Source organism: Amycolatopsis plumensis, from assembly GCF_042652605.1.
Lineage (GTDB): Bacteria > Actinomycetota > Actinomycetes > Mycobacteriales > Pseudonocardiaceae > Amycolatopsis > Amycolatopsis plumensis.
In genome coordinates, this window is record NZ_JBHSJY010000001.1 from 975,699 (window position 1) to 1,085,067 (window position 109,369).

General features: G+C 71.0%; 124 protein-coding genes and 2 tRNA genes (2 of these 126 only partly in view). 49 read left to right on the forward strand and 77 right to left on the reverse strand.

From position 1 onward, the window contains the following. The 3 genes from ACFPLC_RS04670 to ACFPLC_RS04680 form a co-directional block, all read left to right on the forward strand. Positions 1 to 118: the 3' end of a phospholipase A2 gene (locus tag ACFPLC_RS04670; protein WP_378188656.1), read on the forward strand. 2,036 nt of this gene lie to the left of the window's left edge; only the last 118 of its 2,154 coding nucleotides appear in the window; its start codon lies off the left edge, out of view; its stop codon occupies positions 116 to 118. Positions 119 to 262: 144 nt separating this feature from the next. Continuing rightward, the gene (locus tag ACFPLC_RS04675; RefSeq protein ID WP_378188657.1) at positions 263 to 1,927 is read left to right on the forward strand and encodes an LCP family protein; all 1,665 of its coding nucleotides are present in this window, start codon (positions 263 to 265) and stop codon (positions 1,925 to 1,927) included. A gap of 179 nt (positions 1,928 to 2,106) precedes the next feature. Further along, positions 2,107 to 2,577, forward strand: coding sequence for a helix-turn-helix domain-containing protein (locus ACFPLC_RS04680; RefSeq protein ID WP_378188658.1), 471 nt, complete (start codon positions 2,107 to 2,109; stop codon positions 2,575 to 2,577). A 68-nt stretch (positions 2,578 to 2,645) separates the two neighbouring features. On the opposite strand, the gene ACFPLC_RS04685 is transcribed toward ACFPLC_RS04680, so the two are convergent. Further along, positions 2,646 to 4,103, reverse strand: coding sequence for a flavin-containing monooxygenase (locus tag ACFPLC_RS04685; RefSeq protein WP_378188659.1), 1,458 nt, complete (start codon positions 4,101 to 4,103; stop codon positions 2,646 to 2,648). A gap of 113 nt (positions 4,104 to 4,216) precedes the next feature. Here ACFPLC_RS04685 and ACFPLC_RS04690 point away from each other — a divergent pair, with 113 nt between their 5' ends. After that, positions 4,217 to 4,774 carry a TetR/AcrR family transcriptional regulator gene (locus ACFPLC_RS04690; protein ID WP_378189061.1) on the forward strand — a complete coding sequence of 186 codons (558 nt, stop codon included), beginning with the start codon at positions 4,217 to 4,219 and terminating at the stop codon, positions 4,772 to 4,774. 204 nt (positions 4,775 to 4,978) lie between these two features. After that, the gene (locus ACFPLC_RS04695) at positions 4,979 to 5,398 is read left to right on the forward strand and encodes a hypothetical protein (RefSeq protein ID WP_378189062.1); all 420 of its coding nucleotides are present in this window, start codon (positions 4,979 to 4,981) and stop codon (positions 5,396 to 5,398) included. Between the two features lie 3 nt (positions 5,399 to 5,401). On the opposite strand, the gene ACFPLC_RS04700 is transcribed toward ACFPLC_RS04695, so the two are convergent. Beyond that, complete coding sequence (locus tag ACFPLC_RS04700; protein ID WP_004559246.1) at positions 5,402 to 5,623, reverse strand: DUF3618 domain-containing protein; 222 nt, start codon at positions 5,621 to 5,623, stop codon at positions 5,402 to 5,404. A gap of 99 nt (positions 5,624 to 5,722) precedes the next feature. On the opposite strand from ACFPLC_RS04700, the gene ACFPLC_RS04705 reads away from it, so the two are divergent. Beyond that, a tRNA-Leu gene (locus ACFPLC_RS04705) sits at positions 5,723 to 5,796 on the forward strand. A 70-nt stretch (positions 5,797 to 5,866) separates the two neighbouring features. Here ACFPLC_RS04705 and ACFPLC_RS04710 read toward each other — a convergent pair. Continuing rightward, positions 5,867 to 6,808, reverse strand: a complete 942-nt coding sequence (locus ACFPLC_RS04710) for a saccharopine dehydrogenase NADP-binding domain-containing protein (RefSeq protein ID WP_378188660.1) — start codon at positions 6,806 to 6,808, stop codon at positions 5,867 to 5,869. Between the two features lie 70 nt (positions 6,809 to 6,878). Between ACFPLC_RS04710 and ACFPLC_RS04715 the strand changes: the two genes are divergently transcribed. Beyond that, entirely contained in the window at positions 6,879 to 7,796 is a 918-nt protein-coding gene (locus tag ACFPLC_RS04715) for a helix-turn-helix domain-containing protein (protein WP_378188661.1), read from the forward strand. On the opposite strand, the gene ACFPLC_RS04720 is transcribed toward ACFPLC_RS04715, so the two are convergent. Beyond that, a complete protein-coding gene (locus ACFPLC_RS04720; RefSeq protein ID WP_378188663.1) occupies positions 7,793 to 8,752 on the reverse strand; it encodes a hypothetical protein in 960 nt (319 codons plus the stop codon). The two genes, ACFPLC_RS04715 and ACFPLC_RS04720, sit on opposite strands and share 4 nt — an antisense overlap. Positions 8,753 to 8,860: 108 nt before the next feature. On the opposite strand from ACFPLC_RS04720, the gene ACFPLC_RS04725 reads away from it, so the two are divergent. The 4 genes from ACFPLC_RS04725 to bcp all read left to right on the forward strand — a co-directional run bounded on the left by ACFPLC_RS04725 (position 8,861) and on the right by bcp (position 11,287). After that, the gene (locus ACFPLC_RS04725; protein ID WP_378235703.1) at positions 8,861 to 9,748 is read left to right on the forward strand and encodes a hypothetical protein; all 888 of its coding nucleotides are present in this window, start codon (positions 8,861 to 8,863) and stop codon (positions 9,746 to 9,748) included. Between the two features lie 131 nt (positions 9,749 to 9,879). Continuing rightward, the gene (locus tag ACFPLC_RS04730; protein ID WP_191316359.1) at positions 9,880 to 10,062 is read left to right on the forward strand and encodes a hypothetical protein; all 183 of its coding nucleotides are present in this window, start codon (positions 9,880 to 9,882) and stop codon (positions 10,060 to 10,062) included. 190 nt (positions 10,063 to 10,252) lie between these two features. Continuing rightward, on the forward strand, positions 10,253 to 10,798 hold the full coding sequence (locus ACFPLC_RS04735; RefSeq protein ID WP_378188666.1) for a hypothetical protein: 546 nt from the start codon (positions 10,253 to 10,255) through the stop codon (positions 10,796 to 10,798). Positions 10,799 to 10,813: 15 nt separating this feature from the next. Then, entirely contained in the window at positions 10,814 to 11,287 is a 474-nt protein-coding gene (gene bcp, locus ACFPLC_RS04740; RefSeq protein ID WP_378188667.1) for a thioredoxin-dependent thiol peroxidase, read from the forward strand. Positions 11,288 to 11,314: 27 nt separating this feature from the next. On the opposite strand, the gene rdgB is transcribed toward bcp, so the two are convergent. From rdgB to ACFPLC_RS04765, 5 genes are read right to left on the reverse strand one after another with little or no spacing between them, the layout of a single operon-like run. Next, positions 11,315 to 11,917: an RdgB/HAM1 family non-canonical purine NTP pyrophosphatase gene (gene rdgB, locus ACFPLC_RS04745; RefSeq protein ID WP_378188668.1), complete on the reverse strand. Its 603-nt coding sequence runs from the start codon at positions 11,915 to 11,917 to the stop codon at positions 11,315 to 11,317. Further along, positions 11,914 to 12,690: a ribonuclease PH gene (gene rph, locus ACFPLC_RS04750; protein WP_093948149.1), complete on the reverse strand. Its 777-nt coding sequence runs from the start codon at positions 12,688 to 12,690 to the stop codon at positions 11,914 to 11,916. Before rph ends, rdgB begins: the two co-directional genes overlap by 4 nt. Positions 12,691 to 12,713: 23 nt before the next feature. Continuing rightward, positions 12,714 to 13,481 (reverse strand): MBL fold metallo-hydrolase, encoded by a 768-nt coding sequence (locus ACFPLC_RS04755; protein ID WP_191316364.1) that lies wholly within the window; start codon positions 13,479 to 13,481, stop codon positions 12,714 to 12,716. Positions 13,482 to 13,510: 29 nt separating this feature from the next. Continuing rightward, entirely contained in the window at positions 13,511 to 14,317 is an 807-nt protein-coding gene (gene murI, locus ACFPLC_RS04760; RefSeq protein WP_378188670.1) for a glutamate racemase, read from the reverse strand. Beyond that, positions 14,314 to 14,943: a rhomboid family intramembrane serine protease gene (locus ACFPLC_RS04765; RefSeq protein WP_378188671.1), complete on the reverse strand. Its 630-nt coding sequence runs from the start codon at positions 14,941 to 14,943 to the stop codon at positions 14,314 to 14,316. Before ACFPLC_RS04765 ends, murI begins: the two co-directional genes overlap by 4 nt. 84 nt (positions 14,944 to 15,027) lie before the next feature. On the opposite strand from ACFPLC_RS04765, the gene ACFPLC_RS04770 reads away from it, so the two are divergent. Then, entirely contained in the window at positions 15,028 to 15,888 is an 861-nt protein-coding gene (locus tag ACFPLC_RS04770) for an arylamine N-acetyltransferase family protein (RefSeq protein ID WP_378189063.1), read from the forward strand. On the opposite strand, the gene ACFPLC_RS04775 is transcribed toward ACFPLC_RS04770, so the two are convergent. The 4 genes from ACFPLC_RS04775 to ACFPLC_RS04790 form a co-directional block, all read right to left on the reverse strand. Continuing rightward, entirely contained in the window at positions 15,846 to 16,562 is a 717-nt protein-coding gene (locus ACFPLC_RS04775) for an aspartate/glutamate racemase family protein (protein WP_378188672.1), read from the reverse strand. The genes ACFPLC_RS04770 and ACFPLC_RS04775 overlap by 43 nt on opposite strands. A gap of 13 nt (positions 16,563 to 16,575) precedes the next feature. After that, positions 16,576 to 17,526 carry a PLP-dependent cysteine synthase family protein gene (locus tag ACFPLC_RS04780; protein WP_378188673.1) on the reverse strand — a complete coding sequence of 317 codons (951 nt, stop codon included), beginning with the start codon at positions 17,524 to 17,526 and terminating at the stop codon, positions 16,576 to 16,578. Between the two features lie 3 nt (positions 17,527 to 17,529). Beyond that, positions 17,530 to 17,802, reverse strand: a complete 273-nt coding sequence (locus ACFPLC_RS04785) for a MoaD/ThiS family protein (RefSeq protein WP_191316369.1) — start codon at positions 17,800 to 17,802, stop codon at positions 17,530 to 17,532. Between the two features lie 66 nt (positions 17,803 to 17,868). Continuing rightward, positions 17,869 to 18,276 carry a M67 family metallopeptidase gene (locus ACFPLC_RS04790; protein ID WP_191316370.1) on the reverse strand — a complete coding sequence of 136 codons (408 nt, stop codon included), beginning with the start codon at positions 18,274 to 18,276 and terminating at the stop codon, positions 17,869 to 17,871. Positions 18,277 to 18,357: 81 nt separating this feature from the next. Between ACFPLC_RS04790 and ACFPLC_RS04795 the strand changes: the two genes are divergently transcribed. After that, positions 18,358 to 18,738, forward strand: coding sequence for a hypothetical protein (locus ACFPLC_RS04795; protein WP_378188674.1), 381 nt, complete (start codon positions 18,358 to 18,360; stop codon positions 18,736 to 18,738). On the opposite strand, the gene ACFPLC_RS04800 is transcribed toward ACFPLC_RS04795, so the two are convergent. The 3 genes from ACFPLC_RS04800 to clpS are packed head-to-tail and all read right to left on the reverse strand — an operon-like array spanning position 18,723 to position 20,565. Then, on the reverse strand, positions 18,723 to 19,715 hold the full coding sequence (locus ACFPLC_RS04800; protein ID WP_378188675.1) for a P1 family peptidase: 993 nt from the start codon (positions 19,713 to 19,715) through the stop codon (positions 18,723 to 18,725). The two genes, ACFPLC_RS04795 and ACFPLC_RS04800, sit on opposite strands and share 16 nt — an antisense overlap. Further along, complete coding sequence (locus tag ACFPLC_RS04805) at positions 19,712 to 20,269, reverse strand: DUF2017 domain-containing protein (protein WP_378188677.1); 558 nt, start codon at positions 20,267 to 20,269, stop codon at positions 19,712 to 19,714. The genes ACFPLC_RS04800 and ACFPLC_RS04805 overlap by 4 nt, the downstream gene beginning before the upstream one ends. Next, complete coding sequence (clpS, locus tag ACFPLC_RS04810) at positions 20,266 to 20,565, reverse strand: ATP-dependent Clp protease adapter ClpS (protein ID WP_004560461.1); 300 nt, start codon at positions 20,563 to 20,565, stop codon at positions 20,266 to 20,268. The genes ACFPLC_RS04805 and clpS overlap by 4 nt, the downstream gene beginning before the upstream one ends. 74 nt (positions 20,566 to 20,639) lie before the next feature. On the opposite strand from clpS, the gene ACFPLC_RS04815 reads away from it, so the two are divergent. From ACFPLC_RS04815 to ACFPLC_RS04825, 3 genes are read left to right on the forward strand one after another with little or no spacing between them, the layout of a single operon-like run. After that, the gene (locus ACFPLC_RS04815; RefSeq protein WP_378188678.1) at positions 20,640 to 21,941 is read left to right on the forward strand and encodes a nicotinate phosphoribosyltransferase; all 1,302 of its coding nucleotides are present in this window, start codon (positions 20,640 to 20,642) and stop codon (positions 21,939 to 21,941) included. A gap of 15 nt (positions 21,942 to 21,956) precedes the next feature. Further along, complete coding sequence (locus tag ACFPLC_RS04820; RefSeq protein ID WP_378188679.1) at positions 21,957 to 22,526, forward strand: isochorismatase family protein; 570 nt, start codon at positions 21,957 to 21,959, stop codon at positions 22,524 to 22,526. Then, positions 22,523 to 23,167 carry a bifunctional 4-hydroxy-2-oxoglutarate aldolase/2-dehydro-3-deoxy-phosphogluconate aldolase gene (locus ACFPLC_RS04825; RefSeq protein WP_378188680.1) on the forward strand — a complete coding sequence of 215 codons (645 nt, stop codon included), beginning with the start codon at positions 22,523 to 22,525 and terminating at the stop codon, positions 23,165 to 23,167. The genes ACFPLC_RS04820 and ACFPLC_RS04825 overlap by 4 nt, the downstream gene beginning before the upstream one ends. 29 nt (positions 23,168 to 23,196) lie before the next feature. Here ACFPLC_RS04825 and ACFPLC_RS04830 read toward each other — a convergent pair whose 3' ends face one another. Next, on the reverse strand, positions 23,197 to 23,814 hold the full coding sequence (locus ACFPLC_RS04830; RefSeq protein ID WP_378189064.1) for a choice-of-anchor P family protein: 618 nt from the start codon (positions 23,812 to 23,814) through the stop codon (positions 23,197 to 23,199). Between the two features lie 211 nt (positions 23,815 to 24,025). On the opposite strand from ACFPLC_RS04830, the gene ACFPLC_RS04835 reads away from it, so the two are divergent. The 3 genes from ACFPLC_RS04835 to ACFPLC_RS04845 all read left to right on the forward strand — a co-directional run bounded on the left by ACFPLC_RS04835 (position 24,026) and on the right by ACFPLC_RS04845 (position 27,190). Beyond that, on the forward strand, positions 24,026 to 24,613 hold the full coding sequence (locus tag ACFPLC_RS04835; protein ID WP_378188682.1) for a biotin transporter BioY: 588 nt from the start codon (positions 24,026 to 24,028) through the stop codon (positions 24,611 to 24,613). Between the two features lie 128 nt (positions 24,614 to 24,741). Then, entirely contained in the window at positions 24,742 to 26,790 is a 2,049-nt protein-coding gene (locus ACFPLC_RS04840) for an ATP-dependent DNA helicase (protein WP_378188683.1), read from the forward strand. A gap of 58 nt (positions 26,791 to 26,848) precedes the next feature. After that, on the forward strand, positions 26,849 to 27,190 hold the full coding sequence (locus ACFPLC_RS04845) for a hypothetical protein (protein ID WP_013229471.1): 342 nt from the start codon (positions 26,849 to 26,851) through the stop codon (positions 27,188 to 27,190). Between the two features lie 88 nt (positions 27,191 to 27,278). Here the strand turns inward: ACFPLC_RS04845 and ACFPLC_RS04850 are convergent, their stop codons facing one another. From ACFPLC_RS04850 to ctaD, 4 genes are all read right to left on the reverse strand, one after another. Further along, positions 27,279 to 27,680 (reverse strand): OsmC family protein, encoded by a 402-nt coding sequence (locus ACFPLC_RS04850; RefSeq protein ID WP_378188685.1) that lies wholly within the window; start codon positions 27,678 to 27,680, stop codon positions 27,279 to 27,281. Positions 27,681 to 27,696: 16 nt separating this feature from the next. Further along, on the reverse strand, positions 27,697 to 28,476 hold the full coding sequence (locus ACFPLC_RS04855; protein WP_378188686.1) for a peptidyl-tRNA hydrolase: 780 nt from the start codon (positions 28,474 to 28,476) through the stop codon (positions 27,697 to 27,699). Further along, complete coding sequence (gene serB / locus ACFPLC_RS04860) at positions 28,473 to 29,702, reverse strand: phosphoserine phosphatase SerB (protein WP_378188687.1); 1,230 nt, start codon at positions 29,700 to 29,702, stop codon at positions 28,473 to 28,475. The genes ACFPLC_RS04855 and serB overlap by 4 nt, the downstream gene beginning before the upstream one ends. A gap of 118 nt (positions 29,703 to 29,820) precedes the next feature. Continuing rightward, entirely contained in the window at positions 29,821 to 31,608 is a 1,788-nt protein-coding gene (ctaD, locus tag ACFPLC_RS04865; protein WP_378188688.1) for an aa3-type cytochrome oxidase subunit I, read from the reverse strand. A 135-nt stretch (positions 31,609 to 31,743) separates the two neighbouring features. On the opposite strand from ctaD, the gene ACFPLC_RS04870 reads away from it, so the two are divergent. Further along, positions 31,744 to 32,556, forward strand: coding sequence for a phosphotransferase family protein (locus tag ACFPLC_RS04870; RefSeq protein WP_378188690.1), 813 nt, complete (start codon positions 31,744 to 31,746; stop codon positions 32,554 to 32,556). Here ACFPLC_RS04870 and ACFPLC_RS04875 read toward each other — a convergent pair. Continuing rightward, positions 32,544 to 33,305, reverse strand: a complete 762-nt coding sequence (locus ACFPLC_RS04875) for an alpha/beta fold hydrolase (protein WP_378188691.1) — start codon at positions 33,303 to 33,305, stop codon at positions 32,544 to 32,546. The genes ACFPLC_RS04870 and ACFPLC_RS04875 overlap by 13 nt on opposite strands. On the opposite strand from ACFPLC_RS04875, the gene ACFPLC_RS04880 reads away from it, so the two are divergent. Then, entirely contained in the window at positions 33,304 to 33,843 is a 540-nt protein-coding gene (locus ACFPLC_RS04880) for a GNAT family N-acetyltransferase (protein ID WP_378188692.1), read from the forward strand. The genes ACFPLC_RS04875 and ACFPLC_RS04880 overlap by 2 nt on opposite strands. A 114-nt stretch (positions 33,844 to 33,957) precedes the next feature. Here the strand turns inward: ACFPLC_RS04880 and ACFPLC_RS04885 are convergent, their stop codons facing one another. The 3 genes from ACFPLC_RS04885 to ACFPLC_RS04895 all read right to left on the reverse strand — a co-directional run bounded on the left by ACFPLC_RS04885 (position 33,958) and on the right by ACFPLC_RS04895 (position 37,028). Further along, the gene (locus ACFPLC_RS04885; RefSeq protein ID WP_378188693.1) at positions 33,958 to 34,263 is read right to left on the reverse strand and encodes a peptidase associated/transthyretin-like domain-containing protein; all 306 of its coding nucleotides are present in this window, start codon (positions 34,261 to 34,263) and stop codon (positions 33,958 to 33,960) included. A gap of 301 nt (positions 34,264 to 34,564) precedes the next feature. After that, entirely contained in the window at positions 34,565 to 35,665 is a 1,101-nt protein-coding gene (locus ACFPLC_RS04890) for an NAD/NADP octopine/nopaline dehydrogenase family protein (protein WP_378188694.1), read from the reverse strand. A gap of 238 nt (positions 35,666 to 35,903) precedes the next feature. Continuing rightward, complete coding sequence (locus ACFPLC_RS04895) at positions 35,904 to 37,028, reverse strand: alkaline phosphatase family protein (protein WP_378188695.1); 1,125 nt, start codon at positions 37,026 to 37,028, stop codon at positions 35,904 to 35,906. A 45-nt stretch (positions 37,029 to 37,073) separates the two neighbouring features. Here ACFPLC_RS04895 and ACFPLC_RS04900 point away from each other — a divergent pair, with 45 nt between their 5' ends. Beyond that, positions 37,074 to 37,283, forward strand: coding sequence for an FmdB family zinc ribbon protein (locus tag ACFPLC_RS04900; protein ID WP_378188696.1), 210 nt, complete (start codon positions 37,074 to 37,076; stop codon positions 37,281 to 37,283). Between the two features lie 6 nt (positions 37,284 to 37,289). On the opposite strand, the gene ACFPLC_RS04905 is transcribed toward ACFPLC_RS04900, so the two are convergent. Beyond that, positions 37,290 to 38,408: a trans-sulfuration enzyme family protein gene (locus tag ACFPLC_RS04905; RefSeq protein ID WP_378188697.1), complete on the reverse strand. Its 1,119-nt coding sequence runs from the start codon at positions 38,406 to 38,408 to the stop codon at positions 37,290 to 37,292. 58 nt (positions 38,409 to 38,466) lie between these two features. Between ACFPLC_RS04905 and ACFPLC_RS04910 the strand changes: the two genes are divergently transcribed. Then, the gene (locus ACFPLC_RS04910) at positions 38,467 to 38,943 is read left to right on the forward strand and encodes an Lrp/AsnC family transcriptional regulator (protein WP_086840754.1); all 477 of its coding nucleotides are present in this window, start codon (positions 38,467 to 38,469) and stop codon (positions 38,941 to 38,943) included. A gap of 12 nt (positions 38,944 to 38,955) precedes the next feature. Here the strand turns inward: ACFPLC_RS04910 and ACFPLC_RS04915 are convergent, their stop codons facing one another. Together ACFPLC_RS04915 and ACFPLC_RS04920 are read right to left on the reverse strand one after the other, a co-directional pair. Then, a complete protein-coding gene (locus ACFPLC_RS04915; protein WP_378188700.1) occupies positions 38,956 to 39,480 on the reverse strand; it encodes a P-loop NTPase family protein in 525 nt (174 codons plus the stop codon). After that, positions 39,464 to 39,928, reverse strand: a complete 465-nt coding sequence (locus tag ACFPLC_RS04920; RefSeq protein WP_378188702.1) for an Lrp/AsnC family transcriptional regulator — start codon at positions 39,926 to 39,928, stop codon at positions 39,464 to 39,466. Before ACFPLC_RS04920 ends, ACFPLC_RS04915 begins: the two co-directional genes overlap by 17 nt. A gap of 93 nt (positions 39,929 to 40,021) precedes the next feature. On the opposite strand from ACFPLC_RS04920, the gene ACFPLC_RS04925 reads away from it, so the two are divergent. The 3 genes from ACFPLC_RS04925 to tsaA are packed head-to-tail and all read left to right on the forward strand — an operon-like array spanning position 40,022 to position 41,696. Further along, on the forward strand, positions 40,022 to 40,864 hold the full coding sequence (locus tag ACFPLC_RS04925) for an LLM class flavin-dependent oxidoreductase (protein ID WP_378188703.1): 843 nt from the start codon (positions 40,022 to 40,024) through the stop codon (positions 40,862 to 40,864). Beyond that, positions 40,861 to 41,289, forward strand: coding sequence for a nucleoside deaminase (locus tag ACFPLC_RS04930; protein WP_378188704.1), 429 nt, complete (start codon positions 40,861 to 40,863; stop codon positions 41,287 to 41,289). Before ACFPLC_RS04925 ends, ACFPLC_RS04930 begins: the two co-directional genes overlap by 4 nt. A gap of 11 nt (positions 41,290 to 41,300) precedes the next feature. Continuing rightward, positions 41,301 to 41,696 (forward strand): tRNA (N6-threonylcarbamoyladenosine(37)-N6)-methyltransferase TrmO, encoded by a 396-nt coding sequence (tsaA, locus tag ACFPLC_RS04935; protein ID WP_378189065.1) that lies wholly within the window; start codon positions 41,301 to 41,303, stop codon positions 41,694 to 41,696. Here the strand turns inward: tsaA and ACFPLC_RS04940 are convergent, their stop codons facing one another. The 11 genes from ACFPLC_RS04940 to nucS all read right to left on the reverse strand — a co-directional run bounded on the left by ACFPLC_RS04940 (position 41,697) and on the right by nucS (position 51,850). Continuing rightward, entirely contained in the window at positions 41,697 to 43,463 is a 1,767-nt protein-coding gene (locus tag ACFPLC_RS04940) for a 3-hydroxyacyl-CoA dehydrogenase family protein (protein ID WP_378188706.1), read from the reverse strand. Between the two features lie 119 nt (positions 43,464 to 43,582). Further along, positions 43,583 to 44,257, reverse strand: coding sequence for a dihydroxyacetone kinase phosphoryl donor subunit DhaM (dhaM, locus tag ACFPLC_RS04945; protein WP_378188708.1), 675 nt, complete (start codon positions 44,255 to 44,257; stop codon positions 43,583 to 43,585). Further along, a complete protein-coding gene (gene dhaL, locus ACFPLC_RS04950; protein ID WP_378235704.1) occupies positions 44,254 to 44,883 on the reverse strand; it encodes a dihydroxyacetone kinase subunit DhaL in 630 nt (209 codons plus the stop codon). The genes dhaM and dhaL overlap by 4 nt, the downstream gene beginning before the upstream one ends. Next, a complete protein-coding gene (gene dhaK / locus ACFPLC_RS04955; protein ID WP_378188711.1) occupies positions 44,883 to 45,884 on the reverse strand; it encodes a dihydroxyacetone kinase subunit DhaK in 1,002 nt (333 codons plus the stop codon). The genes dhaL and dhaK overlap by 1 nt, the downstream gene beginning before the upstream one ends. 67 nt (positions 45,885 to 45,951) lie before the next feature. Further along, complete coding sequence (locus ACFPLC_RS04960; RefSeq protein WP_378188712.1) at positions 45,952 to 46,938, reverse strand: DUF3558 domain-containing protein; 987 nt, start codon at positions 46,936 to 46,938, stop codon at positions 45,952 to 45,954. Between the two features lie 47 nt (positions 46,939 to 46,985). Then, positions 46,986 to 47,276: a hypothetical protein gene (locus ACFPLC_RS04965; protein WP_378188714.1), complete on the reverse strand. Its 291-nt coding sequence runs from the start codon at positions 47,274 to 47,276 to the stop codon at positions 46,986 to 46,988. Between the two features lie 9 nt (positions 47,277 to 47,285). Then, on the reverse strand, positions 47,286 to 48,983 hold the full coding sequence (locus ACFPLC_RS04970; RefSeq protein WP_378188715.1) for a sodium:solute symporter family protein: 1,698 nt from the start codon (positions 48,981 to 48,983) through the stop codon (positions 47,286 to 47,288). A gap of 213 nt (positions 48,984 to 49,196) precedes the next feature. Further along, positions 49,197 to 49,973: a hypothetical protein gene (locus ACFPLC_RS04975; RefSeq protein ID WP_378188716.1), complete on the reverse strand. Its 777-nt coding sequence runs from the start codon at positions 49,971 to 49,973 to the stop codon at positions 49,197 to 49,199. A gap of 469 nt (positions 49,974 to 50,442) precedes the next feature. Then, entirely contained in the window at positions 50,443 to 50,844 is a 402-nt protein-coding gene (locus ACFPLC_RS04980) for a hypothetical protein (protein WP_378235705.1), read from the reverse strand. Between the two features lie 129 nt (positions 50,845 to 50,973). Next, complete coding sequence (locus tag ACFPLC_RS04985; protein WP_378188717.1) at positions 50,974 to 51,189, reverse strand: DUF1653 domain-containing protein; 216 nt, start codon at positions 51,187 to 51,189, stop codon at positions 50,974 to 50,976. Position 51,190: 1 nt separating this feature from the next. Next, on the reverse strand, positions 51,191 to 51,850 hold the full coding sequence (gene nucS / locus ACFPLC_RS04990) for an endonuclease NucS (RefSeq protein ID WP_378188718.1): 660 nt from the start codon (positions 51,848 to 51,850) through the stop codon (positions 51,191 to 51,193). Between the two features lie 37 nt (positions 51,851 to 51,887). Between nucS and ACFPLC_RS04995 the strand changes: the two genes are divergently transcribed. Beyond that, positions 51,888 to 52,433 (forward strand): NUDIX domain-containing protein, encoded by a 546-nt coding sequence (locus tag ACFPLC_RS04995; RefSeq protein WP_378188720.1) that lies wholly within the window; start codon positions 51,888 to 51,890, stop codon positions 52,431 to 52,433. Here the strand turns inward: ACFPLC_RS04995 and ACFPLC_RS05000 are convergent. The 4 genes from ACFPLC_RS05000 to ACFPLC_RS05015 form a co-directional block, all read right to left on the reverse strand. Beyond that, positions 52,369 to 52,869, reverse strand: a complete 501-nt coding sequence (locus ACFPLC_RS05000) for a DUF2867 domain-containing protein (protein ID WP_378188721.1) — start codon at positions 52,867 to 52,869, stop codon at positions 52,369 to 52,371. The two genes, ACFPLC_RS04995 and ACFPLC_RS05000, sit on opposite strands and share 65 nt — an antisense overlap. Continuing rightward, a complete protein-coding gene (locus ACFPLC_RS05005) occupies positions 52,866 to 53,366 on the reverse strand; it encodes a TetR/AcrR family transcriptional regulator (protein ID WP_378188723.1) in 501 nt (166 codons plus the stop codon). The genes ACFPLC_RS05000 and ACFPLC_RS05005 overlap by 4 nt, the downstream gene beginning before the upstream one ends. An 82-nt stretch (positions 53,367 to 53,448) precedes the next feature. Next, entirely contained in the window at positions 53,449 to 54,222 is a 774-nt protein-coding gene (locus tag ACFPLC_RS05010; protein WP_378188724.1) for an enoyl-CoA hydratase-related protein, read from the reverse strand. Next, positions 54,219 to 55,181, reverse strand: a complete 963-nt coding sequence (locus ACFPLC_RS05015; RefSeq protein ID WP_378188725.1) for a GlxA family transcriptional regulator — start codon at positions 55,179 to 55,181, stop codon at positions 54,219 to 54,221. Before ACFPLC_RS05015 ends, ACFPLC_RS05010 begins: the two co-directional genes overlap by 4 nt. Before the next feature lie 72 nt (positions 55,182 to 55,253). On the opposite strand from ACFPLC_RS05015, the gene ACFPLC_RS05020 reads away from it, so the two are divergent. After that, complete coding sequence (locus ACFPLC_RS05020; RefSeq protein WP_378188726.1) at positions 55,254 to 55,796, forward strand: cysteine hydrolase family protein; 543 nt, start codon at positions 55,254 to 55,256, stop codon at positions 55,794 to 55,796. On the opposite strand, the gene ACFPLC_RS05025 is transcribed toward ACFPLC_RS05020, so the two are convergent. The 3 genes from ACFPLC_RS05025 to ACFPLC_RS05035 all read right to left on the reverse strand — a co-directional run bounded on the left by ACFPLC_RS05025 (position 55,789) and on the right by ACFPLC_RS05035 (position 58,582). Then, positions 55,789 to 57,804: a protein meaA gene (locus ACFPLC_RS05025; protein ID WP_378188727.1), complete on the reverse strand. Its 2,016-nt coding sequence runs from the start codon at positions 57,802 to 57,804 to the stop codon at positions 55,789 to 55,791. The genes ACFPLC_RS05020 and ACFPLC_RS05025 overlap by 8 nt on opposite strands. A gap of 104 nt (positions 57,805 to 57,908) precedes the next feature. Continuing rightward, a complete protein-coding gene (locus tag ACFPLC_RS05030) occupies positions 57,909 to 58,064 on the reverse strand; it encodes a hypothetical protein (protein ID WP_378235706.1) in 156 nt (51 codons plus the stop codon). Further along, positions 58,061 to 58,582: a YdbT family protein gene (locus tag ACFPLC_RS05035; RefSeq protein WP_378188728.1), complete on the reverse strand. Its 522-nt coding sequence runs from the start codon at positions 58,580 to 58,582 to the stop codon at positions 58,061 to 58,063. Before ACFPLC_RS05035 ends, ACFPLC_RS05030 begins: the two co-directional genes overlap by 4 nt. Between ACFPLC_RS05035 and ACFPLC_RS05040 the strand changes: the two genes are divergently transcribed. From ACFPLC_RS05040 to ACFPLC_RS05055, 4 genes are read left to right on the forward strand one after another with little or no spacing between them, the layout of a single operon-like run. Then, complete coding sequence (locus ACFPLC_RS05040) at positions 58,581 to 58,724, forward strand: hypothetical protein (RefSeq protein WP_378235707.1); 144 nt, start codon at positions 58,581 to 58,583, stop codon at positions 58,722 to 58,724. The two genes, ACFPLC_RS05035 and ACFPLC_RS05040, sit on opposite strands and share 2 nt — an antisense overlap. A gap of 11 nt (positions 58,725 to 58,735) precedes the next feature. Continuing rightward, positions 58,736 to 59,362, forward strand: a complete 627-nt coding sequence (locus ACFPLC_RS05045; RefSeq protein WP_378188729.1) for a LysE family translocator — start codon at positions 58,736 to 58,738, stop codon at positions 59,360 to 59,362. Then, entirely contained in the window at positions 59,362 to 59,988 is a 627-nt protein-coding gene (locus tag ACFPLC_RS05050; RefSeq protein WP_378188731.1) for a LysE family translocator, read from the forward strand. The genes ACFPLC_RS05045 and ACFPLC_RS05050 overlap by 1 nt, the downstream gene beginning before the upstream one ends. Before the next feature lie 9 nt (positions 59,989 to 59,997). Beyond that, a complete protein-coding gene (locus tag ACFPLC_RS05055; RefSeq protein ID WP_378188732.1) occupies positions 59,998 to 60,612 on the forward strand; it encodes a LysE family translocator in 615 nt (204 codons plus the stop codon). Here the strand turns inward: ACFPLC_RS05055 and ACFPLC_RS05060 are convergent. Genes ACFPLC_RS05060 through ACFPLC_RS05070 form a run of 3 tightly spaced genes read right to left on the reverse strand, consistent with a single transcriptional unit; the run spans position 60,609 to position 63,026 of the window. Further along, positions 60,609 to 61,799: an alpha/beta hydrolase family protein gene (locus ACFPLC_RS05060; protein ID WP_378188733.1), complete on the reverse strand. Its 1,191-nt coding sequence runs from the start codon at positions 61,797 to 61,799 to the stop codon at positions 60,609 to 60,611. The two genes, ACFPLC_RS05055 and ACFPLC_RS05060, sit on opposite strands and share 4 nt — an antisense overlap. After that, complete coding sequence (locus ACFPLC_RS05065) at positions 61,796 to 62,614, reverse strand: NmrA family NAD(P)-binding protein (RefSeq protein ID WP_378188734.1); 819 nt, start codon at positions 62,612 to 62,614, stop codon at positions 61,796 to 61,798. The genes ACFPLC_RS05060 and ACFPLC_RS05065 overlap by 4 nt, the downstream gene beginning before the upstream one ends. Then, on the reverse strand, positions 62,607 to 63,026 hold the full coding sequence (locus ACFPLC_RS05070; RefSeq protein WP_378188735.1) for a nuclear transport factor 2 family protein: 420 nt from the start codon (positions 63,024 to 63,026) through the stop codon (positions 62,607 to 62,609). Before ACFPLC_RS05070 ends, ACFPLC_RS05065 begins: the two co-directional genes overlap by 8 nt. Positions 63,027 to 63,124: 98 nt before the next feature. Here ACFPLC_RS05070 and ACFPLC_RS05075 point away from each other — a divergent pair, with 98 nt between their 5' ends. Further along, positions 63,125 to 63,718 (forward strand): TetR/AcrR family transcriptional regulator, encoded by a 594-nt coding sequence (locus ACFPLC_RS05075; RefSeq protein ID WP_378188736.1) that lies wholly within the window; start codon positions 63,125 to 63,127, stop codon positions 63,716 to 63,718. A gap of 1 nt (position 63,719) precedes the next feature. Here the strand turns inward: ACFPLC_RS05075 and murA are convergent, their stop codons facing one another. Continuing rightward, positions 63,720 to 64,994, reverse strand: a complete 1,275-nt coding sequence (gene murA / locus ACFPLC_RS05080) for a UDP-N-acetylglucosamine 1-carboxyvinyltransferase (RefSeq protein ID WP_378188738.1) — start codon at positions 64,992 to 64,994, stop codon at positions 63,720 to 63,722. Between the two features lie 61 nt (positions 64,995 to 65,055). Between murA and ACFPLC_RS05085 the strand changes: the two genes are divergently transcribed. After that, positions 65,056 to 65,631 (forward strand): cob(I)yrinic acid a,c-diamide adenosyltransferase, encoded by a 576-nt coding sequence (locus ACFPLC_RS05085; RefSeq protein ID WP_378188739.1) that lies wholly within the window; start codon positions 65,056 to 65,058, stop codon positions 65,629 to 65,631. Between the two features lie 54 nt (positions 65,632 to 65,685). Here the strand turns inward: ACFPLC_RS05085 and aroA are convergent, their stop codons facing one another. The 13 genes from aroA to ACFPLC_RS05150 form a co-directional block, all read right to left on the reverse strand. Then, positions 65,686 to 66,924, reverse strand: a complete 1,239-nt coding sequence (gene aroA, locus ACFPLC_RS05090; RefSeq protein ID WP_378188741.1) for a 3-phosphoshikimate 1-carboxyvinyltransferase — start codon at positions 66,922 to 66,924, stop codon at positions 65,686 to 65,688. 54 nt (positions 66,925 to 66,978) lie between these two features. Continuing rightward, on the reverse strand, positions 66,979 to 67,413 hold the full coding sequence (locus ACFPLC_RS05095) for a DUF2550 domain-containing protein (RefSeq protein ID WP_378188743.1): 435 nt from the start codon (positions 67,411 to 67,413) through the stop codon (positions 66,979 to 66,981). Positions 67,414 to 67,438: 25 nt separating this feature from the next. Beyond that, positions 67,439 to 67,804, reverse strand: coding sequence for a F0F1 ATP synthase subunit epsilon (locus tag ACFPLC_RS05100; RefSeq protein ID WP_003102658.1), 366 nt, complete (start codon positions 67,802 to 67,804; stop codon positions 67,439 to 67,441). A gap of 113 nt (positions 67,805 to 67,917) precedes the next feature. Next, positions 67,918 to 69,345 (reverse strand): F0F1 ATP synthase subunit beta, encoded by a 1,428-nt coding sequence (atpD, locus tag ACFPLC_RS05105; RefSeq protein WP_361089755.1) that lies wholly within the window; start codon positions 69,343 to 69,345, stop codon positions 67,918 to 67,920. Next, positions 69,345 to 70,283 (reverse strand): F0F1 ATP synthase subunit gamma, encoded by a 939-nt coding sequence (locus ACFPLC_RS05110; protein WP_378188744.1) that lies wholly within the window; start codon positions 70,281 to 70,283, stop codon positions 69,345 to 69,347. The genes atpD and ACFPLC_RS05110 overlap by 1 nt, the downstream gene beginning before the upstream one ends. Before the next feature lie 11 nt (positions 70,284 to 70,294). Then, positions 70,295 to 71,932: a F0F1 ATP synthase subunit alpha gene (gene atpA, locus ACFPLC_RS05115; RefSeq protein ID WP_378188745.1), complete on the reverse strand. Its 1,638-nt coding sequence runs from the start codon at positions 71,930 to 71,932 to the stop codon at positions 70,295 to 70,297. A gap of 57 nt (positions 71,933 to 71,989) precedes the next feature. After that, positions 71,990 to 72,814 carry a F0F1 ATP synthase subunit delta gene (locus ACFPLC_RS05120; protein WP_378188747.1) on the reverse strand — a complete coding sequence of 275 codons (825 nt, stop codon included), beginning with the start codon at positions 72,812 to 72,814 and terminating at the stop codon, positions 71,990 to 71,992. 6 nt (positions 72,815 to 72,820) lie between these two features. Further along, positions 72,821 to 73,354, reverse strand: a complete 534-nt coding sequence (locus tag ACFPLC_RS05125) for a F0F1 ATP synthase subunit B (RefSeq protein ID WP_378189066.1) — start codon at positions 73,352 to 73,354, stop codon at positions 72,821 to 72,823. Positions 73,355 to 73,404: 50 nt separating this feature from the next. Next, complete coding sequence (locus tag ACFPLC_RS05130) at positions 73,405 to 73,659, reverse strand: ATP synthase subunit c family protein (protein ID WP_378188748.1); 255 nt, start codon at positions 73,657 to 73,659, stop codon at positions 73,405 to 73,407. Positions 73,660 to 73,714: 55 nt separating this feature from the next. Further along, entirely contained in the window at positions 73,715 to 74,500 is a 786-nt protein-coding gene (gene atpB, locus ACFPLC_RS05135) for a F0F1 ATP synthase subunit A (protein ID WP_378188749.1), read from the reverse strand. 519 nt (positions 74,501 to 75,019) lie between these two features. Beyond that, positions 75,020 to 75,463, reverse strand: a complete 444-nt coding sequence (locus tag ACFPLC_RS05140) for a hypothetical protein (RefSeq protein WP_378188751.1) — start codon at positions 75,461 to 75,463, stop codon at positions 75,020 to 75,022. A 46-nt stretch (positions 75,464 to 75,509) separates the two neighbouring features. Then, a complete protein-coding gene (locus ACFPLC_RS05145; RefSeq protein WP_191316925.1) occupies positions 75,510 to 76,667 on the reverse strand; it encodes a glycosyltransferase family 4 protein in 1,158 nt (385 codons plus the stop codon). 74 nt (positions 76,668 to 76,741) lie between these two features. Then, positions 76,742 to 77,392, reverse strand: a complete 651-nt coding sequence (locus tag ACFPLC_RS05150) for an L-threonylcarbamoyladenylate synthase (protein WP_191316924.1) — start codon at positions 77,390 to 77,392, stop codon at positions 76,742 to 76,744. 546 nt (positions 77,393 to 77,938) lie between these two features. Here ACFPLC_RS05150 and ACFPLC_RS05155 point away from each other — a divergent pair. Next, positions 77,939 to 79,912: a M6 family metalloprotease domain-containing protein gene (locus tag ACFPLC_RS05155; protein ID WP_378188752.1), complete on the forward strand. Its 1,974-nt coding sequence runs from the start codon at positions 77,939 to 77,941 to the stop codon at positions 79,910 to 79,912. Positions 79,913 to 80,020: 108 nt separating this feature from the next. On the opposite strand, the gene prmC is transcribed toward ACFPLC_RS05155, so the two are convergent. Next, positions 80,021 to 80,887, reverse strand: coding sequence for a peptide chain release factor N(5)-glutamine methyltransferase (gene prmC / locus ACFPLC_RS05160; RefSeq protein WP_191316922.1), 867 nt, complete (start codon positions 80,885 to 80,887; stop codon positions 80,021 to 80,023). A 96-nt stretch (positions 80,888 to 80,983) separates the two neighbouring features. Next, positions 80,984 to 81,331, reverse strand: a complete 348-nt coding sequence (locus tag ACFPLC_RS05165) for a MerR family transcriptional regulator (protein ID WP_378189067.1) — start codon at positions 81,329 to 81,331, stop codon at positions 80,984 to 80,986. A gap of 55 nt (positions 81,332 to 81,386) precedes the next feature. Here ACFPLC_RS05165 and ACFPLC_RS05170 point away from each other — a divergent pair, with 55 nt between their 5' ends. The 5 genes from ACFPLC_RS05170 (at position 81,387) to ACFPLC_RS05190 (ending at position 86,281) form a co-directional block, all read left to right on the forward strand. Then, positions 81,387 to 82,175, forward strand: coding sequence for a TIGR03619 family F420-dependent LLM class oxidoreductase (locus ACFPLC_RS05170; RefSeq protein WP_378188754.1), 789 nt, complete (start codon positions 81,387 to 81,389; stop codon positions 82,173 to 82,175). 120 nt (positions 82,176 to 82,295) lie between these two features. After that, on the forward strand, positions 82,296 to 83,300 hold the full coding sequence (locus ACFPLC_RS05175) for a glycosyltransferase family 2 protein (RefSeq protein WP_378188756.1): 1,005 nt from the start codon (positions 82,296 to 82,298) through the stop codon (positions 83,298 to 83,300). Beyond that, complete coding sequence (locus ACFPLC_RS05180) at positions 83,297 to 83,728, forward strand: GtrA family protein (RefSeq protein WP_378188758.1); 432 nt, start codon at positions 83,297 to 83,299, stop codon at positions 83,726 to 83,728. The genes ACFPLC_RS05175 and ACFPLC_RS05180 overlap by 4 nt, the downstream gene beginning before the upstream one ends. Then, a complete protein-coding gene (locus ACFPLC_RS05185; protein WP_378188760.1) occupies positions 83,721 to 84,986 on the forward strand; it encodes a mannosyltransferase family protein in 1,266 nt (421 codons plus the stop codon). Before ACFPLC_RS05180 ends, ACFPLC_RS05185 begins: the two co-directional genes overlap by 8 nt. Positions 84,987 to 85,009: 23 nt before the next feature. Continuing rightward, positions 85,010 to 86,281, forward strand: coding sequence for a hypothetical protein (locus tag ACFPLC_RS05190; protein ID WP_378188761.1), 1,272 nt, complete (start codon positions 85,010 to 85,012; stop codon positions 86,279 to 86,281). A gap of 168 nt (positions 86,282 to 86,449) precedes the next feature. Here the strand turns inward: ACFPLC_RS05190 and prfA are convergent, their stop codons facing one another. The 8 genes from prfA to argS form a co-directional block, all read right to left on the reverse strand. After that, complete coding sequence (gene prfA, locus ACFPLC_RS05195; protein ID WP_191316802.1) at positions 86,450 to 87,520, reverse strand: peptide chain release factor 1; 1,071 nt, start codon at positions 87,518 to 87,520, stop codon at positions 86,450 to 86,452. A 79-nt stretch (positions 87,521 to 87,599) separates the two neighbouring features. Beyond that, positions 87,600 to 87,830 carry a 50S ribosomal protein L31 gene (gene rpmE / locus ACFPLC_RS05200; protein ID WP_086840656.1) on the reverse strand — a complete coding sequence of 77 codons (231 nt, stop codon included), beginning with the start codon at positions 87,828 to 87,830 and terminating at the stop codon, positions 87,600 to 87,602. A gap of 209 nt (positions 87,831 to 88,039) precedes the next feature. After that, positions 88,040 to 90,031, reverse strand: a complete 1,992-nt coding sequence (gene rho / locus ACFPLC_RS05205) for a transcription termination factor Rho (protein WP_378188763.1) — start codon at positions 90,029 to 90,031, stop codon at positions 88,040 to 88,042. Between the two features lie 410 nt (positions 90,032 to 90,441). Next, positions 90,442 to 91,326 (reverse strand): homoserine kinase, encoded by an 885-nt coding sequence (gene thrB / locus ACFPLC_RS05210; RefSeq protein ID WP_378188765.1) that lies wholly within the window; start codon positions 91,324 to 91,326, stop codon positions 90,442 to 90,444. Beyond that, the gene (gene thrC / locus ACFPLC_RS05215) at positions 91,323 to 92,384 is read right to left on the reverse strand and encodes a threonine synthase (RefSeq protein WP_378188766.1); all 1,062 of its coding nucleotides are present in this window, start codon (positions 92,382 to 92,384) and stop codon (positions 91,323 to 91,325) included. The genes thrB and thrC overlap by 4 nt, the downstream gene beginning before the upstream one ends. Further along, positions 92,381 to 93,694, reverse strand: coding sequence for a homoserine dehydrogenase (locus tag ACFPLC_RS05220; protein ID WP_378188767.1), 1,314 nt, complete (start codon positions 93,692 to 93,694; stop codon positions 92,381 to 92,383). The genes thrC and ACFPLC_RS05220 overlap by 4 nt, the downstream gene beginning before the upstream one ends. A 5-nt stretch (positions 93,695 to 93,699) precedes the next feature. Further along, a complete protein-coding gene (gene lysA, locus ACFPLC_RS05225; protein ID WP_378188768.1) occupies positions 93,700 to 95,130 on the reverse strand; it encodes a diaminopimelate decarboxylase in 1,431 nt (476 codons plus the stop codon). 3 nt (positions 95,131 to 95,133) lie between these two features. Continuing rightward, positions 95,134 to 96,789: an arginine--tRNA ligase gene (gene argS, locus ACFPLC_RS05230; RefSeq protein WP_378188769.1), complete on the reverse strand. Its 1,656-nt coding sequence runs from the start codon at positions 96,787 to 96,789 to the stop codon at positions 95,134 to 95,136. Positions 96,790 to 96,985: 196 nt separating this feature from the next. On the opposite strand from argS, the gene ACFPLC_RS05235 reads away from it, so the two are divergent. Both ACFPLC_RS05235 and ACFPLC_RS05240 read left to right on the forward strand, forming a co-directional pair. Then, positions 96,986 to 97,807 carry a DUF3105 domain-containing protein gene (locus ACFPLC_RS05235; RefSeq protein WP_378188771.1) on the forward strand — a complete coding sequence of 274 codons (822 nt, stop codon included), beginning with the start codon at positions 96,986 to 96,988 and terminating at the stop codon, positions 97,805 to 97,807. After that, on the forward strand, positions 97,807 to 98,517 hold the full coding sequence (locus ACFPLC_RS05240) for a DUF305 domain-containing protein (RefSeq protein ID WP_378188772.1): 711 nt from the start codon (positions 97,807 to 97,809) through the stop codon (positions 98,515 to 98,517). The genes ACFPLC_RS05235 and ACFPLC_RS05240 overlap by 1 nt, the downstream gene beginning before the upstream one ends. On the opposite strand, the gene ACFPLC_RS05245 is transcribed toward ACFPLC_RS05240, so the two are convergent. Further along, on the reverse strand, positions 98,518 to 99,438 hold the full coding sequence (locus ACFPLC_RS05245; RefSeq protein WP_378188774.1) for a cation diffusion facilitator family transporter: 921 nt from the start codon (positions 99,436 to 99,438) through the stop codon (positions 98,518 to 98,520). Between the two features lie 159 nt (positions 99,439 to 99,597). Next, positions 99,598 to 100,698 carry an epoxide hydrolase family protein gene (locus ACFPLC_RS05250; protein ID WP_378188775.1) on the reverse strand — a complete coding sequence of 367 codons (1,101 nt, stop codon included), beginning with the start codon at positions 100,696 to 100,698 and terminating at the stop codon, positions 99,598 to 99,600. Between the two features lie 150 nt (positions 100,699 to 100,848). Here ACFPLC_RS05250 and ACFPLC_RS05255 point away from each other — a divergent pair. The 6 genes from ACFPLC_RS05255 (at position 100,849) to ACFPLC_RS05280 (ending at position 106,544) form a co-directional block, all read left to right on the forward strand. After that, positions 100,849 to 100,924 (forward strand) — tRNA-Arg (locus ACFPLC_RS05255). Positions 100,925 to 102,256: 1,332 nt separating this feature from the next. Next, positions 102,257 to 102,748 carry a hypothetical protein gene (locus tag ACFPLC_RS05260; RefSeq protein WP_378188776.1) on the forward strand — a complete coding sequence of 164 codons (492 nt, stop codon included), beginning with the start codon at positions 102,257 to 102,259 and terminating at the stop codon, positions 102,746 to 102,748. 56 nt (positions 102,749 to 102,804) lie between these two features. Continuing rightward, on the forward strand, positions 102,805 to 103,137 hold the full coding sequence (locus tag ACFPLC_RS05265) for a hypothetical protein (protein ID WP_378188777.1): 333 nt from the start codon (positions 102,805 to 102,807) through the stop codon (positions 103,135 to 103,137). 477 nt (positions 103,138 to 103,614) lie between these two features. After that, complete coding sequence (locus ACFPLC_RS05270; RefSeq protein ID WP_378189069.1) at positions 103,615 to 104,367, forward strand: cyclase family protein; 753 nt, start codon at positions 103,615 to 103,617, stop codon at positions 104,365 to 104,367. Further along, positions 104,364 to 105,167 carry a dimethylargininase gene (gene ddaH, locus ACFPLC_RS05275; RefSeq protein WP_378188779.1) on the forward strand — a complete coding sequence of 268 codons (804 nt, stop codon included), beginning with the start codon at positions 104,364 to 104,366 and terminating at the stop codon, positions 105,165 to 105,167. The genes ACFPLC_RS05270 and ddaH overlap by 4 nt, the downstream gene beginning before the upstream one ends. 192 nt (positions 105,168 to 105,359) lie before the next feature. Continuing rightward, positions 105,360 to 106,544, forward strand: coding sequence for a serine/threonine-protein kinase (locus ACFPLC_RS05280; RefSeq protein WP_378188780.1), 1,185 nt, complete (start codon positions 105,360 to 105,362; stop codon positions 106,542 to 106,544). 112 nt (positions 106,545 to 106,656) lie between these two features. On the opposite strand, the gene ACFPLC_RS05285 is transcribed toward ACFPLC_RS05280, so the two are convergent. Both ACFPLC_RS05285 and ACFPLC_RS05290 read right to left on the reverse strand, forming a co-directional pair. After that, the gene (locus ACFPLC_RS05285; RefSeq protein ID WP_378188781.1) at positions 106,657 to 107,442 is read right to left on the reverse strand and encodes an NAD-dependent epimerase/dehydratase family protein; all 786 of its coding nucleotides are present in this window, start codon (positions 107,440 to 107,442) and stop codon (positions 106,657 to 106,659) included. Then, positions 107,442 to 108,536, reverse strand: coding sequence for a Gfo/Idh/MocA family protein (locus tag ACFPLC_RS05290; protein WP_378188783.1), 1,095 nt, complete (start codon positions 108,534 to 108,536; stop codon positions 107,442 to 107,444). Before ACFPLC_RS05290 ends, ACFPLC_RS05285 begins: the two co-directional genes overlap by 1 nt. Before the next feature lie 161 nt (positions 108,537 to 108,697). On the opposite strand from ACFPLC_RS05290, the gene ACFPLC_RS05295 reads away from it, so the two are divergent. Next, positions 108,698 to 109,369, forward strand: partial view of a macrolide family glycosyltransferase gene (locus ACFPLC_RS05295; protein WP_378188784.1) — the 5' portion only. 597 nt of this gene lie beyond the right edge of the window; only the first 672 of its 1,269 coding nucleotides appear in the window; it begins with the start codon at positions 108,698 to 108,700; the stop codon falls past the right edge of the window.

Sequence of the window (109,369 nt, forward strand, 5' to 3'; positions counted from 1 at the left end):
CGGCAGCACGCCGGGCTTCCTCGGCGTCGCCCTCCACGCGGTGACGGCCGCGTTTGCCCTGCTGGCCGCCGCGGGCACCCTCATCCCGGCTCGGACACCGGCCAATGTGACGTCCTGACCAGGCGAAACCGTCGAACGTGCGGGAAACTGGGTGGTGCATGACACATCGGCGGGGGGATGTGTAACGCTGCAGCAACCCGGGGCAGGCACCATGCGTCCCATCCCTAGCACCACCCGATCGATGGAGTGAGGAGTCGCCCGCGTGGATCACCCGCCTCGGAACGGGCAAGGCGGCCGTCGCCCCGCCCGGCCCTGGCAGGACGTGCCAGGCCGGGACGACGCACGTCGCGGCACGCCGCCGCGCCGCCCCGCCCCCCGCCGCGAGCCGGCGGACGCGCGCCGCACGCCCCCGTCGCCGTCCCGCCGTCCGCAGCCGCGCCCGGCCCCGCGCGCAAGCCGCACCTCCTTCCGCGGCGCGAAGATCTCGCTGGCCGTCGTCTCGCTGCTGGTGATGGGCCTGACCGGGTACGCGTGGGCGGCCATGCAGGGCCTGGTCAACGGGCTGAACTACACGAACGTGATCAGCGACGGCGGCGGTGGCGACAAGCCCGCCGACGGCGCCCGCGACATCCTGCTGGTCGGCCTCGACAGCCGCACCGACGCCCAGGGCAACCCCCTGCCGCGCGAGGTGCTCGACGAGCTGCGCGCCGGCGACGCCGACGGCGAGCTCAACACCGACTCGCTGATCTTCGTGCACATCCCCAACGACGGCGGCAAGGCCGTCGCGATCTCGCTGCCCCGCGACACCTACGTCGACATCCCGGGCTACGGGAAGCACAAGATCAACTCGGCGTACGCGCGAGCGATGGTCTCGGCTCGCCGGGACCTGCAGAAGCAGGGCGTCACCGATCCGAAGGAAATCGACGTCAAGGCCAACCAGGCCGGGGCGAAAGAGCTCATCGACACGGTCCAGAAGCTGACCGGGTCGACCATCGACAACTACGCCGCGGTGAACCTGCTCGGCTTCAGCGAGATCACCAAGGCCATCGGCGGCGTCGACGTCTGCCTGAACAACAACGTCAAGGACCAGTACTCCGGCGCGAACTTCACCAAGGGCCAGCACACGATCTCCGGTGTCGAGGCGCTCGAGTTCGTCCGGCAGCGCCACGGCCTGCCGAACGGCGACCTCGACCGCGTCGTGCGCCAGCAGGTGTTCATGGCCGGCATGGCGCGCAAGGTGCTCTCGGCGGGCACGCTGACCAACCCGGGCAAGCTCAACGACCTGATCGAGGCGATCAAGAAGTCGGTCGTGCTCAACCAGAACTGGGACATCTTCGGGTTCGCCCAGCAGATGAAGGGCCTGACCGGCGGCCAGCTGGAGTTCCGCACCATCCCGGTGAAGAACATCGACTACAAGACCCCCGAAGACGGCTCGGCCATCCAGATAGACCCCGCCGAGGTGAAGCAGTTCGTGCAGGGCCTCGCCGGGCCGCCGTCGAGCCAGCAGGCCCCGCCGGCCCAGCAGGCCGACCCCGCCAACAAGGCGACGACGGTCGACGTCCGCAACGCCTCCGGCCGCACCGGCCTGGCGGCGGGGGTCGCCAAGACCCTCGAGAGCAGGGGCTTCACCTCCGGCGAGACGGCCAACGCGACCGCGCGCAAGACCACGGTGATCTGGGTGCCGAAGGGCGGCAAGGACAAGGGCCAGGCCGTCGCGGACGCGCTGGGCGGCTCGCCGACGATCCAAGAGGACAAGAGCGTGCCGGCGGGCCACGTGACCGTGTTCCTCGGCGCCGACTACCAGGGCACCGACGCGAGCTCGGGCGCCGGCGCCGCGGGGGCGACGTCGCAGGCAGCGGCCCCTCCGCCGGCCGCCGCGGACGAGGAGAAGCCGATCACCGCCGAGGGCGTTCCCTGCGTGAACTGACCCGGTGAGCGAGCCGCCGTTAACCCGATCGGCCTAACTCGCGCAATCGGTATCAAAGACATGCCCGAAATCGCGTAAGGGCCGGGCCTCAGCGCACTTACATACACGTGAGGGTGCACCTGCACGGGAATTATCACGCTCGTGCGGTGCCGTGGGAGCGCACGGCAGGGGACATTGATGTGCTGATCGACGCTGAGGAGTACCAGCGGATCCTCGGAGACGAGCTCCGCAAGCTCCGGCGCAGCCGAGGGTGGACGCGCAAGGAGCTGAACCAGCACTTGCAGAGCGAGATCTCGCTGCAGACGCTGGCCACCTACGAGCTGGGCACCAGACAGTGCTCCGTCGTGCGCCTGGTCGAGCTGTGCGTCGCGATGGACGAACTGCCCCAGGACCTGCTGGCCAAGGTGCACCGCCGGGTGTTCCTTGACGAGCCCGGCCGGGTCCGCGTCGACCTGCGCAAGGTCGTCGCCGACGCCCCGGCCGACCTGCTGCCGCTGCGCCGCTGGGCCGAAGACCGGCTGCGGCAGGCCGGCGAGCAGGGCGGCGGCGAGGTCGCCCTCGACCTGCCCGCCCTCGAGCGCATGGCCGAGCTGTGCAGCCTGCCCACGGTGGAGCTGATCGCCCGCCTCCGCCGCTACACCTCCCGCTGATCCCCGAACGCAGTGAATGACTCATTCCTGGCGTCTGACGCAAGGAATGAGTCATTCACTGCACGGGTTCAGCCGACCAGGAAGTCCTCGCGCCGCACCTTCCGCGCGTCCAGCCAGTACCGCCAGGTGAAGCCGGGCCAGATCGTCCGGTTGACGCCCTTCGCGTCCAGGTACCAGCTCTTGCAGCCCCCGCGGGTCCAGATGCCCTTCGCGAGCTTGCGCTGGATCCGCGCGTTGAACCGCTCCTGCACCTCGGGTTTCGGTTCGATCGCCCGGCCACGGGCCAGCCGCAGCGCTTCGGCGATGTAGGCGATCTGGGCCTCGATCATGAACACGACGGAGTTGTGCCCCAGGCCGGTGTTCGGGCCGAGCAGGAAGAACAGGTTCGGGAACCCGGCGACAGTGATGCCGAGGTGCGTCCGCATCCCCTCGGTCGCCCATTCCTTGCCGAGGTTGCGCCCGCCGCGGCCGACGATCTCCAGGTCGTCGAAGGCGTCGGTGACGTGGAAGCCGGTGCCGTAGATGATGACGTCGGCCTCGTGCTCGACCCCTGCGGCGTCGACGACGCTGCGCTCGCGGACCTCCCGGACGCCCTCGGTCACGACGTCGACGTTGTCGCGCGCCAGCGCCGGGTAGTAGTCGTTGGAGATGAGCACCCGCTTGCAGCCCATCGTGTAGTCCGGGGTCACCTTGCGCCGCAGCTGCGGGTCCTCGATCGCCCGGTCGATGTTGCGCTGGGCGATCCGCTGCCCGAGCTTCATCACCCACGACTGGCCGTTGAAGCCGATCGCCCGCGCTTCGAGCAGCCAGTAGAGCAGGGTGCGGTAGGCGCGCTGGGCCGGCGGAAACGCCTTGAACAGCGCGCGCGTCCGGCCGGACATCTCGTGGTCGGCCTTCGGCATGACCCACGGCGGCGTCCGCTGGAACAGCGTCAGCTCCGCCACGTCGGGTGCGATCTTCGGCACGAACTGCACCGCGCTGGCGCCGGTGCCGATGACGGCGACCTTCTTGCCCGCGAGGTCGACGTCGTGGCGCCACCGCGCCGAGTGGTAGGCCGGGCCCTCGAACCGCTCGATTCCGGGCAGCTCGGGGATCATCGGCAGGTGGAGCGCGCCGACCCCGGCGACCAGCGCGTTCGCCGCGAACTCGTCGCCGCCCCTCGTGGCGACGTGCCAGCGGTTCTCCTCCTCGTCCCAGCGTGCACCGGTCATCTCCTGCCCGAAGCGGACGAACCGGCGCAGGTCGTGCTTGTCGGCGACCTCGCGCAGGTAGCGCCAGATCTCCGGTTGCGGCGAGTAGGCCCGCGACCAGGCCGGGTTCTGCTCGAAGGAGAACGAGTACATGTGCGACGGGATGTCGCAGGCGCAGCCCGGGTAGCTGTTGTCGCGCCAGGTGCCGCCGACGTCGTGGGCCTTTTCGAGGATGACGAAGTCCTCGCGGCCTTCCTTGCGCAGCTGGATCGCCATGCCGAGACCGGAGAACCCGGTCCCGACGATGACGACCCCGGTCTCCGTGCGGTTGCCCATGACGCCTCCGGGTTCCTGTTACTCGTCGTCCATCTTACTGGGAGTAGGTTACCAGCGGTAGAGTGTTGCCCGTGACCACCGCCAAGCGCAAGCGCATGCCCCGGGCCGACCGGATGCGGCAGATGATCGAGGTCGCCGAGCAGGTCTTTTCGGCACGCGGGTACGCGGCGGCGTCGATGGACGAGATCGCCGAACTGGTGGGTGTCTCGAAGCCGATGCTCTACGAGTACTTCAACTCGAAGGAAGGGCTGCTGCTGGCCTGCATCCGGGAGTCGCGGGCGGTGCTGCGCGAGGTCACCGAGCAGGCGACGGTCGGGGCCGTCGACGCCGAGGACGCGCTCCGGCGCGGTCTGCTGGCCTTCTTCGTCTTCATCCGGGAGCGCCGCCAGGCGTGGTCGCTGCTGCGGCACGAAATGGTGCTGATCGGCACGCCGGCGGCCGACGAGGTCGAGGAGACCCGGCGCCAGCAGACCGACCTCATCGCGGCGCTGATGAGCGGCCACTTCGACACGGGGGACGACCTGAGGGCCGAAGCGGCCGCGGAATTCGTGGTCGGAGCGTGCGAGCGGCTCGCGATCTGGTGCGAGCAGCACGAGGAAGTGAGCCCCGAAACGGCCACCGAATACGCCATGGACGTGCTGTGGACCGGCCTGCGGCAGCGTGCACGTTAGCGTGCGCGTGCACTAGGCCATCCGGCGGTTACGCACAGCTATCGTGTCCTGTGACACAGAGTTGCTCTACTGTTCTGAGGACAGGGTAGAAAGTGTGCTGGACTTTCACGGCCGGAGGAGGGGCTCGGGAGTCACGTCACGAAAGTGCGGTGACCGAGTCACGGTTGTGTAAGGATGCTGGTGAGGGAGAGGGGTGTGAGGCAGATGGTGGAAACGATCACGGCGACGTACGTGCAGGAAGACGCCGACTGGGCCATCACGGTCAGCGGCCGCGGCAAGGAGCTGACCGCTCGCGAGCCCGGCATCATCGCCGCGCGCGACCGGGCCGACCAGCTGGTCGAGGAGCTCGCGGGCGACGCCAAGACGACGGTGGTGCACCTGCTCAACGGCAGTGCACTGGACTTCACCAGCGCGTACATGACGGCCCGGCTGACGCTCCCGAAGCTGCCGCCGCTCGAGGTCCCGCCGCCCGGCAGCGTGCCGAAGCAGCAGACTCCGGCGTCCGCGGACAAGAAGCCCCCGCTGCCGCCGAGCAAGCAGCTCCCCAAGGCGGTCGAGGACCGCAAGGCCCCGGCCGAGCCGGCGCCCGCCGCGGAGAGCAAGGCGCCGGCCAAGCAGGCCTGAGCGCTACTTCAGGAGCTTGCGCACCAGCAGGACCAGCACCAGGACACCCGCACCGATCAGCGGGAACTTGACCTTGGGGTTGTCCAGCTTGGCGCGCACGCCGTCCTTGGCCGCGTCGGCGAGCTTCTTCGGGTCGGCCTTGACGGTCAGCTGGTCGAGCGTCGCCGCCAGAGCCGTCCTGGCCTGCTCGATCTCACGCTCGATCGTCTCGGGATCGCGGGCCACGTGTCCTCCTCGCCGCATGGGACTTCCGGGCCCCAACTTAGTCGACCGCCCCACCGCCGCCGCACGGGCCACGCCGCACGCTAGGCTGCCCACTGCCGGGGGCCCGTAGCCCAATTGGCAGAGGCACATGGTTTAGGTCCATGCCAGTGAGAGTTCGAGTCTCTCCGGGCCCACCCGAATGCGCTGACCAGCGCCGTTCCCTCCAGGTTCGGCGCCTGGTCGGGCGTCGTGCCCCAGAAGTGCCTACGCCACGGTGATCCGGGGAGCCAGCACCCTCAGGAAATCGGCCGCGTCGAACATCTCCCCCGCCGTCGCGACACCTTTTGCCTTCGTCCGCCCGGTCAGGATCCGGTCCACCGCCTCCACCGCCAGCGGCGCGCTGACCGCGTAGATGTCCTCGCCGCGCGCCACGATCCGGCGCTCGTCGTCCCCCGCCCGCACCACGACGTCCACCACGAACGTCTCGGCCGCGTCGCGCTCACCGGCCGCCGCGAGGCCCTGCGCCGCGTCGAGCGTCATGTAGCTGATGACGTCGCGGACCTTCAGGTGCCGCGGGATGGTGACGATGTCGGCCATCGAGAACTCGGCGAAAACGGGCCGCGGGCCCAGCGGCTCGGGGAACGGCCACTCGCGCGTCGGCAGGGCGTCGTCGCGGTGCTCCAGCCGTCCGCCCGCGTAGCGGATGCGCTTGCCGCCACGGCGTTCCCGGGAGACCCGGCCCGCGGCGAGGGTCCCGGCCGTCGGGCGCCAGCCGCTGAGCCCGTAGGCGACGTGCACCTCGTCGGCCGCCGTCCAGTCGCCCATCGCCGCCGTGGCCAGCAGGTCGGCCAGGCCGCCGAAGAACGCCATCGCGGGCACCACCGCGGTGTCCGCCGTCAGCGCGAGAGTGTCGAGGTTCGCCTCGATTTCGGCGGCGACGTCCACGTACGGGACGCCGGCGCGGATGGCCGCCCCGGCGAGCGGCAGGGCCGTCTCCGCGAACGGGCCCGCGCAGTTGATCACCGCGTCGACGCCGTCGAGCGCGCGGTCGAGGGAGGCCGGATCGGCGGCCGACGCCGGCCGCCCGCCCGGCAGCTTCGCCGCGTCGCGTCCGGAAAGGACCACGTCGAACCCGCGTTCCCGCAGCTCAGCCACCACAAAGCGGCCTGTGTGCCCGTAGGCGCCGTAAACCAGTACCGAAGTCATGCGGCCATCCTGATCGGCCGGGAACGCCGTCACCAGTGTCCGGAACGACGTGGTGCGTACACTTTCGGACATGCACGCCGTCGCCCTCGCCGCCACCGACGGAATGCTGTCGTTCGAGCTGACGATCGCCACCGAGGTGTTCGGCGACGACCCCCGGTACGGCTTCGCGGTCTGCGGCTCGGCCCCGGTGCGGGTGGGCCGGTTCATCCTGGAGCCGGACCACGGCCTCGACCGGCTGGCGCAGGCGGACACGGTGCTCGTCCCGGGCTGGGCCGACGTCGACCGGCCCCCGCCGGCCGACCTCATCGATGCCGTGCGGGCCGCCCACGCCCGCGGCGCACGGGTGGCCTCGCTCTGCACGGGCGCGTTCGTGCTGGCGGCCGCGGGTCTCCTGGACGGCTTGCGGGCCACCACGCACTGGGCCCACACGGACGTCCTCGCCGCCCGCCACCCGCGCGTGACGGTGGACCCGGACGTGCTCTACGTCGACAACGGCCGGATCCTCACCTCGGCGGGCAAGGCGGCGGCCATGGACCTGTGCCTGCACCTGGTCCGCGCCGACCACGGCCCGGCGGCGGCCAACGCGATCGCCCGCCGCCTGGTGGTGCCGCCGCACCGAGCGGGCGGCCAGGCCCAGTTCGTCCCGGCCCCGGTCCCGGCCCGCGACGACCACCCGCTGGCCGCGCTCCTCCCGTGGATCACGGCCCGCCTCGACCGGCCGCTGACGGTGGCGGACCTGGCCCGCCGCGCGAACATGAGCTCCCGCCACCTGGGCCGCCACTTCCGGTCGGCCACCGGGACGACGCCGTTGCAGTGGTTGCTCAACCAGCGCATCCGCCGGGCACAGGAACTGCTGGAGAACACGGACGCGAGCATCGACGCGGTCGCGGAGGCGGTCGGCATGGGCACGGCGACGACCTTGCGGCGGCACTTCAACCGGACGGTCGGGGTGCCGCCGGACACCTACCGCCGGACGTTCCGGAGCTAGCGGCGTTCCGGCAACCGGCCGATGCCCCGATCGCACAGGCGGTTGAACTCCGCCCGCCGTGGCCCGGTGGCCCGGTTCCAGAACGGGATACCGGTCGCCTGCTCGGCCCCGTGCGGGCCCACGCCGACTTCGATCTTGGCCCAGCCGCCCCGGGGTGCTACGTCGAAGTAGTACTGCACCACTTCCGCGTCCGGCACCGGGGCCTGGCCGAAATAGCCGAACTCACGGTTGAGATCGCGCAGCTGCTGTTGCAGACCGGCCCGGTCCGCCTCGGGGATGCGGTTCCACTGCGCCCGGGTGGTGATCGTGGCGTCGCGGAAGCCGAGCCGGGGGTTGTCGTAGACCAGGTGCTCGGTCGTGGTCATCGGACGGCAGCCCTCGCCGAGCCCCTGCGCGCCCTGCCGGGCCTGCGCCGGCGCGGGGGTGCGGGTCAGGTTGGCGATCAGGGTCCGTTCGAAGCCGGCGCTGACCTGGCAGGAGTTCATCACGAGCCGGTTCGGGCCGAACTGGTCCCGCCACCGCACGAAGGCGGGGTCGCCGCCGAACAGCGCGCCGATCGCCGCAGCGTCGTAGAACCGGGCGTTCTGCTGCCAATGCGGGGGCGCCTGCGCGCCGAGCCGATCCTCCGAGCCGTGGATGGACAGCACCAGCGTCCACTCGCCGGTGGTGCGGCGGCTCATGAGGATCGTCTTGGCGCGTTCCAGGTCGTCGGCGTAGGTGCCACCGCCGGCGTCCAGCCCCCGGTCCCGGACCACGATGTAGAGCAGCGGCCCGGACGGTGCCGCGGCCGGAGCGGTCGGTGCCCGCTGCTGACGTTGGACGACCAGCTCGGCGACGGCCCGGTTTCCCGCGGTGCGCTGGAGCTCGACGAGCGCGGGTGACGCGCTGATCCGCCGCTGCGGCGCGACCCGGCCGGCCGGCGCAGCGGGTCGTTCGAACTCCCGGCCCGCGTTCACGCCCTGCAGTGTCACACCGCGACCCGGCCGCGAATACCGCCGCCTGTGCGGTGCCGGGGGTCCGATCCGTTCAAGACCGGCCGCACCGGCGGGTGCGACCCTGGCGGCATGCCCGTGAACCTTCCCGCGGCGGCGTCCTTCATGGCGACGCACGCCCGCCTCCTCGACCGCCGCCGCTTCGAACTGCTCGCCGGCACCGCCGATCCCGACGCGGTGCTGGCCGCCGTCGACGGCTACCGCAACGCCGACGGCGGCTACGGCTGGGGCCTCGAGCCGGACCTGCGGGCTCCGGAAAGCCAGCCCGGCGGCGCCCTGCACGCCTTCGAGGTGTTCGAGGAAATCGCCCCGGCGACGACGCCGCACGCGGAGAAGCTCTGCGACTGGCTGGCCACGGTGTCCCGTCCGGACGGTGGCCTGCCGTTCGCCGTGCCGGTGGCGGACCCGGCAGGCTGCGCGCCCTTCTGGGTCCAGGCCGATCCGGCGGAGGCCACGCTGCAGAGCACCGCGTTCACCGCCGGCGTGGCCCTGCGCGTCGCCCGCCACGACCGGGCCGTGCGCGAGCACCCGTGGCTGGCCGCGGCGACGCGGTACTGCTTCCGCGCCATCCGCGAGCTTTCCGCGCCGCCGCACGCGATCGCGTTGTCCTTCGCGGTGCAGTTCGCGGACGCGGCGCACGAACTCCACGAGGAGGCGGCCACGCTCCTGGACCACCTCGCCGCGTTCGTCCCGGCCGACGGACTGGCCCCGGTGGCCGGTGGTTCGGACGGCGAGACCCTCCGCGCCCTGGACTTCGCCCCGCTGCCGGACCGCCCGGCGCGCGCGTTGTTCACCGACGACGTCATCGACGCCGAGCTGCGGCGGCTCGCGGCCGCACAACAGGACGACGGGGGCTGGCGGGTGGATTTCGCGAGCTTCTCGCCCGCCGCGACCCTCGAGTGGCGCGGTTACGCGACCGTGCGTGCCGTGACGATTCTGCGCCGTCACGGACTGGCGTGAACTTCTACACGAGCGAAATCGAAGTTCACCCGACCGTGGCGAGTCGGCCGGGGACGGCCGCCCGCGCCTTCCGGTGTGCGTGACCGAACGCGTACTGTGACGGTGCAGAACCGCGCCCCCGGAGGTGAAGCGTGTCGTCGCGCAACCCGTTGCACTGGATCGCCCGCTGGGCGGACTGGTTCGAGGAGCGCGGCGTGTACGTGCCCGGCGAGGAGAGCCGCGCGGTCGACCCGGTCCGGGATTTCGGCTGGCTGATGACGGCGTGGGTGGCCGGCGTCGCGATCTTCATCCTCTTGTTCGCGCTCGCGGTTTAAGTGGCATGTGGGCAGAGATTGTCACCAGCCGTGCCGTTCCGGTCACGGATTGGCCACGGGGTGGCACCAGGTGCGCGACAACCGGCGGTCGCGCCTCGTAACCGCGCGCGATCACGGCCAGAGTGGAGCGGGTTCGCCCGGCAATCCCCCGTTGCCGACGGCACCCGACCCGCCGACTGGAGTACCCGCAATGGCGCTCGCGCGCACCCGCAAGATCATGTTCGCCGCAGGACTGCTCGGCCTGGCGGTGGCGTGCGGGGTCCCTGCGCCTCACGAAGGCACCGCGGCACTCGGCGCGGCGGGCTCCCCGGCGGGGGCCGGCGCTTCGGCCTCCCCGGCGGGCAACGACCTCAAGTTCGGCGTGGACCACCGGTTCGCCAGCGGCCTCACCATCTCCGTCGGCTCCCCGCAGTCGTTCCGCCCCAGCCCCTCGGCGTACCCGCAGAGCCCGCGCGGCGCGGCGTTCGACGTCCAGCTGACCAACGACGGCTCGACGACGTACAAGCTCTCGGGCCTCAACGTCACCGCCACCTCCGGCGGCACGGCGGTCAAGCAGGTCGTGGACACCACCCAGGGCTTCACCGGCATCACCGACGCGGGCAAGGACGTGCTGCCGGGCCGCTCGGTGCACCTCACGCTGGCGTTCGCGGTGCCGCGCGAGCAGACGCAGCTGCGGCTGCAGATCCGGCCGAGCGCGACCGAACCCGCCGCGGTCACCTACTGCGGTCCCGCCTGACGTTAGGCTCGGCGCATGACCGAGCGCCTTTCCCCCGGTGACGCAGCCCCGGACTTCACCCTGCCCGACAGCGAGGGCAAGGACGTGTCCCTGCGCGACTTCCGCGGCAAGAACGTGGTGGTGTACTTCTACCCGGCGGCGAGCACCCCGGGCTGCACCAAGCAGGCCTGCGACTTCCGCGACAACCTCGCCGAGCTGAACGACGCCGGTTACCAGGTGGTCGGCATTTCACCGGACACGCAGGCGAAGCTCGCGAAGTTCGCCGCGAACGAGAGCCTGACGTTCCCGCTGCTGGGCGACCCGGAGAAGACGGTCATCGAAGCGTGGGGCGCGTACGGCGAGAAGAAGAACTACGGCAAGACGTACCTGGGCGTGATCCGCTCGACGTTCGTCGTCGACACCGACGGCAAGATCGCCCACGCCTTCTACAACGTCCGGGCGACCGGCCACGTGGCGAAGCTGATCCGGGACCTCGGTTTGGCTTCCTGAAGCCCGAACGGGCCGGTGCTGCGGACCTTAACCCAGGTCCCGCAGCGCCGGCACCAGCAGCCGCAAAGCCAGGCCCCGGTGGGAAACCGCGTCCTTCTCCGCCGGTTCCATCTCCGCCGACGTCCGCGACTCCCCGTCCGGCCGGAAGATCGGGTCGTACCCGAACCCGTTCGTCCCACGGCGTTCCCGAATGAGGGTCCCCCGCCACTCGCCCCGGACCACCGTCTCCTCCCCTGACGGCAGCACCAGCGCCGCCGCGCAGACGAACTGCGCTCCGCGCCGCTCGTCCGGCACGTCACGAAGCTGTCCCAGCACCAGGTCCAGGTTCGCCTCGTCGTCCCCGTGCCGTCCAGACCACCGGGCCGACAGCACCCCCGGCATCCCGTTCAGCGCGTCCACGGCGATACCGGAGTCGTCGGCGATCGAAGGCAAACCCGTTGCCGCAACGGCATCACGGGCCTTCGCCACCGCGTTGCCCTCGAAGTCCGGCGCCGTCTCCGGCGCCTCAGGGAACGAAGGCACGTCGGCGAGACCGATGACCTCGAGCCCCGAAAGGCCCTCCGCCGCCACGATCCGCCGCAGCTCGCCGAGCTTCTTCGCGTTGCGTGTGGCCAGAAGCAGCTTCGTCACTTCGAGCCCTTCTTCTTGTCCGGACGCGGCTCCGGCAGCTCGCCCGGGTACGGCAGCGCCAGCGCCTCGTTCTGCAGCCGGGTCAGTTCCGCGCAGCCCGCCAGCGCCATGTCCAGCATCGTGTCCAAAGTGGACCTCGCGAAGGTCGCGCCCTCGCCGGTGCCCTGGACCTCGATCAGCGTGCCCGCGTCCGTGGCCACCACGTTCATGTCGACCTCGGCGCGGGAGTCCTCTTCGTACGGCAGGTCCAGCCGCACCCGGCCGTCGACCACGCCGACGCTGACCGCCGCCACGGACGACGACAGCGGCTGCGGGTCGTTGAGCCGGTTCGCCGCGCCCAGCCAGGTGATCGCGTCCGCCAAGGCCACGTAACCGCCGGTCACCGCGGCCGTGCGGGTGCCGCCGTCGGCCTGGATGACGTCGCAGTCGATGACGATCGTGTTCTCGCCCAGGGCAGCCAGGTCGATGCAGGCGCGCAGGGACCGGCCGATCAGCCGGGAGATCTCGTGCGTGCGGCCGCCGATCCGGCCCTTCACCGACTCGCGGTCACCGCGCGTGTTGGTCGCCGACGGCAGCATCGCGTACTCCGCCGTCACCCAGCCGAGGCCGGAGCCGGCCCGCCAGCGCGGCACCCCTTCGGTGACGCTCGCCGCGCACAGCACCCGCGTGTTGCCGAATTCGATCAGCACCGACCCGGCAGGCCACTGCTGGAACCCCCGGGTGATCTTGATGTCACGGAGCTGGTCGTCGTTCCTGCCATCTTTACGAGCCACAGGTGCACTCTATGACCGCCCGCTCAGACGTCGTAGACGGCACCCTGCTTGACGACCTCGGCACCGGGGAACCCGGCCGAAGCCTCGGCCAGCACCGCCCCGGCGTCGGTCCACGGCGCGATGTGCGTCAGCAACAGGCGCCCGACGCCGGCGTCGCGCGCCAGCTCGCCGGCCTGCTTGCCCGACAGGTGCACGCCGGCCGGGCGTTCGGCCGAGTCCGTCCAGGACGCTTCGGCGAGCAGCAGGTCGACGCCGTCGGCGAGCTCGTTCAGCGCCGTGCACGGGCCGGTGTCGCCGGTGAACGCGAGGATCCGGCCGCCGTAGGAGATCCGCAGGCCGTACGCCGGGGTCGGGTGGTCGACCTCGACCGCGACGACCTCGAACGGCCCGATCCGGAACGGCTCGGGCCGCAGCGGGCGGAAGTCGTACACGTCCGAGAGGTCCGTGACGGCCCGCTCGGTCTCGTTGGGCGCGTACGCGTTGGCCAGCCGGACCGGGGCGTCCGGCGGGGCGTACAGCGGCAGCAGCCGCGGGCGCGCCGGGTACGGCGGCGCCGGGTGGTAGCGCCGCAGGACGGTCAGCGCGCTGACGTCGGCGCAGTGGTCGGGGTGCAGGTGCGTGAGCACGAGCGCGTCCAGGTCGAACGGGTCGGCCACGGCCTGCAGCTGCGCGAGCGTGCCGTTGCCGAGTTCGAGGCCGAGCAGGAAGCCCTCGGCCTCGACCAGGTAACCGGACGCGGCGGCGTTCGGCCCGGGGATGCTGCCGGAGCACCCGAGGATGGTCAGTCGCACGACGACACCCTAAGCGTCCACCGCCGCGATCACGCGGTTGTGGGAGCGAGGACACCCGGAGCGAACCCCATGAACCGCTGGGCGAGCCGGGTGAACGGCTCCGCCGACCCGGTGGCGAGGAACTCGTGCCGCGGCGGGGTCTCCCGCGCGGCCAGCAGGTCCTGCTCGGTGAGCACGCGGACGAGGTCCTTCGCCGTCTCGTCGGCGCTCGAAACCAGGGTGACCTCCTGGCCCATCACGATCTGCAGCACCCCCTGCAGCAGCGGGTAGTGCGTGCAGCCGAGCACCAGCGTGTCGACCTGGGCGTCGAGCAGCGGCTGGAGGTAGCCCTGCGCCAGCCCGAGCACCTGCCGCCCGGTCGTGATGCCGCGCTCGACGAAGTCGACGAACCGCGGGCAGGCGACGCTGGTGAGCGTGATGTCCGGGGCCGCGGCGAAGGCGTCTTCGTAGGCCCGCGACCGCACGGTGCCCTCGGTGCCGATCACGCCGACGCGGCCGGTGTGCGTCGCCACGACGGCGCGGCGCGCGGCGGGCAGGACGACCTCGATCACCGGGACGTCGTAGCGCTCGCGGGCGTCGCGCAGGCAGGCCGCCGACGCCGTGTTGCAGGCGATCACCAATGCCTTCACGCCGCTCTCGACCAGCTCGTCGAGCGCCGCGAGGGCGTAGCTGCGGGCGGTGGCGATCGGAAGCGGGCCGTACGGGTTGTGCGCCGTGTCGCCGACGTAGCGGAGCTGCTCGGCGGGCAGCTGCTCGAGGATCGCCCTCGCGACCGTCAGCCCGCCGACGCCGGAATCGAACACGCCGATCGGGGCATCAGCGGGCGGAGACGTCACCCTTCGAGGTTACCCGGGACGGTCTTGCGGGAGCGCCGGGTGGTCAGCCAGGCCGCCAGGACGCCGGCCAGCGCGCCGAAGACGTGCCCCTGCCACGAGACGCCGGGGTTGCCCGGCAGCAGCCCGGCCAGCATGCCGCTCCACACGCCGAGCAGGACGACGGCGACCAGGATCTGCCCGGCCGCGCGGTTGAACAGGCCGCGGACCAGCAGGTAGGCGAGCCAGCCGAAGGCCAGCCCGGACGCGCCGACGGTGACGCCGTCCGACGGCCCGACCAGCCACACGCCGAGTCCGGAGACCACCCAGATGATGGCCGTGACCAGCGCGAACCGGCCGATCCCGGCGGCCATCGCGAGGAACGAGAACACCAGCACCGGGACCGTGTTCGCGAACAGGTGCGACCAGCCGGCGTGCAGGACCGGGGCGAACAGCACGCCGTCCAGCCCGGACAGCGCCCGCGAGTGGATGCCGCCCTGGTCCAGATCACCGGGGAGGATGACGTCGACCAGCTCGACCAGGTACAGCAACAGGGTGAACGACAGCGCGACGATCGCGGCGGCCACCGGTTTCGGCGGCAGCACGCGCTTGGCGGCGGTGGTTTCCGGCGCGGGACTCAAGGTGCTCACGCCTTCGAGGCTACGTCCGGGCACGGCCCCTTCACCTCGGGTGAAATCCCTGATCCGGGAGTTTTGTCGGTGGTCGCCGCTAGTTTGTCGGACATGGACGTCACCGGTTATCTCGCGCGGCTCGGCCTCGATCCCGAGCCGCCGAGCGCAGCAGCGCTGCGGCGCCTGCACGCCGCCCACGTGGAACGCGTGCCGTACGAGGCGCTGGAGGTGCAGCTCGGGCGGCCGACGCCGCTCGAGCCGTCGGCGTCGCTGGCGCGGATCCTGCGGGGCCGGGGCGGCTACTGCTACCACCTGAACGGGGCGTTCTCGGCGTTGCTGGCCGCGCTCGGCTACCAGGTCACCCGGCACCTGGGCGGGGTGCAGGGCAGCCCGGCGGACGCGCCGAACGTCGACCGGAACCACCTGGCGCTGACCGTCACCGGGCTGCCGGACGCCCCGGAGACGGCGTGGCTGGTCGACGCGGGGCTCGGCGACGGCCCGCACGAGCCGCTCCCCCTCCGGGAAGGCACCTACGTGCAGGGCCCGCACACGTACCGGCTGCGGCCGTCGGAAGTGGCGCCGGGCGGCTGGCGGTTCGACCACGACGAGTCGGGCAGCTTCACCGGCATGGACTTCGCGCCCGGCGTCGCGGAGATGGCGGACTTCACGGAGAAGCACGCCTGGCTGTCCACGGCACCCGAGTCCGGGTTCGTGCGGGTCTGCGTGGTGCAACGGCGGGACGAGGCGGGTGTGGACACCCTGCGCGCGCTCACCCTGAACCGCCACGGCGCCCGGGAACTGGTCGAGTCACCCGGCGACTGGTGGGCGGCCGCCGGTGACGTGTTCGGCATCCCGGCGGCGCTGTTCACGGCGGCGGAGCGCGAGCGGCTGTGGCGGCAGTGCGTCGCGCAGCACGAGGCTCACGTCGGCGGCAAAGGCAGCGAGGTGGTGCCGAGCGCGTAGTCCACCGCCGCTTCGGCGTGCAGGCGGGTCGTCGGGAAGGTCGGCACCGGGGAGTCCTCGGGGCCGACCAGCAGCTCGATCTCGGTGCAGCCGTAGATGACGCCCTCGGCGCCCGCGTCGGCCAGCCGCGCGATCACGCCGCGGTAGGCCTCCCGCGAGGCGGCTTCGACGACGCCGAGCACCAGCTCGTCGTAGATGATCCGGTGCACGAGGGCGCGGTCTTCGGCGCTCGGCACGAGCACGTCGAGACCGTGCGCGGCGAGGCGGTCGCGGTAGAACGGCTGCCCCATGGTGAACCCAGTCCCGAGCAGCCCGACGCGGCGGATCCCGGCGGCCTTGACGGCCGAGGCGGTGGCGTCGCCGAGGTGCAGCAGCGGGATGCCGAGGCCGTGTTCCAGCCGGTCGGCGACCTTGTGCATGGTGTTGGTGCAGAGCACGACGAAGTCGGCTCCGGCCGCTTCGAGGGCTTTGGCGGCCCGGTTCAGCTCGGCGCCGGCGTCGTCCCACCGGCCGTCGGCCTGCATCTGCTCGATGGCGGCGAAGTCGACGGAGTACAGCACGGTGTGCGCGGAGTGGAACCCGCCGAGGCGGGCTTTCACCCGCTCGTTGACGAGCCGGTAGTACTCGCTCGAGGATTCCCAGCTCATCCCGCCGAGCAGCCCGATGACCTTCATGCCGTCAGGATGCCTAAGCCCAGAGCTGCCCGTCGAGCCGCTCCGCCGCCTCGTCCAGCGACCCCGCGTACGCCCCGGTGGACAGGTACTTCCACCCGGCATCGGCGACGACGAACGCCACGTCCGCCTGCTCGCCCCGGGCCGCGGCCTTCTCGGCCACCGCCAGCGCCGCGTGGAGCACCGCGCCCGTCGAGATGCCCGCGAAGATGCCTTCGTGCTCCAGCAGCTCACGCGTGCGCCGCAGAGCGTCGTACGCCCCCACGGAGTACCGCCCGTTGAGCACCGAAGGGTCGTACAGCTCCGGCACGAACCCTTCGTCGAGGTTGCGCAGGCCGTACACCAGCTCGCCGTAGCGCGGCTCGGCCGCGATGATCTGGACGTCCGGCTTGGCCTCGTGCAGGTAGCGCCCGACGCCGACCAGCGTCCCGGTCGTGCCGAGACCGCCCACGAAGTGCGTCAGCGTCGGCAGGTCCTTGAGCAGCTCCGGGCCGGTGCCGCGGTAGTGCGCGTCGGCGTTGGCCGGGTTGCCGTACTGGTAGAGCATCACCCAGTCCGGGTTCGCCTCGGCCAGCTCCTTCGCCCGGCGGACGGCCTCGTTCGAGCCGCCCGCGGCCGGCGAGAAGACGATCCGCGCGCCGTAGGCCTGCAGCAGCTGCTTGCGCTCGGTGGAGGTGTTCTCCGGCATCACGCAGACCAGCCCGTAGCCCTTGAGCTTGGCGGCCATGGCCAGCGAGATGCCGGTGTTGCCCGACGTCGGCTCCAGGATCGTGGAGCCGCGGCGGAGCTTGCCTTCGCGCTCGGCGGCTTCGATCATGGCCAGCGCGGGCCGGTCCTTGATCGAGCCGGTCGGGTTGCGGTCCTCCAGCTTCGCCCACAGGCGCACGTCGTGCGTCGGGGAGAGCCGGGGCAGCCCGACCAGCGGGGTGCCGCCGAGCGCGTCGAGCAGCGACTCGAAGCGAGCCATCGATCAGCCACCGGCCACGGCGGGGAGGATGGTCAGGGTGTCGCCGTCCTTGACCTCCGCCTCGAGCCCGCCGGCGAAGCGCACGTCCTCGTCGTTGACGTAGACGTTGATGAAGCGGTGCAGCTTCTCCTCCTTGACCAGGCGCGCCTTGATGCCGGCGTGCCGGGCCTCGACGTCGTCGATGACCTCGAGGACGGTCGTGCCCTTCGCCTCGACGGACTTCTCGCCGCCGGTGTGGGTGCGCAGGATCGTCGGGATGGAGACGGTCACGGCCATGGGTTCTTACCTCCGGTGGGTTCTTACACGCAGACGCCGGTGGCGCGGCGGTTTATTCCGACAGGGTCAGCCGATGATCTCGACCGGCTCCTCGGTGATCTCGGCGTCCACGATCCGGTACGACCGGAACTCGTGCACTTCGGGGTCGCGGGTGGAGACGAGCACGTAGTGCGCGTCCGGCTCGGCCGCGATGTTCGCGTCGGTCCGCGACGGGTAGGCCTCGGTCGCGGTGTGCGAGTGGTAGATGACCACCGGCACCTCGTCGTTCGCGGCCATCTCGCGGTAGAGCTTCAGCAGGTCGCCGGAGTCGAATTCGTAGAACGTCGGCGACCGGGCCGCGTTGAGCATGGGGATGAACCGTTCGGGGGAATCCGAGCCCTCGGGCCCGGCGATCACCCCGCACGCCTCGTCGGGGTGGTCACGACGGGCGTGGGCGACGATCTCGTCGACGAGTTCACGGCGGATCCGGAGCACACCGACATCTTAGGTGGTGGACAACGCCGGTCCAGATGTTGAGATATACCGCTCACCAGCCGTTCCCGGGATACTGGCCGGGTGCCCCTGTCGTCGAAGGTCCGTGACCGGTGCCGGATGTACCTCGGCACGGACGAGCGGATCCAGTACCTCATCCCCGGCATGTCGCTGTACGTGAACCGCATGCGCCTGCGGGTCGGCTTCCTGGTCATGGTGACCGACCGGCACGTCACCCTGCTGGCCTGCAGCCGCTGGACGCTGAACCGGCCGAAGCAGATCTGGGAACGCCTGCCGCGCGCCACCGAACTGGGCCCGCTCGAGATCCACCCCTCGCTCGGGCCGATCCTGTCCGTCGGCGGCATCGACCTCGAGATCGACGAGGAGTACATCGCCGCGGTCCGCGCGGCGAACCTGGAGGCCGCCGGCGACGCCCTGCCCGAAGACCCCTACCCGGGCGCCTGACCGAACGCTTCGGGCCAGACGTCCCGGTAGGCGGGCACGCCACCCGCGGTGGTCGCCGCCAGAAGGCCGTGCACCATGGCCCGCGCGAACACCCGCGCCGCGGCCGAGCACAGCGCGTCCAGGGCCGCCGGGCGCGCCGCCGCACCGAACGGGCCGCTCGCGTCCGGCAGCTCGAGCGCCCCCGTGGCCAGCGCGAACACCGTGTCGCCGTCGAACATCGTGTGGGCCGGACGGACCGCCCGCGCCAGCCCGTCCTGCGCCGCGACCGCGATCCGCCGCGCTTCGGCCTTCGACAGCGCCGCGTCGACCGCGACCACGCCGATCGTCGTGTTGAGGTCCGTCCGGCGGGACGGCAGGTCGGCGGCCCGCGAAGGCCACGTCACGCCGAAGTCGCCGTGGTCGGCCGCGTAGGCGCGGCCGGTCGTCAGGTCCACGGCCTCGCCGGCCGCGTTCACCGCCGCCAGCGCGCCCACCGTGAACTCGCCCACGACCTCGCTGGCCGACCCGATCCCGCCTTTGAGCGACCCGACCGCCGCCCCCGCGCCCGCCCCGACCGTCCCCATGGCGAACGAGTCCGAGGCGGCCGAGCAGGCCGCGTACCCGAAGGATGCGTCCGGCCGGTTGCCCCACTCGCTGCGCGGCAGGTCGAACAGCACGGCCGCGGGCACGATCGGCACCACCTCGTGCGGTTGCGTCCCGACCGGGAAGCCCAGGTTGCGCTCCGCCAGCCACCGCATCACGCCGTCGGCCGCGGCGAGCCCGTAGGCCGAACCGCCGGAGAGGCACACGGCGTTGACCCGCTGGACCAGGTTCTCCGGTTCGAGGAGGTTCGTCTCCCGGGTGCCGGGCGCGCCGCCGCGCTGGTCGACCGCGCCGACCGCGCCCTCGGGCACCAGCACCACCGTCGTGCCGGTGGCCCAGCCGTCGCCGACCCGCTCGTGGTGCCCGACCAGCACACCCGGCACGTCGGTGATCATCCGGTCAGCGCCTGGATCAGCGTCTCCTGCACCCACGTCAGCCAGTGGTAGACGCCGAGGTGGGGCGCCCGCGGGTCGTCCTCGGGCAGCTCGTCGGGCATGTCCTCGGTGACGTCGAGCGCGATGCCCAGCGCCAGCCGGACGTCGTTGAGCGCGCCCAGCCAGGCGTCGGCCTGCTCCTCGGTCAGCCGGACGTGGCCGCCGTCGCGGGGCAGCGTGTCGAGCACGATCTTGGCCACGCCGACCTTGATGTCGAGCAGCTCCGGCTCGTGCAGCGAGCGCATCGCCGCGACCGAGTCGATGTCCTCACGGGACGGGTTGTCCGGGTCGAGCTTGTGGAAGTCCGGGAGCAGCCGCGAGAGCACCGGGTCGTCCGGGGACTCGGTGGGCCCGGTCCGGATGCCGGTGAGCTCGGCGAGCTCGTCCTGGGGTGCCTCTTCGGCCCGCGCGGTGAGCATGTCCTCGAGCTGGCTGACCAGCCCGCGCAGCACGGCCGCTTCCTGCTGCTCGAACCCCGCGTGGATCACCGCGCCCTTGCGCCGCCAACCGTTCACGAGGGCTGCTCCATGGTGGCCCAGAGGCCCGCCGCGTGGAGTTTCGCCACGTCCGTCTCCACCTTCTCCTTGCTGCCCGACGACACGATCGCCTTGCCCTTGTGGTGCACGTCCAGCATCAGCTTGGTGGCGTGGTCGCGGCTGTAGCCGAACAGCTTCTGGAAGACGTACGTCACGTACGACATCAGGTTCACCGGGTCGTTCCAGACCACGGTCCGCCAGGGGGTGTCCGACTCGGCGACTTCCGCACCGGCCGGTTCGACCTGCGTCTGTTCGGATGCAACAGGCGTGGACATGCACCCCATGGTGTCACGGGGGTGACGGGGTACGCCGCGCCAGGTCCGGCCATGTGGGTGAATAGGCTTACCCCATGGGTTCACCGGAGCCGGTCACGGCCAGCACTGCGCTGCTCACCGACCACTACGAGCTGACCATGCTGGGCAGCGCGCTCGCCGACGGGACGCACGCGCGGCCCTGCGTGTTCGAGGTCTTCGCCAGGAGGCTGCCGGACGGGCGCCGCTACGGCGTCGTCGCGGGCACCGCGCGGGTGCTCGACGCCATCGCGGACTTCCGCTTCACCGACGCCGAACTGGCGCAGCTGGAGGCCACCGCGGTCGTCGACGAAGCGACGCTGGCCTGGCTCGCCGACTACGAGTTCTCGGGCGACATCGACGGCTACCCCGAGGGCGAGCTGTACTTCCCCGGCTCGCCGATCCTCACCGTCACCGGCTCGTTCGGCGAATGCGTGCTGCTCGAGACGCTGGTGCTGTCCATCCTCAACCACGACAGCGCCATCGCCTCGGCCGCGGCCCGGATGTCCGGCGCCGCGCACGGCCGCCCGATCATCGAGATGGGTGGCCGCCGCACGCACGAGTACGCCGCCGTCGCGGCCGCGCGTGCCGCCTACCTGGCCGGCTTCGCGACGACGTCCAACCTGGAAGCCGGGCGCCGCTACGGCATCCCGACGCGCGGCACCGTCGCGCACGCCTTCATGCTGCTGCACGACAGCGAGGAGGCGGCCTTCCGCGCCCAGGTGGACAAGATGGGCGCGGACACCACGCTGCTGGTCGACACCTACGACATCACCGCGGGCATCGAAACCGCGGTCCGCGTCGCCGGACCCGAGCTCGGCGCGATCCGGATCGACTCCGGCGACGTCGGCCCGCTCGCCCGCCGCGCCCGCGAGCAGCTGGACTCCCTCGGCGCGAAGGACACCCGGATCGTGGTGTCCGGCGACCTCGACGAGCACGCCATCGCGGCGCTGCGCGCGGAGCCGGTGGACGCGTACGGCGTCGGCACCTCGGTGGTCACCGGGTCCGGCGCGCCGACCGCCGGCATGGTCTACAAGCTGGTCGAGGTGGACGGCAAGCCGGTCGCCAAGCGCAGCGCGCACAAGGAGTCCCGCGGCGGGCGCAAGTCCGCGCTGCGGCGCCACCGCGGCACCGGCACGGCGGTCGAGGAAGTCGTCTGGACGACCTCCGGCGACGCGCCCGAGCCCGAAGCCAACGACCGGCCGCTGCAGATCCCCCTGATCCGCGGTGGCCGCCCCGAGCCGGACCTGCCTACGCTCGACGACGCGCGGCAGCGGCTGCGCCGCGGCCTGGTCAGCCTGCCCTGGGAGGGCCTCAAGCTCTCGCACGGCGAGCCCGCCATCCCGACGCTGTTTCTCTGAGAAGGAGTCCGACCGATGGGTACCGCGCTGATCGTGGTCGACGTCCAGAACGACTTCTGCGAGGGCGGCTCGCTGGCCGTCGAGGGCGGCGCGGCCACCGCGGCGTCGATCTCGGCGCTCAGCGCGAGCGGCGGCTACTCGCACGTCGTGGCCACCCGGGACCATCACATCGACCCGGGCGCCCACTTCAGCGACACCCCCGACTTCACGGACAGCTGGCCGCCGCACTGCGTGGCGGGCACGCCGGGCGCGTCGTTCCACCCGGAACTCGACGTCGTCCCGATCGGCGAGGTGTTCTCCAAGGGCGAGTACAGCGCGGCCTACTCGGGCTTCGAAGGCGCGTCCCGGGACGGGAAGTCCCTGGAGGCGTGGCTGCGCGAGCACGACGTGACCGACGTCGACGTCGTCGGCATCGCCACCGACTACTGCGTGCGGGCGACGGCGCTGGACGCGGCCCGGGCCGGGTTCGGCGTGCGCGTGCTGCTCGACCACACCGCCGGGATCGCGCGGGCCTCGGTCGACCGCACGCTGCGGGACTTCGACGAAGCCGGCGTCACGTACACCGGAACGGCCCGCGTGGCGTGAAGGACCTTCAGGCGGCGCTGGCCGAACACCGGCTCGTCGCGATCCTGCGCGCACCGGACGCTTCCCGGTTCGCCGACGCGGCGATGGTGCTGCACGCGGCGGGCGTCCGCCTGCTCGAAGCGACCTTGACGACGCCGGGCGCGCCCGCGGCCATCACTGCGCTGCGCTTGGCGCTGGGCGAAGACGCGCTGATCGGGGCGGGCAGCGTCCGCGAACCGTCCGATGTGGACATCGCGGTGGACGCGGGTGCCGCCTACCTGATCACGCCGACGGTCAACCCGGCGGTGCTCGAGCGCGCCGCGGCCCTGGACACGCCGGTGATCTGCGGCGCGCTGACGCCGACGGAGATCGACCAGGCCTGGCGGCTCGGCGCGGCCGCGGTGAAGGTGTTCCCGGTCGCGGCCGTCGGCGGGGTCGCGTACCTGCGGGCGGTGCGGGCGCCGCTGCCGGACGTCCCGCTGGTGCCGACCGGCGGCGTCCACCTGGCCGACGTCGAGGGCTACCTGCGCGCGGGCGCGATCGCGGTCGCCGCGGCGACACCGTTGCTGGGCGACGCGCTCTCTTCCGGCGGCAGCCTGCCGGACCTGGCCATCCGCGCGGGCGAGTTCGTCGCGGCCACCGCCCGCTTCGCCACCGCCTGAAACGCCACTTTCCCTACGAAAGTGGCGCGCTACTTCTTGCCGAAGGGGTCGCAGGCGGCCGTGCCCAGGTAGATGTCGCCGCTCGCCGGGCCGCCCTGCGGGAACAGCTTGATGTGCACCGCGTGCGTCACCAGGCTGCCGTCCGGCGGCTGGGGCGTCACGGTCTCGTTGAGCACCACCGTCGCCAACGCCGTGCCCGCCGCGCCGCCGGGGATGACGATCCGGTGGTTCGGCGGGATCTCCTCCGGCACGGTGACGCCTTCGACGGCGCCGACCACCACTTCGCCGAGGCTGCCGGTGGCCGTCGTCGCGCACTTCGCCGAGAACGTCCGGACGGTGAGTTCCGGGCCGCCGTAGCGCATCAGCACGGTCGCCTTGAAACGGCGGCCTGCCGCCTGCGCGATCGCCGACTCGCCGGACCGCCCGCAGCCGGTGTCCCCGGCCCCGAACACGGCGATGTCGCCGGTGGCGCCCCCCTGCGTCCAGCCCTTGTACGGGCCGTCGACGGTGCATTTCGCCAGTTCACCGGTGACGATCTGCTCGTTGTCGATCATCACGTCCACCGAGCCGGAAGACGCCCATCCGGTGGACCGCACGGGGGCGGCCGCGCCGAGGAGCGGAAGGGCCAGCGTCGTCACAGCCAGCAACCGAAATGTCCTCTTCCTGGCGTTCCGCATGCTCCGGCCTCCTCGGTCCCGTGACAGCTCGCAGTCGTCCCCTTTCGTCATCGGCCGGTCCGGCGCCCGCCCTGATCGGGTCCACCCGGACGAGTGCCCGGTGAGGAACGCAACTCGGCGGGTCCACGGGCCGGTAACGAGCGTTAACCTCGGTCGTCGCCTGTTCACTTCGGGAGGTTTCGTGTCTTCGCTGTCCTTCGCCGGGAAGCGGCCCGTGCTGGCCGACCTCGTCCCCGGCTCGCTCGTGCGGGACATCGCGCTGGTCGCCGGCGGCGCCGTGCTCACCGGCGCCGCCGCGCAGCTGACGATCCCCGTGCCGGGCAGCCCGGTGCCGATGACCGGCCAGACGTTCGCCGCGCTGCTCGTCGGCGCGTCGCTCGGCATGTCGCGCGGTGCCGCCTCGATGCTGGTGTACCTGCTGGTCGGCGCGGTGGGTGTGCCGTGGTTCCAGCACGGCACCTCGGGCCTGTCCGGCGCGAGCGCCGGCTACATCGTCGGGTTCGTCTTCGCCGGTGCCCTGGTCGGCGCGCTCGCCGGCCGCGGCGGCGACCGGACGCCGGTGCGCACCGCGGGCACCATGGTGCTCGGAAACCTGGTGATTTACGCGTTCGGCGTGCCGTGGCTGATGGCCTCGACCGGGTTCGACCTGTCGACGGCGTTCGCCAAGGGCGTGACGCCGTTCCTGATCGGCGACGCGATCAAGATCGTCGTGGCCGCCGGTCTGCTGCCGCTGACCTGGAAGCTGGTCTCCGGCCGCACGCAGGACTGACCTCGTGAGTGGTTAGGGCGGTTAGAACCGCCCTAACCACTCACGAGCCGGGGTGCTCCGCGACGCGAGTGGCCCGTTCGCGACGGAGCACCGATCTTTGTCGGTGGCGGCGGCTAATGTGTGTCGCTGTGCCCGCCCGAACCGATTTCCCCGGCGTCCTCGAACTCCTCACCCACGCGGTGGAGTCCGTCGGCGGTGCCGAACGCCCAGGGCAGGTCCAGATGGCCGACGCCGTCGGCCGCGCCATCCGCACCGGTGAGCACCTGGCCGTGCAGGCCGGCACCGGCACCGGCAAGTCACTGGCCTACCTCGTCCCCGCGATCCGGCACGCCGTCGAGAAGGAGGCCACGGTCGTGGTCTCCACGGCCACGATCGCGCTGCAGCGCCAGCTGGTCGACCGTGACCTCCCCCGCCTGGCGAAGGCGCTGAAGAAGCCCCTCGGCCGTGAGCCGACCTTCGCGATCCTCAAGGGCCGCCGCAACTACATGTGCCTGCACCGGCTGGATTCCGGCGCGCCGGACGAGCCGGAGGACGCCCAGCTCTTCGATCCGTTCGCGGTGTCGCGGCTGGGCAAGGAGGTCACGCGGCTGCGGGAGTGGGCCTCGGACACCGAAACCGGCGACCGCGACGAACTCGTCCCCGGCGTCTCCGACCAGGCGTGGCGCCAGGTTTCGGTGACGGCGAAGGAATGTCTCGGCGCTTCGCGCTGCCCGATCGGCACGGACTGCTTCGCCGAGAAGGCCCGCGCCGAGGCTGGCCGCGCCGACGTCATCGTCACCAACCACGCGCTGCTGGCGATCGACGCGCTGCAGGGCTACCAGGTCCTGCCGGACCACGACGTGGTGATCATCGACGAGGCCCACGACCTGGTCGACCGGGTCACCTCGGTCGCCACCGGCGAGCTGACCAGCGCCATGTGCGCGGCGGCCGCGCGCCGCTGCGGCAAGCTCATCGACGCCGACGTCGCCGACCGCCTGCTGGAAGCGGGTGACGGGCTGGCCCTGATCATCGACGACCTGCCCGCGGGCCGGCTGGACGAGCTGCCCCGGCCGCTCAAGGGCGCGATCCCGGCGGTCCGCGACGCCGCGCACGCGTGCATCACGGCGCTGGGCAACGACCGCAAGGAGGACGTCGAGGGAGCCACCGCGCGCAAGCTGGCGCGGTCGCTGCTCGACGAGGTCCACGACACCGCGGTCCGGCTGCTGGAGGCGTTCGACGACGACCAGGCGCACCAGCGCGACGTCGTCTGGCTCTCCGGCGACAAGTACTCGTCGAACCCGCGCCCGCCGGCGCTGAAGGTGGCGCCTCTCGGGGTCGCCGGCCTGCTGCGGGAGCGGGTGTTCAACCAGCACACGACGATCCTGACCTCGGCGACGCTGACCCTGGGCGGCACCTTCGACACGATGGCGCGCCAGTGGGGCCTCCCGCCGGGCGCGGCCCGGGTGGAGCAGGCGCCGGGCGCCGCAACGGAGAAGGAAGCGCCGTCGGACGAGTCGGGCCCGAAATGGACCGGCCTGGACGTCGGCTCGCCGTTCGACCACCGCCGCAACGGGATCCTGTACCTGGCCAAGCACCTGCCGCCGCCAGGCCGTGACGGCCTGACATCGTCCACAATGGACGAGCTGGCCGAGCTGATCGAGGCCGCGGGTGGGCGCACGCTCGGGCTGTTCTCCTCGATGCGGGCGGCCAAGCAGGCCACCGAGGAGATGCGGGAGCGGCTGGATTTCCCGATCCTCTGCCAGGGCGACGACGCGACATCGCTGCTGGTCCAGAAGTTCTCCGAGGACGTCCGCACGTGCCTGTTCGGCACGCTGAGCCTGTGGCAGGGCGTGGACGTGCCCGGGCCGTCACTGCAGCTGGTGGTGGTTGACCGGATCCCGTTCCCGCGCCCGGACGACCCGGTGTCGTCGGCCCGGCAGCGCGCGGTGGAAGCCCGCGGCGGCAACGGGTTCTTGACCGTGGCGGCCACGCACGCGGCGCTGCTGCTGGCGCAGGGCACCGGGCGGCTGCACCGCGCGGTCAGCGACCGCGGGGTGGTGGCTGTGCTGGATTCGCGGCTGGCGAACGCCCGCTACGGCGGTTTCCTGCGCGCGTCGCTGCCGCCGTTCTGGCCGACGATGGACCCGAAGGTGGTGCGGGAGGCACTGCGCCGGCTGGACGCAGCCGCGCCCGCGTGACGCGCTCCACAGCCGCGCCCGGTACGGTGAAGCCACCGAAGCAACAAGGGAGCACCGGTTGACCCAGGATTCGTCCAGCGCCCAGTCCCGGACCGTCAGCGTCGACGACACCGGCGTGCGGCGGCGGCTCGCGGACGGCAGCGAAGAAGCTGTCACGTGGGCCGGCCTGTCGTCGGTGATGGTGCGGGTCATCCCCGACGGCCCGTGGAACGAAGACGTCTTCTTCATGCTGGTGGGCACCGACGGCAAGGGCACCGCGGTTCCGAGCGGCGACCCGGCGGCCGACGCGCTCATCGAGCGCCTGCAGGCCCTGCCGGGCTTCGACAACGAGAAGTTCATCGAGGCCATGACGACCGACGCCGACCAGGCCTACGTCGTCTGGGAATCCGGCCAGAACTGAAGTGCGCTGCCCGGTGGCGTGCCGCTGGCGTTCCCCGACGGAAAGCAGCTCGCGAAGTTCTTCGAGGAGTTCGACGAGCTAATCGCCGTTACGCCGGAAACTCCTCCGTCACCGGAATCCCCTTCTTGAGCGTGCGGCTCACCGTGCAGAGCCGCTCGATCGCGCGGTCCACAGCCCCGGCGAGCGCATCCCGCTGATCCGCCGTCAAAGTCGACACGTCGACATCGAAAGCGACGTGGACGGCGTCCAGCTCCGAAGCACCTTCTCGGCGGTCGGCGTCGACGGTGACCAGGAATTTCGCGTCCTCACCGATCCGCCGGACGATCAGCTCCTCCGCGGTCACCGCGCTGCAGCCCGCGGCCGCGATCTGCAGCAGCTCGGCGGGCGAGAAGGCCCCTTCGGCGCCCTTGCGGCCCAGCCGCACCTCCGCGCCGCGTTCGTTGCGCCCGACGAACGCGTGCTCGCCCGTGCGTTCCACTTCCAGTGTCATGCCCGCTCCAACCGGGTCAGGATGCCGCTTGTTCCGGCGCCCACTGGGCGAGCACCGTGATCGTGCCCGGATCGACCTCGGTGAACCCGGCGTCCCGCACGGCGATGACGCGGTTGCGCCGCCACGCGCCCTCCGGGTCGTCGCCCGGGTGCAGTTCCTTCCACTGCACGGGGGTCGCCGTGCGCACGGCGACCCGGAACCCCTGCGCGGCCCAGGCGGCCCGCTCGGCGTCGCCCAGCAACGCGGCGAGGATCATCGTCGCGTGGCCGACCTGGGCGGCGCCCTTGCCGACGGTCATCGGCACGTGCGGGTTGAGCAGCAGCAGCGGGACGCCGTCCGGGAGCGGCCCCGGCTCGTCCGGCGGCAGTTCGCTGCCGGAGATCTGCAACCGCGCGACTTCCTTGGGGGTCTCGGTGACCAGGCCCGGCACGAGCGCCCGCGCCTCGGCGCCGTCGACCTCGACGGTGATGCCCGGCAGGTCCTGGACGGCCGCCCAGTGCGCGCCCCGCGCCCGCCGCGCGACCTTCCGGATCCGGTTGTCGAGCCAGGCGTGCATCGGCTCGGCCCACTCCCCGCCGGGTTGCGAACGCTCGTCGAGGCACACCGCCAGCGCGGCCGCGGCCGCGGCCTCCAGCAGCGGCGTGCGGCCCGGCGGCTCGGCGCGTTCGATGCGGAGGATGACCGGCATCGCGCGGACTTCGCCGGGGAGCTCGTCGGAGGTGTCCGAAGTGTCTTCGGCCGGAAGCCCCAGCCAGAACGCGTAGCGGGCGCCCAGGGGGTCGAGAACGCTGCTCACGGCCGCATCAGCTCGAGCCCGTCGGCGGCGTCGGCCGCTTCGACCTCGCCGCGGGTCAGGCCGAGCACGAACAGCACGGCGTCGAGGTACGGGTGCGACAGCGCGGTGTCGGCCACCTCGCGCAGCGCGGGCTTCGCGTTGAACGCGACGCCCATGCCCGCGGCCGACAGCATGTCGATGTCGTTCGCGCCGTCCCCGACGGCGACGCACTGCTCGAGCGGGATGTCGTACTCGGCGGCGAAGCGGCGAAGCACCTTCGCCTTGCCTGCGCGGTCGACGACGTCGCCGATGACCTTCCCGGTGAGCTTGCCGTCCACGATCTCGAGCTCGTTCGCCACCGCGAAGTCGAGCCCGAGCTCCTCCACCAGGCCGTCGATGACCTGGGTGAAGCCGCCCGAAACGACGCCGGTGCGGAAGCCCATGCGCTTGAGCGTCCGGATCGTGGTCCGCGCGCCGGGGGTGAGCTCGATCGACGCGGCGACCTGGTCGATCGCCGTCGCCGGCAGGCCCGCCAGCAGTGCGACCCGCCGTTCCAGCGACTCGGTGAAGTTCAGCTCTCCGCGCATGGCCGCTTCGGTGATTTCGCGGATCTCCGGCTCGACCCCGGCGTGCGCGCCCAGCATCTCGATGACTTCGCCCTGGATCAGGGTGGAGTCCACGTCGAACACGACGAGCCGCTTCGCCCGGCGCGTGATGCCGGCGCGCTCGACGGCGATGTCGATCCCGGCCTCGACCGCGGCGTCGGCGAGTTCCGAGCGCAGCGCGGCGTCGGCCTCGGGGGTGTCCTCGTCGACCGAGACGTACAGCTCGAGCCCGGTCACGGGGTAGTCGGCGACGCTGCGGATCGCGTCGATGTTGGCGCCCAGCGCGGCCAGCCGGCGCGCGACCTCCGAGAAGCCCCGCGCGGTGACCGGGCGGCCCAGGACGACCAGCACGTGGGAGGAGTCGCGGCGGCCGAGCGCGAACGGGTCGTCGCCGATCGCGTTGCCGATCTTGACGTCGACCTGCATGCCGACGGACGCCATCGCCTGCTCGACCGCCTCCTGCAGGCCCTCCGGGTCGCGGTAGACCCCGGCGAGCACCCCGAGCACGAGCTGCCCGCGGATGACCACCTGCTCGACGTCGAGCACGTCGACGTCGTGCCGGGTCAGCACGGCGAACAGCACGGACGAGACACCCGGCTTGTCGGGGCCGGTCGTCGTGATCAGGACGGGGGTCTGGGTCACTGGTCATCCCTCGTTCGGCAACGCTGCACGGCCAGTCTGCCGGTCCGGGGCCGGACATAAGTAGAGCGCGTGCCCGGCTTCACATCAGCCGGGCACGCGCTCACTCGATCAGGTGCTGCTACTTGTCGCCCTGCTCGCTCGCGTTGTCCTTGGAGTGGTCTCCCGGGATCACCGCTTCGGTGAGCAGCTGCGACGGCGCCGCGTGGCTGTTGACCTTCTGCTTCCCGAAGAAGCCGATCTCGCCCTCGTTGTGGATGCGCTCGATCATGTGCGGGTAGTGCAGCTCGAACGCGGGCCGCTCGGAGCGGATCCGGGGCAGCTCGGTGAAGTTGTGCCGCGGCGGCGGGCAGGAGGTCGCCCACTCCAGCGAGTTGCCGTAGCCCCACGGGTCGTCCACCGTGACGATCTCGCCGTACCGGTAGCTCTTGAAGACGTTCCAGATGAACGGCAGCGTCGAGGCACCGAGGATGTACGCACCGATCGTGGAGATCGTGTTCAGCGTGGTGAAGCCGTCGGTGGTCAGGTAGTCCGCGTACCGGCGCGGCATGCCCTCCGCGCCCAGCCAGTGCTGGACGAGGAACGTGCCGTGGAAGCCGATGAACGTGGTCCAGAAGTGCCACTTGCCGAGCTTCTCGTCCATCATCCGGCCGGTGATCTTCGGGAACCAGAAGTAGATGCCGGCGAAGGTGGCGAACACGATCGTGCCGTAGAGCACGTAGTGGAAGTGCGCGACGACGAAGTAGCTGTCCGACACGTGGAAGTCGATCGCCGGCGCGGCCAGCAGGATGCCGGTCAAGCCGCCGAAGAGGAACGTGACGATGAAGCCCATCGAGAAGATCATCGGCGTCTCGAAGGACAGCTGGCCCTTCCACATCGTGCCGATCCAGTTGAAGAACTTGATGCCGGTCGGGACGGCGATCAGGAACGTCATGAAGGAGAAGAACGGCAGCAGCACGGCGCCGGTGGCGTACATGTGGTGCGCCCACACCGCGACCGACAGGGCCGCGATGGCCAGCGTCGCCCAGACCAGGCTCTTGTAGCCGAACAGCGGCTTGCGGCTGAACACCGGGAAGATCTCCGACACGATGCCGAAGAACGGCAGCGCGACGATGTACACCTCGGGATGGCCGAAGAACCAGAACAGGTGCTGCCAGAGGATCACGCCGCCGTTTTCGGGGTCGAACACGTGCGCCCCGAGGTGCCGGTCCGCCAGCAGGCCCATCAGGGCCGCGGTCAGGATCGGGAAGGCGAGCAGGACCAGGATGCTGGTGACCAGGATGTTCCAGGTGAAGATCGGCATCCGGTACATCGTCATGCCCGGCGCGCGCAGGCAGACCACGGTGGTGATCATGTTGACCGCGCCGAGGATGGTGCCGAGACCACCGATCACCAGTCCGGAGATCCAGAGGTCGGCGCCGACGCCCGGCGAGTGGATGGCGTCCGACAGCGGGGTGTAGGCGAACCAGCCGAAGTCGGCGGCGCCACCCGGGGTCAGGAAGCCGGACATCACGATCAGGCCGCCGAAGAGGTACAGCCAGTACGAGAACGCGTTCAGCCGCGGGAAGGCGACGTCCGGCGAGCCGATCTGCAGCGGCAGGACGAAGTTCGCGAAGCCGAAGAGGATCGGGGTCGCGTACAGCAGCAGCATCACCGTGCCGTGCATGGTGAAGAGCTGGTTGTACTGCTCCTGCGACAGGAACTGCTGCCCGGGCCGCGCCAGCTCGGTGCGGATCAGCATGGCCATCGCGCCGCCCGCCATGAAGAAGGCGAACGACGTGACCAGGTACATGATCCCGATCTGCTTGTGGTCCGTCGTGCGGAACAACCGCAGCAGGTACGAACCCTTAACCGACTCGCGCGCGGGGTACGGGCGCGTGGCGATCGGCTTGGGGGCTACGGCCGTCACTCCTGCCTCCAACACTGAAACCTTGTGGTGGTCATCGTCGCGCCACCGGGACTCGGGAAGACCCGATCCGGCGGCTTAGGGGGATCGTAGCCCTCGCTACCGACAGTCGCGCGCACCGGCTGGCAAGATCGGGGCGTGGCCGACGACTACACCCGCGCGGCGGTGCGCGCGGCCCGCGCCGTGACCGCCCGGCTGGGACTGCCCCGCCACGAGCCCGAAGTGCTCCACGAACGGTCGAACGTGCTGGTGAGACTGGGTCCACTGGTGGCCAGGGTGCCCGCGACCACCCGCCTGGCGCGGACCGGCCCGGCCTGGCAGGAGCGGGACGTGGCGGTGTCGGAGTTCCTCACCGAACGTGGTGTGCTCGTCGTCTCACCCAGCACCGATCCCCCGGCCGGACCCCATTTCGCCGAGGGGCTTCCGGTCACGCTCTGGCACCACACCCCGCACGATCCGGGCCACCGGTACGCCCCGGACGTCGTCGCGCGATCCCTCGCCGAGGTGCACGCGGCCTTGCGGGAGTACCCCGGCGAACTGCCCCGGCGCGGCCCGCTGGACGACCTCGGCCATGTCTTCGACCGCCACGAATTGGATCCCCGGTTGCGCGCCGAGGCGGCCCGGATCGGCGCGACGCTGCCGGAGGCCGCCGTGCAGCCGCTGCACGGCGACGCCCACCCCGGGAACCTCATCGCCACGCCCGCGGGGCCGTGCTGGCTCGACTTCGAGGACACCTGGTGCGGACCGCTCGCCTGGGACCTGGGCATCCTCGCCCGGCAAGGCGGCCCGGAGTTCCTGGCCGCCTACCCGGGCGAAGTGGACGAAGAGGCGCTTCGCGTCTGTACGCGGCTACGCGAGCTGTACTCGGTCGTGTGGCGGTTCGTCATCGCCATCCGGTTCCCGCACCGGCTTCCCGAGGCGCACTCGGCGCTCACCGCCTATTTCGCGTGAGTCGCGGGGTACCACGAGAGGATCGCCTCGACCACGCCCGCGGGGTCTTCGAGCGGGGTCAGGTGGCCGGCGCCGGGCAGCACGACGAGCGTCGCGCCGTTCAGGGCCTCGGCCATTTCGCTCGCCGCCGCCACCGGGGTGATCGGGTCCTCTTCGCCGACGATGACCAGCGCCGGGACCTCGGCGTCCCGCAGCAGGTCCAGCGAATCGGGCCGGGTGCGCAGCGCCAGCGTCGTCCAGGAGATCCCGGCGGGCGGCTGGGATTCGATGATCTCCCGCACCGACTCGACGAGCTCGGGACGCTGTTCGCGCGTCGATTCCGACAGCAGGTTGGGCAGGTTGGCCTCGGCCAGCCAGGTCTTGGTGCCTTCGCGCTCGACGCGGGCCGCGACGTCCAGCCGGGTCTGCGCGGCCTCGGGCGTGTCGGGCGTGGCCTTGGTGTCGATGAGCACGAGCCCGCCGACCCGCTCCGGGGCGAGCCGAAGCACGGCCATCGCGAGGTAGCCGCCCATCGAGCAGCCCCCGAGCACGACGCGGTCGAGGTCCAGCCGGTCGAGCAGGGCGACGACGTCCCGCGCGGCGTCCTCGAGGCTCGGTTCGCGGTCGGTCTCCGGCAGCGGCGAGCGGCCGAGCCCGCGCTGGTCCGGGGTGATCACCCGAAGGTGTGAAGCGAGGGGTGCGCGCACCGCGTTCCACATGCGGGAATCCAGGGGGAAGGCGTGGAGGAGGACCAGCGGCAGTTCGGTCATGCGCGTCATTTTGTCGGACCCCCTCGCTAGCTTCGCCGATGTGTTCACCGACATCGAAACCGACCGGCTGCTGCTGCGTCCGCTCCACGAGGCGGACCGGCAGGCGATGGTCGACATCCACACCGACCCGCGGACCAACCGCTTCCACCCCGACCCACCCGACGTCCGGCGCGCGTCGGAGATGTTCTCGGCGTGGCTGGCGCACTGGGCCGAGCACGGCTTCGGCTACCCCGCGGTCCTCGAACGCGGCGGCACCGAGGTCCTCGGCACGTGCGGCGTCCGGCTGCGCGAGTTCCACGGCGAGAAGGTGCTGAACCTCGCCTACCGGTTCCGGCCCTCGGCGTGGGGGAAGGGGTACGCGGTCGAGGCGGGGCAGGCGGTCCTGGCGTGGTGCGCCCACGAGCTGCCGTCCGTGCCGGTGCTGGCGAGCGTGAGCACGGCGAACAAGCCGTCGCTGCGGGTCGCCGAGCGCCTCGGCTTCACGGAGTACACGGAGGAGGTCTACGAGGGCGAGATGTCCCGCCACTACCGCCGCTGAGCACCAACCGAAGCTTGACAACTCCAGAGCGAATCCCCGCGCCGGCGCGGGCTACCAGCGGCGATGCGGCCGTGGGCCGAGGCCCGGCGCGGCCGTGGGTCGGGTCCGGCGGGGCTACCAGCGGCGATGCGGCCGCCGCCGGGCCCGGGCTTCCCAGCAGGCCCGGTGCCAGTGCCGCCGGTCGGCGACGGAGCCGGTCTCGTCGGCGGGCCAGACCACGAGGTGCGGTGTCCCCGGCCGGATCTCGTGGTCGCACCCGGGGCACCGGTAGACCTTCGTGGCCTGGCTCCCGGGCACGGTCCGCACGAGCCAGTCCCCGTCCGCCCCGGACTCGGCCCGCGCCCACCCGGTCGCGGCACCGAGGTCCCGCTCGGGCGGCCCACCGTCCGCGCGGCGGCCGGGACGGTTGCGTCGTGGCACGCCCAAACGGTAACCGCCACCCCCACCCACCCCGACCGACCCTCCAAGTACGCAACCCGACCCTCCAGGTACGCAGCCCGACCCTCCAGGTACGCAAGCCGACCCTCCGGGTACGCAAGCCGACCCTCCGGGTACGCAAGCCGACCCTCCAGGTACGCAAGCCGTCCGCCCAGGTACGCGAGCCGTCCGCCCAAGTGCGCGAGATGCCCCGCCAATCACACGTGATGCCCGCCCAGTCACGCGAAATCCCCCTTCGATCACGCGTGATGCCCGCCCAAGCACCGGAAACGCCCGCCGGCGCTCAGGCCGCCCGGCCCGCCACCCGGCCGCCGCTGCCCAGGCGGTGCAGGATCGCGTCGTGGGCGAGGCCGTCCCAACCGAGCCTGCGGAGGGTGCGGCCGGTCCGGCGGAAGTCCTCGCCGCCGAGCACGGACATGATGGTGATCGCCGCGTCGACCATCGGGGTGGCCACCCCGGCGCACCGCGCGAGTGCCTGCAGCGGCACCAGCGTCGAGTGGATGTCCTCGGTCAGGAAGCGGTGGTCGAGACTGGTCGGGGCCGTGATGGTCCGGTACGGCTTCACCGTCCGCAGCGCGTCGAGCAACGTCGTGGCCGGGCAGCCGTAGTAGCGGTCGAGGACCTCGGTCATGGGCAGCAGCCGGGCGCCGTACGCGTCCGCGACGGCGGCGAACTCGGCCTCGGTGCGTTCGAGCAGGGCGATCGTCCGCGCCGAGACGCCTTCGACGTAGAAGAGCAGCTCCTCCGCGCGGTCGATGGCGCCGAGGTTGGCGAGCGCGATCGGCACGTGCGCGACCGCGCCGAAGTCGTGCAGGCCACGTTCCACCGGGTTGCGCGCGATCTCCAGCATCGGGAACCACTCGCGCAACAGCCCCGCGCGCCGGGCGACGGCGGCCGAGGTGCTGCCGGAGATCAGATTCCAGCCCTTGACGCCGAGCACGGTGACGCCATCGGTCCCGCACGGTCGCGCGGCGAACAGCGCGTCGGTCTCCACGACGTCGACGTCCGGAGCTCCGGCGGCGGCGAGCGCGTGGGCGAACTCGACGCTCCCGCACAGCTTGCCGGAGAACAGCACCACCACCTGCCCCGGACACAGGTGCGGAGCGAGCCGGGCGGCGACCTCCGGGTAGGCCGTGGTCACGGTGGCGACCAGGACGACGGCCCGCCCACCCAGCCCGGCCGGGTCCGCGGTCACCTCCCGGAGCCGGAACCGCCCGTCGAGCACCCCGCGCGCGACGATCTCCCGGCGGCGCGCGATCTCGCCGACAGCCTCCAGATCCCGCGTGTAGAGGTGCACGGGCAGCTCCCGCGCGGCGAGGTACGCCGCCACGGCCCGCCCCTCGCCGCCCGCACCGACGACCCCGATCCCGTCCAGCACGCTCATTCCGCCCACTCCCGTCAGTCCGGCACGCAGTGGACAGGTCGGCACCGGGACGGGGAAAGTTCCCGCGAGAGCACGTTCGCGGAAGCCGGGGACGCCCGTGTCGGCCCCGCCATCACCCGAGCCGACGCTCTGGCACGCGTACGCGGGCGGGCGACTCGCGTACCTGGCCGGTCGGCTCGCGTACCTGGACAGTCGGCTTGCGTAGCTGGAGAGTCGGCTTGCGTACCTGGAGGGTCGGCTATCCCTGCGCCAGCGCCAGCGGTACCAGCTGCTCCGCGCTGGTGAGCGACCCGTGCTGCCCGATCAGCGACGACTCCACCGCTTCCGCGAGCCCGCGCACCATCCCGAACCGGTCGCGGGCCGCGGCGACGACGTCGCCGATGCGGGGCAGTACCCGGTCGCTCACCGTGTGCCCGAACCAGCCCTCCGCGACCGCCTCCTCGCGCGAGCGCACCCAGGCGCGCTCGCCCAGCACCTCCCGCCAGGCCGCGAGGACGTCCGCGGCCGCGCCCGGCTCGGTGTAGACGTGCCGCGCGCGGACCTCGCCGCCGAACGTGCGGACGCCGGCGAGGAGCTCCGGGGCCTCCTCGAGGTCGAGCTTGTCGTCGACGGTCACCATCCCGTGGTCGGCCACCACCGCGAGCAGCGCGCCGGGCGGCAGACCGTCCACAAGGGACTCGACGAGCCGGTCGACCTGCCGCAGCTGCATGCGCCAGGCGGTGGAACCGGGGCCGTGGATGTGCCCCAGCAGGTCGAGTTCGCTGTGGTAGGCGTAGCAGAACGCGCGTCCGCCGAGCACCGACAACGTCCGCGCGGCGAGATCGCCCAGCGCGTGGACACCGGCGTACTGCGCCCCGCGCTGGGTGGCCAGGGTCAACGCCGTGTCCCGGAACTGGGCGGACGACACCACGGCCGCTTCGACGCCCGCCGCGGCGGCGCGCTCGAACGTCGTCGGCAGCGGCTGCACCTCGGGCGGCGGGAGGGCGCCCCGCAGGTCGCTGCCGTCCTCGTGGCTGCACCAGCGCAACGCGTTGAGCACGCCGGTGCCGGGCATCTCGAAGGTGTAGCCGACCATGCCGTGCTCGCCCGAGGCGAGACCGGTGCCGATCGCGGCGACACCGGCGGCCGTCGTCGACGGGAAACCCACGCGCAGCGGCTCGCGGGCGAGCTCGGTCAGCACCGGGGCGTCCGCGGCGTGCTCGGCGAGCAGCTCCCAGCCGAGCCCGTCGACGAGCAGCACGCCGGCGCTGCGGGCCTCCGGCAACGTCAGCGCGTTCCCGCAGCCGGGCACCCCGAGCGCGGCGAGCAGGGACGGGACGACCTGGCCGAGGTGCGGGACGTCGGCGAGCGAGGGCGGCTGCACGCGCCCAGCTTCCCATCCCCGGGCGCCTCCGGCGATAATCGCGGCATGCCGACCTACGCCTACCGCTGCCGCGAGTGCACCGAGACGTTCGAGCTCCTGCGCCCGATGAGCGAATCCAGTGCGCCGGCGGCCTGCCCGGAGGGCCACGCCGACACCGTTAAGCTGCTCACCACGGTCGCGCTGACCGGGGCCGCGAGCGGTCCCGCGGCCCCGGCCGGCGGCGGCGGCTGCTGCGGTGGCGGCTGCTGCGGCTGACCAGGCTCAAAGCGCCTTCAGCGCCTGCTCCAGGTCGGCCCACAGGTCCTCGACGTCCTCGAGGCCGACGGACATCCGGATCAGCTGGTCGGACACGCCGGCGCCGTGGCGGTCGCCCTCGTCGACGATCCGGTGGCTGATCGACCCCGGGTGCTGGATCAGCGTGTCGACGCTGCCCAGGCTGACGGCCGGCGTGATCAGCCGGACCGCGCCGATCAGGGCGTGCGGGTCGCCGTCGACCTCGAACGCCACCAGCGGTCCGCCGATCCGCGGGTAGTGGACGGCGGTCACGGCCGGGTGCTCGCCGAGCCGTGACGCCAGCGTCGCGGCGGTCGCCGACGCCGCGTTGACACGCAGCGGCAGCGTGGAAAGCCCGCGCAGCAACAGGTATCCGGCCAGCGGGTGCAGCACGCCGCCGGTGGCGAAGCGGATTTGCCGCAGCCGGGCGGCTTCCGCCGCGTCGCAGGCGACGATCCCGCCCATCACGTCGCCGTGGCCGCCGAGGAACTTCGTCGCGCTGTGCAGCACCATCCGGGCACCGTGGTGGCCGGGCCGCTGCAGGACCGGGGTGGCGAAGGTGTTGTCGACCGCCAGCGGCACGTCGCCGCAAGCACGAGCCAGCTCGGCGATGTCCGCTTCGGCCAGGGTCGGGTTCGCCGGCGTCTCGACGAACACCAGGCCGGTGTCCGGCCGCAGCGCGGCAGCGACGGCGTCGGGGGCGGCCCAGGTCACCTCCGTGCCGAGCAAGCCGGACTCGAGCAGGTGGTCGCTGCAGCCGTAGAGCGGGCGCACGGCGACGACGTGCCGTTTCCCTTGCGCCACCGCGGAAAGCAGGCAGGCCGAGACGGCGGCCATGCCACTGGCGAACGCGACGCCGTGCTCGAACCCCTCCAGCTCGGCGAGCGCGCGCTCGAACCGTTCGACGGTCGGGTTGCCCACCCGGCCGTAGATCGGCGGCCCATCGAGCTCGGCGCCGGCGGCGAAGGCGTCGATCCGGGCGGCTTCGGCGGCACTGTCGCGGGACGGGTAGGTCGTGGACAGGTCGAGCGGAGCGGCGTGCACGCCGAGGTCCGTGAGATCGTCACGGCCGGCGTGGACGGCCCGCGTGCGCAGCGAGGAAGTCATGCCAGCATGGTCGAGCTTTTCCCGGGTTGCGAGCAATACTCTCGGATATCATTCGGCGATGTCCGCTTCCGTCGAACTGAGTCCGGTCGATCTCGAGATCCTGCGCCTGCTGCAGAACGATGCCCGGATCACCAACAAGGACCTGGCGGCCGCGGTCGGCATCGCGCCGTCGACGTGTCTGGACCGCGTCGCCCGGCTGCGGGACACCGGCGTGATCACCGGGCAGCACGCGTCGGTCGACGCGGCCAAGCTCGGGCGGCCGCTGGAGGCGTTCCTGTTCGTCCAGGTCCGCCCGCACCGGCGGCCGCTGGTGGACCCGTTCATCGAGCACCTGCTCTCGCTGCCGGAGGTGCGTGCGGTCTACCACCTGACCGGGCCGGACGACTTCCTCGCGCACGTCGCGACCAGCTCCGCCGGGGAGCTGCAGCGGCTGGTGCTCGACGAGCTGACCGCGCGCGACGAGGTGGCCCGCGTCCACACGAACCTCGTGTTCCAGCACTGGAGCGGCGGCCCGCTGCTGCCCCCGGGCGCCTGACCGCACAGCACCTCAGAGGCTGTCGAGCCAGCGGCGGGTCTCGCGCGGGGACGTCAGCCGGACGACGGCCGGGCCGGGTGACTCGGCGGCCCACGCCCGGATGCGGGCCCGTTTGCTCGCGAACGAGGTGAAGTGCCAGCGGATGATCGAGTCCGCGGAGAACATCTGGCGGAACGACTCGACGTTGCCGTTGCAGATCCGGCGGCGGGTCAGCGCCCGCACGAACGTCCGGCGCACCAGGCGGCTCAGCGAAAGCCAGCGCGGGTAGTCGAGACCCACGACGAGCTGCGCGCGGGGCAGCACGACGTCCTGCCACCTGCTGTAGACGGCGTCGAGGACCCAGCGCTCCCCCGCGCACACCTCGGTGATCCGGCGGACCTGCTCGTCGTCCGGCACCCCGACCCAGCCCGGCAGCCAGGTGAGGTCGTCGGCCGCGTGGTAGGGCAGACCGGTGCGCTCGGCGATCCGGGCGGCGAGCGTCGACTTGCCCGAGCCGGTCACCCCGATGATGACGATGCGGTCAGGCCTCGAGGTCACGGGCGGGCTCCCGCGGGCCCCGGTAGGGCAGGGTCTGGCTGTAGACGAGGTTGGTGGTCGTGCTGCCGAACTGGCACAGCTCGTCGACCGTGCGCTCGAGGTGGGCCATGGAGGCCGCGGCGATCTTGAGCGTGTAGCAGTCGTCGCCGGTGGTGCGCAGGCACTCGAGGATCTCCGAACGCTCGGTGAGCAGCTTGTGCAGCGGCTCGTGGCGGCTGCCCGGGTACTTGAGGCGGACCACGGCGAGCACCGGGTACCCGACCTTGCCGAGGTCGATCTCCGCGCGGTAGCCGCTGATCACCCCCGCGGCCTCCAGCCGCCGGAGCCGTTCGGTCGCCGCGGACGCGCTGAGGTTCACGCGGCGGCCCAGCTCGGTGAGCGGCAGCCGGGCGTCGCGCTGGAGCTCGGCCAGGATGGCCCAGTCCGTCGGGTCGAGACTCTCGGTCATCCGCCGAACATACCGTGGGATCCACGGCCGAACGGGCCGAACGCCGTGATCGTTCCCTTCCGGATTCGGGCAAACCGCCGATAGCCTTTCCGGGTGAAGATCGGCGTGAACGTCCCCAACTTCGGGCCCGGCACGGACCCGGGTGTCCTGTGCGCCTGGGCGCAGACGGTCGAAGGCCTCGGCTACGACCTGCTGATGGTGTCCGACCACGTCGCCATCACGCCGGACGTCGCCGGACAGTACCCGGCGCCGTTCTACGAGCCGTTCACGACGTTGTCGTGGCTGGCGGGGATCACGCGGCGGGTCCGGCTGGGCACCACCGTGCTCGTGGTGCCGTACCGGCATCCCCTGCTGGTGGCGCGGATGGCGGCCAACCTCGACGCGCTCAGCGGCGGCGGCCGGCTCGTGCTCGGCGCCGGGATCGGCTGGGCGAAGCAGGAGTTCGAGGCGCTGGGCGTGCCGTTCGAGCAGCGCGGCAAGCTCACCACCGAACACCTGCGGGCGATCCGCGCCGCGTGGGCCGAGCGCGACGACTACCGCGCGGGGCCGATCCCGCTGTGGCTCGGCGGGCACAGCGACGCCGGGTTGCGCCGGGCGATCGAGCTCGGCGACGCGTGGCACCCGCTGCGGCTGACAATGGCCGGGTTCCGGGAAACGCTGGCACGCCTGGAAAAGCTGGCCGGCGACCGGCCGGTGCCCGCCTTCGCGCCGCGCATCCTGCTGCGGGTGACGGCGGCGCCGGTGACCGGGCCGGACCGGCGCGCCGGTGAGGGCACGCTGGAACAGGTCCTCGACGATCTGGCGCAGTTGCGAGCGCTGGGGGCGGACACCGTCGTGCTCGACCCGTTCGACTCGGACCCGGCCGAAACGCTGCGCCCGGAGGTGGCGTGGCGTGATCTCGCGGCGGTGGCCGCATCCTGGAGGGAGAACCTGTGAAGGACACCGAAGAAACCCTGCTGCGGCGGGCGATCGAGCTCGCTCGCGAGGCGCGCGAGGAACACGGCAACCCGCCGTTCGGCTCGCTGCTGGCCGACGCCGACGGGAAGATCATCGCCGAGGACCGCAACACGTCGCTGACCGACAACGACATCACGGCCCACCCGGAACTGAAGCTGGCCCGCTGGGCGGCGCAGCACCTGGACCCGGAAACCGCGGCGGCCACGACGATGTTCACCAGCACCCAGCCGTGCGGGATGTGCGTCGGCGCGATCGAGCGGTCGAGGCTCGGCCGCGTCGTCTACGCGCTGTCGACGGAACAGTTCCTCACGCTGCGCCCGCCGCTGACGTGGGACGGGCCGAAGCTGGCAGGCCCGACGCTGTTCGACGAGGCCCGCGTGCCGGTCGAGGGCTATTACCAGTGACGAGTTACCAGGTGCGCCCGGTGGCGCGCATCGAGTCGCCCTTGACGGACCGTGCGACGGCACCGAAGCAGGGCGACGAGGGCGCGCCACCGTCCCGGGTGGTGTTCGCGCCCGAGTTCGCCCCGGCGGCGGCCGACCTCCGGCCGGGCGACCGCCTGGTTCTCCTGACGTGGCTGCACGAAGCGGACCGCGACGTCCAGGCTGTCCACCCGCGAGGCGACCGGGACCGCCCGAGCACCGGCGTGTTCTCGACGCGCTCACCGGACCGCCCGAACCCGATCGGCCTCCACACGGTCACGGTGACGGCGGTCGACGGCAGCACGCTGACGGTCACGGGCCTGGAGGCCATCGACGGCACGCCGGTGCTCGACGTCAAGCCCGTCCTCGGCGAGGTGGCCGAACGCTGATCAGTAGTCCTTGAAGCCCTTCCCGGTCTTGCGGCCCAGCCGTCCGGCCGTCACGAGGTGCTCCAGCAGCGGCGCCGGCGCGAAGCCTTCCTCGCGGAACTCGTTGTACAGCGTCCGCTGGATGGCCAGCGAGACGTCGAGGCCGACGACGTCCAGCAGTTCGAACGGGCCCATCGGCAGGCCACAGCCGACCTTCATGGCCGTGTCGATGTCGTCCGCGCCCGCGTAGTGGGCTTCGAGCATCTTCACCGCGTCGTTGAGGTAGGGGAACAGCAACGCGTTGACGATGAAGCCCGCGCGGTCGCCGCAGTGCACCGCGTGCTTGCCCACCGCGGCGCAGACCGCGCTCGCCGTCGCCACCACGTCCGGGGCGGTCGCGATCGTCGACACCACCTCGACCAGCTTCATCACCGGGGCCGGGTTGAAGAAGTGGAGACCGACCACGTCGGACGGCCGGGACGTCGAGGCCGCGCACTCGATCACCGGCAGCGAAGACGTCGTCGTGGCCAGGACCGCGCCGGGGCGGACCACCTCGTCGAGGGCCGCGAACACCGCCTGCTTGACCGACAGCTCCTCGGCCACCGCCTCGATGACCAGGTCGACGTCGGCCAAGGCCTCGAAGTCGGTGACGGGGGTGATGCGCGCCAAGGCAAGAGCCGCGTCCTCTTCGGACAGTTTGCCCTTGACCACGGCCTTGTCGAGCGACTTCTTGACGCGGGCCACGGACGCCTGGGCCTTCTCCAGGCTCCGGACACGCAGCACGACGTCGAGGCCGCGCTTGGCGAACACCTCCGCGATGCCGGTCGCCATCGTCCCGGTGCCGACCACGCCGACCCGCGCCACCGGCCGCGGCGGCACACTCTCCACTGTGGACACAGCGCCGGAAGCGACCACGGTGGGCGAGTCCGGGGCGTCGTAGGTGTAGAAGCCCCGGCCGGTCTTGCGGCCCAGCAGGCCCGCGGTGATCATCTGCTTGAGCAGCGGCGCGGGCGCGTGCAGGCGGTTGCGGGACTGGTGGTACATCGTGTCGAGGATTTCGTTCGCGGTGTCCAGCCCGATCAGGTCGAGCAGCGCGAGCGGGCCCATCGGGTAGCCGCAGCCGAAGCGCATCGCGGCGTCGAGGTCCTCGCGCGTGGCGTAGCGCTGTTCGTACATCCGCACGGCGTGGTTGAGGTAGCCGAACAGCAGCGCGTTGGCGATGAACCCGGCGCGGTCGCCGATCACCACCGGCACCTTGCCGAGCCGCTCGGCGAACTCGACCGCTTCGGCGACCACGTCCGGCTCGGTCACCACCGTCTTGACGATCTCGACGAGCTTCAGCACCGGCGCCGGGTTGAAGAAGTGCATGCCGACGACCTTGCCGGGACGCGCGGTGTGCACCCCGATCTCGGTGATCGACAGCGACGAGGTGTTGGACGCGAAGACCACCTCGGGCCGGGTGATCTTGTCCAGCTCGGCGAAGACTTCGGCCTTCAGCTCGAGACTCTCCGGGATCGCTTCGATCACCAAGTCCACTTCGGACAGATCAGACAGCGATGTGCTGTAGGTGATCCGGTCCAGCAGCGCCGTGCGCCCGGCCGTGTCCAGCTTGCCGCCGGAGAGCGCCCGTTCGGTGGAGTGCTCGAGGTGACCGCGGCCGCGGGCGACACCGGCTTCGTCGAGCTCGACCGTGACGACGTCGAGCCCGCTGCGCGCGAGCACTTCGGCGATCCCGGCCCCCATGGTGCCCAGGCCGACCACACCGACCGTCGAGATGTCCCGCGCCATCGAGGCCTCCAGAGATGTTACTCGCTGGTAATTGGCCTCGATAGTGCCACGGGGACCACCGGATGCCCAGACGGAATCGAGTCAGTACGGCTCAAGTCACCCGGTCGGCGAAGGCCGCTTCACTCGCCGAAATTGCCGTCCACCAGCTCCTTCGCCTTCTCCAGGGCGGCGGACGCCTGCGGCCCGCGCGCCCGGACGCGGATCCGGTCGCCCTGGCGCGCGCCGAGCGACATCAGGGCCAGGACGCTGTGGCCGTCGGCCTCCTGGTCGCCGAGCCGCACGGTCACCTCGGCGTCGAACTCGCTGAGCGTGCGCACCAGCACCGCGGCCGGCCGGGCGTGCAGCCCGACGTCGTTGCGCAGCTCCAGCTCGACCTCGGCGGCGTCGGCCGGGGCCTCGGCGGACGGCGCCAAGTCCTCCGGGATCCCGGCCGTGGCGGCGGCTTCGGCCACGGCCCGGCGATCCTGCCCGGACTGCGCGGCGACCGCCGCCGCGATCGCGCCCTCGACCAGCGGGCCGTCCGCGACGATCGCGGCCGAGGGGTCGGCCAGCGATTCGACGGCGAGTTCGGCCGTCATCTGCGCGCTGCCGAGGTCGTAGAGCAGCACGACGCCGTCGCCGGAGTCGGCGCGCTGGGTGGCGGCGACGACCTCGTCGTAGTCCGTGCCGATCGAGCCGTCGGAGAGGCCGCCGGCCGGCAGGATGGTGACGTCCGGCGCCATCTGGGCGGCGAGCTCGGCCAGGCCTTGGGCGAGCTTCGCGCTGTGCGACACGAGCACGATTCCCACGCTCACCGGGCGGCCTCCGCGAACGCGCGCAACAGCAGCGCCGACGAGCGGGCGCCGGGGTCCAGGTGCCCCACGGCCCGCTCGCCGAGGTAGGACGCCCGGCCCTTCCGCGGGACCAGATCCACTGTGGACTCCGCGCCGGTGTCGGCCGCGTCGGCCGCCGCGGTCAGCACCGCGGCGACGTCCCCGCCGCCCTCGGCCGCCTTCTCCGCCGCCACCACCGCGGGGATCAGGGCGTCGACCATGGTCGCGTCGCCGCCCACCGCCTTGCCGCGGGCCTGGACACCTTCGAGACCGGCTCGCAGCGCGTCCAGCAACGCCGGGACGTCGAGGCTGCCTGCGGCGCCCAGCTTGGCCGAGGCACGCAGGAAAGCCGTGCCGTACAACGGGCCCGCAGCGCCACCGACCTTGGAGATCAACGTCGTCGCGACGAGCTTGAGCACCCCGCCGGGAGTGTCCGGAACGGCGGAATCGAGCGATGCCACGACGGCCGCGAAGCCGCGGTTGAGGTTCTCGCCGTGGTCGCCGTCGCCGATCGCGCGGTCGAGATCGATCAGTTCCCCGCGGTGTTCGGCGACCACCGCGGCGGCGGCGCGCACGGCCGCCGCGACCCCTTCGGCGGTACAGGCCATCAGAGCCCCCACCGCAGCGCCGCGGTGTTGACCGGGGCGTCCCACAGCCCGGTCAGCTCGTCGTCCAGTTTGAGCAACGTCAGACTCATCCCCTGCATCTCGAGGCTGGTGATGTACGGGCCGACCAGCCGGCGCTCGACCACGATCCCACGGTCGGCCAGCAGCCGCTCGGCGATGCCGTGCGCCAGGTAGAGCTCGACGAGCGGGGTGCCGCCCATCGAGTTGGTGAACAGCAGCACGCGGTCGCCCGAGGCGAACGGCAGGTCCGAGACGACCGCTTCGACCATCCGCGCCACCAGCGCGTCGGCCGGCTCGGCCGGGATCCGCTCGCGGCCGGGCTCGCCGTGGATGCCGATGCCGAACTCGATCTCGTTCTCGTCGAGGTCGAAGCTGGGGGTGCCGGCGTGCGGCACGGTCGGCGCGGTGAGTGCGACGCCGATCGACCGGACCTGGCCGATCACCTTCTGCGCCAGTGCGGTGACCGCGTCGAGCGAGTCCCCGCGCTCGGCGGCGGCGCCGGTGATCTTCTCCAGCAGCACGGTGCCGCCCACCCCGCGGCGGCCGGCGGTGTAGGTCGAGTCCTTGACCGCGACGTCGTCGTCGATCACGACGCTGCGCACCTCGAGGCCCTCGGCGGCGGCGAGCTCGGCGGCCGTCTCGAAGTTCAGCACGTCACCGGTGTAGTTCTTCACGATGAGCAGCGCGCCCGCGTCGCCGGTGGTCGCGGTGACCGCGGCCTGCACCGCGTCCGGCGTCGGCGAGGTGAACACCGCGCCGGGCACGGCGGCGGCGAGCATGCCCGGGCCGACGAAGCCACCGTGCAGTGGTTCGTGCCCGGACCCGCCGCCGGAGATGACGGCGACCTTGCCCGCGACCGGGGCGCCGGCTCTGATCACCACGTCCGGGTCGTACTGGACGCGGAGGATGTCGGCGTGCGCGGCGGCGAGCCCCCGCAGCGACTCGGCGACGACGTTCGCCGGATCGTTGATGATCTTCTTCACGGCAGCCTCCGGCGCATCGGCGGGTGGGGTGCCCCCTTCCTACCTCTCCGCGCCGCCCGCCGCCAGATCAGGGTTTGGGGAGCTTGGTGACCACGTTCTTCGCGACGGTCACCGCCTTGCCGCACGGATCGCCGTCGTCGTCGCCCTGGTAGTCCACCTGGGCCAGTTCGACGTCGTCGCCCTGCCACGGCCGGTGCTGCCACTCGACCCGGCACCGGGCCGAACCCCCGGTCGCCTGCTTCTGGAAGCCGGTCACGCCGTTGCCGAGGTCCACCTTGGAGTTCCCGTCGCCGACGAGCGGGGGCAGGCCCGGCCGGAACCCGACCGTCACCGACGGACTCCGGTCCCGCCACTCGCACGAGTGCAGGCCCGAGAGCGCGGGCTTCGCCGCCGTGACGACGGAGGTCACCACCGCCGCGTCGGCCATCGCGCACGGATCGGCGGTGAGCACGGTGCCCGCGGGGGTGGCGTACTTCTCCGGCGAGCTGTGCAGCTTCCGGACGACGGCCTCGGCGAACGTCTGCCCGGGACGGCAGGGGTCGGCGGCGTAGGTGACCGACACTTCGAGGGCCACGTCCGGGTTCAACGCCGTCATGACGGCGACCGTGCAGTCGGTGTCGCCGGTCTTGTTCACGCGCAGCGGCAGCCCGCTGACCGCTCCGGTCGTCTTGTCGGCGCGCGGCGGCAAGGTGCTGCCGATCTCGAGCTCGAGCCGGATCTCCTTGCCGCCCGGGTCCTTCACCTTGTTCCGGCAGGTGTCGAAGGCGATGGTCGACGGCGACGGGTCGTCCTCGACCGTGCCGAGGCCCAGCGGGCCGAGGGCGGCCTTGGTCAGGAACTGGCACGGCTGGATCGTGCGGAGCACGTCGGCCGCCACGGCGGCGTCGGTGATCGGGCCGTCGGCGACCTGACCGGAGCCGGCCGCCGCGGGCACCGTCGTCCGGGCGAAGTTGGACTTGCCGAGGTCCGGCCCGCACGCCGTCAGCGGCAGCGCGAGCGCGGTGACCAGCAGGAACAGCTTCAGGAGACGGCGGCGCCGAACGTCTGGGGACACGCGATGCACGGTAGCGGCACCTTCGCGCCGCTGTCCGGACAACCCGGCTATTCGCCCGCGACCGCCGGTGTGTCGCCGGTCTCCGTCGTGGTCTCGGCGGGCACGACCAATGGCCGGACCAGCGCCCAGGTGACGAACAGCGCGGCGACCACCAGCATGCCGATCCCGGCCCACAGGTTGATGTTGACGTCGGCCGCCTTCTTGATCTCCTCGTCGGAGGTGAAGCCGATGCCCATGACAGTGAGGATGACGCCGTAGACGCCGATCAGCAGGGCGATGATCAGCCGGATGTCGAAGGCGCCTGCCTTGTGTGCGCGCGGCTGCGACTCGGTAGCCATTCCGACCTCCTAGAAGATGGCGTTCAGGGCGATGGTCAGGACGAGCACGATGCCCGCGAGCAGGCCCGGCTTGCGGTACCAGCCCGCGTTCTCGCCGGTCGAGTCGTGCTGCCGGGTTTCCTTCGGGGTGAGCGAGTAGACGAGGCCGACCAGCTCTTCGTCCGGCTTCGGCTTGGTCGCCAGCGAGACGACGACGCTCACCACGATGTCGACCACGAAGGCGACACCGGCGGCCACGAAGCTGGTGCCCTGGCCCTCCAGGCCGATGTACCCGGCCTGCGACAGGCCCCAGATCGTGATGGCGGACGCGGTACCGAACACCAGGCCGCTCCAGCCGGCGTGCGGGGTCATCCGCTTCCAGAACATGCCGAGGATGAACGTCGCGAACAGCGGGGCGTTGAAGAAGGAGAACAGGTCCTGCAGGTAGTTCAGGATGTTGCCGGAGTTCGACGCGATGAACGCGGTGCCGATCGCGAGGATCGTGCCGGCCGACGTCACGATGCGGCCCAGGTTCAGGTAGTAGCCGTCCGGCTTGTCCTTCTTCACGTACGTCTGCCAGATGTCGTACGTGAAGACCGTGTTGAACGAGCTGAGGTTCGCGGCCATGCCGGCCATGAACGAGGCCAGCAGACCGGCGATGGCGATGCCGAGCATGCCGTTCGGCAGCAGGTCGCGCATCAGCAGCAGGAGCGCGTTGTTGAAGGTGACGCCGCTTTCGGCCTTGCCGCCGTCGAGCAGCACCTGCTTGTCCTTGACGTACTCGGACACGGTGACCGCGGCGATCATGCCGGGGATGATCACGATGAACGGCACCAGCATCTTCGGGAACGCGCCGATGATCGGCGTGCGCCGCGCGGCGGACATGCTCTTCGACGCCATCGCGCGCTGGACCTCGACGAAGTTCGTCGTCCAGTAGCCGAAGGAGAGCACGAATCCGAGGCCGAAGACGATGCCCAGCACCGAAAGCAGGCTGTTGCCGAAGCCGGTCAGGTTGTCACCGGGCCACGAGTGCAGCTGCGCGGTGCCGCCCGGGCTGTTGGTCACCTTGTCGACCAGGCCCTGCCAGCCGCCGACCTTGACCAGGCCGATGATCGTCAGCGGCACCAGCGCGATGACGATGACGAAGAACTGCAGGACCTCGTTGTAGATGGCGGCGGAGAGGCCGCCGAGCGCGGTGTAGGAGAGCACGATCGCGGCGGCGACGATGATCGACACCCACAGCGGCCAGCCCAGCAGCAGGTTGACCACGCTGGCCAGCAGGAAGAGGTTCGCGCCGGCGATCAGGATCTGGGCGGCGGCGAAGCTGATGCCGTTGACCAGGTGGGCCGGCTTGCCGAAGCGCCGCCGCATGAACTCCGGGACGCTGCGGACCTTGGAGCCGTAGTAGAAGGGCATCATCACGATGCCGAGGAACAGCATCGCCGGGATGGCGCCGATCCAGAAGTAGTGCACAGTCGGCAGGCCGTACTGGGCGCCGTTGGCCGACATGCCCATGACCTCGACCGCGCCGAGGTTCGCCGAGATGAACGCCAGGCCGGTGACCCAGGCGGGCAGCGAGCGGCCGGACAGGAAGAAGTCGAGGCTGCTCGACACCTGCCGTCGCGCGAGGTACCCGATGCCGAGCACGAGCGCGAAGTAGAACGCCAACTCGATGTAGTCGATCGCGCTTGCGTCGAGTCGCAGGTTCGCATCGGCTAGGACGAGCACCCGACCCACCTCCGGCCATGATTCTTGGGAACAGCACGAGTCAAACAGGACAACAACCGACAGGAATCACCACCATCCCGTCGGATGCGGACAGTACTGCATGGATTCAGGGTCGGCACGCTGACGTGTCCACAATGGCCTGAGGGCGCGCCTCCCCGGGTCATCACCAGGGGAAACGCGCCCTCAGTCCACGCGCCGCGGGAGCGGCCGGGCTCAGCGGTCGGTCGGCACCGCGATCTCGCCGTCCTCCTCGATCAGCTTGGCGAGCACCGCGTCGGGCAGGTAGGTCCGGTGCGGGTAGCCCGGGCCCCAGGAGTTGAGGATCGGCACGGCGCCGAGCTCGTCGGCACGCGGGTTGGCGAGCACGGCGTGCACGTCGTCGACCGACTTCGCCCAGCGGAACGCCTTGATGCCCTGCTTGGCCTCGGCGGTGTACTTCTCGCGGGCGTGCCAGTCGTCGCCTTCGTAGGACTCGTCCCACAGGACGTGCCCGGTGTCCTTGAGCACCTCGGCCGCGGCCCGGACCGACGTGCCGTTCTCGTCGCCGGGGTTGGTTTCGGGCCACTCGTCGCGCTTCTTGGCCGAGTCCCACAGCCAGCGGGCCGCGTACTCGCTGCCGTTGAAGATCGTCATGCACCGCGACCAGCCGAAGCCGACGCAGGCGCCCTCGTGGCCCTGGTCGTAGAAGGCGTACCAGGCGTCGGTGTCCGGGGTGCCGCCCGGCTCGAGGCACACGCAGTGGCCGCCGCGGATGTGGCCGAGCTTCTTGACGCCGGCCTTCGCGATGAAGAACTCGCCGGACGTCTCGTCCTGTTCCGGCTGGTCGAACGCCGAGTACCAGTTGACGCCGATCACGACCGGCGACCGGGTGGGCCGGTCTTCGTCGGCCAGCGCGCCGAGCGGATACCTTTCCACGTGCCGCCAGTCGTCCGGAATGAACCGGCCCAGGCGCGGGTCGACCGGGTCGGAACCGAGTGGGCGATAACGCATGACTTCCTCCTTGCGTGCAGGCGAAAATGCGCACACACCGGCCGGCTGGCATGCGCACCCCGAGCTCGAAGGCGGACTGAAACGTTGGCACGACGAAGAAAGACGGCCGAGCGCCACCACCCTCCGGCCACGCCGGACGCACCGGCGGAACCCCTCGAATCGAGTGTCGCACGCCACCGGCGAATAGGATCCCGAACTCACCCGAACAGCGCACAAAAGGCGTTGAAAAAGTTTCTTCTCACCGCGCGGGTGACTATCGGGTCAAAGATTTCCTGGCGGAGGAATAATCCTCGAATCAGATACACCGATTACGGCATCGATTCGGTATCGGCCCGGATACCGCCCGTTCGGGCAGCGTCGGGGTCAATTTTTCAACGACACCAGGTCAGTCCGCCACCCACCGGAACTCAGGTGAGCGACGTCTCCGGGATGTGCACCAGCACACGTTCGTCGCCGGCACCTCCCTCACCTACCAGCGCTTCGACGCGTCCGTCCCGTACCGGACGGCGTTGCCGCCGAGGCTGATCGAGCAACTCACCGATCGACCATTCGCTCTCTTGGCCGGTGCCCACTTCAACGGCCGGTGAAGCGGAGCCTGCCCGAACAGGCTCGCCCAGTCCGGCACCCGGCCATGAGGACGAGAACCAGCCAACGTGAACAACTTCTCGTTCCGACGGCCCGATGTGCTCCAGCCGGTCCGCAAAGCAGCGGCCACCGCGCGCGCCGGCATCACGTAGAGCCAGTCGCCGAACCACGCCGGACCGGCTTGCCGCCGCCACCATTCCGGCGGAGCGCCCGACCCGCCCGGAGCGGGTGGCGAGAACCCGGAGCGGGAGGTGAGCGGACCGGTCCAGTGGGGGATCGGGAACACGTAGTACACCGGCAACGGCGGCCCGCCCAGTGCTCCAGTGTCTTTTCCGGGATCGACCGCATACACCCACGATGTCGGGCTCTGGCACCCAGGTCCACTCGGAAGACCCGGCCTTCTGCGCGAGCCGGGTCAGTCCGGCACGCGCCGGAACCGCGGAACGCGGCCGGCGGGCGTCTCCACCGTCTCGGTGAACATCACCTTCGGCCGCACCCACAGCCCACGCTCGCCGTACAGCGCCCGGTACACGACGAGTTCCTCTTCCGTCTCGCTGTGCCGGGCGACGCCCAGCACCTCGTACTCGCCGCCCTTGTGGTGGACGTACCGGCCGGGCTCCACATCGGACACGTCAGAACAGCCGGAACTCGTCGGACTCGATGCCGCGGAGCTCGTCGTAGTCCAGGGTCAAGCAGCGGATGCCGCGATCCTCGGCCAGCGTGCGGGCCTGCGGCTTGATGATCTGGGCGGCGAACACGCCCTGCACCGGCGCCAGGAGCGGGTCGCGGTTGAGCAGCTCCAGGTACCGCGTGAGCTGCTCGACGCCGTCGATTTCGCCGCGGCGCTTGATCTCGACCGCCACCGAGCGGCCGTCGGCGTCGCGGGCCATGATGTCGACCGGGCCGATCGCGGTCGGGAATTCGCGGCGTACCAGCGTGTAGCCGTCGCCGAGGGTCTTGATGTGCTCGGCCAGCAGTTCCTGCAGGTGCGCTTCGACGCCGTCCTTCTGCAGGCCCGGCTCCGCGCCCAGGGCCTGGGAGTAGTCGTGGAAGACCTCGTCGATCGAGATCACCAGCTTCTCGCCCTGCTTGTTCTCCACGATCCAGAGCTTGCCGTCCTCGATCAGCCAGCACGGCGGGCTCATCCAGTTCAACGGCTTGTACGCACGGTCGTCGGAGTGCACCGACACCGAGCCGTCGGACTTGACGAGCAGCAGGCGGGTGGCCATCGGCAGGTGGGCGGTCAGCCGGCCGGCGTAGTCGACCTGGCACCGCGCGATCACGAGACGCACCCGAGGAGGGTAGGACAGGGTCGGTGATACTGGGCGGGTGGACCCCATTCAGCGTGTCGCGTCCCGCGAGGTGTACCGGAACAACTGGATGACGGTGCGGGAGGACGAGATCCGCCGCCCCGACGGCTCACCGGGCATCTACGGCGTGATCGACAAACCGGCGTACGCGCTGGTCATCGCCCAGGACGGCGACCGGTTCCGGCTGGTCGAGCAGTTCCGCTACCCGCTCGGCGAGCGGCGCTGGGAGTTCCCGCAGGGCACCGCGCCGGGCCTGGCGGACGTGCCGCCCGCCGAGCTGGCCGCGCGGGAACTGCGCGAGGAGACCGGCTTGCGGGCCGGCTCGATGACCCCGCTGGGCAAGCTCGACGTCGCCGCCGGCATGAGCAGCCAGCGCGGCTGGGTGTTCCTCGCCACGGACATCACCGAGGGCGAGCCGGAGCGCGAGCACGAAGAGCAGGACATGCGCAGCGAGTGGTTCGCCCGCGCGGACGTCGAGAAGATGATCCTCGCGGGTGAGATCACCGACGCGCAGTCCATTGCCGCCTGGGCCCGGCTGCTGCTGTTCGAGCGGCACCGGCTTTGAGCATGCCCCGGATCACCAGGTGGTGGAACGGCTTGATCAGCGCGAAGTAGGCCGGGCCGACGCGGTTGTGGAAGTGCACGATCGTGCCCAACCGGAAGCCGCCGGGCACCGCTTCGGCCGTCAGGTACCCGGTCAGGTGGCTGTCGTCCACGCCCGCCACGAGGTACCGCTCCGGATCGCCGGCGCGGACCGTGAAGAACGCGATCCGGTCGCCGGGGGCGAACCCGACGTCCTCCGGCCGGAGCCGGCCGGTCCGCGGCACGGACGCCGTGTCGAGCCGCAGGGCCTTGGCGAGCAGGTACCGGACGCCGAAGAGTCCCTTGACCCACCACGGCGACCAGCCGAACACACCCGCGACGAACTCGCGCAGGCTGTTCTCGCTCGCGATCTCCTTGAATTCGACGTAGTCGGCGCCGTCGGCGAAGGGCTCGGTCATTTCTTTCTCCCCAGTACGAGTTCGAGTGCGTTCTTGAGCTGCCGGCCGGGCAGCGGGGGCACCACCTGCCCCGCGCCGACGACGACCAGGTAGAGGGCCTGCGCGAGATCGGCGTCACCGCTGATCTCGGTCAGGTAGGCCACGCGGGTGGAGTCCACGCGCTCCTGGACCGCCCGGGCTTCGGCGTCCTGCAGGGCCCACGCCCGGACGGCGATCTCCAGCTCCGGCCCGGCTCCCGGCGCGAGCACGAGATCCAGCAACGCGCTCAGCCGGTCACCTTCCGCCGCTTCGGCCCGCTCCACGAACCGGGTGGTGCGCTCGGCCTCGAAGTGCTCCAGCAGAGCGGTGCGGTAGCCGCCCATGCCCTTGAAGTGGTGGTAGAAGGAGCCTTTCGACAGGCCGAGGCGTTCGGTGAGCCGCTCGATGGTCACCGATGGCGCCCCCTGCTCCGCCAGCAGCACCAGTCCCGCGTCCAGCCAGTCCCGTTTGCTCGCCATAACCATACCATACCGTATGGTCTGGTTTGCGGACCACGCAAAAAGCGGCACTTTCCCTATGAAAGTGCCGCTTCGGCGGGGGTCAGTCGGGCCAGGAGGGTTTGCGCTTTTCCAGGAACGCGGCCATGCCTTCGCGGGCGCCGGGCAGCTGGGACGCCGCCGCCATGACCTCCAGCGCGATCGCGTACGCGTCGGGCTCGGGCCGGTCGAGCTGGGCGTACAGGGTCACCTTGCCCATCGACTTGCTGGCGCGGCTGCCGCGCGTCGCCCGGGCCAGCAGCTCGGCGACGGCGTCGTCCAGCTCGGCGTCGGGGACGACCCGGTTGACCAGGCCCCAGTCGAGCGCCGTCGCCGCGTCGATGACGTCGCCGGTCAGCGCCAGCTCCATCAGGCGCTTCCGGCCGATCGAACGCGCCACCGGGACCGCCGGGGTGTGGCAGAACCAGCCGCCCTTGCCGCCCGGCAGCGCGAACCCCGCCGACTCGGCCGCCACGGCCAGGTCGCACGACGCCACCAGCTGGCAGCCCGCCGCGGTGGCCAGGCCGTGCACCCGCGCGATGACGACCTGCGGGATCGACTGCATGGTCTTCATCAGGTCCGTGCACAGCGTCAGCAGCTCGCGCACGCCCACGAGGTCGCGCGCGGCGACGTCGGCGAAGTCGTGGCCGGCGGAGAACACCGGGCCGTCGGCGGCCAGCACGACCCCGGTCGCGTCGGTCGTCCCCGCCTCGCGGAACGCGGCGAGCAGCTCGGCGAGGTGGTCCGCGGAGAGCGAATTGCGCCGGGCCGCGCGGTTCATGGTGATCGTGACGGTGTCGCCGTCGCGCTTCACCAGGATGTGCCGGTAGTCGGTCATACCCCGACGTTAACCCCTCGGAATGTGCGCCGGTAGCTGTCCGGGCCGACGCCGACTTCGGCCCGCATCCGGCGCCGCAGGTTGGCTGCCGTGCCCAGCCCGGACCGCTCGGCGACCCGCTCGACCGGCAGCGACGTCGTCTCCAGCAGCCGCTGCGCGTACCGGACGCGCTGGACGCGCAGCCAGCGCCCCGGCGTGACACCGGTGGCCGCGGCGAACTCGCGGTGGAACGTCCGTTCGCTCATCCGCGCGTGCCCGGCCAGGTCTTCGACGCCGATGCCGTCCCCCAGCCGCGCCAGCGCCCAGTCCATCGTGGACGTCAGGCCGGGCTGGGCCGTCGACGGCGGCGGCGGGGTGTCGACGTACTGGCGCTGCCCGCCCTCGCGCGCCGGTGGCATCACCAGGCGGCGGGCCAGCGTGGCGGCGACGTCGGCGCCGTGGTCGCGCCGGACCAGGTACAGGCAGAGGTCGAGGCCGCCGACGACACCCGCGGACGTCAGGACCCCGCCATCGTCGGTGTAGAGCACGTCACGCTGCAGGTCCGCGCGCGGCGCGACGCCGGCGAGGGCGTCGAGGTCGCGCCAGTGGGTGGTCGCCGGGCGGCCGTCGAGCAGGCCGGCGGCCGCGAGGGTGAACGCGCCGGAGCACAACCCGGCGACGGTCGCCCCCGCCCGGTGCGCGCGGCGCAGCGCCGCGACGGCGGACGGCGGCACCGGGGCGAGGGGGTCGTCGCGGCCCGGCGCCAGCACGAGGTCGCAGCCGTCGAGCCCGGCGAGCCCGTGCGTGGCCGCGACGTCGCCGAACGGCGACGCGGGCGTGCGCACCCGCCCGGGGCTGCACCGCCGCACGGTGAACGGGCCGATCCCGCTGTCGGTGCGGTCCTGTCCCCAGACCTCGCCGATCACCGCGAGGTCGAACATCCGGGTGCCGGGCAGCAGCAGAACGCCGATGGTGCGCATGGCAGGAAAGTACCGCATCGCGCACCTTCTGCCACTCCCCCGGAGGCGTCGAAGGCCGCGAAACTCGGCGGCATGACCGAAACGGCACTCATTCTGATCGACGTCCAGCGCGGGTTCGACGACCCGGAGTTCTGGGGCCCCCGCAACAACCCGGGCGCCGAAGCGAACATGAAGGCCCTGCTCGACGCGTGGCAGGAACGGCGGCTCCCGGTGGTGCTCGTGCACCACGATTCGCCGAAGCCCGGCTCGCCGCTGCGCTCGGGCCAGCCGGGCAACGACTTCAAGCCCGAACTCGACGGCGCCCGGCCGGACCTCGTGTTCGGCAAGAAGGTCAACTCGGCGTTCCTCGGCGACGTCGACCTCGACGCGTGGCTGCGCAAGCGCGGCATCACCAGCATCGTCGTGGCCGGCATCCAGACGAACTTCTGCTGCGAAACCACCGCGCGGATGGGCGGGAACCTGGGCTACGACGTCACTTTCGCCCTCGACGCCACGTTCACTTTCGACCTCCCAGGGGTGACCGCGGACGAGCTCTACCGCGTCACGGCGGCGAACCTGGCCAACCAGTTCGCCACCGTGAAGTCCACAAAGGACGTCCTGGCGGAGCTCAGCTGAGGCCGTTCCGCTCCCGGATCAGGCTGACGATGCCGTCCATGATGCCGGTGAGCTCGTAGTCCTTGGGCGTGAACACCCGGGCGATGCCGCGTTCGGCCAGGAGCGCGGCGTCGTCCGGCGGGATGATGCCGCCGACGATCACCGGCACGTCACCCGCGCCCGCGGCACGCAGGCCGTCGACGACGTGCGGGACGACTTCGAGGTGCGAACCCGAGAGCACCGACAGGCCGACGACGTGCACGCCTTCCTGCACGGCGGCCGCGACGATCTGCTCGGGCGTCAGGCGGATGCCCTGGTAGACCACCTCGAAACCGACGTCACGCGCCCGGACGGCGACCTGCTCGGCGCCGTTGGAGTGCCCGTCGAGGCCCGGCTTGCCGACCAGGATCCGCAGCCGCTCGCCCAGCTCCGCCTCGGTTTCCCGGACGCGGGCGCGAACGCGCTCGATCTCGGGGTCGCCACCGCCGCTCGCGGTCGCGGAAACCCCGGTGGGCGCCCGGTATTCGCCGAACACCTCGCGCAGCGCGCCGGCCCACTCGCCGGTGGTCACGCCGGCCCGCGCACAGTCCACAGTGGCCTCGAAGAGGTTTTCCGTGGTCTGCGCGCGTTCCTTCAGCGCGGCCAGCGACCGCTCGACGGCGTCGTTGTCCCGCTGGGAGCGCCATTCCTCGATGGCGGTGACGGCGGCCTTCTCGACGGCCGGGTCGATCGTCTCGATCGCCTTCGCACCCTCGGCCTGCAGCGGCGACGGCTCGGTCGTCTCGAACTTGTTGACCCCGACCAGGACCCGCTCGCCGTTCTCGAGCTCGCGGCGGTATTCGGCCAGCGAGGCGACCAGCTGCGACTTCATGTAGCCGCTCTCGACCGCGGCGACCGCGCCGCCGAGGTCCTGCACGCGGGCGATCTCCTCGCGGGCACCGGCCATGATCTCGTCGACCTTGGCCTGGATGACGTGCGAGCCGTCGAAGATGTCCTCGTACTCCAGCAGGTCCGTCTCGAACGCGAGCACCTGCTGCATCCGCAGCGCCCACTGCTGGTCCCACGGCCGCGGCAGGCCGAGGGCCTCGTTCCACGCGGGCAGCTGGATCGCGCGGGCGCGGGCGCCGCGGGAGAGCGACACCGCGAGCATCTCCAGCACGATCCGCTGGACGTTGTTCTCCGGCTGGGCTTCGGTCAGCCCGAGCGAGTTGACCTGCACGCCGTAGCGCAGCCGGCGCGCCTTGGGATCCGTTACGCCGTAACGATCCCGCGTGAGTTCGTCCCAGAGCGCGGTGAACGCGCGCATCTTGGACATCTCCTCGACGAACCGGACACCGGCGTTGACGAAGAAGGAGATCCGCGCGACGACCTTCGCCATGTCGGCCGCGTCGACCTGCCCCGAGTCACGCACGGCGTCGAGCACGGCGATCGCGGTGCACAGCGCGTACGCGACCTCCTGCGTCGGCGTCGCCCCGGCTTCCTGCAGGTGGTAGCTGCAGATGTTGATCGGGTTCCACTTGGGGACGTGGTGCACGGTCCAGGCGATCACGTCGGTGATCAGCCGCAGGCTCGGCCCCGGCGGGAAGATGTAGGTCCCGCGGGAGAGGTACTCCTTGATGATGTCGTTCTGCGTGGTGCCGGCGAGTTTCGCGAGGACCTCGTCGACGTCGCGCCCCTCGGCCTCGGCCTGCTCGCGCGCCACGGAGACGTACAGCGCGAGCAGCCACATGGCCGGCGCGTTGATGGTCATCGACGTGTTGGCTTCGGCGAGCGGGATGCCGTCGAAGAGGCGTCGCATGTCGCCGATGTGCGACACCGGGACGCCGACCTTGCCGACCTCGCCGCGGGAAAGCTGGTGGTCCGGGTCGTAGCCGGTCTGGGTGGGCAGGTCGAAGGCCACCGAGAGGCCGGTCTGCCCCTTCGCGAGGTTGCGCCGGTAGAGCTCGTTCGACGCGGCCGCGGAGGAGTGCCCCGCATAGGTCCGCATCACCCACGGTCGGTCTCGCTCGCGGTCCGTTGGGTACGGCACAGGGCACCTCCGGCGGTGGACGTTTCGTCGAGTGTACCGACCGGTAACATAGCTGGGCAGTGGAATCGGACACGTCCGAGTGACGCCAGTGCGAGCCGGCTCCCTCAGCACGCAGAGCTGCTCGTCCGCCAGCGTCCAGCGATTCGTTGCGGCCGTCCCGACCACAGCACCCGCTCACCCAACTCCGGCACGATGTTCGGCTCCGCCACCGCGACCTCCCCGGGCTCACGCTGCTGGAGGGCGGTGCGGGTTGCCCTCAAGCGGCCGGATTGTCCGCTTCGGGCGGCGCCTGGCGGGCCTTGGCCTCGTCGATGGCCTTGGTGAGCAGGTCGCGGACGCGCTTGGGCTCGCCGACACCCATCAGCGTCACCGCGCCCGAGCCGCCGAAGGTGATGGTCCCGGTGCGGGACGGTCCCGGCTTGAGGGCCGGCTCCGGCAGGGCGGCCAGCTCGCTGGAGCGTTCCTTCTGCCGGAACAGGCCCGAGCGCGCGATGATCCGGCTGTCCGTCACCGCGTAGGTCGTGCGGCCGAGCGCGAGGTACCGGACGATCGACCGGCCGACGGCGCCGTAGAGGCCGAGCGCCAGCACGACCACCGCCGCGGCCATCGTGGGGCCGCTCGGCTGCCGGGTGAGCAGGAACCACAGCGCGGCGGCGGTGAGGACGAGCCCGGCCGGAGCCGTCACCGCGTCCGCGGCGACGTAGAGCGGGCGCTGGACCGGCTCTCCCGCCCAGAGCACGCGTTCACCGGGCGAAAGATCGATTTCCCCTGCTGACATGGCCGAACACTACTCTGCCGGGGCCTTTCCCGCCGAGTCCCGCGCGTGCTCGTGCACCATCTGTGCCCGGTCGGTCCCGCCCTGCCACGCGGCGAACCGGGTGACCGAAATCCGCGAGACCGGCGCCCGGGCCGTCGATTAACGTGGGCAGCCGTGACGTGGAGTTCGTACGGGAGTTACCTGGTCATCGTGGTCCTGATCGTCCTCGCTCCGGGGCCGGACACGATGGTGATGCTGAAGAACGCGCTGTCCGGCGGATTCCGGGGCGGCCTGCTCGCGTCGCTCGGCATCTTCGCCGGCAACGCCGTGCAGGGCAGCGCCGCGGCGCTGGGCCTCGGCGTGCTCATCGCCCGGTCGCAGCCGATCTTCCTCGCGCTCAAGTGGGCCGGCGCGGCCTACCTCGTCTTCCTCGGTGTCCAGGCGCTGCGCGGCGCGTTGCGCGGGAACTACCACGCCGTCGAAGAGGCGCAGCGGCGCCGGGGCGGCGGCTTCCGGCGGTTCCGCGAGGGCTTCCTCTCCAACATCACCAACCCGAAGGTCCTGGTGCTGTACCTGTCCGTGCTGCCGCAGTTCCTCGACCCGGCGCGCACGACGACGTGGGACGCGCTCGCGCTGGCCTACACCGTCGCCGTGCTCGGCGTGACGTGGCTGCTGGTGCTGCTGGTGTTCGTGCACCGCGTGCGGGCGTGGCTGGAGCGCCGCCGGGTGCGCCGCGCGCTGGACGGCGTCACCGGCACCGCGCTGCTCGGCTTCGGCGCCGCCCTCGCCCTGGAGTCCTGATGACCTGGAGCACCTACGCCGGTTTCGCCGGGATGATGGCCTTCCTGGCGATGATGCCGGGCCCGGACACGATGGTCGTGCTGAAGAACGCCCTGACCGGCGGCGCCCGCGGCGGCGGCTGGGCGTGCGCGGGGATCACCGTCGCGAACTTCCTCCAGGGCACGGCGGCGGCGTTCGGCCTGGGTGCGGTGATCACCCGCTACCGCCCGGTGTTCGAGACGGTGAAGTGGCTCGGCGCGGCCTACCTGGTCTTCCTCGGCATCCAGGCCCTCCGCGGCGCCTGGCGCGGGAACTACGAAGCCCTCGACGACGTCCGGAGGGCCCGCGCGTCCCGCGGACGGCGGTTCCGCGAAGGGTTCCTGTCCAACATCACCAACCCGAAGGTGATCGTGCTGTACCTGTCGGTGCTGCCGCAGTTCCTGACGCCGGGAGTGACCGACCAAGCCGACGCGCTCCTGCTGGCGTACACGGTCGCGGCACTGGGCGTGGTGTGGCAGGTGCTGCTGCTGTTCTTCGTGCACCGGGTGCGCGGCTGGCTGCAGCAGCGGAAGGTCCGGCGCGCGATGGACGGCGCGACGGGCGCCGCGCTCGTGGGATTCGGCGCGGCGCTCGCCTTCGAGGCCTAACCTGGACCGATGAACTGGGGAACTTATGGCACGTACGTGCTCTTCGTCGTGCTCGTGTTGATCGTGCCGGGGCCGGACACCGCCCTCGTGCTCAAGAACTCGCTCGCCGGCGGGCGGCGTGGGGGTGTGCTCACCGCGCTCGGGATCGGGTCCGGGAACCTCGTGCAGGGCCTGGCCGCCGCGCTCGGGCTCAGTGCCGTCATCATCCGCGCCGAGCCCGTCTTCGTCACGCTCAAGTGGGCCGGCGCGGCCTATCTCGGCTACCTCGGCGCCAAGGCGCTCGTCGCCGCCTGGCGGGGAAACTACCGCGTCAAAACGGAAACGAAAGCCCACGGCGGACGGCGGTGGCGTGAAGGGTTCCTCGGCAACCTCACCAACCCGAAGGTCCTCGTCTTCTACCTCTCGATGCTGCCGCAGTTCCTCTCCCCGGACTCCACGATCGCCGAAGCGCTGCTGCTCGCCGTGACCGTCGGGGTGCTGGCGACGCTCTGGCAGCTCGTCATCGTCGCCGGGGTGCACCGCATCCGGGCCTGGCTCGGGCGGCGGCGGGTCCGGCGCACGCTCGACGGCGTCACCGGCACCGCCCTGGTCGGCTTCGGCGCGGCGCTCGCCTTCGAGGGCTAAAGCGTCCGGTCCAGCCAGTCGTAGATCCGGCCCGCCGCCAGCCGCTGGGCGCCGACGTGGCAGTGCGCGTCGGCGCCCTCCTCCGCGGTGAACGTCAGCAGCGTCTTCGGCCCCTTCAGGTGCGCGTACAGCCGTCGCGGTTCGGTCTCCTGGTCGCCGCCGAAGAACAGGTCGTCCGCCGCTTCGCAGACCAGGACCGGGCACTCGATCTTCTCCGCGACGCCGTCTTCGAGCGTGTACTGCAGGTACTTCGCGATGAACTCGCGGTCGGTCGCCGCGCCCAGGACGTACCGGCCGTGGTCGCACGCCCAGCGCAGCGTCGGGCTCTTGGCGCGGCCCGCCTCGAGCAACGCGTCGAACTCCTCGTCGTGCGGCGCCCCGGCCCGGCGGAGGATCTCCTCGCGCGGCCACGGAAGCATCGACGTCACCGCGGCCCCGGCGTCGTACACGCCGTCCACCGCGACCACCGCGGCCAGGCGGTGCTCGAACGCCGCCGCGCGCGGGGCCAGCTCGCCGCCCAGGCTCACCCCCAGCAGCGCGATCCGGGCCGGGTCGACGCCGTCGATCCCGAGCGCGAAGTCGACCACCGGCGTCACCACGTGCTCCCAGTCCGGGCGGAAGACGAGCTTCTGCTGCCGGATCGCGCTCGGCTGGCCCGGGCCGTCGAAGGTCAGGACGTGATAACCGTGCGACGCACCGGCGGCCGCGCCCATGAAGTGGCTTTCCTCGGCGCTGCCGTCGAAACCGTTGTGCATGATCAGCAACGGCTTCGGGCCATCGCCGGGCGCGCGGTAGAAGTAGCCGTGGAGAACCGTTCCCTCGTAAGGGATTTCGACCGGCTCCGCGACACCCGCGCGCCGGAAGCACTCGACGCTGCGGTCGTACGCCGCCGCGATGCGCGGGTCCGCCGGGTCGCCGTGCAGGAAGAACTCCGCCGAGAAGTAGTACGTCGACGCGCGCAGCAGCAAGTCTCGCGCGGTGGCGGGCCCCGCTTCGGCCGCTTCGGCGTACAGCCGGTCGGCGAGCGCGCGGTAGGCGTCGTGCCAGCTGTCGTAGTCGCCCGGTGTCACGGTCGAGGCGGCCGCGAGGACCTCGCCGAACTCCGCGCCGCCGTAGGACGTGTGGCCGAACAGGCGCAGGGTCTCGAACCAGAACTGCGCGTCCTCTTCGAACATCAGCTGCTTCATCGGATTTCCTCCCGGGCAAAGGTTTCGAACGAACGGGCCGGCCGCCCGGTGACCTGCTCGACGGCCGGGGTGACGCGGTCTTCGGTGCCCCGCCGGACGTCCTCGTCGAGGGCGGCCAGCACGCGGGCGAACTCGGCGGGAATTCCCGACGCCGTCAGGCGTTCGGCGAACTCGGCGGTGGTGACCGCCCGGTGCCGAACCGGACGTCCGAGCCGCGCCGCCACGATCGCGGCCGCTTCGGCGTAGCTCAGCGCGGCCGGTCCGGTCAGGACGTGTTCGGTGTTGTGCGGTTCGGGATCGGTCAGCGCGCGGACGGCGACCGCCGCGATGTCGCCGGCGTCGACGAACGCGACCCGGGCGTCACCGGTGGCCGTGACGATCTCGCCGTCCCGCACGCCCTGCGCGACCAGGTGCTCGCCGGTGAAGTTCTGCATGAACCAGGACGGCTTCAGCACCGCCCACTCCGGCACCGCGCGCACCAGCCGCTGCAGCTCGCCGAGGCCCGGGGTGTCGTCGGTGACGGCCGACGAGCCGAGCAGGACGACCCGCCGGACCCCCGCCGCCAGTGCCTCGTCCAGGAAGGGCGCCACCAGGCCGGCGGGCGAAGCTTCGCCGACCGGGGCCAGCAGGTACACCGCGGAGGCGCCGCGCAGCGCGTCGGCGTGGGTGGCGCAGTCGGCCCAGTCGAACCGGACCTGCCCGGCCTCGCCCGGCTTGCGCGTGGCGGCCCGGGCCGTGACGCCGTTCGCGCGCAGGCCGGCGACGACCCGGCGGCCGGTGGTGCCGGTGCCGCCGAGGACCAGGACGTCAGTCACCGAACGCCGCCGTCAGCTCTTCGACGCCGCCGAGGACCTCGGCCGCGGCCAGCGGGCTCCAGTAGTCGCGGTAGGTGCGGATTTCGCCGTCCTCGACGGTGATCACCGCGATGTAGGACAGCTCGTACGGCTTCTGCGTGGCCACGACGACCCCGGCGACGGTGAACTCGACGACGACCACGGCCGGGTCGGCGGTCTCGTGCACGGTCTTGGCCGTGACCTCCCGGATGTCCAGCAGGTTCGGGTAGTCGCGCAGGTACTCGCGGATCGCTTCGCGGCCTTCGACGCGCTTCGGGTAGCCCGGACCGGCGAACGGGAACTCGAGGACGCCGTCCTCGGCCCAGAGCCCGGCGAACCCGGCCATGTCGTGCTTGAGCAGCAGTTCGAGTGCGTGCTCGACGAAGTCGTGCACCACAGCCTCCTTCGACGTTCGGACGAGACGGTACCGTCCCGACGTAACCCACCATAGACGGGACGGGACCGTCTCGTCCACCCGTTAGACTGCGATCCATGGCACGCACTCCGACCGGCGCCGCGGTCCTCCAGCCCGAGGTCACCCAGGCGATCACCGACGCCGTCCTGCAGGAACTCGCCGACCAGGGCTACGGCCGGCTGTCGATGGAGGCCGTGGCGAAACGCGCCGGCGTCGGCAAGAGCGCGCTCTACCGGCGGTGGCGTTCGAAGGGCGAAATGGTCGCCGCGGTCGTTACCGAATTCAGCGTGACGCGGGCGGCGGAGGCGGACACCGGCTCACTGCGCGGCGACCTGCGGGAGACGATGCAGGCCCTGATCGACTGGCTGACGCACCCGCTGTTCTCGCGGATCCTGCCGGACCTGGTCGCCGAGGACGCGCGCAACCCAGAGCGCGGCCGCGGCCTGCGCGAGAACATCGGCGGACCGCGGCGCGAGGTCGGCGAGGCGATGCTGCGCCGGGCCATCGCCCGCGGCGAACTGCCCGAGGACCTGGACATGGAGATGGCGCTGGACGTGCTGGCCGCGCCGATCTACTGGCGCCTGGTGGTCCGGCAGGCGCCCGCCGAGCCGGACTACGTGGACCGGCTGGTGAAGTACGCCCTGCGCGCACTCGGCGCGCAGGGCGCCTGAACTAGCTCCGGTCCGGCTCCCCCGCCACGCGTTTGATGTTCGCGCCCAGGCGGTTCAGGTTCTCGACGAAGTGCGGGTAGCCGCGGTCGATGTGGAAGACGTCCCAGACCTCGGTGACGCCGTCCGCGCACAGGCCGGCCAGCACCAGCCCCGCGCCCGCGCGGATGTCCGAGGCCCAGACCGGCGCGCTCGAGAGCTTCTCGACCCCGCGGACCACCGCGTGGTGGCCGTCCGTGCGGGCGTCGCCGGACAGCCGGATCATCTCCTCGATGAAGCGGAACCGCGCCTCGTAGACGTTCTCCGTGATCATCGACGTGCCTTCGGACACCGCCGAAAGCGCCACCGCGAACGGCTGGAGGTCGGTCGCGAAGCCGGGGTACGGCAGCGTCACCCAGTCGACCGCCTTCGGGCGCTCCGGCTGGACCACGCGGAAACCCTTGTCGCCGAACGTTTCGACGTCCGCGCCGGCCAGCTGCAGCTTGTTCAGCACCAGGTCGAGGTGGTGCGGGTTGACCCCGCGGACGGTGATGTCGCCACGGGTCATCGAGGCGGCGAACGCCCAGGTCGCCCCGACGATCCGGTCGCCGATCACGCTGTGCGTCGTCGGGTGCAGCTGCTCCACGCCGTGCACGGTCAGCGTCGACGTCCCGGCGCCTTCGATCTTCGCGCCCATCTCGGTCAGCATCGTGCAGATGTCGACGATTTCCGGCTCGCGCGCGCAGTTGTCGATCACCGTGGTGCCCTCGGCCAGCACGGCCGCCATCAGGATGTTCTCGGTCGCGCCGACGCTCGGGAAGTCCAGCCAGATCTGCGCGCCGACCAGCGTCTCGGCCTTCGCGACGACGCAGCCGTGCTCGATCGTGCTCGTCGCGCCCAGCTTGCGCAGGCCGTTCTGGTGCATGTCCAGCGGGCGCGAGCCGATCGCGTCCCCGCCCGGCAGCGCCACGACGGCCTGCTTCAGCCGGCCGACCAGCGGCCCCAGCACGCAGACGGACGCGCGCAGCTTGCCCATCGCCGCCGAGTCCGCGCGGTGCGACAGCTCGGCCGGCGTCGTGATCGTCGCGGTGTCGCCCTCGATGACGACCTCGCAGCCGACGCTCCGCAGCACGTCGCCCATCAGCGGGACGTCGAGGATCTGCGGGCAGTTCGTGATGGTCGTGGTCCCCTCCGCGAGGAGGGCGGCGGCCATCAGCTTCAGCACGCTGTTCTTGGCGCCGACCACGTCGACCTCGCCGACCAGCCGGGCTCCGCCATGCACGTCGAAGTGCTCGCTCATGGCCGCCAATCATGCCCTCTCGCCCGGATTCGGCCCGGGCGGGGGCCGCTATGGTGGGTCCATGGTCGTTCGCATCAACCGCGTGTACACGAAGGTCGGCGACAACGGCACGACCGCGCTCGGCGACGGGTCGCGCGTGCCGAAGACGTCACCGCGGCTGGGCGCGTACGCGGACACCGACGAGACGAACTCGGTGCTGGGGCTGGCGATCGCCGTCGGCTCGCTGCCGTCCGAAGTGACGGATGTGCTGCGTACGGTCCAGAACGATCTCTTCGACGTCGGCGCGGACCTCTGCCTGCCGATCTCCGACGACCCGCCGTACCCGCCGCTGCGGATCACCGAGAAGTACGTCGAGCGGCTGGAAGGCTGGTGCGACGAGTTCAACGAGCGCCTGCCGAAGCTGACGTCGTTCATCCTGCCGGGCGGGACACCGGGCGCGGCGTTCCTGCACCAGGCGCGGACGGTGGCGCGCCGGGCCGAGCGGTCGGCCTGGGCCCTGCACGAGGCCGAGCCCGAGGCGACCAACCCGATCGCGGTGAAGTATCTGAACCGGCTGTCGGACCTGCTGTTCATCCTGGCCCGGCTGGCGAACCCGGACGGGGACGTGCTGTGGCAGCCGGGCGGGCAGCCCCAGTAAGTCCGGGCGCAGGTTGTCGTGAGTGGTAAGGCGGGTTCTAACCCGCCTTACCACTCACGAGGCCCACTGCTCACGCAAGTCGGCGAGCGCCTGGTGGAAGCCGGGGAAGGTCTTCTTCACGCACTCCGGATCATCCAGGGTCACCCCGTCGACCAGCAAGCCCGTGATGCTGAACGCCATCGCGATCCGGTGGTCGCGGCGGCACGCCACCAGGGTGCCCGTCGGCTGTCCCGGCTGGATCTCGATCCAGTCGCGACCCGTCTCGACGGCGATCCCCATCGCGCGCAGGGTCTCCTCGCACGCGTCAAGGCGGTCGCACTCCTTGATGCGCGTGTTGTAGACGTCCTCGATGCGCACCGGGCCGGACGCGAAGGGCGCGATCGCCGCCAGGGTCGGGACGGTGTCCGAGATGTCGCGCATGTTCACCGTGATGCCGCGCAGGCCGTCCGAGGGGCCTGCGACCGTCACGGAGTCCGGCGACAGCTCCACGTGCGCGCCCATCTCACGCAGGACGTCGGCGAAGCGCACGTCGCCCTGGAGGGCGTCCGAGCCGAGGCCCGGAATGGTCACCGTGCGGCCGGTGACCGCCGCCGCGGCCAGGAAGTAGCTCGCCGTCGACGCGTCCGGCTCGACCGGGTACTCGCACGCCTGGTACGGCTGCGCCGGGACCACGAACGTCTGGCCCTCACGCCGGACGTCGACGCCGAAGCGGCGCATCATCTCCAGGGTGATCTCGACGTACGGCACCGACACGAGGTCGGTGACCGTGATCCGCAGCCCCTCCGCGGTCAGCGGGCCGACCAGCAGCAACGCCGTCAGGAACTGCGAAGACAGGCCCGCGTCCAGGGTCAGCTCGCCGCCCTTGATGCCGTTCGCGCGGACCGTGAGGGGGTGGTGGCCCGGCTCGCCGCGGAACTCGAGGTCCACGCCCAGCTCCAGCAGGGCGTCGGTCAGCGGGCCGAGCGGGCGGCGGCGCATCTGGTTCGACGCGTCGAAGCGGAAGGTCCCGGTGCCGGCCGCGGCCAGTGCGGGCAGGAACCGGGCCGTCGTGGCGCCGTCCCGGCAGAAGACGTCGGCTTCGGCGACCCCCGGGCCCGACGGGCGCCCCTCGATCGTCCACGCGCCCGGCTGCCGGTCGACGCGGTAACCGAGTTTGGCCAGGCCCTCGGCGAAGCCCTCGGTGTCGTCCGAGTGCAGCGGACGGCCGAGGGTCGTGGTGCCGTGCGCGGCGGCGGCCAGGAACAGGCCGCGAGCGGTGACGGACTTGGAGCCGGGGATCTCGACGAGAGTCACACCGACGAGTTTACGGAGAGGGGCACTTTCACGTGAAAGTGCCGCCTCGGAGCCTCAGGAGGCGCGCGGGAGGCGGTGTCCGGGTGGGGCGGACTCGAGCCAGGAGAGGAAGCCGGTGAGGGCGCCGGGGCCCATGGCGATCTCGATCGCTTCCTGGGTCTCCGACTCGCAGCGCAGGACCGTCGAGCCCTCGGGCACGGCGTAGGCCTCGGTGCCGGACGGGTCGCGACGGTCGGCGATCTGCATGCTTTCGCGCTGGAAGACGCGGTCCGCGCCGGTGCGCAGGCTCCACACGCGGTACCAGACGAACTCGTCGCCCTCGTAGCGGCCCAGCCCCAGGTGCCAGCTGGACCGCGGGTTGTCCGGACGCCACCGCAGCGCGACGCTCACGCCACCGCCGCGGCGCATCCGGATCCACCGCTGGCCGTACCAGGCGGCCAGCACCGCGAGCACGATCAGGAGCGCTGCTACGACCACGGTGATCTTCACGGCCCGGCTCCTGCCCGTCTCGCGCTCAGGCCGACTGACCCGCTGCGCGGAGCTGGGCCGAGGCCCTCGCCCGCTCGGTCTCGTCGTCCCCGGTCAGGGCCGCCTTGGCCGCCTCGACGTCGATCTCGTCGGAGAGCTCGGCGCTCTCGGCGAGGATGCTCACCCCGGTGCCGGTCACGGAGAGGAACCCGCCGTGCACGGCCGCGCAGACCGTCTCACCGTCGGTGGTCGTCACCTTGACCACGCCGCCCTCGACCAGCTGCCCGAGCACGGGTTCGTGACCGGCCATGATGCCGATCTCACCCTCGGTGGTCTGGGCCACCACGAAAGTGGCAGTACCCGACCAGAGACGGCGCTCGACGGCCACCAGCTCCACGGACATCTCAGCCACGTGCACTCCTTAACTCGGGGTGTTGCCACCGAGTGTAATAGGTCGGTCCTGAGTTACGAGAACGGCGGGGGTCCGAGTCCACAGTGGACACAACCCCCGCCGTACCCGGAAAATCACTTCTTGGTGATTTCCTTGTACTTCTTCTCGAGGTCCTCGAGGCCACCGATGCCCAGGAACGCCTGCTCCGGGTAGTGGTCGAAGTCACCCTTGGCGATGCGGTCGAACGACTCGATGGTCTCCGACAGCGGCACCGTCGAGCCCGGGATCTGCGTGAACGCCTCGGCGACCAGCATGTTCTGCGACAGGAACCGCTCGATGCGGCGCGCGCGCTGAACGGTCAGCTTGTCCTCTTCCGAGAGCTCGTCCATGCCGAGGATCGCGATGATGTCCTGCAGCTCCTTGTACTTCTGCAGGATCCGGATGACCTCGGAGGCGACGCGGTAGTGGTCCTCACCGACGATGGCCGGGTCGAGGATCGTCGACGTCGACGCCAGCGGGTCCACCGCCGGGAAGATGCCCTTCTGGAACACCGACCGGGAGAGCTCGGTGGTGGCGTCCAGGTGGGCGAACGTCGTCGCCGGGGCCGGGTCGGTGTAGTCGTCCGCGGGGACGTAGATCGCCTGCATCGAGGTGATCGAACGGCCACGGGTCGAGGTGATCCGCTCCTGCAGCTGCCCCATCTCGTCGGCCAGCGTCGGCTGGTAACCCACGGCCGACGGCATGCGGCCCAGCAGGGTCGACACCTCGGAGCCGGCCTGGGTGAACCGGAAGATGTTGTCGATGAACAGCAGCACGTCCTGGTTCTGGACGTCGCGGAAGTACTCCGCCATGGTCAGCGCGGACAGCGCGACCCGCATGCGGGTGCCCGGCGGCTCGTCCATCTGGCCGAAGACCAGGGCGGTGTCGTTGATGACGCCGTCCTCGGACATCTCCAGGAAGAGGTCGTTGCCCTCGCGGGTGCGCTCGCCGACACCGGCGAACACCGAGGTACCACCGAAGTTCCGGGCGACGCGGGTGATCATCTCCTTGATGAGCACCGTCTTGCCGACGCCGGCACCGCCGAACAGGCCGATCTTGCCACCCTGGACGTACGGGGTGAGCAGGTCGACGACCTTGAGGCCGGTCTCCAGCATCTCCGTCTTGCCCTCGAGCTGGTCGAAGGACGGCGGGTTGCGGTGGATGCCCCAGCGCTCGAGGTCCTCGCCGTAGCCGGGCTCGTCGAGGCACTCGCCGAGGGCGTTGTAGACGTGGCCCTTGACCTTGTCGCCGACCGGGACCGTGATCGGGCCGCCGGTGTCGGTGACCTCGGCGCCGCGCACCAGGCCGTCCTGCGGCTGCAGGGAGATGGTGCGGACGAGGTTGTCGCCCAGGTGGCTGGCGACCTCGAGGGTCACCGTCTTGCGCAGCTGCTCGAACTCGATGTCGACCTTGAGCGCGTTGAACTGGTCGGGAACGGAACCGCGCGGGAACTCGACGTCGACGACCGGCCCGGTCACCGAGACGATGCGCCCCTTGGCGCGCGGGGCTTCAGTACTGGTCATCAGTCATCACTTCCTGCTGCGGTGAGCGCGTTCGCGCCACCGACGATTTCGGAGATCTCCTGGGTGATCTGCGCCTGGCGGGCCTGGTTCGCCTCCCGCGTCAGCGTGTTCACCAGCTCGTTCGCGTTGTCCGACGCCGCCTTCATCGCGGTCCGGCGGGCGGCCAGCTCGGACGCCGCGGACTCGAGGAACGCCGCGTAGAGCCGCGTGTTGATGTACTTCGGCAGGAGCGAGTCCAGCAGCGTGTCGGCACTGGGCTCGAACTCGTAGCTGGGGAGCAGCCCGGCGGGCTTCTCCTCTTCGCCCTCGGAGTACTCGACCTCGAGCGGGGCGACGCGCTTGGCGGTCGGCCGCTGGGTCAGCATCGACACGAACTCGGTGTAGACGACGTGGATCTCGTCGACACCGGTGACGCCGTCGGCGTTGCCGTCCGCGTCGTCGGCGCCCCGCATGAACGACTCCACCAGGGCGTCACCGGCCGCGACCGCGTTGGCGTAGCCCGGCTGGTCGGAGAAGCCCGTCCAGCCGTCCACGACCTCGCGGCCCCGGAACCGGTAGTAGTTCAGGCCCTTGTTGCCGGTGACGTAGATCTGCGGCTCCTTGCCCTCCGAGCGGAGGAGGGCCAGCAGCTCTTCGGTCGCCCGCAGCACGTTGGAGTTGTACCCGCCGCACTGGCCCTTGTCGCTGGTCACGACCAGGACCGCGGCCCGCTTGGGGTTCGGGCGCTCGACCAGCATCGGGTGGTCGAGCGTGGTGGCCGCGCCGGCCAGCGCCGAGAGCACCTTGGTGATCTCGTCGGCGTACGGCCGGGAAGCGGCGACCCGCGCCCGCGCCTTGGTGATGCGCGCGGTGGCGATGAGCTCCATCGCCTTGGTGATCTTGCCGATCGACTTGGTCGCCTTGATGCGCGACCGGAGTTCCCGGAGTTGTGCGGCCATGAGCTACCAGCTCACTTCTTCGGCGCGGGCTTGTTGACCTTGACGGTCTCCTGCCCGACCTTGTCGGATTCCATGGCGTCCGCGTTCTCCTGGAGCGGCTTGCCCTCGGAGGTGGTGAACTCCTTCTTGAACTCGTTCACCGCGGCGACCAGCTTGTCGGCCGTCTCGTCCTCGAACTTCCCGGAGTCGCGGATCGCGCCCAGGATGTCGTCGTGCTTGCGGCGGGCCGACTCGAGGAACTCGTGGTTGAAGCGGCGGACGTCCTCGGTCGGGACCGAGTCGTAGTGGCCGTTCGTGCCCAGCCACACCGTGCAGACCTGCTCCTCGACCGGGATCGGCGAGTACTGCGGCTGCTTGAGCACCTCGTACAGGCGGGCACCGCGCTCGAGCTGCGCCTTGGAGGCGTCGTCGAGGTCGGAGGCGAAGGCCGCGAAGGCCTCCAGCTCGCGGTACTGCGACAGGTCGATCCGGAGCGAGCCGGAGACCGACTTCATCGCCTTGACCTGCGCGGCACCACCCACGCGGGACACCGAGATGCCCACGTCGATGGCCGGGCGCTGGCCGGCGTTGAACAGGTCCGACTGGAAGAAGCACTGGCCGTCGGTGATCGAGATGACGTTGGTCGGGATGTAGGCCGACACGTCGTTCGCCTTGGTCTCGATGATCGGGAGACCGGTCAGCGAGCCGGCGCCCAGCTCGTCCGACAGCTTCGCGCAGCGCTCCAGCAGGCGGGAGTGCAAGTAGAAGACGTCGCCGGGGAACGCCTCGCGGCCCGGCGGGCGGCGCAGCAGCAGCGAGATCGCGCGGTAGGCGTCGGCCTGCTTGGTCAGGTCGTCGAACACGATGAGGACGTGCTTGCCCTCGTACATCCAGTGCTGGCCGATGGCCGAACCGGTGTACGGCGCGATCCACTTGAAGCCGGCCGAGTCGGACGCGGGGGCCGCGACGATGGTCGTGTACTCCAGCGCGCCGGCGTCCTCGAGGGACTTCTTCACGGCGGCGATCGTGGAGCCCTTCTGTCCGACCGCGACGTAGATGCAGCGGACCTGCTTCTTCGGGTCGCCGGTCTCCCAGTTGGCCTTCTGGTTGATGATCGTGTCCACGGCGACGGCGGTCTTGCCCGTCTTGCGGTCACCGATGATCAGCTGGCGCTGGCCGCGGCCGATCGGGGTCATCGCGTCGATGGCGGTGATGCCGGTCTGCAGCGGCTCCGACACCGGCTGGCGCTCGACCACCGAGGCGGCCTTCAGCTCCAGCGCGCGGCGCTCGGTGGTCTCGATGTCGCCGAGGCCGTCGATCGCCTGGCCCAGCGGGTTGACGACGCGGCCGAGGTAGCCGTCGCCGACCGGCACCGACAGGACCTGGCCGGTGCGCTTGACCTGCTGGCCCTCTTCGATGCTTTCGAAGTCACCGAGGATCGCGGCACCGATGGAACGCGCGTCCAGGTTCAGTGCGACGCCCAGGACGCCGCCGGGGAACTCGAGCAGCTCGTTGGCCATGGCCGAGGGCAGGCCCTCGACGTGGGCGATGCCGTCACCGGCGTCCACCACGGTGCCAACTTCTTCCCGGCTCACGTCCGGGGCGTAACTCGAGACGTAGTTCTCGATCGCGCTACGGATCTCATCCGAGGAGATCGTCAGCTCGGCCATGTCTTTCCCGCTCTCGCTTCGTTCTTGCCAGTATGCAAAGTCTTGTGTGACCTGGGGCTATGCCCGGGCCAGCCGCCTGCGCAACGCCGCGAGCTGCCCCGCCGCGCTTCCGTCGATGACCTCGTCGCCGACGCGGACGACGAGCCCGCCGCCGAGCCGCGGGTCGATCTCGACGTGCAGCGCGATCGGCCGCCCGTAGAGGGCGTCGAGCTTCGCGCCCAGCTGGGCGACCTGCTCGTCGGTCAGGGCGTTCGCGCTGGTCACGTAGGCGACCGAACGCTCACGCCGCTCCGCGGCCAGCTTGACCAGCTTGTCGAGCCCGACGCCGACGCCGCGGCCCTTGGCCCGGCGGACGACCTGCTCGACGAGGGTCTCGGTGACGACGTCCACCTTGTCGGCGAACAGGCCGCGCACCAGCGTGCGCTTCGCGTCGGCGGAACCGGTCAGGTCCGAGAGCGCCTTTTCGAGCTCGGGGTGGTTGGCCACGACCCGCGCGACCTGGAAGAGCTGGGACTCGACGGTGTCGACGTTCCCGGTCTTCTCCGCCGAGGTGAGCAGGGCCGAGCGACCGAGCGACTCGAGGCCGTCGGTCAGCTCGCGGGGGCTGGACCAGCGGCTGCCCGCCACGGTGTCGAGCACCTTCAGGGCCGGTTCGGACAGCTTGCCGTCGAACAGCCGGCGCACCAGCGCGGTGCGCGCCTCCGACGTCGCCGAAGCGTCGCTCACTGCCCGGCGCAGGCCGATTTCCCGGTCCAGCAGGTCGACGACCGAGAGCAGCTCGTCGCCGACCGTGGCGGCATCGGCTCCCGCGTCGGCCAGAACCTCGCCGAGGCGTTCCTCGGCGAGGCCGAGCGCTTCACGGCTCGCAGCATGCAGCGTCATTCTGGTCTACTTCCCCGCTCCGTTGGAGGCACCGGTGGTCTCCAGCTCCGCCAGGAACCGGTCGACGGTGCCGCGGCGGCGCGCCTCGTCCTCGAGCGACTCGCCGACGATGCGGCTGGCCAGCTCGACGGCGTTGCGGCCCATGTCGGCCCGCAGCTCCGCGATGATCTGCGCCTTCTGGGCCTGCAGCTGGGCCTGCCCCTGGGCGACGATGCGCTGGGACTCGGCCTCCGCCTCGGCCCGCAGCTCCGCCTTGATCTGCTCGGCTTCGAGCCGGGCGTCGTCGCGGATCTTCGCGGCTTCGGTCCGGGCCTCCTGCAGCTGGGCCTTGTACTGGGCCAGCGCCTCTTCGGCTTCGGCCTGGGCCCGCTCGGCCTTCTCGATGCCACCCTCGATCTTCTGCGCACGCTCTTCGTACGAGGCCTCGAAGCGAGGGACGACGTACTTCTTGAGGATGAACAGCAGGATGAGGAAGGCGACGATGCCGAGGATCAGCTCCGAAATGTCGGGGACGATCGGCAATGGCGTCTCGGACGCCATGACCAGTTCGTTCGTCACGGCAAGGCCTCCTTAAACAATGAGCGGATGACTCAGGCGGAGGCGATGAAGTAGATGACGATGCCGATCAGGGCGAGCACCTCGGTCAGAACGAAGGTCGAGAAGCCGATGCCCTGCAGCTTGCCCTGCGCCTCCGGCTGGCGGGCGGTGCCGTTGATGACGGCGGCGAAGATCAGGCCCACACCGATGCCCGGGCCGATCGCGCCCAGGCCGTAGCCGATCGCGGCGAGACCGGGGTTGATGTTGACAGCCTGCTCCGCGGCCTGGGCCAGAACGATGTTGCTCACGTGCATTTCCCTTCACTTCGGTCCACGCGCTCGCGTGGATCGGGGGCTTGTGTTCTCAGTGCTCCGACGCCAGCGCGGCGCCGATGTACCCGGCCGACAGCAGGGCGAAGATGTAGGCCTGCAGCACCTGGATGAAGGCCTCGAGGAAAGTCATCCCGATGGCGAAGATCCAGGCCACCAGGGAAACCGGCTTCAGCGCCCAGCTCGACGTCTCGGTCAGCAGGAAGGTGCCGCCGAGGGTGAACACCGCCAGGATCAGGTGACCCGCGAACATGGCGGCGAAAACACGGATGGCGAGCGTGAGCGGGTTGAGGAAGAACTTCTCCGCGAACTCGATCAGCGCGAAGAGCGGCAGCACCGGGCCCGGCACGCCCGGCGGCGCGAGTTCCTTCTTGAAGTACCCCTTGAAGCCGTGCCGCTTCAACCCGACGAAGTGGTACACCGGGTAGACGACGAGGACCGACAGGGCGACGGGGAAGCCGAAGCGCGCCATGGTCGGGAACTGCAGCAGCGGGATGATCCCGTAGAGGTTGTTCACCAGAACGAAGGTGAACAGCGCGAAAACGAGCGGCACGAACGGCTTGAAGTCTTTCGAACCGATCTGCTCGCGCGCGATGTTGTTGCGGCTGAAGTCGTAGATCGACTCCGCGATGAACTGCCCCTTGCCCGGCACGACCTGCAGCTTGCGGGTGGCCAGCAGGAAGTAGGCCGCGATGATCACGACCGAGAGCACGACGAGCACCATCGGCTTGGTGACCGAGCCGAAAATCGGCGGCAGGATGAAGCTTTCGGCGCCGGGCGGCGCGAACGTCGCACCCTCGGCCAATACCAGCGCGCCCACTGGGCTCCTTCCGGTTCTCCCGGCCGGCGTTCACTCCGCCGGGGGAATCGTCACGATCTGGACTTAACGTACCCGATACGTATCGGGACGTCGGAGGCGGCTACCCCACGGTCCGCAGAACACGCCTTCACGTTCTGCACACGGGGTTGTCTCGCGTGAACACTGCCCTGCGGTCTACTTCGGACCAGCGGCAAACGGCGGAACTACACGGTCGCCACACTGCTGATCGCGGTTCGTCTCGGGAAGCGCGCGGCCGAGGCCGCCACCCTTGACGCGGACCATACCAGCAGGTCAATCCACGCCGGACAGGCGTACTCCTAACCAACCGATCAGCGCAGGACTTAGGTCCCGGGTCGGCCCGGGACCCAGGTCCGGTGCGGGCCGGGACCGGGCCGGGATCACCGCAGGCGAGGGGTCCCGGTCACTGTGCGCAGCAGCGCACGCAAGCGCACTTTTGTGGTCCCGGTCACACTCAAGCGGCCGCAGGCGGGTGCACGAAGAGTGACAGATCAGGACTGGTCAGGACGGGATGATCGTCGGGATCTTCGTCTTGCGGAAGGCGGCGAACTCGGCCGCGGCGGCGAGCAGGATGGCCACGATCATCGTGATGCCGAGCGACATCGGGTGCAGCGCGGTGACGCCCTTCAGCAGCGTCAGCGCGGCGAAGAGGAGGACGACCTTCACGACGTACCCGCCGAGCGCGATGACCATGACGAACATCGGGTCCTGGCCCGCGCTGAACCTCATCAAGCCCAGCGTCGACAGCGAAGCCAGCAGCGCCAGCACCCCGCCGACCAGCGAGCCCAGGAAGCCGGGCAAGCCGTTGAGGATGCTGAACAGGGCGATGCAGACGATCACCGCGGGCGGGGTCACCAGCAGCGAAGCCTTCGTCATCGCGCGGGCGGCCTGCAGCACCACCTTGGCGTGCGGGTTCTCCTGCTCCTGCGTTTCGGCTTCGCTCACACTGGCTCCCTGCTCGGTTGACCCCGAGTGTAGAGAACCCCGCGGGTCACGTTCCGGGCTGGTTGCGCGAGCGCAGCCGCGGGACGATCGAGACGACCACCGCGAAGACCAGCCCGATCCCGATGATCCACAGCGCCGCGGCGTCGTCGAACAGCGTCACCGACACCGCGCCGAAGGCGAGGATCCCGGCCCACAGGTAGATCAGCAGGACCGCGCGGCGCTGGGAGTGGCCGATCTCCAGCAGGCGGTGGTGCAGGTGCATCTTGTCGGCCGCGAACGGGCTTTCGCCGCGGCGGGTGCGCCGGACGACCGCCATGATCAGGTCCAGCATCGGCACGAACAGCACCGCGGCCACCACCACCAGCGGCGAGAGCAGCGCGATCGCGTCCTTGCCGCTGAACTGCGGGTACGGCACGCGCCCGGACGCCGACGTCGTCGCGCCGGCGAGCATCAGGCCGATCATCATCGAACCGGAGTCGCCCATGAAGATCTTCGCGGGCTGGAAGTTGTACGGCAGGAAACCCAGGCAGGCACCGGCGAGCGTGGCCGCGATCAGCGCGGGCGGGTAGGTGCCGACGTCGCCGCCGGAGCTGTCGAGCAGGCCGAGGGAGAAGGCGCAGGTGGCGGCGGCCGCGATGAAGCCCAGCCCGCCGGCCAGCCCGTCGAGGCCGTCGACGAAGTTCATCGCGTTGACCATGACCACGACCATCACGACGGTGAGCAGCGCGCCCTGGTTCTTGTCGAGCACCAGCACCGAGCCGAACGAGCCGCCGGTGCCGCCCCACGGCACCCAGAACGACACCCACTGCACGCCGAAGATGACCAGGATCCCGGCGCACATCACCTGGCCGGCCAGCTTCGTCCAGGCGTCCAGCTCGAACCGGTCGTCGAGCGCGCCGATCAGGGAGATGACACCGGCGGCCAGCAGCACGCCGACCGAGTCGAACGAGGCGTCGAAACCGTGGGACAGCGCGGGCAGCTGGTGGGCCAGGCCCATCGCGCCGGCGACGCCGAGGTAGATGCCGACCCCGCCCATCCGCGGGATCGGGGCCACGTGGACGTCCCGGGCGCGCGGGTTGGCGATCGCGCCGACGCGGATCGCGACCCGGCGGACGACACCGGTGAGCAGGTAGGTCACGGCCGTCGCGGTCAGCGCGACGAGGATGTATTCCCGGATGGGGAGGAGACCGGATGTGGGCGGCACGGGGACGTCACGCTCGCGGGGTCGGGGTCACCCGCGACACGGTATCGTGCCGCGTTTTCCGCCGTGATCCGGCTTCAGGCCAAGGATTCCGCGGGCACACCGAGCACCTCCGCGACCGCCGTCTTCGCGACCGAGCCCTCGCGGAGGACCACCGGTTCGGTGCCGGTGAGGTCCACGATGGTCGACGCGACGGGCTCGCCGCTCGACCCGCCGTCGAGGTACACCGCGACCGAGTCGCCGAGCTGCTCCTGCGCTTCCTGCGCGGTGCTGGCGGGCGGGCGGCCGGAGACGTTCGCGCTCGAGACGGCCATCGGCCCGACGTCGCGCAGCAGCTCGAGGGCCACGGGGTGCAGCGGCATCCGGAGCATCACGGTGCCGCGGGCGTCGCCGAGGTTCCACTGCAGGCTCGGCGCGTGCGGCAGCACGATGGACAGGTCGCCGGGCCAGAAGGCTTCGATGAGCGCCCGCGCCTGCGGCGGCACCCCGAGCACCAGGCCGTCCACAGTGGACCACGAGCCGACGAGCACGCCGACCGGCATGTCCGGGCCGCGGTTCTTGGCGCGCAGCAGCGCCTGGACGGCACCGGCGTCGAAGGCGTCGGCACCGATCCCGTAGACGGTGTCGGTCGGCAGGACGACCAGCCTGCTCGACCGCACGGCACCCGCGGCCGCCGCCAGCCCGTCGGCCCGGGTCTCCCGCTTGCTGCAGTCGTAGACCACGCTCATGGGGGGCAAGCGTAGTCCCGGCGGTCGGGGGGACGTTCGTGTGGTGGGCGCGGTGGCCGACGCGGTTCGGCGGGCGCGGGGGTCGGGGTGGGGCGCCGGGTTGTGGGCGCGGTGGCCCGCACGGTTCGGCAGGCGCGGGGTCGGGGTGGGGCACGGGCGTCGGGGTTGCGCGCGGGTGGTGGGCGCGGTTCGTCGGACACGGGCGTCCCACGCGGCGCCGTGTGGTGGGCGCGGTGGTCGGCGCGGTTCCGGCGGGCACGGGCGTCGGGGGGGGCGCGGGTGGTGCGGCTTCGGCCGCCTGGCGCCTTGGGGGGCGCCCCCGTCTTCCACGCTACCGGCGACCACCGACAGTTCCCGGCGCTCCCGGCGCCCGCGGCCGGACTTGCCCACAACCTCGGCGAGGTTGCGCCCCTGACAACCGGCCAGACTTTCGTCGTGGGGCAAGCGGGTAAACCTCGCCGCGAGGCAGAACCGCGACAGCCGGGCTCAATACGGTCGATCTTCGGGAACCACCACCCCCGTGGGTTCCCAGTGAAGGAGCCGCACATGCGCCCCAGAACCCCGAAAGCGCTCGCCCTGCTCGCCGCCGTCGCCGTGATGAGCGGGCTCGGCACGGGGACCGCCGCCGCCGAGCCGCTGACCCGTGGCTGGCCCGCCCCGATCGACGCCGCGCATTGGGAGAACCAGGACCACATGACCTGGTCCGACTACCGCAAGGTCCCCGGCACGAACTGGGCCGACCCCACCCTGAAACCCACCCAGCGCACCTTCAAGGGCGCCGTCGTCCTCGCCGACTACCCGGACCAGGACTTCGTCGTCACGCAGCCCGCGCGTTCGACCGTCTTCGGCAACCCCGCGCCCACCGCCGCGGGCATCCCGCGGACCGGCGTCGCGCAGTACTACCAGGACTTCCTCAACAAGCCCGAAGCCCTCAACAACGGCCACACGATCAACGAGTACTGGATGGAGGACTCCGGCGGCCGGTTCGGCGTGCAGCTGACCGCGTTCGGGCCGTACCGGATGCCCGGGAAGTCCTACGAGTACGGCATGGAGTTCCAGCCGAGCGCGTGCCCGCCCGGCGCGAACTGCTCCCGCGACCTCCGCAAGGACGCCGGGGACGCCTGGCGCGCCGACGTCGGCGACACCGCGAACCAGTTCGACTTCGTCTTCTACCTCTCCGCCGGCCAGGACGAGAGCTCGACCTGGCAGGAGTTCGGCGAGATGAAGTTCGGGACGAAGGAGAACGTGCCCGACAGCTTCGGCCCGCCGAACCACGACCTGCCCAACTACGCGGCCACCCGGTACGTGCCGTGGACGTCGTGGGCGTCGGCCGCCAGCATCTGGCCGAACGCCCAGGACGGCAGCTCGGTGCAGGCCGAAAGCTCCGGCCAGTCGACGTACGCGCACGAGTTCAGCCACATCCTGGGCATCGGCGACAACTACAACAACCCGTTCGGGAACCCGCCGTCGCGCTCCTACAGCGGACCGTGGGACATGCTGTCGCGCGGCACGTTCAACGGACCCGGCGGCCCGCACACGCGCTGGCAGATCCCGGCGACGCAGGGCAGCTCGATGGGCGCCCAGCACCAGCTGCGCAACAAGCTGAAGCTCGGCATCGTCGACCCGGCGGACGTCCTGCAGCTCGACCGCAACGAGCTGGCCACGACCGGCCCGGTGTCGGTGCGGTTGACCGCCCGCGAGGCCGAAGCGCAGCCCGGCGCGTTCACCGGCCTGAACATCAAGCTCACCGGCGGGGACAAGGCCCCGAAGTGCGACCGGTCGACGGACCCGTTCTGCGACGGCGGCGGCTACGACAACTACACGGTCGAGGTCGTCGACCGGATGGGCGCGGACTCGTTCGCCCCGGACTCCGGCGTCATGATCACCAAGACGAAGAACAAGGACAACGCGCCCTTCGACTGGGTGATCGACGCGAACCCGCAGGACATCGGCATCACCGACTACACGAAGCCGGACGGGACGCCGGTGAAGATCACCATCGGTGACTACCGCCAGCTCAACGACGCCCTGTTCAAGGCGGGCACCGAAGCGGCGAGCCCGTACGAGTACACCGACGAGGCGAACCGGCTGCGGTTCCTGATCACGGACCTGGCCCGCGACCGCCGCGGGATCCTGTCGTACACGGTGACGGTGGCCTCCCTGGACGGCGCGGGCAGCCAGGCCCGCGGGGCGGCGCTCACCCCGGCCCTCCCGGCCATCGCCCGCGGCGGCCTGGCCACGTGCGAATTCGGCCTGCTCAACACCGGCTCGGCCCGTGGTGCGAAGGCCCCGTACGACAGCGACACCTACCGGCTGAGCGTGTCGACGGACGCCCGCGGTTGGGAGGTCCGCCTGCCGAACGAGCTGGCGACGGCGAAGTTCGGCGGGCACGTGAAGGTGCCCGCGTACGCGAAGCGCGGCCAGGGCGGTGACCTCGCGGCCAGGGTCAAGCTGACGGCGACCTCGGTGAGCGACCCGTCGAAGACCGCGACGGCCAGCTGCACGGCGTTCGGGTTCTGAGCGCCCCGCGGCTTTCGCGGGCCAGGTGAAACGCCTTGAATGACTCATTCATGACCTCGGAGGTCATGAATGAGTCATTCAAGACGAGCGGACGACCTCGGGCGCAGCTCAGCCCAGCCGGCGGGCCGTGACGAAGCGGGCGCGGCCGGTCAGATCCGCGTGGTCCTCCACGCCCGTCAGCACCCGGCGGGCCCGGACCAGGGCCGGGACCGCCGAACCGTGCGTGTCGTCGTGCTCGATGGCCAGCCCGCCCCCGGGACGCAGCAGCCGGGCGCCCGCCGCGATCGCGTGGCGGATCACCGCCAGGCCGCTCTCCTCCGCGAACACCGCGCGCGGCGGGTCGTGCTCCGCGACCTCGGGTGGCACCGGGGTGCCCTCCGGGACGTACGGCGGGTTGCACAGCACCAGGTCGACCAGGCCGTCGAGCTCGGCGAACATCGTCGGGTCGCCGATGTCGCCCGAATACAACCGGATCGGGGTGTTGCCCGCGTCGGCGTGGACGTCGGCGTTGTGGCGGGCCCAGGCCAGCGCCTGGGGGTCGATGTCCACCGCGTAGACCACCGCGTCCGGGCGGGCGTGGGCCACCGCCAGCGCCAGCGCGCCCGATCCCGTGCACAGGTCCACCACCACCGGGAACTCCCGGCCCTGCAGGAACTTGACCCCCCACTCGAGCAGCAGCTCGGTCTCCGGCCGCGGGACGAACACGCCGGCGCCGACCGCGACCGTGATGTCCCCCAGCGCGGCCCAGCCGGTGAGGTACTGCAGGGGGATGCGCTTGGCGCGCTGCTGGACGAGCTGGCCGATGGCCTCGATGACCGGCGGGTCGACCAGCGGCACCATCGGCAGCCGGCCGCGTTCGACCCCGAGCACGTGCGCGGCGATCACCTCGGCGTCGAAGCGCGGCGAGGCGACGCCCGCGCGCTCGAGGATCCGGGTGGCCTCGATGATGGCCAGGCGCAGCGGCTGCCGATTCACTCGTCGTCCTTCACCTCGTCGAGCCTGGCACACCAGGCGGAACTCCCCCGTGAGGACACGCGCCGGTCCTACGCCGTCCAGCGTATCGAGGAACCCTCACCGATCGGCCGACAAGTACCCCGCCAGCACGGCCCGGTGCCGCTGCAGCGCCCCGATCCGGTCGTCCATCGCCGCCAGCTCGCGGTGCAGCACGCCGGCCAGTTCCGGGCACAGGTCCAGGCGGGCTTCCTCGCCCCGCGCGCACCGCAGCGCCGAGGCGATGACCCCGGTGGTCAGCCCGGCCGCGAGCAGCCGCCGGATCTGCCGGACGCGGACGACGTCGTCCTCGTCGAAGGACCGGTAGCCGTTGGCGTCGCGGGACGGCGTGAGCAGGCCCTGTTCCCCGTAGTAGCGCAGCAGCCGCGTGCTGACGCCGGTGCGTTGCGCGAGCTCGCCGATCCGCATGTTCACCCCCGCGAGGTTGACCTTCACACCGATGTGAATGCCTAACGTCGCCGGCATGAGCGAACATTTCCTGGAAGCCGTGCTGCCGAACGAGCAGCCGGACCTCGACCCCGCCCGGCCCGCCGAGCTGGCCCGGCTCGCCGAAGACCTCGGCTACCGCGCCGCCTGGCTGCCCGACCACCTGCTGCCGCCCAGCCCGTACGGCGAGGTGTTCGGCGGTGTGTACGAGCCGCTGGTCACCCTCGCCCACATCGCCGCCCGGACCAGCCGGATCCGGCTCGGGACGTCGGTGCTGATCGTGCCGCTGCGGGAGCCGTTCGCGCTGGCCAAGCAGGTCGCCACGCTCGACCGGCTGTCCGGCCACCGGTTCGACCTCGGCGTCGGCACCGGCTGGAACGAGCCGGAGTTCGCCGAGGTCGGCGCGGACTTCGGCACCCGGGGCAGGCAGACGGACACCACCCTGGACCTGCTCGCCGACCTGTTCCGCACCGGCCGGGGGCCCGGCGGCGGGTACTTCGAGCCGCGCCCCGACGGCCCGGTGCCGGTCACCGTCGGGGGCAACTCGGCGGCCGCGCTGCGGCGCGCGGCCCGGATCGGCACGACCTGGCAGAGCGCCGGCCTGCCCCCGGCCGAGTTCGGCGAGCGGGTCGCGACCCTGCGGCAGCTGGCCGGCGGGCGGGCGGTCCGGGCGGTGGCGCGGGCGCGGTGGCGGGACGACGCCCGGACGACCGCCGCCGACGTGCGCGCCTTCCGGGCGGCGGGCGCCGACGCGGTGGCCGTCCATTTCGGCGGCCACGAAGGCACCGAACGCCGGCTGGCCGAGCTGGCCGCGGCGGTGGACTGACCCGGGTCCCGGGATCGCGCCCGGCCGGGTCTTCTAGGATGCAGGGCACCAGGACGGGGGATTCGCCTGCTCGACGGCGCCGCCCGCACCTTTCGACACGAAACTCCGGGGAGCCCCGCAGTGCCCACAGAGCCGATCACCCGCCGCGTGGCGTTCATCTTCCCGATCTACAACGAGGAAGAGAACATCGACCTGCTGCACCGGACGGTCGACGAGGTGACCGCCCCCCTCGCCGGGAAGTACGACTTCAGCTTCCTGTACGTCGACGACGGCAGCCGGGACGGTTCGCTGGCCAAGCTCACCGAGCTCAGCGCCCGCGACGAGCGGGTCACCGTGGTCGAGCTGTCCCGCAACTTCGGCCACCAGATGGCCGTCACCGCCGGGCTGGACCTGGTCGACGCGGACGCCGTCGTCATCATGGACAGCGACATGCAGGACCCGCCGCGGGTGGCGCTCGAGCTGATCGAGAAGTGGGAAGAGGGCTTCGACGTCGTCTACGCGCAGCGCCGCTCGCGCCAGGACTCGGCGTTCAAGAAGATCACCGCCGGCGGGTTCTACTGGTTCCTGCGGAAGATGGCCGCGGTCGACATCCCGAAGAACACCGGCGACTTCCGGCTGATCGACCGCAAGGTGGTCGACGAGCTGCGCAAGTACCGCGAGCGCGACCGCTTCCTGCGCGGGCTGGTCAGCTACATCGGCTTCAAGCAGACGGCGGTGCTGTTCGACCGCGACAAGCGGCACGCCGGTGTCACCGGCTACCCGCTGCGCAAGATGCTGCGCTTCGCCGCCGACGGCATCCTCGGCTTCTCGGTGACGCCGCTGAAGATGATCACCCGCATGGGGTACCTGATCTCGTTCCTGAGCTTCCTCGGGATCGTCTACGTCGGCGGCGTCAAGCTGTTCGCCCCGGAGACCGCGGTGCCCGGCTGGGCGTTCCTCGGGATCGCGATGTTCTTCCTCGGCGGGATCCAGATCATCATGCTCGGCGTGCTCGGCAGCTACATCGGCCGCACGTACTCGCAGGTGCAGAACCGGCCGCTCTACGGCGTCGCGTCGGTGCGCACCGGCCCGGGCGTGCCGGCCGAGGCCCGCGAGGGCGCCGAAGCGGGAAGCAGCGCCCGGTGAAGCTGATCTCGGCGACCCAGCTGCGCTTCGGGATCGTCGGCGTGGCGAACACCCTCGTCGACGCCCTCGGCTACGCGCTGCTGGTCACGCTGGGCGTCCCGCTGTTCGTGGCGAACTTCATCTCCACGACCACGGGCATGCTGCTCAGCTTCACGCTGAACCGGAACTTCACCTTCCGCGCCAAGGACGGCGACGTCCGCCGCCAGGCGCTGCTGTTCTTCGCCGTCACCGCGTTCGGGCTGTGGGTCGTGCAGGCGGCGATCATCTTCGCCGTCACCGCGGCGTTCCCCGGCGTGAACGTGCTGATCCCGAAGTTCGCCGGGATCGCGGTCGGCCTGGTCTGGAACTACGTGCTCTACAACAAGGTCGTGTTCCGGCAGCGGCCCGTGACGGCCGAACCGCCGGTCGCCGAGGCCACGCATGACTAGCACCGCCGTGTCGTCCCGGGTGACCGATCAGGTCGAGCCGGAACGCACGGAGGAGGCCCGCGCCGGCCGCCGGGCCTGGCTGAACGGCGACTACGCCCGCGTCTTCGCCGTGGTGCTGGCCTGGAACGTGGTGCTGATCGCGCTGGCGTACCTGTTCGCGCCGTCCAGCCCGGTCGACGAAGGCATCCCCAAGACCGGCATCGGCTCGACGATGAGCCTGCTGGCGCACACCTACCGCTGGGACGCCGGCAACTACGGCGAAATCGCCATGCACGCCTACACCGGCAGCTACGCCCCGACGCGGGCGTTCTACCCGGTGTTCCCGCTGCTGGTCTGGCTGGTGCAGACGGTCAGCTTCGGCACGCTCGGCCTGCTCGCCGCCGGGTTCCTGGTCAACCTGGTGGCCACCTGGCTGGCCGCGGTCGCGCTGCTGAAGATCGGGCGGCACTTCTTCGACGGCGAGCGGGCCCCGTGGCTGGTCGTCGCGGCCTTCCTCACCGCGCCCGCGGCGTTCTTCCTGCACTCGTTCTACAGCGAGGCGGTGTTCTGCGCGCTGGGCTTCTGGGCCTACCTGTTCGCGCTGCGCCGCCAGTGGCTCTGGATGGGACTGACGCTCATCCCGCTGACGGCGTCCCGGATCACCGCGGCGGTGTTCGTCGGCCTGTGCTTCCTGGAGTTCTGGCGCTCGAAGGACTGGAAACCGCGCGGCCTGCTGTCGTGGCACCTGCTGTGGTTCCCGCTGGCGTTCGCCGGCCTGGCCGGCGTGATGGTCGCCATGAAGATCCAGACCGGGGACTTCTTCGCCAGCTTCAACGCGCTCAAGGGCGTGCGGGAGTGGTCGTACCACCGGTTCAACCCGAACATCCTCGAAACGCTCTGGTTCGAAGCCAAGCTCACCGGCCACGCGCTCCTCGGCGACACCAAGATGGACGCGTGGACGCTGATGAGCCACGTGCTGCCGATGATCGGCCTGGCGCTGCTGTTCGCGTCCTCGGTGTACGTCCTGGTGGCGCTGCGGGCGAAGGGCGTCCCGCTGGCGCTGTTCGGGTTCGCGTCCATCGTGATGCTGACGATGAACAGCAACGTCGTCTCGGTGCACCGCTACCTGCTGCCGTGCCTGGTGATGTACGTGGCGCTGGTCCTGTTCGGCGAGCGCCGCCCGAAGCTGCGTGGCGCGGTGCACGTGGTCCTGTACGCGAACGCCCTGGTCTGCGGAATGATCTACCTTCGCTTCATAACGGGGTTCTGGTCCGGCTGAGCACAGCCGAGGGGGGCGGGGAAATGAGCTTGTCCGGTTCGCTGCGGGAAGGAACCGAGCACGGACCTTCGGCGGCCGAGCGGACCGTCGAGATCCCCCGGGTCGCCGGCCGGCCGGCCGCTGCCGGGCCGTCCGAGCGGACCCGCCGGATCTCCGTGATCGTGCTCGCCGCGCTGCTGGTCCTGCTCGCTTTCGGGGTCCGGCTGGCCCTGTTCCGGTACGAGACCGCGGACTACACCGCGTTCTACCGGCGGTGGTACGACTTCGTCGTCGACCAGGGCGGGATCGGCGCGCTCAAGTACGAGTTCTCCGACCTGAACGCGCCCTACCGGTACTTCATGGTGCTGCTGCCGCACCTGCCGGTGCCCTCGCCGCTCGCCGGGATCAAGGCCTTCTCGGTCCTGTTCGACGTGGTGACGGCGTTCTTCGTGTACCGCATCGTGGCGCTGAAGCACCCGTCGCGCTGGATCGCGGCCGCGGCGGCGTTCACCGTGTTCATGCTGCCGACCGTGGTGATCAACAGCGCCATGTGGGCCCAGGGCGACGCGATCTACACCGCGTTCTCCGTCGGCGCCGTCTACTTCCTGCTGCGGAAGCGGCCCTGGTGGGCGTGTGTCTTCTTCGGCCTCGCGCTCGCGTTCAAGCTGCAGGCGATCTTCCTCTTCCCGCTGCTGCTCGTGATGGTGCTGCTCGGCCGCGTGCCGTGGCGGGCCCTGGTGGCGATCCCGGTCGTCTACCTGGCGCTGGACGTCCCCGCGCTGCTGGCCGGGGCGTCCCCGGGGAAGCTGCTGACGGTCTACCTCAACCAGACGGGCATCTACCCGCAGCTGACGCTCAGCGCGCCCAACATCTGGCAGTTCTTCCGCGGCGAGCACGGCATGGAAGCGATGAAGACCCCGGCGGTCCTGCTGACCGCGTTGCTGATCTTCACGCTCTGCCTGCTGGTGGTGCTCAGCCGGGTCGAGCTGACCGACACGCGGATCCTGGTGATCGGGGCGATCTCGGCGATCCTCGTGCCGTTCGTCCTGCCGTCGATGCACGAGCGGTACTTCTACCTCGCCGACGTCTTGACGCTCGTCCTGGCGTTCTACCTGCCGCGGCAGCTGTGGTACCTGCCGATCATCGTCGAGTTCTGCTCGCTCATGTGCTACCTGCCGAACATCTTCTTCGCGAAGGAGGGCGGCGAGCCGGTCGACTTCCGCATCCTCGCGGCGCTGGAGCTGGGCGCGCTGATCCTGCTGGTGCGGTACACGGTCTGGGACTTCCGGCAGCACCGCGAGCCACTGACAAGGTGATCGCTGGTCCCGCTAGAGCCGTGTCGGCCCTTCAATCACGCGTGTCGACTGTCTGATCACGCGTGTCGACCCTTGAACCACGGGCTCGGAGTTGCCCGGGCTCGGGCCTGAAGGGTCGACTCGCGTGATTGAGGAGCCGACACGCGTGATCAGGAGGTCGACACGGCGTCAGCCCGACTGAGCGGCCAGGCGCTCTTCGCGGTCCGCGGTCGCCAGGGCGTCCAGGACGCCGTCCAGGTCGCCGTCGAGGACCTGGTCGAGGTTGTAGGCCTTGTAGTTGACGCGGTGGTCGGAGATGCGGTTCTCCGGGAAGTTGTACGTCCGGATGCGTTCCGAGCGGTCGACCGTGCGGACCTGGGACTTGCGGGCGTCCGACGCCTTCGCCGCCGCCTCTTCCTCCGCGATCGCCTGTAGCCGCGCCTGGAGCACCTGCAACGCGCGCGCCCGGTTCTGGATCTGGGACTTCTCGTTCTGGCAGGACACGACGATGCCGGTCGGCAGGTGGGTGATCCGGACCGCCGAGTCGGTCGTGTTGACGCTCTGGCCGCCCGGGCCCGAGGACCGGAACACGTCGATGCGCAGGTCGTTCGGGTCGATTTCGACCTCGACCTCCTCCGGCTCCGGGTAGATGAGCACGCCGGACGCGGACGTGTGGATGCGGCCCTGGGACTCGGTCGCCGGCACGCGCTGGACACGGTGGACGCCGCCCTCGAACTTCAGGCGGGACCAGACGCCGTCGACGTCGGCCGACTTCGTCTTGATCGACAGCGTGACGTCCTTGAAGCCGCCCAGGTCGGAGTCGACCGAGTCGAGGACCTCCGCCTTCCAGCCGTGGCGCTCGGCGTAGCGCAGGTACATCCGCAGCAGGTCACCGGCGAACAGGGCCGACTCCTCGCCGCCCTCGCCGGACTTGATCTCCATCACGACGTCGGAGCCGTCGTACGGGTCGCGGGGGAGCAGCAGCTCGGTGAGCTTCGACTCCAGCTCGGGGATGCGCGCGGCCAGCTCCTCGGCCTCGGCGGCGAACTCCGCGTCCTCCGAGGCCATCTCCCGCGCCGCCGCGAGGTCGTCCCGGGCCGTGTCGAGCTCGTGGACCGCGCGGACGACCGGCGTCAGCTCGGCGTAGCGGCGGCCGAGCTTGCGGGCGCGCGCCTGGTCGGCGTGCACCGCCGGGTCCGCCAGCTGCTGCTCCAGCTCCGCGTGTTCGGCGAGCAGCCCCTTGAGCGAGCTCGAATCCACCTCTGCCACCTCTCAGCCCGGGAAACAACATAAAGAACGGCGCCCACCCGGGAGTACCGGATGGGCGCCGTGCAAAAAGCTACTTGGCGTCGGCGTCCTTCTTCTGCCGCTTGCCGTAGCGAGCCTCGAAGCGCGCGACCCGGCCACCGGTGTCCATGATCTTCTGCTTGCCCGTGTAGAACGGGTGGCAGTTCGAGCAGATCTCGACGTGGATGTTGCCGCTGGTCTTGGTGCTGCGCGTGGTGAAGCTGTTGCCGCAGTCGCAGTTCACGTTCGTGACCACGTACTCGGGGTGAATACCGCTCTTCATGGTGTCCTCTCTCGTTGGCTCCGGGTCCCCAGTCGTTCCACGGGGTGAACCGGCGCCGGACTTCAGCGGATGATTCTGCCAGACGGGCAGACGTCTACTGGAACGCACCCCGCTGACCAGCTATTCCCTGGTCCATGACGGCCGCCCGGGTCGTGAGTGAGAAACAGTGTTAGAACACTGTTTCTCACTCACGACCGGGCGCGGCGGGGTCAGTCGTCTTCGCCGCCGCCGAGGGCGGTCTTCGAGACCTGCATGAGGAACTCGACGTTGGTCTTGGTCTTGCGGAGCCGCGAGATCAGCAGGTCGATGGCCTGCTGCGAGTCGAGCGCGTGCAGCACCCGGCTGAGCTTCACGGTGACCGCGAGCTCGTCCGGCGAGAGCAGCAGCTCGTCCTTGCGGGTACCGGACGGGTTGACGTCGACCGCCGGGAACACGCGGCGCTCGGCGATCTTCCGGTCGAGCTTGAGCTCGGCGTTGCCGGTGCCCTTGAACTCCTCGAAGATGACCGTGTCCATCGTCGACCCGGTCTCGACCATCGCCGTGGCGAAGATGGTCAGCGAGCCGCCGTTCTCGATGTTGCGGGCCGCACCCAGGAAGCGCTTGGGCGGGTACAGCGCGGTCGAGTCGACACCACCGGACAGGATCCGGCCGGACGCCGGGGCCGCCAGGTTGTACGCGCGGCCGAGGCGGGTGATCGAGTCGAGCAGCACGACGACGTCGTGGCCCATCTCGACCAGGCGCTTGGCCCGCTCGATCGACAGCTCGGCGACCGAGGTGTGGTCGGACGGCGGCCGGTCGAAGGTCGAGGCGATGACCTCGCCCTTCACCGAGCGCTGCATGTCGGTGACCTCTTCCGGACGCTCGTCGACCAGGACGACCATCAGGTGGCACTCGGGGTTGTTCGTGGAGATCGCGTTCGCGATGTCCTGCATGATCGTGGTCTTGCCGGCCTTCGGCGGCGACACGATCAGGGCGCGCTGCCCCTTGCCGACCGGCATGATCAGGTCGATCACACGGGTGGTGAGCTTGTGCGACTCGGTCTCGAGGCGCAGCCGCTCGTTCGGGTACAGCGGGGTCAGCTTGGTGAAGTCGGGACGCCGCTTGGCCTCGTCCGGCTCCAGTCCGTTGATCGAGTCGACGCGCACCAGCGGGTTGAACTTCTGCCGCTGCTGCTCGCCGTCACGCGGCTGGCGCACGACACCGGTGATGGCGTCACCGCGGCGCAGGCCGTACTTGCGGACCAGCGACAGCGAGACGTACACGTCGTTCGGGCCGGCGAGGTAGCCGGAGGTGCGGACGAACGCGTAGTTGTCCAGCACGTCCAGGATGCCCGCGACGGGCAGCAGGACGTCGTCCTCGCGGATCTCGGTGTCCGGCGAGCCGCCTTCGCCCCGGCCGCCACCGCTGCCCCGGCGACGGCGGTCGCGGAAGCGACGGCCGCGACGGCCGCCTTCCTCGTCGTCGTCCTGCTGGGCGCGGTTGTCGCGGTTGTCCTGGCCGCCGCGGTTGCCGTCCTGCTGGTTGTTGCGCTGGCGGTTGTCGCCGCGGTTGCCGTCCTGGCGGTTGTCGCCCCGGTTGTCCCCGCGGTTGCCACCGCCCTGGCGCTGCTGGTCGCGGTTGCGGTCGCCCTGCTGGCGGTCACCCTGACCCTGCTGGCGGTCGCCGCCCTGCTGGCCCTGCTGGCGGTCGCCCTGGCCCTGCTGGCCGTCGGGGGCCCCGGCGGCGCGGTTGGAGCCGCGGCGACGCCGGCTGCGGCCGCCCTCCTCGGGCTGGCCGTCCTGGCCCTGGGAGCCGTCCTGCCGGTCCTGCTGCGGGCGCTCGGCCTGCGGCCGGTCGTCCGACGGCGCGGAGGCGGGCGCCTCGGCCTTCGGCTCCGGCTTGGACTCCGGAGCCGGAGCGGCGGGCGCTTCGGCCTTCGCCTCGGCCTTGGGGGCCTTCGGCGGCTCGCCGACGCCCTCCAGCGGCAGCGTCTCGGCCGCCGCACGCGGCTTGCGCGACTTGCCCTGCCGCTCGCGGATCGCGGCGATCAGGTCGCCCTTGCGCATGCCCGTCGTCTCGCCGACGCCGAGCTCCCCAGCCAGCGAACGCAGTTCGGCGACGGTCTTACCGGTCAGCCCGCCGACCGTCCGCTTGGGAGCGGGGGCGGTGCCGTTCGTCTCGGCCGTGCCGCTCACGTCGCTCAAAAGATCGGTGTTGCTCACACATGTCCTTCCTGACCGATCCACGCCTCCAGGTGGATCAGCGGACTGCCGCTCGCTTCTGATCGCGAACCGGCGTAGTTGCCCCCCGATACGCGAGATGAGCTCTTCGGCCGTGCGGAACACAGCTGGAGCGCCTCCACCACAGGGGTTTGCGTCCTCCAAACGGAGGACACGGAATTCGGCACCGCCGAAACCGGAAACCCGCCCAAGTCGTTCCGCGTTACCCCGCTTGCCAGGCGGTGCGGATTCGGCGGATCGACGACGGATGCGGATCCGGGGATTCCCCGGGACCGGCATCGGGTGCGGAAACGCACGGTGATCGAACGCCCCCGAGGGTAGACCGCGCCGCTGCCGGGTGCAACAACCACCCCCCGCGTGGCGGCTGCCTCGTCGGCCACGTGACCCAGCCTTTACTGAGCTGCAACCTGCACGCCCGTGAGATCCACGGGCAGCTCGAGGACGTCGAAGTCGGTAACGCCGGCTCCGGGGGGAAGTATTCCCGCGGTGGTCAGGGCGAGGACCGTGGGACCGGCGCCGGAAATGGCGGCGGCCACTCCCTGTGCACGGAGCGTCGCCACCAGCTCCGTGCTCGCCGGGTACGCGGGGGCGCGGTAGGGCTGGTGCAGGCGGTCCTCGGTGGCCGTGAGCAGCAGTTCGGGCTTCGCCGTCAGCGCGTGGACGGCGAGCGCGGCCCGGCCGGCGTTGTGGGCGGCGTCGGCGTGCGGCACGGCCGCCGGCAGCAGGCCGCGCGTGGTCGCGGTGGCCGAGCGCACCGACGGCACCGCCACGACCGGCCGGATCGACGGGTGCGGGGTGAGCCGTTCGGCGTGGAACTCCCCGCCGTCGCACCAGGCCAGGACCAGGCCGCCGAGCAGGCTCGCGGCGGCGTTGTCGGCGTGGCCTTCGAACCCGGCGGCCAGCTGCAGCGCGTCGAACGTGTCGATTTCCCGGCCGGCGAGGGCGTACCCGGCGGCCACGCCGGACACCACCGCGGCCGCGGACGAGCCGAGGCCGCGCGCGTGCGGGATCGTGTTGAAGCAGCGCAGGTGCAGGCCGGGGAGCTCGACGCCGAGGTGCTCGCAGGTCTTGCGGATCGCCCGGACCACCAGGTGGGATTCGTCGGTGGGGACGTCCTCGACCTCGCCCGCGCCGGCGTCGATCACCTCGACCTTGAGCCCGGTGTCGGTGACGCGTACCTCGACGACGTCGTAGAGGCTCAGCGCCATCCCGAAGGCGTCGAAGCCCGGCCCGAGGTTCGCCGTGGACGCCGGGACGGTGACCCGGAAGGCGCTCACCGCAGGTCCAGCGCCGCCGCGACGGCCGAGGGGTCCACGGCCAGGGGCTCGACCTCGACGTTGCCCGCCAGCGCCGTCTGGGGGTCCTTCAGCCCGTGGCCGGTGACCGTGCAGACGACCTTCGACCCACGCGGCAGGCGGCCGTCCGCGGCCGTGGCCAGCAGGCCCGCCACGCTGGTGGCCGACGCCGGCTCGACGAACACGCCTTCGCGGCCGGCCAGCAGCCGGTAGGCCTCGAGGATCTTCTCGTCGGTGACGGCTTCGAAGAGCCCGTCCGACTCGTCCTTGGCCTTCACCGCGGCGGTCCAGGACGCCGGGCTGCCGATCCGGATCGCCGTCGCGATCGTGTCCGGGTCGCGCACCGGCTCGCCGTGCACCAGCGGCGCCGCACCGGCCGCCTGGAAGCCGAACATCCGCGGCGTGTTCTTCACCACACCGTCGGCCGCGTACTCCGCATACCCCGCCCAGTAGGCGGTGATGTTGCCGGCGTTGCCGACCGGCAGGCAGTGGATGTCCGGCGCCGTGCCGAGCACGTCGCAGATCTCGAAGGCCGCGGTCTTCTGGCCGGCGATGCGCACCGGGTTCACCGAGTTGACCAGCGTGACCGGGTAGTCGGCAGCGGTCTTGCGGGCCAGCTCGAGGCAGTCGTCGAAGTTGCCGTCGACCTGCAGGATCCGCGCGCCGTGCAGCACGGCCTGGGCGAGCTTGCCCATGGCGATCTTGCCTTGGGGCACCAGGACGGCGCAGGTGAGCCCGGCCCGGGCGGCGTAGGCGGCGGCCGAGGCGGAGGTGTTGCCGGTCGACGCGCAGATCACCGCCTTGAGGCCGCTGGCCAGCGCGTGCGTGATGGCCACGGTCATCCCGCGGTCCTTGAACGAGCCGGTCGGGTTGGCGCCCTCGACCTTGAGGTGGACCTCGCAGCCGGTCAGTTCGGACAGGTGGTGGGCGGGCAGCAGCGGCGTGTTGCCCTCGCCCAGCGTGACGACCCGAGCGCCGTCCGGGACCGGAACGCGGTCCCGATAAGCCTCGATGAGCCCGGGCCAGGGGTGCCTGATCACTGGTCTTCGCCTTCCACCCGCATCACGCTGACAACTTCGTGCACGACGTCGAGCCGCGCGATTTCGTCCACAGTGGACTGCAACGCCGCGTCCGGCGCCTGGTGCGTCACCACGACCAGGCTCGCGCGGTCGCCGACGTCGCTCTGCCGCACCGCCGCGATGCTGACGCCGTGGTCGGCGAACGCCTGCGCCACCTGCGCGAGCACACCGGCGCGATCGGCCACGGAAAGGCTGACGTGGTACCGGGTCGGGGTCTGGCCCATCGGCCGCACCGGCAGGGCCGCGTGCGCGGATTCGCGCGGGCCGCGGCCGGCGACGACCCGGTTGCGGGCCACCGCGACCAGGTCGCCGAGCACCGCGCTCGCCGTGGGCGCGCCGCCCGCGCCCTGGCCGTAGAACATCAGCTCGCCCGCGGCGTCGGCCTCGACGTAGACGGCGTTGAACGCGCCGCCGACGCCGGCCAGCTGGTGGCTGCGCGGGATCATCACCGGGTGCACGCGGGCGGACACCGACTCGACGCCGTCGTCGTCGGTGACCCGCTCGCAGATCGCCAGCAGCTTCACCGTGCGGCCGAGCCCCCTGGCCGCGGCGAGGTCGGCGGCGGTGACGTCGGCGATGCCCTCGCGGTGCACGTCCGACGCCGTCACGCGGGTGTGGAAGGCGAGGGAGGCGAGGATCGCCGCCTTCGACGCGGCGTCGTAGCCGTCGACGTCGGCGGTCGGGTCGGCCTCGGCGTACCCGAGCCGGCTGGCCTCGTCGAGCGTCTCGGCGTAGCCGGCGCCGGTCGAGTCCATCGCCGAGAGGATGTAGTTGGTGGTGCCGTTGACGATGCCCATCACGCGGGTGATCCGGTCACCGGCCAGCGACTCGCGCAGCGGGCGCAGCAGCGGGATGGCCCCGGCGACCGCGGCCTCGAAGTAGAGGTCGGCGCCCGCGGCGTCGGCCGCCTCGAACAGGTCCGCGGAGTGCTCGGCCAGCAGCGCCTTGTTGGCGGTGACGACGGACTTGCCTGCCTTCAGCGCGGCGAGCAGCCAGCCGCGCACCGGCTCGATCCCGCCGACCAGCTCGACCACGACGTCGACGTCGTCGCTGGTCACGAGCTTCTCGGCGTCGGCGGTCAGCAGCTCCGGCGGCAGCTCGGGGTGCTTGTCCGGGCGGCGGACGGCGATGCCGGCCAGCTCGACCGGCGCGCCCGCCCGCGCGGCCAGCTCCGCGGCCTGCTCGGTGAGCAGCCGGGCGACCTCGCTGCCGACGGTGCCGCAGCCGAGCAGGGCGACGCGGATGGCCGGGCGTTCCTCAGGGGCAGCCACTGTGTTCAGACCTCCAGGCGGAGCATGTCGTCGGTCGTCTCCCGCCGCAGCAGCAGCCGCGAGCTGCCGTTGCGCACGGCGACCACGGCCGGGCGGGGCATCCGGTTGTACGTGCTCGCCATCGAGTAGCAGTACGCGCCGGTCGCCGCGACCGCCAGCAGGTCGCCGGGAGCCAGCGTGTCGGGCAGCCAGCAGTCTCGTACGACGATGTCGCCGGACTCACAGTGTTTTCCCACGACCCGGGACAACACGGCCTGCACCGGCTGCTCGTTGTCGCCCGCGGACCGGGAAACGACCCGGACGTCGTACACCGCGTCGTAGAGCGCGGTGCGGATGTTGTCGCTCATCCCGCCGTCGACGCTGACGTACCGCCGCGCCGACTCGTCGCCGAGCGAGACGTCCTTGATGGTGCCGACCTCGTACAGCGTGATCGTGCCGGGCCCGGCGATCGCGCGGCCCGGCTCGCCGGCGATCCGCGGCACCGGCAGGCCCGCGTACGCGCACTCCTTGCGGACGATCTCGCGAATCTGCGTGATCATCTGCGCGGGCGGGGGCGGGTTGTCCTTCTCGGTGTAGGCGATGCCGAAGCCGCCGCCGAGGTCGACCAGGCTCAGCTGGTCGAGCAGCTCGGGGCCGTGCTCCTTGGCCAGGTCGGCGAGCAACCCGACGACGCGGCGGGCGGCGACCTCGAAGCCGTCGGCGTCGAAGATCTGCGAGCCGATGTGGCTGTGCAGGCCGACGAGCTTGAGCGAGCGCGCGTTGAGCACCCGGCGGACCGCCTCCGCGGCGTCACCGCTCGCGAGGGAGAACCCGAACTTCTGGTCCTCGTGGGCGGTCGCGATGAACTCGTGCGTGTGCGCCTCGACGCCGACGGTGACCCGGATCAGCACCGGCTGCACGACGTCGTGGCGGGCGGCGATGTCGGCCAGCCGGGCGATCTCGAAGTAGGAGTCGAGCACGACCGTGCCGACCCCGGCGACGACCGCGGCCTCCAGCTCGGCGGGCGACTTGTTGTTGCCGTGGAAGGTGATCCGCTCGGGCGGGAAGTCCGCGCGCTGCGCCACGGCGAGCTCGCCGCCGCTGCAGACGTCCAGGCTCAGGCCCTGCTCGGCCACCCAGCGGGCGATCTCGATGGAGAGGAACGCCTTGGACGCGTAGTGCACGAGCGACGGGTCGTCGAAGGCCTCGGCGTAGTCCGCGCAGCGGGACTTGAAGTCGGCTTCGTCGACGACGAACAGCGGCGTGCCGTGCTGCTCGGCGAGCTCGCGGACGTCGACGCCGGCGATCCGGACGACGCCGTCGGGGGCGCGGAAGGTGTTGCGCGGCCACACCTTCGCGGGCAGCTTGTCGAGCTCCTCGACCCCGGACGGCTGCAGCCCGGAGGTGTCGGCGTGGGGGTAGACGTCGGCGTGCCTGGGGCCCGCGGGGTGCGCCATTTCTTACATCCGTTCCGGAGCGGTGACGCCGAGCAGCGTGAGGCCGTTGGCCAGCACCTGGCGGGCGGCCTGGTACATCGCGAGCCGCGCGTACGTCAGCGGGGTCGCCTCTTCGTCGCCCATCGGCAGCACGCGGCTCGAGTTGTAGGACTTGTGGAAGGCGCCCGCGAGTTCTTCGAGGTAACGCGCGATCCGGTGCGGCTCCCGCATTTCGGCGGCGCGGCGCACGGTTTCCGGGAACTCGCCGATGGTGCGGATCAGGTCGCCCTCGGCGGAGGAGGTCAGGAGTCCGAAATCGACGTCCACATCGGACTTGAGGCCGAGGTCGCCTGCCGCCCGCTCGATCGAGCGGATGCGCGAGTGGGCGTACTGGACGTAGTAGACCGGGTTGTCGTTGGAGTGCTTGCGCAGCAGGTCCAGGTCGACGTCCAAAGTGGAGTCCACCGAGTACCGGATCAGCTCGTAGCGGGCCGGGTCGACGCCGACGGCCTCGACCAGGTCCTCCATGGTGATCACGGTGCCGGCGCGCTTGGACATCCGCACCGGCTTGCCCTCGCTGACCAGGTTGACCATCTGGCCGATCAGCACCTCGACCGTGCCCGGGTCGTCGCCGAACGCGGCGGCCGCGGCCTTCAGGCGCGCGATGTAGCCGTGGTGGTCCGCGCCGAGCATGTAGATGCACAGGTCGAAGCCGCGGTTGCGCTTGTCCTTGAAGTAGGCCAGGTCGCCGGCGATGTAGGCCGGGTTGCCGTCCTGTTTGATGACGACGCGGTCCTTGTCGTCGCCGTACTCCTTCGACTTCAGCCACCAGGCGCCGTCTTCGAAGTAGAGGTTTCCGGAGTCCTTGAGCTCCTGGACGGCCGCGTCGACCGCGCCGGACTTGTGCAGCGAGTCCTCGTGGAAGTAGACGTCGAAGTCGGTGCCGAACTCGTGCAGGCTCTGCTTGATCTCCGAGAACATCAGCTCGATGCCGATCCGGCGGAACGTCTCGTGGCGCTGCTCTTCGGGCAGCGAGAGCGCGCTCGGCTCGGCCTTGATGACCTCGGCGGCGATGTCGTTGATGTAGCCGCCCGCGTAGCCGTCCTCCGGCGCGGGCTCGCCCTTCGCGGCGGCGATCAGCGACCGGACGAACCGGTCGATCTGGGCGCCGGCGTCGTTGAAGTAGTACTCGCGGGTGACGTCGCCGCCCTGCGCGGCCAGCACGCGGCCCAGCGCGTCGCCGACCGCGGCCCAGCGGGTGCCGCCGAGGTGGATCGGGCCGGTCGGGTTCGCCGAGACGAACTCGAGGTTGATCCGGGTGCCGGCCAGCGCGTCGCCGCGGCCGTACGCGGCGCCGGCGTCGAGCACCTGGCGCACGATGTCGCCCTGGGCGGCCGCGGCGAGCCGGAAGTTGAGGAAGCCGGGGCCGGCGACCTCGGCCGAGGCGACACCGTCGTCCGCCGAGACCGCTTCGGCGAGCGCCTCGGCGAACTCGCGCGGCTTGAGGCCGGCCTTCTTGGCCACCTGGAGGGCGAGGTTCGTCGCGTAATCGCCGTGTTCGGGGTTGCGCGGGCGTTCGATGGTCACCTGCTCCGGCAGCACGGCGTCGTCGATGCCGCGTGCGGCGAGCACCTGCACGGCGGAGCTGCGGACCAGGTCGGCGAGAGCGGCGGGAGTCACTTGCCGAATTCTAGGTGTGCCCTGGTCCGGCGCTTGCATCGGTCTCGGACACGTCACGATGGGCATCCATGTGAGGCGTTAACGGTGATCAGACGGGCTGTCTCTACACTGGCCCGGGCGGGAATCCGTCCGCAGCCACCAGAGGGAGAACGCGGGAGCCATGGCGAACGGGACAACTCGGAAAAAGGGGTCGGCGGTGAAGGCGGCCCGCGGTTCCGTGGTGAGCAAGAAGGGCACGCCGTGGGGCACGATCATCGCCGTCGTCGCCATCGTGGCGCTGGCGGCTTCGGTGATCGTCTACTACATGGTGCAGTCCGCGCCGAAGCGTGAGCAGGAAGACCGCGAGGCCGCCGCCGCGTCCTTCGCGCCGAGCGCGCAGGACCCCGACCCCTCGAAGCGCATCCCCGGCGTGGTGACCGCGACCTACACGGGCAGCGTCCACGTCCTCCCGACCGAGCGCGTCAACTACGACAAGACCCCGCCGTTCGGCGGCCCGCACGACCAGACGTGGGCCACCTGCACCGGCACCGTGTACCCGACCGCCGTCCGCACCGAGAACATGGTGCACGCGCTGGAGCACGGCGCCGTCTGGATCGCCTACAACCCGCAGCAGATCACGGGCGACGCGCTGAACCTGCTGAGCGTCCGCGCCAAGGGCAAGCCGTACACGATGATGTCGCCGTACCCGGGCCTGGACAAGCCGATCTCGCTGCAGTCGTGGGGCCACCAGCTGAAGCTGGACGACGCCAACGACCCGCGGATCGACGAGTTCATCGCGGCCCTGCGGAGCAACCCGAACGGCGTCTACCCCGAGGTCGGCGCGTCCTGCGACGCGGTGCCGGGCCAGTTCGACCCGGACAACCCGCCGCCGTTCGACCCGTCGAAGCCGGGCCCCGACGCGAAGCCGATGGACTACAAGGGCAGCACCGCCGCGCAGGGCGAGAACGGCATGCCGGCGTCCTCCGCCCCGGCGTCCGCTCCGGCCTCCGCCCCCGCTTCCCCCACGCCGACCAAGTGATGTCCGAAGCCGACCTCGAAACCGATGAGGTCACCGAGCAGCCGACCTGGTCGCGCTGGGTGATCATCGGCGGGACGCTGCTGGCGGTCCTGCTGATCGGTGCGACGGCGGGGATGTTCCTCACCCGCGCCGTCGACGACCCGGCGGCGGCCACCCCGGCCGCCGGCTCGGTCGAGGTCGGCTTCGCCCAGGACATGTCGACGCACCACCTCCAGGCGGTGACGATGGCGGGCATCGCCCGCGACCGCACCACCGACCCGGAGATCAAGCAGCTTTCGTTCGACATCGAGCGAACGCAGCTCGAGCAGGTCGGCCGCATGAAGGGCTGGCTCATGCTGTGGGACCGGCCCGAGCAGCCGGTCGGCGCCCCGATGCAGTGGATGACGGAGCCGATGACGGGCCACGACGGGATGTCGATGGCGCCGTCGTCGGTCGACCCGGCCGGGGGCCCGCTGATGCCGGGCATGGCGACGGACGCGGACCTCAAGAAGCTGCGTTCGCTGTCGGGCCGCGAGTTCGACGTCTTCTTCCTGCAGCTGATGCTGCGTCACCACGAGGGCGGGACGTCGATGGCCCAGTACGCGGCGGCGCATTCGGCGCTGCCGGCGTTGAAGGCGCTGGTGACCAGCATCCTGACGTCGCAGGGTGCGGAGATGGACCAGATCAAGCTGATGCTCGCGGGCCGGGGCGCGCAGCCGCTGCCGGCGTAGCTACCAGCTGAGTTCCTGGCAGCGGCGCGCGCACTGCGGCGCCTCGACCTGCAGCGTCGCGTGCTCGATCGCGTACCGCGAAGACAGCAGGTTCTGCGCCTCCGTCAGTACGTCCGACTGCCGCGCCGGCGGCGCCAGCGTCAGGTGCGCCGAAGCCACCTCCATGCCGGAGGTCAGCGTCCACACGTGCAGGTCGTGCACGTCCGCCACGCCCGGCAGCGCGGCCAGCTCCGCGTTGATCGCGCCGACGTCGACCCCCTGGGGCGCGTGCTGGAACAGGATGCGCAGGGCCCGGCGGGCCAGCGTCCACGTGCGGGGCAGCACCCACAGCCCGATCGCGACACCGATGATCGGGTCGGCGTAGCGCCAGCCCGTCAGCAGCGTCACCGCGCCGCTGACCAGGACGCCGACCGAGCCGATCAGGTCGGCCAGGACCTCGAGGTACGCGCCGCGGACGTTGAGGCTTTCCTTCGCGCCCGCGCGCAGGACCGCGAACGACACCAGGTTGGCCACCAGGCCGGCCGCCGCGGCCAGCAGGACCGGGAGACCGGGGACCGCCGGCGGGTCGCCGATGCGGCCGATGGCCTCGATGAGGACGTACCCCGCGACGCCGAACAGCAGGAGCGCGTTGGCCAGCGCCGCCAGGACCTCCGCGCGGTAGAGCCCGAACGTGCGGCCGACCGTCGGGCCGCTGCGCCGCGCCAGGATGATCGCGGCCAGCGCCATGCCGACGCCGAGGACGTCGGTGAACATGTGCGCCGCGTCCGACATCAGGGCCAGTGAGCCGGTGGCCAGGCTGACGGCGAACTCGAGCACCATGAAGCCGGCGCCGATGCCCAGGGCGATGGCCAGCGCCCGCACGTGGCGGCCCGACGCGCTCGCCGGAGCGATCGCGTGCCCGTGGCCGTGTCCCTGACCCATTCCGCCTCCGTTCCCGGTTCACCGTCGGCTCAAACATATAGTCGGATGCGCATATGAGCACCAGAGGGGAGCCTAAGATCACTCACCGGCAAGCTACCCCGCCCGGCGGTGTCACCCAATCCACCAGGCGGGGTTTCCCGCCAGGCGGACTCGTCACGCTCAGCGCACCAGCCGGAAGAACCCGCGCACCTGCTCGACGAACAGCCCGGGTTGCTCCAGCGCGGCGAAGTGCCCGCCTGCGGGCAGCTCCTCGAACCAGCGCAGGTCGGTGTAGCGCTGCTCGGCCTGCCGCCGTGACGGCCGCACGATCTCCTTGGGGAACACCGAGACGCCGGCCGGAACATCCACAGTGGACAGGTCGCGGTCGTTGTTCTCCCAGTACATCCGGGCGGAGGAGGCCGCGGTCGCGGTGAACCAGTAGACGGAGATCGCGTCCAGGATCCGCTGCCGGTCGACGGCGTCCTCCGGGCGGCCCCGGTGGTCGGTCCAGGCCCAGAACTTCTCGGCGATCCAGGCGGCCTGGCCGGCGGGCGAGTCGGTGAGGCCGTAGCCGAGCGTCTGCGGGCGCGTGCCCTGCTGGGCGGAGTAGCCGCTGCCGCTGCGCCGGAACTCCTGGAGGTCCTCCAGTGCCTGCCGCTCCCCCGGCGTCGGGTCGGCGGTGTCCATCCGCACGGGCGCGAAGTTGACGTGCACGCCGGCCACGTGCCCGGACCGCGCCAAGGCGTTCGTGACGGCGGCACCCCAGTCGCCGCCCTGTGCGCCGTAGCGGTGGTAGCCGAGCGACGTCATGAGCGCGTCCCACAGCTCGGCGACCCGCCCGATCTTCAGCGCGGGCTTGTCACTCCACCCGAACCCGGGCAGCGACGGCGCGACGACGTGGAAGGCATCGGCGGGATCACCCCCGTGCTTCGCGGGATCGGTGAGCGGCCCGAGGACGTCGAGGAATTCGAGCACGGACCCGGGCCACCCGTGCGTGAGTACGAGCGGCAGCGCCTCGGCCACCGGCGACCGGACGTGCAGGAAGTGCAGCCCCACCCCGTCGACGGTGGCCCGGAACTGCGGGAAGGCGTTCAGCCGGCGGGCGAACCCGAAGTCGTATTCTTCGGCCCAGTCCCGGCAGAGCTCGCGCACGTAGGCGAGCGGAACACCCTGCGACCAGTCGTCGACGGTCTCGGCCTCGGGCCACCGCGTCCCCCGCAACCGCTCCCGCAGATCGGCGATGTCCCCTTCGTCGAGAGGTACCTGGAACGGCTCGGCCATCACGGCTCCTTCAGGTGGGCTTCCCACGCTAGCGACGTCCGCCCGAATCGATCAACTTCGCGGCCCTGACCAGGGCGATTGTTCGTGCGACCACCTGCGGGAAGGGGGTGGTGGGGCATGCGCTAAGCTTTCGGAGTCGCCCAGCGATGGGCCCTCGTAGCTCAGGGGATAGAGCACTGCCCTCCGGAGGCAGGTGTCGCAGGTTCGAATCCTGCCGAGGGCACCATTTTGAACAACGGCCAGGCGGCCCCTACCAGCGAAAACGCGGTAGGGGCCGATTCATGTCCTACCCGGCGGACCACGGCGGGCTGCGGCCGAATCCGGGGGCCAGCGACCAATGTACGGCCAAACACTCACCGGCCCGAGCCCAGTGCCGTCTCCACCTGCCGCAGCGCGGCCTACTCCCCTCCATCGAGGAAGCTGGTGTAAACCTCCAGCAGGATGGCGATCGACTGGCCGGCTCACTGCCCGACCGTCGCAGCCGGGACACCAGCAGCCAGCCACGTGCTCACCGCGGCATGCCGGAGCTCGTAAGGCCGGGCGGCGAGCGGACCCCGCGAGACATGGGGCGTGAACGTCGCCTCCCGGGCCGCGCGGAACACCTTTGGTGTACGTGACTTTGGAGAACCCGCGCTCACCGACGAACAGGCGATGGCAGTCAACTCCGGCGGACACAGCACCTCCCGCACCTCTCCCGCGGCTCGCGACTTCAAACGGCCGGTTCTCTCCCGCCGTGCCGGAGTCGAGGTTCTTTTGAGAGGCCGGCAGCGTCAGCTGCTCCTTGTGGAGGTTTGTCGCCTCCTTCAGACGGAGCGCGGCGAAGTACGTCGGCGCAAAGACTTCTGTGTTCAGGTACCCGACTCACGACGCACTCGCATGAAAAGTCAGGGCCAATGATCGCACGTGGCGGAAATCAAGGTCGGAGCGAAACGAGTAGCACAGAGTGAGATGAGTCGCGTATCGGGAGCCTAGGCCACGGAATGCACCGAATTCCGCGACCAGAGAGCGTCGTACACGGTCGAAAGCAGCGGCGTTGACAGTTGGACCCGCGCGGCGAAGCTGGTGCCTGGCAACATGATCTTACATGACTACGATCGATCACCCGGTCGGCGGTAGGCGACAGTCAAGGTTAATCGCTAACTTGTTAGTGATTAACCTTTTCAAGCTTAAGTGATTATTGGCGGCAACTGCACAACCACATAGAAGTGAGCATTCAATTCGGGGAGGAATCATGAAAGCTCGAAGACTTATTGCTACCACTTCTACATTGATTGCCATCTGCACAATATTGGGAACCGGTGTCGCCGGCGCGGATGAACGACTTGTCGCAGGCCGCCACTCGACGTTACATAACGTCTTTTTAACTGGCCCCTCGGGACTCCAATCATCTCAGTGCGCCCCGCCTATGCGGCAACACAACGACGTCGGGACGTGCGGTAGCACTCCGGTCGACACCCCTCAGCCGTTCGACGAAAAATCCCCGCAGAAAGACCCACCCGGAGTGCGGAGCTCCTGGTGCTATCCCGGCAACGTTAGTCATGGGCACGCTTGCTGGTACGTGATCGACGACTTCACTGGCTACTTCGAAATGGAAAGTGACGTCACAATCAGTGGTGAACTAATTGGCCGAGTCACATACTCGACTGAATGGACAATCACGGGAAATAACTTCAGGTCCAAGCCGGTAGCCTTCAATGCAACCTTTGATACACAAGACGTTGTACTTGAAGGACTCTTGTTCGATTCATGCGGCGGACAGGAAGGCAGCAGCATAGACAGCACTCACGGCATTTACACGGTCGGCAGTTTGCCCGCCAACACCCCAGCGTTCTGGGATCCCAATGGGTACAATAGCTATTGGCAAGGCGGCGCTTGCAAATCGCAGGCGAATCAGTTCAGTTTCGTGATACCTGAATATCCTGATACGACCGTGTGGCTAATAGAGCGGAGTCCTGCCGCCTACAGTCCGGACCCGGCTACCGATCCCTTGTACCGTTTCCGGACCGCACTGCCTGCCGACCTGCCGTCAACCCCACTGCGCGGGGACTGACACGCAACACCGTCATTCCGCACTACTACCTGCCGACGCGGCTATACACTTGGGACATGACCGAGGCGGACCGGCCCAAGCAGGCGTTTTTCGGTTTTCAGTCTGAAGACTCCTCCCGGCCTGCCTGGCCGAGACCGGGCAGGCCGGAGAGTAGGCTGCCAACTCTTGAGCCCGGCACAGGATGCGTCACCATTATCCCACCAGGTAACCGTCGCCGCTGGTCAGCTGCGTGGGCAGCTGACCAGACTGCCGAGCACGTCGACTGGTTCGACGCAGAGACGTTCCGCGCGGTCGCTATATGGGCGACGTCGAAGGCTCCCGTGATCTACCTCCGAGAAAGTACCGGTGAACTGACGCACCTGCCCCTTCCTCTCGTCGATCTGGACTAGCGTCCGCCAGCGGCCCATGAGCTGATGGCCGAGTACGCCCCGGAGCGCGATAGTCTCGGGTGTCGAGGCGCGCATCCGTGGGGTGTCCCCGGTGGGCTCCGACAAGCCCTGAGATCTCTGTACGCAGATGAAGATGACCACGCTGACGTGTTTGCCGTCCTCAGCGCCCTGACCAGGAGCGGGGTGTGACAGGAGGACGGTGCCGAAGGTGTCACACCTGTCGCTTTGTCCCTCTACCCGCTCTGGGCTGGGGGTTTAACCGGCCCCTACCAGCGAGACCGCGGTAGGGGCCGATTCGCGTCCACCGACGGCGTCCCCTCCGCAGCCCTGCCTGCAAACGAGTTCCGGATGGCACGACTGGAGCAAGGCTTCGACCGGAAAAGTAACGGAATCGGACCGCCTCTCACACCAACCGGTTGACCTCGTGACACCCCGTGGACGCGGAATGTCCGCCCGCTCATCCTGAACAGCGTGTCAATGGGGCCGGAGACGTCACGGATCGTCGACCTGACGCACGCGTTCGGCCCCGGTGTCGCGGGCTCCGAGGAGTTCGCCGGGGAGCGGCGGGAGCAGGCGCTCAGCCTTCGGCGGGACGGGTTCGACCTGCAGCGGCACAGCCTGCCGGGGGCCTGGGCGACCCACGTGGACGCCCCCGCGCACATGCGGGCGGGTGGGCGCACCGTGGACCAGTTGCGGCCGGACGAACTGGTTCTGCCCTTGGTGGTCATCGACCTGTCCGCCGAAGTGGCCCGTGATCCCGGTACCTGCCTGGACGTTCCGCACATCCTGGACTGGGAACAGCGGTACGGCCGGGTGCCGCGAAACGCCTTCGTGGCTTTCCGGTCGGACTGGTCGCACCGGTGGCCGAGCCAGGACGCGATGCGCGGCTGTGAGCCCGATGGCCGGGTGCGGTCGCCGGGGTGGACCGTGGCCGCGATCGATTTCCTGGTGGGGCAGCGGGACACCACGGCCTTCGGCCACGAGACGATCGACACCGATCCGGGCCACCGGGTCACCTCCGACGCCGATGGCTCGAACGCCGAGGAGATCGCCGCCCGGCAACACCCGGCGGAAGCCCGGATCTTCGCGCACGACCGCTACCAGGTGGAGATGCTGGCGGCCCTGTCCGAAGTCCCGCCGCTCGGGGCCACGGTGGTCGTCGGCGTCGGCAAGGCCCGCGGCGCCACCGCGTTCCCCGCCCGCGTTCTCGCGTTGGTGCCCGGCGCATGAGCCGGCACTACCTGATGTGCGCTCCGGTCCACTTCGACGTGACCGAGAAGAGCAATCCCTGGATGCGGCCGGACCACGTGGTCGACCGGGAGCGCGCGCTGTCGCAGTGGCACACGCTGGTGGAGGTCTACGAGCGCCTCGGGCACCGGGTGAGCCTGCTGGATCCGGTGCCGGGCCTGCCGGACATGGTGTTCACCGCCAACGGCGCCGTCGTGGTCGGCGGCCGGGCGTTCGTGGCGCGGTTCCGCAGCGCCACCAGGCGACCCGAGTCCGCGGCGCACCAGCGGTGGCTGGAGTCGACCGGCGGCTACGACGTCGCGATGTCCGAGGGGATCGGGGAGGGAGAGGGCGACTTCCTCTTCACCGGACGGCACGTCCTGGCGGGCACCGGCTTCCGCACGGACCACGCCACGCACCTGGAGGCGCAGGAGTTCCTCGGCTACCCGGTGATCTCCCTGCGGTTGGCCGACGAGTGCTTCTACCACCTGGACACCGCCCTGCTGCCGCTCGACGCCGACACCATCGCCTACTACCCCGGCGCGTTTTCGGCGGGCAGCAGGCGTCTGCTCGAGCGCCTGTACCCCGACGCCCTGCTCGCCACCGCCGAGGACGCCGGACACTTCGGCCTCAACGCGATCTCCGACGGCCACCACGTCGTCCTCCCTTCCGACAGCACCCGCTTCGCCGACCACCTGCGCGACCGGGGCTATGAGCCGATCCCCGTCGACCTCTCCGAGTTCCGGGCCTCCGGCGGCGGCCCCAAGTGCTGCACCCTGGAACTGCGCCCGGCGGCTGAATAGCGGGGAGACCTCGGGCCGAGGTTTCACTCTTCCGGGTGACGGGTATGGGTCTCTGCAGCGACCCAAGAGCACAGAAGAAGGCGCAACGCCAGGGTCAGGCGCGCCTCGAACGGTTCAGCCCAGCAGCCGTTGACCTGTACCGCGCCGGTGCGTGCCGGCGTGTCCACGTGATGTCTGCGGAGGCTGATCTTCGTGCTCGACTTCCCCGGCGACGAACCGCCGCCGTCGATCGCCGGGCGCTACGAAGTGGCCGGGCTGATCGGCAGCGGCGCCACGGCGCGGGTCTACCAGGCCTTCGACCACCGCCTGCGCCGGGACGTCGCGATCAAGGTCTACGAGCGGGGCGCGATGCCCGTCGAGCAGCTGCGGCGGGTCCGGGAGAAGACCATCCAGGCCAGCATCGACCACCCCGGTGTCGTGGCCCTGTTCGACAGCGGCACCGACGGCGACCGCCCCTACCTGGTGATGCAGCTCGTCGACGGGGAAAACCTCGCCCAGCGGCTGCTGGCCGGGCCGCTCCCGGGCGAGCAGGTGCACGAGCTGGCCGTGCAGCTGGCCGAGGCGCTGGCCCACGTCCACGCCCGCCGCGTCGTGCACCGCGACCTCAAGCCGGCCAACGTCCTGCTCGGCGCCGACGGCCCGCTGATCACCGACTTCGGCATCGCCCACGAGCTGGACGCCACGCACGTCACCGGCACCGGCCTGGTCACCGGCACCGCCGCCTACCTGGCACCCGAGCAGGTCGTCGGCGACCGCGCCGGCCCGGCCGCCGACGTCTACGCCCTCGGCCTGATCCTGCTGGAGTGCCTGAGCGGCGAACGGGAGTACCCCGGCACGCTCGCGGAATCGGCCGTCGCGCGGCTGAGCCGCTCGCCCCGCGTGCCCGACGGACTGCCCGCCCCGCTGGCCCGCGCCCTCGAGCGGATGACCGCGCGGGAACCCGGGCAGCGCCCCACCGCCGAGGAGGTCCGGCAGCTGCTGCAGCAGACAACCGCCGTGCCGGCCGTGGACGCCGGCCCCCGGTGGCGCCGTCCCAAGCCGGCCGTGGTGGGCGGCTGCGCAGTCGCCGCCGCGTTCGCTCTCGCCGTGCTGCTCACCCGGCCGGATGCCGCGGTACCCGAACCAAGCGCCCTGCCCGACGCGGGATCGGCGCACTCGACCAGCCCCACGCCGCCGGCATCGCTGCCCGCGCGGGCACCCGCCTCGACCGTCATGGCAGGCGCACCGCACAGCACCGCCCGGGACGCACCGCACCTCGCGGCCGCGCCTCGCCCGGCGGCCGGCCCCGGCGCCGGGCGCCCCGCCGACGGGCCGGGCGGACCGGTCAAAGGCAAGGACAAAGGTCCGGACAAGGGCAAGGAACACAGCAGACCCTGAGACCGATCACCGCCGAGAGCGATCTCGGCCCGCTGCACCAGACGACTGCGATCTTCAGACGTGGTCAGAGGTTTTTCAAGTCGCAACCGGGCACGACAACAGGCGGCCGGGCTCACTGGCCCGAACGGGCAAGCTCCTTGTAGGCGTGCGCCGCGAGATCGTCGACGTAGCGGTCCAGCAGCGCCGCCAGGTACCCGGGGCCGAAGCCGAAGTCGTCGATCTCCGGGGCGAGTTTGCGCAGCTTGGCGATGCTGGCGATGGACCGCTTGGCCGGCTTGCCGTGCACCAGCGTCCGCTCGGCGTGGGTCCCCAGGCGCTGCTCGAGGCCGTCGACGATGCGCTCGATGTCCTCCGGCTGGCCGGAGGCGATGTTGACGATCTCGTCGCAGACGTCGCGGGCCAGCAACAGGTCGACCGCCCTCATCAGGTGGTCGATGTCGAGCAGGTCCCGTGAAGCGCCGCTGTACACCGTGACCTTGCCGGTGAGCAGCTGCCTGGTCAGGGACGGCAGGAGCTGGTGGGCCACCTGCCTCTGGCCGACGATGTGCGTGAGGCGCAACCCGAGCCAGCGCACGCCGGAGGCCGCGAAGACCGCCTCGAGGGCCAGCTTGTGCCTTCCGTAGTGGGTTTCCGGGAACACCGGGCCCTCCTCGGTGCCCGGCGAGTCCTCCGCGCCGTACATCCCCGCGGCCGCCGTGCTGAGGAAGACCGCCGTGCGGCCTTCGGCCTTGCAGTGGCGGATCACTTCGTAGACCAGCTTGGCCTCGCGCTCGAACGCGGCCGCGTCGGTCAAGTACACACTGGACACTCCCGCCGCGATGAGGGTGGCGTGCGGGTGCTGTGCGCCGAAGTACTCGCTCGCGCGCCCGGCGATGAAGCCCTTTCCGATGATCTCCATCAACCGTCCCCTTCGTCACGCGCGCCGACGCGCACGGCCTTCTTGCGGATCTCGTCGATGAGGCGGGCGGTCGTCACGGCCCGGTCGAGCCACGGACGCTCGGCGGCGGCGTCCACCACCGGCCCGGTGGCCGCGACGAAGGCCTCGACGGAATTGCGGAACTGGTCCGACGGCGGCAGCACGATCTCCTCGGCGTGGTCCTGCTCGGTGATGCGCAACACCGGCTGACGGCTCGGGGGCGGCGTGAAAGCGCGATCGAGCGAAACCGACGCCGCGCTGCCCCACAGCGAATACCGCGAACCGTAGCTGTGCTGGATACCGAACTCGAGCTGCGCGAACACGCCGTCGGCGGACACCAGCTGCACCTGGCCGGCCAGGTCGACCGCGAGCCGCTCGTCGACGCGCAGGGTCGCGCCGGTCACGGTCAGGTCCGGGCCGAGCAGCAGCTGGGCGGCGCGCAACGGGTACACGCCGATGTCGAGCAACGCGCCGCCGCCCAGTGCCGCGTTGTAGCGGGTGTCGTCCGGCGGGAGCGGCGGGATGCAGAACGAACCCGTGAACGTCCTCGGGATGCCGAACCGCCCTTCGGCGAGCAGCTGCCGCACCTTCGTGTGCTGGCTGTGGTGTTCGAAGCTGAAGTTCTCCCGCAGCACCAGGCCCCGGCTCGCCGCCAGTTCGGTCAGCTCGACGGCGTTTTCGCGCGTGGTCGCCAGCGGCTTCTCGCACAGCACGTGTTTGCCGGCGCGCAACGCGTTTCCCGCCCATTCGTAGTGCAACCCGTTGGGCAGGGAAATGTAGACCGCGTCGACGTCGTCGCGGCCGAGGATTTCGTCGTAGCCGCTCGCGACGGTGCCGAGCTCCGCGGCGACGTCCTTCGCGCGCTCGATCTCGCGCGCGGCGACGCCGCTCAGGCGAACCGTGTCCAGCAGGCCGATGGCCGGCAGCATGCGGCGGCGGGCGATCGGGGAACACCCGAGCAGTCCCAAGCGCAACGGCGAGGCGGCGCGGTCGTCCGTCGCGGTCCCCTCGGAACGGCCGGTGTGCTCGAAGACGGCACCAGGGTGTGGCGAACTCGGTTCGCGGTGGCGGGACATGCACTCTCCTCACGGGAAAACTCGGCCACTCCCCGAGTTCTGACAGGCAAGACTAGGCGGAATCGGGAGATCGTCCGGCGCCGCGCGCGACCCACTAGGGAATCTCTCATTCCTCGGCACCGTCGGTTGGCCGTGACCCCGGCGGGCGGCATGGTGGTCGCGTGTCTACGCCTCCCGCTTCCGAGTTCCCGCACGCGCCGAGCCTGGTTCGCCGCGGCGAACCCGGGCGCGCCCGTCATGTCGCGGTCTTCAACTTCCCCCGGTTCGGGCACATCCGGCCGACCCTGCCCGTCGTGCGCGAACTGCTGCGCCGAGGACACCGGGTCACCTACTTCGCCGCCGAGTCCTACGTCGACGCCGTGGCGGCCTCGGGCGCGGACGTCGTTCCGTACCCGTCGTCGTTCCCCGACGCGGTGGAGCCGGTGCACACCCCGGAAGAGCTTTCCGGGCTGCTCGTCGACTTCCTGCGCGAGGGGCTCGCCGCCCTGCCCGCCGCCCGCAAGCACCTCGGGCACCAGCTCCCGGACCTGGTGCTCGAGGACGCGCTGAGCACCGCGACGAGCGCCCTGATCGCCCGCGACGCCGGCTGTCCCGTCGTGCGGACGTTCGCCGGGTTCGGCGGCAACGACGAGGTCTCGCTCGACGGCGGTGAGCCGGCTCCGGAGAACCCGCTGCTGCCGGACACGGCGATCATCGAGCGGGCGGCCGAGGAGCTGTTCACGTCGCTGGTGCCGTACGGGCTCGACGAAGCCGGGTTCGAGTACGCCCAGCGCGGCTCCGCGGTTTCGGCGAACCTCGTGTTCATCCCCAAGGCCCTCCAGCCCTACGCCGAC

Bases quoted from the DNA above. Each gene is read 5' to 3' on its own strand.
- ACFPLC_RS04685 (WP_378188659.1), bottom strand. From the start codon at position 4,103: ATGGGCAACCGCACGGAGACCGGGGTCGTCATCGTCGGGACCGGGTTC.
- ACFPLC_RS04690 (WP_378189061.1), top strand. From the start codon at position 4,217: ATGCGGCAGATGATCGAGGTCGCCGAGCAGGTCTTTTCGGCACGCGGG.
- ACFPLC_RS04695 (WP_378189062.1), top strand. From the start codon at position 4,979: ATGGTGGAAACGATCACGGCGACGTACGTGCAGGAAGACGCCGACTGG.
- ACFPLC_RS04710 (WP_378188660.1), bottom strand. From the start codon at position 6,808: ATGACTTCGGTACTGGTTTACGGCGCCTACGGGCACACAGGCCGCTTT.
- ACFPLC_RS04715 (WP_378188661.1), top strand. From the start codon at position 6,879: ATGCACGCCGTCGCCCTCGCCGCCACCGACGGAATGCTGTCGTTCGAG.
- ACFPLC_RS04725 (WP_378235703.1), top strand. From the start codon at position 8,861: ATGCCCGTGAACCTTCCCGCGGCGGCGTCCTTCATGGCGACGCACGCC.
- ACFPLC_RS04735 (WP_378188666.1), top strand. From the start codon at position 10,253: ATGGCGCTCGCGCGCACCCGCAAGATCATGTTCGCCGCAGGACTGCTC.
- bcp (WP_378188667.1), top strand. From the start codon at position 10,814: ATGACCGAGCGCCTTTCCCCCGGTGACGCAGCCCCGGACTTCACCCTG.
- ACFPLC_RS04775 (WP_378188672.1), bottom strand. From the start codon at position 16,562: ATGAAGGTCATCGGGCTGCTCGGCGGGATGAGCTGGGAATCCTCGAGC.
- ACFPLC_RS04780 (WP_378188673.1), bottom strand. From the start codon at position 17,526: ATGGCTCGCTTCGAGTCGCTGCTCGACGCGCTCGGCGGCACCCCGCTG.
- ACFPLC_RS04785 (WP_191316369.1), bottom strand. From the start codon at position 17,802: ATGGCCGTGACCGTCTCCATCCCGACGATCCTGCGCACCCACACCGGC.
- ACFPLC_RS04800 (WP_378188675.1), bottom strand. From the start codon at position 19,715: ATGATCACCGACGTGCCGGGTGTGCTGGTCGGGCACCACGAGCGGGTC.
- clpS (WP_004560461.1), bottom strand. From the start codon at position 20,565: ATGTCCACGCCTGTTGCATCCGAACAGACGCAGGTCGAACCGGCCGGT.
- ACFPLC_RS04815 (WP_378188678.1), top strand. From the start codon at position 20,640: ATGGGTTCACCGGAGCCGGTCACGGCCAGCACTGCGCTGCTCACCGAC.
- ACFPLC_RS04820 (WP_378188679.1), top strand. From the start codon at position 21,957: ATGGGTACCGCGCTGATCGTGGTCGACGTCCAGAACGACTTCTGCGAG.
- ACFPLC_RS04850 (WP_378188685.1), bottom strand. From the start codon at position 27,680: ATGACACTGGAAGTGGAACGCACGGGCGAGCACGCGTTCGTCGGGCGC.
- ACFPLC_RS04880 (WP_378188692.1), top strand. From the start codon at position 33,304: ATGCGCGTCATTTTGTCGGACCCCCTCGCTAGCTTCGCCGATGTGTTC.
- ACFPLC_RS04875 (WP_378188691.1), bottom strand. From the start codon at position 33,305: ATGACCGAACTGCCGCTGGTCCTCCTCCACGCCTTCCCCCTGGATTCC.
- ACFPLC_RS04890 (WP_378188694.1), bottom strand. From the start codon at position 35,665: ATGAGCGTGCTGGACGGGATCGGGGTCGTCGGTGCGGGCGGCGAGGGG.
- ACFPLC_RS04900 (WP_378188696.1), top strand. From the start codon at position 37,074: ATGCCGACCTACGCCTACCGCTGCCGCGAGTGCACCGAGACGTTCGAG.
- ACFPLC_RS04905 (WP_378188697.1), bottom strand. From the start codon at position 38,408: ATGACTTCCTCGCTGCGCACGCGGGCCGTCCACGCCGGCCGTGACGAT.
- ACFPLC_RS04910 (WP_086840754.1), top strand. From the start codon at position 38,467: ATGTCCGCTTCCGTCGAACTGAGTCCGGTCGATCTCGAGATCCTGCGC.
- ACFPLC_RS04920 (WP_378188702.1), bottom strand. From the start codon at position 39,928: ATGACCGAGAGTCTCGACCCGACGGACTGGGCCATCCTGGCCGAGCTC.
- ACFPLC_RS04940 (WP_378188706.1), bottom strand. From the start codon at position 43,463: ATGGCGCGGGACATCTCGACGGTCGGTGTGGTCGGCCTGGGCACCATG.
- dhaL (WP_378235704.1), bottom strand. From the start codon at position 44,883: ATGGCCTGTACCGCCGAAGGGGTCGCGGCGGCCGTGCGCGCCGCCGCC.
- ACFPLC_RS04965 (WP_378188714.1), bottom strand. From the start codon at position 47,276: ATGGCTACCGAGTCGCAGCCGCGCGCACACAAGGCAGGCGCCTTCGAC.
- ACFPLC_RS04975 (WP_378188716.1), bottom strand. From the start codon at position 49,973: ATGCGTTATCGCCCACTCGGTTCCGACCCGGTCGACCCGCGCCTGGGC.
- ACFPLC_RS05000 (WP_378188721.1), bottom strand. From the start codon at position 52,869: ATGACCGAGCCCTTCGCCGACGGCGCCGACTACGTCGAATTCAAGGAG.
- ACFPLC_RS05005 (WP_378188723.1), bottom strand. From the start codon at position 53,366: ATGGCGAGCAAACGGGACTGGCTGGACGCGGGACTGGTGCTGCTGGCG.
- ACFPLC_RS05010 (WP_378188724.1), bottom strand. From the start codon at position 54,222: ATGACCGACTACCGGCACATCCTGGTGAAGCGCGACGGCGACACCGTC.
- ACFPLC_RS05015 (WP_378188725.1), bottom strand. From the start codon at position 55,181: ATGCGCACCATCGGCGTTCTGCTGCTGCCCGGCACCCGGATGTTCGAC.
- ACFPLC_RS05020 (WP_378188726.1), top strand. From the start codon at position 55,254: ATGACCGAAACGGCACTCATTCTGATCGACGTCCAGCGCGGGTTCGAC.
- ACFPLC_RS05040 (WP_378235707.1), top strand. From the start codon at position 58,581: ATGGCCGAACACTACTCTGCCGGGGCCTTTCCCGCCGAGTCCCGCGCG.
- ACFPLC_RS05035 (WP_378188728.1), bottom strand. From the start codon at position 58,582: ATGTCAGCAGGGGAAATCGATCTTTCGCCCGGTGAACGCGTGCTCTGG.
- ACFPLC_RS05050 (WP_378188731.1), top strand. From the start codon at position 59,362: ATGACCTGGAGCACCTACGCCGGTTTCGCCGGGATGATGGCCTTCCTG.
- ACFPLC_RS05055 (WP_378188732.1), top strand. From the start codon at position 59,998: ATGAACTGGGGAACTTATGGCACGTACGTGCTCTTCGTCGTGCTCGTG.
- ACFPLC_RS05060 (WP_378188733.1), bottom strand. From the start codon at position 61,799: ATGAAGCAGCTGATGTTCGAAGAGGACGCGCAGTTCTGGTTCGAGACC.
- ACFPLC_RS05075 (WP_378188736.1), top strand. From the start codon at position 63,125: ATGGCACGCACTCCGACCGGCGCCGCGGTCCTCCAGCCCGAGGTCACC.
- murA (WP_378188738.1), bottom strand. From the start codon at position 64,994: ATGAGCGAGCACTTCGACGTGCATGGCGGAGCCCGGCTGGTCGGCGAG.
- ACFPLC_RS05085 (WP_378188739.1), top strand. From the start codon at position 65,056: ATGGTCGTTCGCATCAACCGCGTGTACACGAAGGTCGGCGACAACGGC.
- atpD (WP_361089755.1), bottom strand. From the start codon at position 69,345: ATGACCAGTACTGAAGCCCCGCGCGCCAAGGGGCGCATCGTCTCGGTG.
- ACFPLC_RS05110 (WP_378188744.1), bottom strand. From the start codon at position 70,283: ATGGCCGCACAACTCCGGGAACTCCGGTCGCGCATCAAGGCGACCAAG.
- atpA (WP_378188745.1), bottom strand. From the start codon at position 71,932: ATGGCCGAGCTGACGATCTCCTCGGATGAGATCCGTAGCGCGATCGAG.
- ACFPLC_RS05120 (WP_378188747.1), bottom strand. From the start codon at position 72,814: ATGACGCTGCATGCTGCGAGCCGTGAAGCGCTCGGCCTCGCCGAGGAA.
- ACFPLC_RS05125 (WP_378189066.1), bottom strand. From the start codon at position 73,354: ATGGCGTCCGAGACGCCATTGCCGATCGTCCCCGACATTTCGGAGCTG.
- ACFPLC_RS05150 (WP_191316924.1), bottom strand. From the start codon at position 77,392: ATGAGCGTGGTCTACGACTGCAGCAAGCGGGAGACCCGGGCCGACGGG.
- ACFPLC_RS05155 (WP_378188752.1), top strand. From the start codon at position 77,939: ATGCGCCCCAGAACCCCGAAAGCGCTCGCCCTGCTCGCCGCCGTCGCC.
- ACFPLC_RS05165 (WP_378189067.1), bottom strand. From the start codon at position 81,331: ATGCGGATCGGCGAGCTCGCGCAACGCACCGGCGTCAGCACGCGGCTG.
- ACFPLC_RS05170 (WP_378188754.1), top strand. From the start codon at position 81,387: ATGAGCGAACATTTCCTGGAAGCCGTGCTGCCGAACGAGCAGCCGGAC.
- ACFPLC_RS05185 (WP_378188760.1), top strand. From the start codon at position 83,721: ATGACTAGCACCGCCGTGTCGTCCCGGGTGACCGATCAGGTCGAGCCG.
- ACFPLC_RS05190 (WP_378188761.1), top strand. From the start codon at position 85,010: ATGAGCTTGTCCGGTTCGCTGCGGGAAGGAACCGAGCACGGACCTTCG.
- rpmE (WP_086840656.1), bottom strand. From the start codon at position 87,830: ATGAAGAGCGGTATTCACCCCGAGTACGTGGTCACGAACGTGAACTGC.
- lysA (WP_378188768.1), bottom strand. From the start codon at position 95,130: ATGGCGCACCCCGCGGGCCCCAGGCACGCCGACGTCTACCCCCACGCC.
- ACFPLC_RS05240 (WP_378188772.1), top strand. From the start codon at position 97,807: ATGTCCGAAGCCGACCTCGAAACCGATGAGGTCACCGAGCAGCCGACC.
- ACFPLC_RS05245 (WP_378188774.1), bottom strand. From the start codon at position 99,438: ATGGGTCAGGGACACGGCCACGGGCACGCGATCGCTCCGGCGAGCGCG.
- ACFPLC_RS05250 (WP_378188775.1), bottom strand. From the start codon at position 100,698: ATGGCCGAGCCGTTCCAGGTACCTCTCGACGAAGGGGACATCGCCGAT.
- ACFPLC_RS05265 (WP_378188777.1), top strand. From the start codon at position 102,805: ATGACCGAGGCGGACCGGCCCAAGCAGGCGTTTTTCGGTTTTCAGTCT.
- ACFPLC_RS05270 (WP_378189069.1), top strand. From the start codon at position 103,615: ATGGGGCCGGAGACGTCACGGATCGTCGACCTGACGCACGCGTTCGGC.
- ddaH (WP_378188779.1), top strand. From the start codon at position 104,364: ATGAGCCGGCACTACCTGATGTGCGCTCCGGTCCACTTCGACGTGACC.
- ACFPLC_RS05285 (WP_378188781.1), bottom strand. From the start codon at position 107,442: ATGGAGATCATCGGAAAGGGCTTCATCGCCGGGCGCGCGAGCGAGTAC.
- ACFPLC_RS05290 (WP_378188783.1), bottom strand. From the start codon at position 108,536: ATGTCCCGCCACCGCGAACCGAGTTCGCCACACCCTGGTGCCGTCTTC.